The sequence below is a fragment of the Psychrobacter sp. AOP7-C1-14 genome (genome assembly GCF_052376135.1).
In the GTDB taxonomy this organism is placed as follows: domain Bacteria; phylum Pseudomonadota; class Gammaproteobacteria; order Pseudomonadales; family Moraxellaceae; genus Psychrobacter.
Genome location: NZ_JBQSVH010000006.1, coordinates 1 through 115,343 on the forward strand (window position 1 = coordinate 1; position 115,343 = coordinate 115,343).

At 42.9% G+C, this 115,343-nt stretch carries 97 protein-coding genes and 1 pseudogene (1 of these 98 running past the window's edge); 48 read left to right on the top strand and 50 right to left on the bottom strand.

Annotation, left to right across the window (positions count from 1 at the left end):
* Nucleotides 1-113 precede the first annotated feature (113 nt).
* Together ACT3QN_RS06065 and ACT3QN_RS06070 are read right to left on the bottom strand one after the other, a co-directional pair.
* On the bottom strand, nucleotides 114-1,028 hold the full coding sequence (locus ACT3QN_RS06065; RefSeq protein WP_444523587.1) for a LysR family transcriptional regulator: 915 nt from the start codon (nucleotides 1,026-1,028) through the stop codon (nucleotides 114-116).
* 213 nt (nucleotides 1,029-1,241) lie between these two features.
* Nucleotides 1,242-1,448, bottom strand: a complete 207-nt coding sequence (locus ACT3QN_RS06070; RefSeq protein ID WP_444523588.1) for a hypothetical protein — start codon at nucleotides 1,446-1,448, stop codon at nucleotides 1,242-1,244.
* A gap of 527 nt (nucleotides 1,449-1,975) precedes the next feature.
* Here ACT3QN_RS06070 and nfsB point away from each other — a divergent pair.
* Together nfsB and ACT3QN_RS06080 are read left to right on the top strand one after the other, a co-directional pair.
* Nucleotides 1,976-2,632: an oxygen-insensitive NAD(P)H nitroreductase gene (nfsB, locus tag ACT3QN_RS06075; RefSeq protein WP_444523589.1), complete on the top strand. Its 657-nt coding sequence runs from the start codon at nucleotides 1,976-1,978 to the stop codon at nucleotides 2,630-2,632.
* Between the two features lie 158 nt (nucleotides 2,633-2,790).
* Nucleotides 2,791-3,180, top strand: coding sequence for a nuclear transport factor 2 family protein (locus ACT3QN_RS06080; RefSeq protein ID WP_444523590.1), 390 nt, complete (start codon nucleotides 2,791-2,793; stop codon nucleotides 3,178-3,180).
* Between the two features lie 137 nt (nucleotides 3,181-3,317).
* On the opposite strand, the gene ACT3QN_RS06085 is transcribed toward ACT3QN_RS06080, so the two are convergent.
* Entirely contained in the window at nucleotides 3,318-4,181 is an 864-nt protein-coding gene (locus tag ACT3QN_RS06085; RefSeq protein WP_444523591.1) for a DMT family transporter, read from the bottom strand.
* A 138-nt stretch (nucleotides 4,182-4,319) separates the two neighbouring features.
* Here ACT3QN_RS06085 and ACT3QN_RS06090 point away from each other — a divergent pair, with 138 nt between their 5' ends.
* Together ACT3QN_RS06090 and ACT3QN_RS06095 are read left to right on the top strand one after the other, a co-directional pair.
* Nucleotides 4,320-5,210: a LysR substrate-binding domain-containing protein gene (locus ACT3QN_RS06090; RefSeq protein ID WP_444523592.1), complete on the top strand. Its 891-nt coding sequence runs from the start codon at nucleotides 4,320-4,322 to the stop codon at nucleotides 5,208-5,210.
* A 143-nt stretch (nucleotides 5,211-5,353) separates the two neighbouring features.
* Nucleotides 5,354-6,079, top strand: coding sequence for a carbon-nitrogen hydrolase family protein (locus tag ACT3QN_RS06095; protein ID WP_444523593.1), 726 nt, complete (start codon nucleotides 5,354-5,356; stop codon nucleotides 6,077-6,079).
* Nucleotides 6,080-6,250: 171 nt separating this feature from the next.
* Here the strand turns inward: ACT3QN_RS06095 and ACT3QN_RS06100 are convergent, their stop codons facing one another.
* Both ACT3QN_RS06100 and ACT3QN_RS06105 read right to left on the bottom strand, forming a co-directional pair.
* On the bottom strand, nucleotides 6,251-6,838 hold the full coding sequence (locus ACT3QN_RS06100) for a 2-hydroxychromene-2-carboxylate isomerase (protein WP_444523594.1): 588 nt from the start codon (nucleotides 6,836-6,838) through the stop codon (nucleotides 6,251-6,253).
* 67 nt (nucleotides 6,839-6,905) lie between these two features.
* Nucleotides 6,906-7,634 (bottom strand): SDR family oxidoreductase, encoded by a 729-nt coding sequence (locus ACT3QN_RS06105; protein WP_444523595.1) that lies wholly within the window; start codon nucleotides 7,632-7,634, stop codon nucleotides 6,906-6,908.
* Nucleotides 7,635-7,784: 150 nt separating this feature from the next.
* On the opposite strand from ACT3QN_RS06105, the gene ACT3QN_RS06110 reads away from it, so the two are divergent.
* Nucleotides 7,785-7,925 carry a winged helix-turn-helix transcriptional regulator gene (locus tag ACT3QN_RS06110; protein WP_444523596.1) on the top strand — a complete coding sequence of 47 codons (141 nt, stop codon included), beginning with the start codon at nucleotides 7,785-7,787 and terminating at the stop codon, nucleotides 7,923-7,925.
* 224 nt (nucleotides 7,926-8,149) lie between these two features.
* Here the strand turns inward: ACT3QN_RS06110 and ACT3QN_RS06115 are convergent, their stop codons facing one another.
* The 3 genes from ACT3QN_RS06115 to ACT3QN_RS06125 all read right to left on the bottom strand — a co-directional run bounded on the left by ACT3QN_RS06115 (nucleotide 8,150) and on the right by ACT3QN_RS06125 (nucleotide 10,587).
* A complete protein-coding gene (locus ACT3QN_RS06115; protein WP_444523597.1) occupies nucleotides 8,150-8,455 on the bottom strand; it encodes a putative quinol monooxygenase in 306 nt (101 codons plus the stop codon).
* Between the two features lie 100 nt (nucleotides 8,456-8,555).
* Complete coding sequence (locus ACT3QN_RS06120) at nucleotides 8,556-9,605, bottom strand: zinc-binding alcohol dehydrogenase family protein (RefSeq protein ID WP_444523633.1); 1,050 nt, start codon at nucleotides 9,603-9,605, stop codon at nucleotides 8,556-8,558.
* 118 nt (nucleotides 9,606-9,723) lie between these two features.
* Nucleotides 9,724-10,587, bottom strand: coding sequence for an SDR family NAD(P)-dependent oxidoreductase (locus ACT3QN_RS06125; RefSeq protein WP_444523598.1), 864 nt, complete (start codon nucleotides 10,585-10,587; stop codon nucleotides 9,724-9,726).
* Between the two features lie 441 nt (nucleotides 10,588-11,028).
* Between ACT3QN_RS06125 and ACT3QN_RS06130 the strand changes: the two are divergent.
* A pseudogene (locus ACT3QN_RS06130) lies at nucleotides 11,029-11,189 on the top strand (serine hydrolase); the annotation flags it as partial.
* A gap of 125 nt (nucleotides 11,190-11,314) precedes the next feature.
* On the opposite strand, the gene ACT3QN_RS06135 reads toward ACT3QN_RS06130, so the two are convergent.
* Nucleotides 11,315-12,532 (bottom strand): acetamidase/formamidase family protein, encoded by a 1,218-nt coding sequence (locus tag ACT3QN_RS06135; protein WP_444523599.1) that lies wholly within the window; start codon nucleotides 12,530-12,532, stop codon nucleotides 11,315-11,317.
* Between the two features lie 232 nt (nucleotides 12,533-12,764).
* Nucleotides 12,765-13,946 (bottom strand): MFS transporter, encoded by a 1,182-nt coding sequence (locus tag ACT3QN_RS06140; protein WP_444523600.1) that lies wholly within the window; start codon nucleotides 13,944-13,946, stop codon nucleotides 12,765-12,767.
* A 265-nt stretch (nucleotides 13,947-14,211) separates the two neighbouring features.
* On the opposite strand from ACT3QN_RS06140, the gene ACT3QN_RS06145 reads away from it, so the two are divergent.
* From ACT3QN_RS06145 to ACT3QN_RS06160, 4 genes are all read left to right on the top strand, one after another.
* Nucleotides 14,212-15,591, top strand: coding sequence for an aminotransferase-like domain-containing protein (locus ACT3QN_RS06145; protein WP_444523601.1), 1,380 nt, complete (start codon nucleotides 14,212-14,214; stop codon nucleotides 15,589-15,591).
* A gap of 44 nt (nucleotides 15,592-15,635) precedes the next feature.
* A complete protein-coding gene (locus ACT3QN_RS06150) occupies nucleotides 15,636-16,622 on the top strand; it encodes an EamA family transporter (protein WP_444523602.1) in 987 nt (328 codons plus the stop codon).
* 265 nt (nucleotides 16,623-16,887) lie between these two features.
* Entirely contained in the window at nucleotides 16,888-18,318 is a 1,431-nt protein-coding gene (locus tag ACT3QN_RS06155; protein WP_444523603.1) for a patatin-like phospholipase family protein, read from the top strand.
* A gap of 381 nt (nucleotides 18,319-18,699) precedes the next feature.
* The gene (locus tag ACT3QN_RS06160) at nucleotides 18,700-19,131 is read left to right on the top strand and encodes a DUF6789 family protein (protein ID WP_444523604.1); all 432 of its coding nucleotides are present in this window, start codon (nucleotides 18,700-18,702) and stop codon (nucleotides 19,129-19,131) included.
* Between the two features lie 177 nt (nucleotides 19,132-19,308).
* On the opposite strand, the gene ACT3QN_RS06165 is transcribed toward ACT3QN_RS06160, so the two are convergent.
* Both ACT3QN_RS06165 and ACT3QN_RS06170 read right to left on the bottom strand, forming a co-directional pair.
* Nucleotides 19,309-20,442 (bottom strand): M14 family metallopeptidase, encoded by a 1,134-nt coding sequence (locus tag ACT3QN_RS06165; protein WP_444523605.1) that lies wholly within the window; start codon nucleotides 20,440-20,442, stop codon nucleotides 19,309-19,311.
* Between the two features lie 315 nt (nucleotides 20,443-20,757).
* The gene (locus ACT3QN_RS06170; RefSeq protein ID WP_444523606.1) at nucleotides 20,758-21,471 is read right to left on the bottom strand and encodes a DarT1-associated NADAR antitoxin family protein; all 714 of its coding nucleotides are present in this window, start codon (nucleotides 21,469-21,471) and stop codon (nucleotides 20,758-20,760) included.
* Between the two features lie 410 nt (nucleotides 21,472-21,881).
* Between ACT3QN_RS06170 and ACT3QN_RS06175 the strand changes: the two genes are divergently transcribed.
* Nucleotides 21,882-24,359 (top strand): heavy metal translocating P-type ATPase, encoded by a 2,478-nt coding sequence (locus tag ACT3QN_RS06175; RefSeq protein ID WP_444523607.1) that lies wholly within the window; start codon nucleotides 21,882-21,884, stop codon nucleotides 24,357-24,359.
* Nucleotides 24,360-24,456: 97 nt separating this feature from the next.
* Nucleotides 24,457-24,849, top strand: coding sequence for a Cu(I)-responsive transcriptional regulator (gene cueR, locus ACT3QN_RS06180; protein WP_444523608.1), 393 nt, complete (start codon nucleotides 24,457-24,459; stop codon nucleotides 24,847-24,849).
* A 127-nt stretch (nucleotides 24,850-24,976) separates the two neighbouring features.
* Here the strand turns inward: cueR and ACT3QN_RS06185 are convergent, their stop codons facing one another.
* Together ACT3QN_RS06185 and ACT3QN_RS06190 are read right to left on the bottom strand one after the other, a co-directional pair.
* Complete coding sequence (locus ACT3QN_RS06185) at nucleotides 24,977-25,696, bottom strand: hypothetical protein (RefSeq protein WP_441856591.1); 720 nt, start codon at nucleotides 25,694-25,696, stop codon at nucleotides 24,977-24,979.
* A gap of 288 nt (nucleotides 25,697-25,984) precedes the next feature.
* Nucleotides 25,985-27,028 carry a hypothetical protein gene (locus tag ACT3QN_RS06190; RefSeq protein ID WP_444523609.1) on the bottom strand — a complete coding sequence of 348 codons (1,044 nt, stop codon included), beginning with the start codon at nucleotides 27,026-27,028 and terminating at the stop codon, nucleotides 25,985-25,987.
* 410 nt (nucleotides 27,029-27,438) lie between these two features.
* On the opposite strand from ACT3QN_RS06190, the gene ACT3QN_RS06195 reads away from it, so the two are divergent.
* A complete protein-coding gene (locus ACT3QN_RS06195) occupies nucleotides 27,439-28,071 on the top strand; it encodes a hypothetical protein (protein WP_444523610.1) in 633 nt (210 codons plus the stop codon).
* A gap of 185 nt (nucleotides 28,072-28,256) precedes the next feature.
* On the top strand, nucleotides 28,257-30,527 hold the full coding sequence (locus ACT3QN_RS06200; protein WP_444523611.1) for a TonB-dependent receptor: 2,271 nt from the start codon (nucleotides 28,257-28,259) through the stop codon (nucleotides 30,525-30,527).
* Between the two features lie 164 nt (nucleotides 30,528-30,691).
* On the opposite strand, the gene ACT3QN_RS06205 is transcribed toward ACT3QN_RS06200, so the two are convergent.
* The 8 genes from ACT3QN_RS06205 to ACT3QN_RS06240 all read right to left on the bottom strand — a co-directional run bounded on the left by ACT3QN_RS06205 (nucleotide 30,692) and on the right by ACT3QN_RS06240 (nucleotide 37,695).
* On the bottom strand, nucleotides 30,692-31,117 hold the full coding sequence (locus ACT3QN_RS06205) for an acetyl-CoA carboxylase biotin carboxyl carrier protein (RefSeq protein ID WP_444523612.1): 426 nt from the start codon (nucleotides 31,115-31,117) through the stop codon (nucleotides 30,692-30,694).
* 19 nt (nucleotides 31,118-31,136) lie between these two features.
* Nucleotides 31,137-32,324 (bottom strand): NRAMP family divalent metal transporter, encoded by a 1,188-nt coding sequence (locus ACT3QN_RS06210; RefSeq protein WP_444523613.1) that lies wholly within the window; start codon nucleotides 32,322-32,324, stop codon nucleotides 31,137-31,139.
* 49 nt (nucleotides 32,325-32,373) lie between these two features.
* Nucleotides 32,374-33,111 (bottom strand): 5-oxoprolinase subunit PxpA, encoded by a 738-nt coding sequence (gene pxpA / locus ACT3QN_RS06215; protein ID WP_444523614.1) that lies wholly within the window; start codon nucleotides 33,109-33,111, stop codon nucleotides 32,374-32,376.
* A complete protein-coding gene (locus tag ACT3QN_RS06220; RefSeq protein ID WP_444523615.1) occupies nucleotides 33,101-34,024 on the bottom strand; it encodes a biotin-dependent carboxyltransferase family protein in 924 nt (307 codons plus the stop codon). Before ACT3QN_RS06220 ends, pxpA begins: the two co-directional genes overlap by 11 nt.
* A 52-nt stretch (nucleotides 34,025-34,076) precedes the next feature.
* Entirely contained in the window at nucleotides 34,077-34,730 is a 654-nt protein-coding gene (pxpB, locus tag ACT3QN_RS06225; RefSeq protein WP_444523616.1) for a 5-oxoprolinase subunit PxpB, read from the bottom strand.
* Nucleotides 34,731-34,816: 86 nt separating this feature from the next.
* Nucleotides 34,817-36,163: an acetyl-CoA carboxylase biotin carboxylase subunit gene (gene accC, locus ACT3QN_RS06230; RefSeq protein WP_444523617.1), complete on the bottom strand. Its 1,347-nt coding sequence runs from the start codon at nucleotides 36,161-36,163 to the stop codon at nucleotides 34,817-34,819.
* Between the two features lie 68 nt (nucleotides 36,164-36,231).
* Nucleotides 36,232-36,756: an acetyl-CoA carboxylase biotin carboxyl carrier protein gene (gene accB / locus ACT3QN_RS06235; protein ID WP_444523618.1), complete on the bottom strand. Its 525-nt coding sequence runs from the start codon at nucleotides 36,754-36,756 to the stop codon at nucleotides 36,232-36,234.
* A gap of 147 nt (nucleotides 36,757-36,903) precedes the next feature.
* On the bottom strand, nucleotides 36,904-37,695 hold the full coding sequence (locus ACT3QN_RS06240; protein WP_444523619.1) for a putative hydro-lyase: 792 nt from the start codon (nucleotides 37,693-37,695) through the stop codon (nucleotides 36,904-36,906).
* Nucleotides 37,696-37,918: 223 nt separating this feature from the next.
* Between ACT3QN_RS06240 and ACT3QN_RS06245 the strand changes: the two genes are divergently transcribed.
* Nucleotides 37,919-38,692, top strand: coding sequence for an IclR family transcriptional regulator (locus ACT3QN_RS06245; RefSeq protein ID WP_444523620.1), 774 nt, complete (start codon nucleotides 37,919-37,921; stop codon nucleotides 38,690-38,692).
* A 109-nt stretch (nucleotides 38,693-38,801) separates the two neighbouring features.
* Here ACT3QN_RS06245 and ACT3QN_RS06250 read toward each other — a convergent pair whose 3' ends face one another.
* Complete coding sequence (locus ACT3QN_RS06250; protein ID WP_444523621.1) at nucleotides 38,802-39,701, bottom strand: LysR family transcriptional regulator; 900 nt, start codon at nucleotides 39,699-39,701, stop codon at nucleotides 38,802-38,804.
* Between the two features lie 183 nt (nucleotides 39,702-39,884).
* Between ACT3QN_RS06250 and ACT3QN_RS06255 the strand changes: the two genes are divergently transcribed.
* From ACT3QN_RS06255 to ACT3QN_RS06295, 9 genes are all read left to right on the top strand, one after another.
* Nucleotides 39,885-40,562 (top strand): glutathione S-transferase family protein, encoded by a 678-nt coding sequence (locus tag ACT3QN_RS06255; protein WP_444523622.1) that lies wholly within the window; start codon nucleotides 39,885-39,887, stop codon nucleotides 40,560-40,562.
* Between the two features lie 128 nt (nucleotides 40,563-40,690).
* Nucleotides 40,691-41,818 carry a zinc-binding dehydrogenase gene (locus ACT3QN_RS06260; RefSeq protein ID WP_444523623.1) on the top strand — a complete coding sequence of 376 codons (1,128 nt, stop codon included), beginning with the start codon at nucleotides 40,691-40,693 and terminating at the stop codon, nucleotides 41,816-41,818.
* 329 nt (nucleotides 41,819-42,147) lie between these two features.
* Entirely contained in the window at nucleotides 42,148-42,648 is a 501-nt protein-coding gene (locus tag ACT3QN_RS06265) for an META domain-containing protein (RefSeq protein ID WP_444519811.1), read from the top strand.
* Between the two features lie 174 nt (nucleotides 42,649-42,822).
* A complete protein-coding gene (locus ACT3QN_RS06270) occupies nucleotides 42,823-43,500 on the top strand; it encodes a DUF4377 domain-containing protein (RefSeq protein WP_444519810.1) in 678 nt (225 codons plus the stop codon).
* Nucleotides 43,501-43,678: 178 nt separating this feature from the next.
* Nucleotides 43,679-44,596, top strand: a complete 918-nt coding sequence (locus tag ACT3QN_RS06275; RefSeq protein ID WP_444523624.1) for a homocysteine S-methyltransferase family protein — start codon at nucleotides 43,679-43,681, stop codon at nucleotides 44,594-44,596.
* A 771-nt stretch (nucleotides 44,597-45,367) separates the two neighbouring features.
* A complete protein-coding gene (locus ACT3QN_RS06280; protein WP_444523625.1) occupies nucleotides 45,368-46,879 on the top strand; it encodes a glycosyltransferase family 2 protein in 1,512 nt (503 codons plus the stop codon).
* 187 nt (nucleotides 46,880-47,066) lie between these two features.
* Nucleotides 47,067-48,371 (top strand): glycosyltransferase, encoded by a 1,305-nt coding sequence (locus ACT3QN_RS06285; protein ID WP_444523626.1) that lies wholly within the window; start codon nucleotides 47,067-47,069, stop codon nucleotides 48,369-48,371.
* Nucleotides 48,371-49,654 carry a hypothetical protein gene (locus ACT3QN_RS06290; protein WP_444523627.1) on the top strand — a complete coding sequence of 428 codons (1,284 nt, stop codon included), beginning with the start codon at nucleotides 48,371-48,373 and terminating at the stop codon, nucleotides 49,652-49,654. The genes ACT3QN_RS06285 and ACT3QN_RS06290 overlap by 1 nt, the downstream gene beginning before the upstream one ends.
* A 79-nt stretch (nucleotides 49,655-49,733) precedes the next feature.
* A complete protein-coding gene (locus tag ACT3QN_RS06295) occupies nucleotides 49,734-50,744 on the top strand; it encodes a glycosyltransferase family 2 protein (protein WP_444523628.1) in 1,011 nt (336 codons plus the stop codon).
* 50 nt (nucleotides 50,745-50,794) lie between these two features.
* On the opposite strand, the gene ACT3QN_RS06300 is transcribed toward ACT3QN_RS06295, so the two are convergent.
* Complete coding sequence (locus ACT3QN_RS06300; protein WP_444523629.1) at nucleotides 50,795-51,607, bottom strand: hypothetical protein; 813 nt, start codon at nucleotides 51,605-51,607, stop codon at nucleotides 50,795-50,797.
* 568 nt (nucleotides 51,608-52,175) lie between these two features.
* On the opposite strand from ACT3QN_RS06300, the gene ACT3QN_RS06305 reads away from it, so the two are divergent.
* A complete protein-coding gene (locus tag ACT3QN_RS06305) occupies nucleotides 52,176-52,433 on the top strand; it encodes a hypothetical protein (protein WP_444523630.1) in 258 nt (85 codons plus the stop codon).
* Between the two features lie 59 nt (nucleotides 52,434-52,492).
* Here ACT3QN_RS06305 and ACT3QN_RS06310 read toward each other — a convergent pair whose 3' ends face one another.
* Together ACT3QN_RS06310 and ACT3QN_RS06315 are read right to left on the bottom strand one after the other, a co-directional pair.
* Complete coding sequence (locus ACT3QN_RS06310) at nucleotides 52,493-53,140, bottom strand: glutathione S-transferase (protein WP_444523631.1); 648 nt, start codon at nucleotides 53,138-53,140, stop codon at nucleotides 52,493-52,495.
* 100 nt (nucleotides 53,141-53,240) lie between these two features.
* A complete protein-coding gene (locus tag ACT3QN_RS06315) occupies nucleotides 53,241-54,836 on the bottom strand; it encodes a phosphatase PAP2 family protein (protein WP_444529090.1) in 1,596 nt (531 codons plus the stop codon).
* A gap of 182 nt (nucleotides 54,837-55,018) precedes the next feature.
* Here ACT3QN_RS06315 and ACT3QN_RS06320 point away from each other — a divergent pair, with 182 nt between their 5' ends.
* Nucleotides 55,019-56,035, top strand: coding sequence for a bile acid:sodium symporter family protein (locus tag ACT3QN_RS06320; protein WP_444529091.1), 1,017 nt, complete (start codon nucleotides 55,019-55,021; stop codon nucleotides 56,033-56,035).
* A 222-nt stretch (nucleotides 56,036-56,257) separates the two neighbouring features.
* Here ACT3QN_RS06320 and ACT3QN_RS06325 read toward each other — a convergent pair whose 3' ends face one another.
* Genes ACT3QN_RS06325 through ACT3QN_RS06340 form a run of 4 tightly spaced genes read right to left on the bottom strand, consistent with a single transcriptional unit; the run spans nucleotide 56,258 to nucleotide 60,249 of the window.
* A complete protein-coding gene (locus ACT3QN_RS06325) occupies nucleotides 56,258-57,103 on the bottom strand; it encodes an SDR family oxidoreductase (protein WP_444522122.1) in 846 nt (281 codons plus the stop codon).
* A 17-nt stretch (nucleotides 57,104-57,120) separates the two neighbouring features.
* Nucleotides 57,121-58,056 (bottom strand): SDR family oxidoreductase, encoded by a 936-nt coding sequence (locus ACT3QN_RS06330; RefSeq protein ID WP_444522121.1) that lies wholly within the window; start codon nucleotides 58,054-58,056, stop codon nucleotides 57,121-57,123.
* Nucleotides 58,049-58,936, bottom strand: a complete 888-nt coding sequence (locus tag ACT3QN_RS06335; RefSeq protein WP_444522120.1) for a bile acid:sodium symporter family protein — start codon at nucleotides 58,934-58,936, stop codon at nucleotides 58,049-58,051. Before ACT3QN_RS06335 ends, ACT3QN_RS06330 begins: the two co-directional genes overlap by 8 nt.
* Nucleotides 58,933-60,249, bottom strand: coding sequence for a flavin-containing monooxygenase (locus tag ACT3QN_RS06340; protein ID WP_444522119.1), 1,317 nt, complete (start codon nucleotides 60,247-60,249; stop codon nucleotides 58,933-58,935). The genes ACT3QN_RS06335 and ACT3QN_RS06340 overlap by 4 nt, the downstream gene beginning before the upstream one ends.
* Nucleotides 60,250-60,693: 444 nt before the next feature.
* Between ACT3QN_RS06340 and ACT3QN_RS06345 the strand changes: the two genes are divergently transcribed.
* Both ACT3QN_RS06345 and ACT3QN_RS06350 read left to right on the top strand, forming a co-directional pair.
* Nucleotides 60,694-62,868 (top strand): TonB-dependent receptor, encoded by a 2,175-nt coding sequence (locus ACT3QN_RS06345; RefSeq protein WP_444522118.1) that lies wholly within the window; start codon nucleotides 60,694-60,696, stop codon nucleotides 62,866-62,868.
* A gap of 83 nt (nucleotides 62,869-62,951) precedes the next feature.
* Nucleotides 62,952-64,703: a multidrug ABC transporter permease/ATP-binding protein gene (locus tag ACT3QN_RS06350; protein ID WP_444522117.1), complete on the top strand. Its 1,752-nt coding sequence runs from the start codon at nucleotides 62,952-62,954 to the stop codon at nucleotides 64,701-64,703.
* A gap of 203 nt (nucleotides 64,704-64,906) precedes the next feature.
* Here the strand turns inward: ACT3QN_RS06350 and ACT3QN_RS06355 are convergent, their stop codons facing one another.
* The gene (locus ACT3QN_RS06355; RefSeq protein ID WP_444522116.1) at nucleotides 64,907-66,412 is read right to left on the bottom strand and encodes a PepSY-associated TM helix domain-containing protein; all 1,506 of its coding nucleotides are present in this window, start codon (nucleotides 66,410-66,412) and stop codon (nucleotides 64,907-64,909) included.
* A 431-nt stretch (nucleotides 66,413-66,843) separates the two neighbouring features.
* Between ACT3QN_RS06355 and ACT3QN_RS06360 the strand changes: the two genes are divergently transcribed.
* A complete protein-coding gene (locus ACT3QN_RS06360) occupies nucleotides 66,844-69,024 on the top strand; it encodes a TonB-dependent siderophore receptor (protein ID WP_444522115.1) in 2,181 nt (726 codons plus the stop codon).
* A 69-nt stretch (nucleotides 69,025-69,093) separates the two neighbouring features.
* A complete protein-coding gene (locus ACT3QN_RS06365) occupies nucleotides 69,094-69,840 on the top strand; it encodes a siderophore-interacting protein (protein ID WP_444519791.1) in 747 nt (248 codons plus the stop codon).
* Between the two features lie 69 nt (nucleotides 69,841-69,909).
* On the opposite strand, the gene ACT3QN_RS06370 is transcribed toward ACT3QN_RS06365, so the two are convergent.
* From ACT3QN_RS06370 to hppD, 4 genes are all read right to left on the bottom strand, one after another.
* Nucleotides 69,910-71,325, bottom strand: coding sequence for a Na+/H+ antiporter NhaC family protein (locus tag ACT3QN_RS06370; RefSeq protein ID WP_444522114.1), 1,416 nt, complete (start codon nucleotides 71,323-71,325; stop codon nucleotides 69,910-69,912).
* A 96-nt stretch (nucleotides 71,326-71,421) separates the two neighbouring features.
* Complete coding sequence (locus ACT3QN_RS06375; RefSeq protein ID WP_444522113.1) at nucleotides 71,422-71,763, bottom strand: 4a-hydroxytetrahydrobiopterin dehydratase; 342 nt, start codon at nucleotides 71,761-71,763, stop codon at nucleotides 71,422-71,424.
* 138 nt (nucleotides 71,764-71,901) lie between these two features.
* Complete coding sequence (gene phhA, locus ACT3QN_RS06380; protein WP_444522112.1) at nucleotides 71,902-72,837, bottom strand: phenylalanine 4-monooxygenase; 936 nt, start codon at nucleotides 72,835-72,837, stop codon at nucleotides 71,902-71,904.
* A 131-nt stretch (nucleotides 72,838-72,968) separates the two neighbouring features.
* Nucleotides 72,969-74,069, bottom strand: coding sequence for a 4-hydroxyphenylpyruvate dioxygenase (gene hppD, locus ACT3QN_RS06385; RefSeq protein WP_444522111.1), 1,101 nt, complete (start codon nucleotides 74,067-74,069; stop codon nucleotides 72,969-72,971).
* A gap of 161 nt (nucleotides 74,070-74,230) precedes the next feature.
* Between hppD and ACT3QN_RS06390 the strand changes: the two genes are divergently transcribed.
* The 5 genes from ACT3QN_RS06390 (at nucleotide 74,231) to ACT3QN_RS06410 (ending at nucleotide 80,035) form a co-directional block, all read left to right on the top strand.
* Entirely contained in the window at nucleotides 74,231-75,178 is a 948-nt protein-coding gene (locus tag ACT3QN_RS06390; RefSeq protein WP_444522110.1) for a LysR substrate-binding domain-containing protein, read from the top strand.
* Between the two features lie 157 nt (nucleotides 75,179-75,335).
* Entirely contained in the window at nucleotides 75,336-76,532 is a 1,197-nt protein-coding gene (locus tag ACT3QN_RS06395) for an amino acid aminotransferase (protein ID WP_444522109.1), read from the top strand.
* 282 nt (nucleotides 76,533-76,814) lie between these two features.
* Entirely contained in the window at nucleotides 76,815-78,116 is a 1,302-nt protein-coding gene (gene fahA, locus ACT3QN_RS06400; RefSeq protein ID WP_444522108.1) for a fumarylacetoacetase, read from the top strand.
* A gap of 146 nt (nucleotides 78,117-78,262) precedes the next feature.
* Nucleotides 78,263-78,838 carry a VOC family protein gene (locus ACT3QN_RS06405; protein WP_444522107.1) on the top strand — a complete coding sequence of 192 codons (576 nt, stop codon included), beginning with the start codon at nucleotides 78,263-78,265 and terminating at the stop codon, nucleotides 78,836-78,838.
* A 144-nt stretch (nucleotides 78,839-78,982) separates the two neighbouring features.
* A complete protein-coding gene (locus ACT3QN_RS06410) occupies nucleotides 78,983-80,035 on the top strand; it encodes a TRAP transporter substrate-binding protein (RefSeq protein ID WP_444522140.1) in 1,053 nt (350 codons plus the stop codon).
* A gap of 67 nt (nucleotides 80,036-80,102) precedes the next feature.
* On the opposite strand, the gene ACT3QN_RS06415 is transcribed toward ACT3QN_RS06410, so the two are convergent.
* On the bottom strand, nucleotides 80,103-80,960 hold the full coding sequence (locus ACT3QN_RS06415; protein ID WP_444522106.1) for an IclR family transcriptional regulator: 858 nt from the start codon (nucleotides 80,958-80,960) through the stop codon (nucleotides 80,103-80,105).
* 162 nt (nucleotides 80,961-81,122) lie between these two features.
* Between ACT3QN_RS06415 and maiA the strand changes: the two genes are divergently transcribed.
* Entirely contained in the window at nucleotides 81,123-81,773 is a 651-nt protein-coding gene (gene maiA / locus ACT3QN_RS06420; RefSeq protein WP_444522139.1) for a maleylacetoacetate isomerase, read from the top strand.
* A gap of 157 nt (nucleotides 81,774-81,930) precedes the next feature.
* On the opposite strand, the gene ACT3QN_RS06425 is transcribed toward maiA, so the two are convergent.
* Together ACT3QN_RS06425 and ACT3QN_RS06430 are read right to left on the bottom strand one after the other, a co-directional pair.
* A complete protein-coding gene (locus ACT3QN_RS06425; RefSeq protein WP_444522105.1) occupies nucleotides 81,931-83,568 on the bottom strand; it encodes a sensor histidine kinase in 1,638 nt (545 codons plus the stop codon).
* Between the two features lie 14 nt (nucleotides 83,569-83,582).
* Entirely contained in the window at nucleotides 83,583-84,269 is a 687-nt protein-coding gene (locus ACT3QN_RS06430) for a response regulator transcription factor (RefSeq protein ID WP_444522104.1), read from the bottom strand.
* Nucleotides 84,270-84,637: 368 nt separating this feature from the next.
* Between ACT3QN_RS06430 and ACT3QN_RS06435 the strand changes: the two genes are divergently transcribed.
* Nucleotides 84,638-85,171, top strand: coding sequence for a Spy/CpxP family protein refolding chaperone (locus tag ACT3QN_RS06435; protein WP_444522103.1), 534 nt, complete (start codon nucleotides 84,638-84,640; stop codon nucleotides 85,169-85,171).
* 162 nt (nucleotides 85,172-85,333) lie between these two features.
* Here ACT3QN_RS06435 and ACT3QN_RS06440 read toward each other — a convergent pair whose 3' ends face one another.
* The gene (locus tag ACT3QN_RS06440; RefSeq protein ID WP_444522102.1) at nucleotides 85,334-86,920 is read right to left on the bottom strand and encodes a hypothetical protein; all 1,587 of its coding nucleotides are present in this window, start codon (nucleotides 86,918-86,920) and stop codon (nucleotides 85,334-85,336) included.
* 55 nt (nucleotides 86,921-86,975) lie between these two features.
* The gene (locus tag ACT3QN_RS06445; protein WP_444522101.1) at nucleotides 86,976-89,039 is read right to left on the bottom strand and encodes a hypothetical protein; all 2,064 of its coding nucleotides are present in this window, start codon (nucleotides 89,037-89,039) and stop codon (nucleotides 86,976-86,978) included.
* Between the two features lie 318 nt (nucleotides 89,040-89,357).
* Between ACT3QN_RS06445 and ggt the strand changes: the two genes are divergently transcribed.
* The 5 genes from ggt (at nucleotide 89,358) to cysE (ending at nucleotide 97,764) form a co-directional block, all read left to right on the top strand.
* Complete coding sequence (ggt, locus tag ACT3QN_RS06450; protein ID WP_444522100.1) at nucleotides 89,358-91,325, top strand: gamma-glutamyltransferase; 1,968 nt, start codon at nucleotides 89,358-89,360, stop codon at nucleotides 91,323-91,325.
* Between the two features lie 295 nt (nucleotides 91,326-91,620).
* The gene (gene dnaE, locus ACT3QN_RS06455; protein WP_444522099.1) at nucleotides 91,621-95,340 is read left to right on the top strand and encodes a DNA polymerase III subunit alpha; all 3,720 of its coding nucleotides are present in this window, start codon (nucleotides 91,621-91,623) and stop codon (nucleotides 95,338-95,340) included.
* A gap of 72 nt (nucleotides 95,341-95,412) precedes the next feature.
* Nucleotides 95,413-95,793: an Hpt domain-containing protein gene (locus ACT3QN_RS06460; RefSeq protein ID WP_444522098.1), complete on the top strand. Its 381-nt coding sequence runs from the start codon at nucleotides 95,413-95,415 to the stop codon at nucleotides 95,791-95,793.
* Complete coding sequence (locus ACT3QN_RS06465; RefSeq protein WP_444522097.1) at nucleotides 95,793-96,680, top strand: RNA methyltransferase; 888 nt, start codon at nucleotides 95,793-95,795, stop codon at nucleotides 96,678-96,680. Before ACT3QN_RS06460 ends, ACT3QN_RS06465 begins: the two co-directional genes overlap by 1 nt.
* 214 nt (nucleotides 96,681-96,894) lie before the next feature.
* Entirely contained in the window at nucleotides 96,895-97,764 is an 870-nt protein-coding gene (gene cysE, locus ACT3QN_RS06470; protein ID WP_444522138.1) for a serine O-acetyltransferase, read from the top strand.
* Between the two features lie 142 nt (nucleotides 97,765-97,906).
* On the opposite strand, the gene ACT3QN_RS06475 is transcribed toward cysE, so the two are convergent.
* The 6 genes from ACT3QN_RS06475 to pheA all read right to left on the bottom strand — a co-directional run bounded on the left by ACT3QN_RS06475 (nucleotide 97,907) and on the right by pheA (nucleotide 104,934).
* Entirely contained in the window at nucleotides 97,907-98,452 is a 546-nt protein-coding gene (locus ACT3QN_RS06475) for a 2-amino-4-hydroxy-6-hydroxymethyldihydropteridine diphosphokinase (protein WP_444522096.1), read from the bottom strand.
* A complete protein-coding gene (gene folB / locus ACT3QN_RS06480) occupies nucleotides 98,442-98,867 on the bottom strand; it encodes a dihydroneopterin aldolase (protein WP_444522095.1) in 426 nt (141 codons plus the stop codon). The genes ACT3QN_RS06475 and folB overlap by 11 nt, the downstream gene beginning before the upstream one ends.
* Before the next feature lie 44 nt (nucleotides 98,868-98,911).
* Complete coding sequence (rarD, locus tag ACT3QN_RS06485; RefSeq protein ID WP_444522094.1) at nucleotides 98,912-99,874, bottom strand: EamA family transporter RarD; 963 nt, start codon at nucleotides 99,872-99,874, stop codon at nucleotides 98,912-98,914.
* Between the two features lie 195 nt (nucleotides 99,875-100,069).
* Nucleotides 100,070-102,403 (bottom strand): bifunctional prephenate dehydrogenase/3-phosphoshikimate 1-carboxyvinyltransferase, encoded by a 2,334-nt coding sequence (locus ACT3QN_RS06490; protein WP_444522093.1) that lies wholly within the window; start codon nucleotides 102,401-102,403, stop codon nucleotides 100,070-100,072.
* Nucleotides 102,404-102,513: 110 nt separating this feature from the next.
* On the bottom strand, nucleotides 102,514-103,656 hold the full coding sequence (gene hisC / locus ACT3QN_RS06495) for a histidinol-phosphate transaminase (RefSeq protein WP_444522092.1): 1,143 nt from the start codon (nucleotides 103,654-103,656) through the stop codon (nucleotides 102,514-102,516).
* Between the two features lie 105 nt (nucleotides 103,657-103,761).
* Nucleotides 103,762-104,934 carry a prephenate dehydratase gene (gene pheA / locus ACT3QN_RS06500; protein WP_444522091.1) on the bottom strand — a complete coding sequence of 391 codons (1,173 nt, stop codon included), beginning with the start codon at nucleotides 104,932-104,934 and terminating at the stop codon, nucleotides 103,762-103,764.
* Between the two features lie 458 nt (nucleotides 104,935-105,392).
* On the opposite strand from pheA, the gene ACT3QN_RS06505 reads away from it, so the two are divergent.
* Both ACT3QN_RS06505 and ACT3QN_RS06510 read left to right on the top strand, forming a co-directional pair.
* Complete coding sequence (locus tag ACT3QN_RS06505; RefSeq protein WP_444522090.1) at nucleotides 105,393-106,334, top strand: transaldolase; 942 nt, start codon at nucleotides 105,393-105,395, stop codon at nucleotides 106,332-106,334.
* A gap of 105 nt (nucleotides 106,335-106,439) precedes the next feature.
* Nucleotides 106,440-106,907 carry a hypothetical protein gene (locus ACT3QN_RS06510; RefSeq protein WP_444522089.1) on the top strand — a complete coding sequence of 156 codons (468 nt, stop codon included), beginning with the start codon at nucleotides 106,440-106,442 and terminating at the stop codon, nucleotides 106,905-106,907.
* A gap of 107 nt (nucleotides 106,908-107,014) precedes the next feature.
* Here the strand turns inward: ACT3QN_RS06510 and ACT3QN_RS06515 are convergent, their stop codons facing one another.
* Complete coding sequence (locus ACT3QN_RS06515; protein WP_444522088.1) at nucleotides 107,015-107,581, bottom strand: adenine phosphoribosyltransferase; 567 nt, start codon at nucleotides 107,579-107,581, stop codon at nucleotides 107,015-107,017.
* 347 nt (nucleotides 107,582-107,928) lie between these two features.
* Between ACT3QN_RS06515 and ACT3QN_RS06520 the strand changes: the two genes are divergently transcribed.
* A complete protein-coding gene (locus ACT3QN_RS06520) occupies nucleotides 107,929-108,093 on the top strand; it encodes a rubredoxin (RefSeq protein WP_057759803.1) in 165 nt (54 codons plus the stop codon).
* Nucleotides 108,094-108,120: 27 nt separating this feature from the next.
* Complete coding sequence (locus ACT3QN_RS06525; RefSeq protein WP_444519763.1) at nucleotides 108,121-109,170, top strand: alpha/beta fold hydrolase; 1,050 nt, start codon at nucleotides 108,121-108,123, stop codon at nucleotides 109,168-109,170.
* Nucleotides 109,171-109,283: 113 nt separating this feature from the next.
* Here the strand turns inward: ACT3QN_RS06525 and ACT3QN_RS06530 are convergent, their stop codons facing one another.
* The gene (locus tag ACT3QN_RS06530; RefSeq protein ID WP_444519762.1) at nucleotides 109,284-110,222 is read right to left on the bottom strand and encodes a WG repeat-containing protein; all 939 of its coding nucleotides are present in this window, start codon (nucleotides 110,220-110,222) and stop codon (nucleotides 109,284-109,286) included.
* A gap of 564 nt (nucleotides 110,223-110,786) precedes the next feature.
* Here ACT3QN_RS06530 and ACT3QN_RS06535 point away from each other — a divergent pair.
* A complete protein-coding gene (locus tag ACT3QN_RS06535; protein ID WP_444519761.1) occupies nucleotides 110,787-111,719 on the top strand; it encodes a DMT family transporter in 933 nt (310 codons plus the stop codon).
* Between the two features lie 145 nt (nucleotides 111,720-111,864).
* On the opposite strand, the gene ACT3QN_RS06540 is transcribed toward ACT3QN_RS06535, so the two are convergent.
* Nucleotides 111,865-113,289 carry a solute carrier family 23 protein gene (locus ACT3QN_RS06540; protein WP_444519760.1) on the bottom strand — a complete coding sequence of 475 codons (1,425 nt, stop codon included), beginning with the start codon at nucleotides 113,287-113,289 and terminating at the stop codon, nucleotides 111,865-111,867.
* Between the two features lie 489 nt (nucleotides 113,290-113,778).
* On the opposite strand from ACT3QN_RS06540, the gene ACT3QN_RS06545 reads away from it, so the two are divergent.
* Nucleotides 113,779-115,215: an L-serine ammonia-lyase gene (locus ACT3QN_RS06545; protein ID WP_444522137.1), complete on the top strand. Its 1,437-nt coding sequence runs from the start codon at nucleotides 113,779-113,781 to the stop codon at nucleotides 115,213-115,215.
* Nucleotides 115,216-115,318: 103 nt separating this feature from the next.
* Here ACT3QN_RS06545 and ACT3QN_RS06550 read toward each other — a convergent pair whose 3' ends face one another.
* Nucleotides 115,319-115,343, bottom strand: the 3' end of a protein-coding gene (locus ACT3QN_RS06550) for a DUF4377 domain-containing protein (protein ID WP_444522087.1). It continues 374 nt past the right edge of the window; the window shows 25 of its 399 coding nt (coding positions 375-399); the start codon falls outside the window, past its right edge; the stop codon is at nucleotides 115,319-115,321.

Genomic DNA, 115,343 nt, shown 5'->3' on the forward strand with positions numbered 1-115,343 from the left:
ATCACGGTCTAGGAATTGCTATTCTTCTTGTATAATTAAACACGTCTCATGCAAAACACTTGAATGTGAACTATCTTAAAACTAACCAAACAGAATAAAAATCAGTTTTCGTTTTACCTTAACGCTTGCTCTACCTGTTTAATCAAGTACTCTTTGACCGCATTAAACAGCGGATCGATTAATCGCCGTTCTGGACAAATCAAATACAGCGGATAGTTGGCCACTTGCCAGCCGTCCAACTCTACCTCGACAAGTCTCCCTGCCTTTAAATCGCCGGCTATATCTAACTGAGACTTTAGTGCGATGCCTTTACCCGCTACTGCCCAGCGGCGTACAACATCACCGTCTTTACTTCGACGATTGCCATCCACTGCCACACGTTTAGTCTTTCCCGCTTTCTCAAAAGTCCACTCGCTCAAATATTTTTCATCATGCCCCAAACATAAGCAGTTATGCTGCGATAAATCTTCCGGCATTTTTGGGATGCCAATACCTTTATCAATTTTGCTCAAATACTCCTTTGACGCACACAGTATCGGGCGATTATTCAGCACTATAGGTAGTGCGACCAGTGAAGAATCTTTGGGCGCACCATAACGTAGTGCCAAATCAATCTGCTGACCGTATAAATCCACATAGCTGTCTGACATATGTAGCTGCACCGTCACTTTTGGGTGAATGTCTATAAAATCATCCAGCCAAGGCAAAATTAAGTTTCGACCTAAATCTGATGACGCCGACAGTCGAATTGTACCTGTGAGCTCAGCATCATTGTCATGCAGTCCTGCATAAGCGTTGTCCAAAATAGCCACCGCATCTCGGCAATGCTTTAAATATTGCTCACCCTTACTAGTTAACCGTAGCCTACGAGTAGAGCGAACAAACAATACCGTCTCAACCTCGGCTTCTAATCGCTTGATTGCTGCACTCACCACTGCAGGCGACAAATCTAAGTGCCGAGCACAGGCAGATAGGCTACCCAAGCGAGCGGTCTCAATAAAAATACGTAAATCCTGCAAATTCTTCATCGTGATGCCTTCGTTTAGTTAACGTCTAACTTAGCAACCACCATCGATTGCTGTGACTAGCCTCATCGTTATATAAAAATTATTGAAACTGTTTCTCTAAACCTGCTGATTATCAAAATCATTAATTATAGTAGCATGCACCTATAAGGTTTATTCACACATTTGGAGATATACGATGGATACTATAATACGGCCTACGAGCACATAAGAGACTCAACATAATAGAGAAAACCAACAAAGCGCACTACAGCAAGCACGCAACTTACCTCTACCTTCAAAATCAGACAAGCTTAAACGTGCGCTATCGGTAGAGCATTTTTGGCCAAGCATGGACAGAGTGGGAAACCACTGAGTATGACCTACCTGTACTTGATGACTCATTATTTGACCCAACTCTACGTGATGCAGTGACGCAAGCATAACGCACTCCTTCTATAGAAACGGCTGCTAAAAATTTATGGTAAGAGATACTACCTGACGTATACCAAGGACAACTCTTTGACCCAGCACAACTATCAACGCTGCGCCGTTATTTGCAAGCAATCGCAGACGCTAACATTCCCATACATCCTCCTTATGGTATCGCATTGAACACTAATGGTGCCATGTTAGATGCGCGCTCGCTAGATTTCGCGTCTTTTTAAGATGAGCTTATGTGTTTAATAGATTTATCAATTGATAAAGCACCTTCACTATACGTCCTAATATAGCTAATAAATAACCTTTAAGCAGATTGAAAATGCCATATTATCAAAATAATATTGAAAGTGTTTTATCTTGTAGCTAGTGGTTCTAATGTATGAACTTTACTATTATGAGTCATCGCTAGGACGAGCCGATCATTCAACTTAACTATTAACGAATAAGGATTGAGTGACACCGTTTGTTAAATCCATTTGTATTACCAGCTGACTAAAAACTAAAACTTACTCTATTTAAGGACAATCATGAAAACCATTAATGAAGCATTAAACTGGCGTTACAGCACCAAAGTATTTGATGCTAGCAAAAAGATATCTGCTGAAGATTTTGAGCAGATCAAAGACATGCTACAAATGAGTCCATCAAGTACCAATATTCAACCTTGGAGCTTTGTCATTGCAGATGATGAAGCAGGAAAAGCGCGGCTTGCCAAAAGCACGCAAGGCGCCTTTCATTTTAATACACCTAAAGTCTTAGATGCCTCACACGTGGTGGTTTTCTGTACTCGTATTCATGCCGACGACGAATACATGCAAGCGGTTTTAGAAAAAGAAGATCAAGATGGTCGCTATGCACAGCTAGAGTTTAAAACGCAGATGCATCAAGGTCGCCAATTGTTCTTAGATATGCATCGATTCGATACCAAAGATGAGACACATTGGCTTGCTAAACAGGTATATCTAAATATGGGCGCGGTATTATTGGGTAGTGCTCTTTTAGGTATTGATACCGTTCCTATGGAAGGGGTTGATTTACAGGCGCTTGATACAGAGTTCGACTTACGTAGCAAAGGATATTCTGCCGTAGCAGTGGTATCGTTTGGCTACCGCAGCGATGAAGATTTCAATGCCAAAATACCTAAGTCACGCTTGAGTGAAGAGGCTATCTTTATTAAGGCTTAGGCAACTGTCAAACGAAGTCTAAACATTATCAGATGGTCAATAAGCATAATTGTAACGTTGCTATTGGCCGTTTGAGTTTCTGACGTTTTTTAATAATATTGCTTATTAATCTACTGTATTGCTTTCAAAATAAACATAAATAATGACTGGAGCCGACGATGAATTTGGCAAACAATAAAAAGAATGCTATCGCGTTCTATAAGACTGCTTACGAGGGTAATCCACAAAATGCCGTTGCTGATTATGTGGGCAATGATTATATTCAACATAATCCCGCCGTAGCCAATGGTAAAGCAGGATTTATTGAATACTTTGAACGGATGCAAGCACAGTACCCAAATAAATCAATTGAGTTTGTACGTTGTATCGCTGAAGGTGACTTAGTTTCATTGCATACCCATCAAGTCTGGCATAACGAAAACCAAACTGTCGATGAGTTTGTGACGATGGATTTCTTTCGATTTGATAATAGTGGGAAAATTGTTGGGCATTGGGATTCTATCCAGCAAATACCCAAATATTCTGCTAATCATCAAACCATGTATTAGTTCATACCTACCTATGCAGGTAAAACGCTACATTTAGCTCAGCAGGCATGACAGCTATTGAACGATAATAAACTTTTATCTTAATAAGTTTATAAAGACAATCATCAATGACGACCAAAAAATATAACCCAAAAGCTCTATAAAGCTGTTCTTTTATATTTGATAGACTCAAGCGTGGCCAGCCAAATCAAAGGTAAAATAATCAGAGCCGAACCTATCAAAAGACTGATATCTGGTATCTCATCAAACCATACGATGCCGATAACCACTGCTCCTAACAAACCAGTATATTCTGCACTAGATATTTTATGTGCTTCAACCGCTCGGTAGACCAGTACGCAGATACCCGCATAGATCAAAATAAACAGATTTGAGCCCGCCGCTATCCATAGCGCGTACCAGCTCAAAGGGGCATTTTCCCAGATAGCCAAACCAAGACCCAATGGTATTCCTACTAAATTGGTCAAGAACAAGGTCTGAGCGACTGTATGATTCGAAGGTAGTTTACGAACTAGCAAATTGTTTGTCGCCATGGTTAAGGCCACGATCAACGCAAATATAGCGCCCATATTGATTTGTGTTGGTTTTACCACGACAAGAATACCTATAAAGCCGAGTATTGCCACAATGATACTTGGTACTGTGAGTCTGTCTTTATAAAATAGAAACCCCAGCGGCAACATCAGTAAAGGCGCAGTATAAAAAATAGCATTGACCGTCGCTAGTGGTAATGCTTGGATAGATAGCACCATAAATACCGCGCCAAACAACCAAATGTGACCACGTACAAAATGCCATTTCACATTACTCAGTAGCTTGGCTTTTTGATTGACTAAACAAAATGGTAACAGCATAAGAACTGCGGTCAGCTGACGCAATAGCACAAACTGATAGACGGCTGAGCTATCTGGCAACTCTTTTATTAGGGCATCTGAAAGGACTGCAATCATGTTTCCTGCAACCAATAGAATCATTGCAAACCCAACACTCATCTTTGGCATTGTCATCCTTACATCTATCTCAAAATACATAAAATTCTAAATTAAGCCATTTAGCCCAATGGTCAGACGTAATAGTATATTCGCGTATGCTCATGACGTATAATGATATAAAAATATTTAGTATTAGTTGAACTCATAATGAAACTCCCTCCATTACGTGCCATACAATGCTTTGAATCTGTCGCAAGGCTCAATAGTTTTTCTAAGGCGGCAGAAAGCCTCAATGTGACGCAAAGTGCCGTGAGTCATCAGGTTCGAACGCTTGAAGAATATCTTGGTGAATCGCTATTTTATAGACAAGGTAGAAACCTCATCTTAACAGATATAGGTGCTCGCTATTTCACAGAGGTGAATCAGTCACTAACGGCTCTATCCAATACCAGTCAAGCCATTCGCCATGATAAGCCCGGGCATATTCGCCTAGCACTGTATAGCTCAGTGGCTGTCAATTGGCTAATTCCTCGGTTAGAAGACTTCCGTGAACAGCACCCAGAGATTGAACTGACCTTAAACATGGTGACGGACCAAGACGATTATAATGAGCAATGTTCGGACTGCTTTATTACCGTCAATCCACCAAAACACAACGTCGTCAGCAAGTTTTTATTTGCTGAGAAGCTATTTCCTGTCTGTGGTCAAAAGCTCTGGGCAGAAATAAAGGATCAGCCATTGCCTGAGGCGTTATGGCAACACCCCTTACTGTCCGTAAAATACTCTGACAAAAGTGAAGGTACGGCTAATGATTGGCTAAAATGGTGTAAAGCAGGCGGGTTTGAGCTACCAAGCGAGGTAAAGATTAATCGATTTAGCCATGTACTGCTTGCCGCACAGGCTGCACGTTATAACTTAGGTATTACGCTTACCGACAACTATATGATGCTAGAACAAACACATCAGCAAAATCTTGTCAAAATCCCAATGCATGAATTACTCACTGGCGACAGTTTCTATTTCTTTTATAATGACTTAAAGTCAAATCAACCAGACATCATTAAATTGAGTCGTTGGTTAGAGTCACAATGTCTTTAAACGTGTTTTAAATAGCATTTTAAATAAATGTTTCTAAAGACCATCATTAACGAGTATTACCTATAATTGCGACCAATAAGCACTATGAAAGTATCAACCCCCTACGATAAAGAGCAAGACCTGTGCAAATAGTCCTCAATCAAATGGATATTACCGATTATCAAGTAACGGTAAATGCTGCTGCGATATTAAAGTCAATCCATGATCATCAAGTTTGCGATGGCTTTATGATTTTTCCAGAACTTGCTTTGACTGGCTTTCCGACGCTAGACAATATTGAAGCGTTATACCATCAATCAACAGAGCACTTTCACAGCATAGTGGAAGCAAGCAAAAATACAGATTCAACCATCATTATTGGACATATTGACAAGCAGGATCAACTTTTCTATAACGCATGTTCTTTTATAAAAAACGGAGACATCATTCATAAGCACCGAAAGTCAAAGCTTTGGCTTGATGATGTTGGGGTATTTACAAGCGGAGAAGACTTGTCAGTGGTTAGCATTAATGATGTGGTTTGCGGTGCTCAGATTTGTTTTAAGCTAGAGTTTCCAGAAGGCTCAAGAGCACTGGCAAAAAAAGGCGCACAGATCATATTTATGCCAAACGGCAATATGTCTCCCTATGCAAATACCCACTATATCTTGACTCAAGCTAGGGCTATAGAGAACCAATGTTTTATGATTACCTGCAATGGTGTCGGCGTCGATCATGGCGGTCAGTTTGTAGGAGAAAGTCTAATCGTTTCTCCTACGGGACGAATTATAAAAAAACTTGGTTCGACGCCAGACATAGTAACAGTAGATATAGATTTAGAAGAACTAGAGCAGTCTAAGCAAAACTATCACTATATAGACTTAGCTTGATTCAACCATAAAATTTAATGATTAAACTGAGTGGCAAGGTTGTTTTCTAGAGAAACCACAGTGAAGAAACATCACGGTTACGTATCGCGGCTGATGTCTGGTGGCTTGAGAGCCGATGGATTATCGTTGAGCTAGTACAGCGCAGTCTATATATCCTATGACTTACTATGCTCAATCTTTCAAAGCATTCTCAACAAAGCTCAAACGATCTTGGCCAAAGAACATCTCATCATTTACAAAGAAGCTTGGTGCTCCAAATACGCCTCGTGCTACCGCTTCTTCGGTACTAGATTTTAAACGCGCCTTGACCTCAGGCTCACTAATACGTGCCATAAAATCAGTCGCATCAATATCTATTTTTGACAGAACATCAGCAATGACTTCTGGTGATTCCATATTTAACTGTTCAGCCCATAGCGCATTAAAGATAGTAAATAAATAACTCTCAAATTTAGGTGTCCCCAAATAAGCGGTAACACCGCGCATAAGCTGCATCGTATTGACTGGGAAAAATGGATTGAAGCGAAATGGTACATCATAGATAGCTGAAAAACGCTTAAGGTCTTTGAGCATATAAGCGCCTTTAGCAGGTACGGCAGCCGGTGAGGTATTACCAACAGCTTGAAACACTGCACCAAGTAACATAGGTCGCCAAACGATCTCAGCATTGTGACGCTGTGCGATCCTCGCTAATTGTGTCCATGCCAAATAACTGGCTGGGCTGCCCACATCAAAGAAAAACTCTACTTGTTTACTCATCTTTGCATTCCTTGCAATTTATATTAAATATCCATTAAAATTTTTGACAGTTATTAATTAAGTAATACTAAAAAGTCTCCATCCATGGGCGTAAATCCAGCTCATGTGTCCAGCTATCTTTTGGCTGACAGTACAGCTGCCAGTACTGCTCAGCGATATGATCTGGATTTAAGATACCGTCTTGGTCTTTTAGCTCATAGCGCTCGGGAAAGTTGTCACGAATAAAATCAGTATCAATGGCGCCATCAATGATAGGATGTGCGACATGTATACCTTTGGGTCCCAACTCGCGCGCCATGCTTTGTGCCAATGCCCGCAGAGCAAACTTAGCACTAGCAAAAGCCGAAAAACCTTTGCTACCGCGTAAAGACGCTGTTGCACCCGTAAAGATAATTGTCCCTCTCTCACGTGGAATCATAACTTTTGCCGCTTCTCTACCGGTCAAAAAACCAGCCAAGGCACCCATCTCCCACACTTTTCGATAGACCCTTTCTGTCGTATCTACGATGGAGAAATGAACGTTTGCACCGATGTTAAATACCACTACTTCAATCGGCCCAATGTCTTTTTCAATATGAGCAAATAGCTCAACCATCTCTTGCTCGACACGTGCATCACAACCAAATGGCTTGACCACTCCCCCAGCCGCTTCGATATCACTGACTAATGCCTCTAACTTTTCAACAGTCCTTCTGGTCACGCATAACGTAAAACCTTCTCGCGCAAAGCGTTTGGCAACAGCGCTGCCAGTGGCGTCGCCTGCGCCAATTACAACTGCTACGGGTGCTCTGTTCATGTCTATTTCCTTATAGGTTACTTTTTAGAGCTAGCAAAAACATAGCTTTGTTTGTGGACCCTGTCAAGCTAACCTATAACTTAGAAATAAAAGAGATGACCTATGCGCTGGTATGAACTGGGCCAATAGTCTTGCTCGGTAGCTCAGACTTTGGCAGTCATTGGTGATTGTTGGACGCTTATGGTTTTACGCGATTGTTTTTTGGGAGTCGAACGATTCGACATATTTGAGCAACGCTTAGGTATTACACGCCATGTCCTATATGACTATCTTCGTAAGTTGGTTGCATAGGATATTCTAAAAAGTCGCTGATCAGTAGTGGCCACTACGTGAGAAATACAGACTGACAGAGTACGCTGAACCCATTACTACACATGATATTGAGGTTAAGTTAGAACCAAAATCTAGGTGTTTATGGGTACGGTGGCGGCTTTTTTCGATTAACTAGCGGCAATCGTTTCGGTAGTGAGCTTCAATTACTCATCCTATTATTAGCAGCAGAATATAGATCAAACCTATGAAATGGCTGTCATTTCAGTGACAATAAATTCATCGACCATATCATCTGTTACTTGTACATAGTTTTGAAAATGCAGGCTTTGTACATGTTGCTGAAGACAGTCATTGTTTTCCCAAATCTCATAAACAACGAAACCGTTACTATTTGCATTTTCTTGATGTAAGTCGTATTGGATACAGCCTTTATCATCTTGTGATGCTGCTGTCAGTTTAAGCAGCTCAGTTTTCACTTGTTCAACGTGCTCAGGTTTGGCTTTGATAGTGGCGACGATGGTAAGTGGTTTGTTTGCTTGCGTGCTCATCTATTTTTCCTATGTTTATATATTATCATTGATTTAAATAGGTCCAACATGTCTGCTAAAAGCGCCACACTGGACCTACCAACCTAAATGGCGTTATATATTATGCAGACCAACCTTCTAATACAATCTTGCCATGTGCTTGCTGATTTTCTAGCATTTGATGCGCGCTGCGTAGATGTTCAGCGGTGATCGTACCAAGATTGTGAGCGACCGTAGTTTTGATCTGGCCTGCATCAATCAATTTTGCCACTGCGTTTAATAAATGATGCTGTTCAATCATGTCTGGCGTACTAAACATTGAGCGTGCAAACATAAATTCCCAATGCAGGCTTAAACTTTTAGTTTTAAGAGGGTTGGCATCTAGTGATTTTGGATCATCAATCAGTCCAAGCTTACCCTGCGGCTTTAAGCATTTAATGATCTCTTCGTAATGATCTTCGGTGTTATTGAGACTCACCACGTAGTCTACTTCGGTAATACCTGTTTTTTGTAGCTCATCAGACAGAGGGTTGCGGTGATTGATAATATGATCAGCACCCAAATCTTTGAGCCATTGCACGCTTTCATCTCTTGAAGCCGTACCGATAATCGTGGCAGACGTTCTTGTTTTCAATAACTGAGTTAGGATAGATCCAACGCCACCCGCTGCGCCAATGACCAATACTGAGACGTCATCAGCGTTTTCGCTACTACTGCTGTCGTTTGCCGTGCTATCAGAGACAGGCACTTGTAAACGGTCAAACAACATCTCCCAAGCTGTAATCGTTGTAAGCGGTAATGCTGCTGCCTCAGCGAAAGACAAAGAGGCTGGCATGTGTCCAACGATACGCTCATCGACCAACTGATATTCCGCATTGCTGCCTGAACGGGTTAAATCTCCAGCATAATAGACCTTATCGCCTACTGAGAATAAACTGACGTCTTCACCGACAGCCGTCACCGTACCAGCAGCATCCCACCCGATAACCGCATACTCGCCCTCTTCGGCAGGTCTCCCTTGACGGATTTTGTAATCTACTGGGTTGACTGATATGGCTTTCACTTCTACGAGAATATCGCGGCCTGAAGCAACTGGCTTATTAAGGGTAATGTCTTGTAGAGACTGTTCGTTATCGATAGGCAGATTATTTTGATAACCAATGGCTTTAATAGTTTGCATAATATTGTGTCCTGTTTCTAATGAGAAATTTTTAATAATAAAATTTTTGAGAATATAGTTGATAGTGTTCCGATTGCTTGCAATTAACTAATACTGCTAAACATAGGTCTTAGGCAAGAACTGACTGCAATACTGTTTGAGTCTGCTGCTCAAGCTCTGCAATGGCTGTTTTGTTTAAAGCATCAACATGTGGTTGACCAAACTCCCCTCTTGCATCACCATGTGCGCCATCTTTTATATCGTTATCAAAGTATCTACCAGTGTCATCAGCGAACTCATCCGAGATGGCCAATGCAGTTAGGATATTTGCGCCCTTGTCTGCTGATGACCAATACTGACCATAAGCCTCATCGACCATTTTTGTATTCAGCAGCGAACCTGGGTTGACAGCAATGACATTGATATCGTCGCTAGCAACTGTATCCGCTAACGCCATACTCCACATCGTGAGTGCCAGCTTACTTTGGGCATAGGCGGCTTTATCATCGAGTCGGGTCTGGCCTGCAAACGCTTTATATGATATTGGTGCTTGCGCAGCTGAGCTTAAGTTCACGATACGCGCTTGACCAGATTGCTTTAGCAAAGGTAATAAAGCATTGGTCAACTCATAAGGCGCTAGATAATTGACCACGAAACGTACATCCAAACCGTCTTTAGTCATTGCTGATGCCGTGGTATAAATCCCTGCGTTATTTATGAGCACATCAAGCTTTGGCAATTTTTCATTGACGTCTGCTGCCATCTTTATCACATCTGTCAAATCAGAAAAGTCAGCCACAAACCCATCAATGCTGTCTACTGCTGCGCCTGTCGCGACTGCTTTGACTTCTGCAATGACACAAGCAAGTTTGTCAGCATTGCGGCCATGCAAGTATACTTGATGCCCAGCTTTTGCCAATTTTAGCGCTGCCAATTTTCCAATGCCATCAGTGCTGCCAGTGATTAGAATCGTCTTAGTTATATTAAGAGTCATAAGCCGTCCTTATTTTTTGAATTATTGTTCCAGTTTTGGTTACCTGTTCTATTTTATCTATCGTAATTGCGCCCATTGTAATGAAAGTGTTGTGCTTCAAACAGTAGCTATCACCTAAAACACTTTCAATATAATTTTGAAAATAAGTGATTTTTGAATAGTTGTTTAAATGACTACTGGTTATATGAAAGTTAAGGAAATATTGGCAAAGTAACTCTATTTACTTGTAGAACTCTCAATTTGATCGCATTGTAGTCAGACACTAGGTAGTATTATCTGATACGATAATGCACTCAAATTTCATCTATATAATGGCGTTGAAATAAAAGAAGCGCGGCTCATTGAAGCTGCTCATTAAAGTCGGTTTAAATAGCAGTCAAACTGACTGTCTGACTGTTTTTCTTAATGGATAGATCCAAACCTCATGAGAAATGAGATGTATGGGTGAACAAGACAGGCGCCACCAATGGGTTCGGTGGATATATCGCTTATATTCCCGCAAAAAAATCTGGCATTGTCATTTTGGCAAATAAGAACTACCCCAACGCAGAGAGAGAGTCAAAGCGGCTTACACCATCCTGCAAAGTGCGATGGCGAATTGAAGTGGCAGAAAATATCGCTCTGTCTCTAGTAACATTCACCTTTTTTCAACCAATATAATGCATGCAAAAAAGTCCTTTATATAGTATAAAGGACTTTTTTCTGAAGTTGAGCGCGTTAGTTTGTACTACTTTTCAAACTCTTTAAAATCTGCTTTACGAATTTTGGCGTGAATACCTTTAGTCTTATCTACGACTTGCGATACTTCAAAATCTGTCGCTGCACTTAGGTAAGCATAAGCAATCGCCTCATCGATACCATACTCTTGATTCAAGAAACGAATCGCTTCACGAGTAGACTTCTTCATCGCTTCATCTAAATCTTCATCCAACCCTGGCGTGATCCAAAATTCAGCATTCTCTGCCAAAGGTTGCACAATTTCTTTACCTGGAATTTTATCTTTGCCTGCTTTTAGCAGTGTAAATTTAAAAGTGGCGCGAGCAGATGCTTCGAGAGCAGTTAACGCAACCTCGCCATCGCCTTGGGCAAAGTGGCTGTCACCTGTATAGAACAGTGCACCTGCTACCTGTACTGGATAATAAACCGTCGCACCTGCACCCAATTCATTGATATCAATATTGCCACCATACATAGCAGGTGGAACTGAATGTACTCGCTCCGAGGTATTTGCTGCGACACCCATTAGCCCCATAAATGGACTGAGTGGAAAACGTATAGACTGACCAGAATCTGTTTTTAGGATACCTTCGTATTCACCTTTGGCGTTCTTCTCTATAGGAGTAAATACGGAGACATTACCGTAACGTTCAGGATAAGCAGCAGACGCGTTATCTTGTTTTTCTTTTTTGGGAAACTCGCCTGCCAATGCGCCTTTGCCATGACGATTAGAGATGACGCCATACGGTACGCGCGGCTCAACGTTGATGACTTCTACTTTTAGGATATCACCTGGTTGTGCCCCTTTAATCTCGATAGGGCCTGTTACGATATGAGGACCATCTTTATCAAAATCATGTTCTAATTCCGATTTTGTTATTGTTTTTGCTTCCTCTAAAATAAAATCGTCTTTGACCCCTTTTGACTTAAAGTACTTTTCTGCATCACGGCCCTGATCTTCGAGCAAACCTTCGTGTGAGACCGTATCAAAAGTCACCACACTACCTGAAGCAACCGACATAACGGGGCTAGCGTCTCTATTAGGTAAATATCCCCATGTTATGGTGTCTAAAGTAGAAGGTACATAGTAATTGCCTTTGTATTCGCCGCTACTCAGTTGAGTAGGTTCATCTGCTATTTGCTTAAGAACCGTAAAGTCTTCTGCTTGGGATACTGATATACCAAACGCGCTTAGAATAAACAGTGAAAGGATGGTTTTTTTGAACATAGAACATACCCTCTTTAGTTGAAGCCTGACCATATTGTCGTACTTGTATAAAAGGCAAGTTCTATGCCACAGAAAAAACGATGTTTTCTACTAAACTCAGTGGCAAAAGCACTATATTGATACAGTTTTTGCTTTATCGTGGTGCTTCAGTATAAAAAGAGCGTTGTTTTAGAGCATAGCGTTGCATGGAATGCAAATATAATGAGAAGAAAACTTAATTATCAATCTTATTTTAAGTCACGCTATGCAAATTGGTGTTCGAACGACTACCAATTCTCAATATGGGCTGGCTGACAAATAAGACAAGCACACCAACCAATGAAAACAGACCGAAGGCGTAGAACGCAGTAGCAACACCATATCGATCAACAATCAAACCAGTAAAGATGACCGGTACACTAAGCCCTATATATGCCATCAGAAAATATCCGGCACTGGCACGTGCCTGCTCAGTACCAGCCGAGCATGCGACTCCTAGCATACCTCCTAAATAGGCAAATCCATAACAACTACTGCTCGCCAACAAAGCAGCCAAAAGAATCATTGGCAGGTTGGCATTCAACGTTCCCCAAGCCAATAAAACATAGGCTGGTAGCAAGATCAGAAGACCAAGCTTACTTGAGACTTGAGGGTCAAGTTTTCGGGCGATTGGCTGAACGATCAATCCACAACTGATAGCCAACATAGAAGATATCCCTGCATATTTAGCGAGTCCATGCGTGGCTAGTACTGAGGGAATAACTGACAATACCAACCCTGTCGTCGCCCAACAAATCAAAATACCGCTACCATACCAAATGACTTCACGGTTAAAATGAGGTAGCCGTAGCATAGATGTGGGCGAACTAGTGCGTTTAGGTGCTGTCTCTGGTAATTGATACAACAAAAATATAGCGACCAGACCGCTCGCTAACAGTATGAAAAAACTGGCTGGCTGATCGGTTTCATAAAACATCAAAGAAACTGTCGTCAACATAGGGCCAAGACCAAAACCTATCGTTGTACTGGCCGTCACCCACGCTGTCGCACGCATCGTATCTGATGAATCAAGCAGCTCAATCATATAGGCAGTCGCCGTAGCAGCCATCAGAGCGGTTCCCACACCCAGTACGAATCGCGCTACTGCTAGCGCGCGCGTGTACGGATAAAATAACATAAGAGCCGTCGCTGCTATCGATAGTGCTAGAGAGATTAAAATCACCTTGCGCCGTCCGATACGATCAGACAAACCACCAAAAGCTAATAACACAGGTATGACGCCTAATACATAAAAGGAAAACGCTATCGTGGTTGCTAATACACCATAACCATCATTGTGTGCGTAAACAGCATAAAGCGGGCCTTGGATATTGACGCTTGTCGTTATTACGCATAAGACAAACGCCAAATATTTATTATATTTTTTAGTGGTCATATATCGCTGCTTTTAGAAGAATAATTATTGAATTGACTGAGGTTAATGTGATTCATAATAGAATCACACCTACTTCTATATCGTTTACGTTCAATAATTAAAACAAAAGCAAAGTAGGTTATCTACACACAATCCAGTACAATTAGACAGAACTGTTTGGTCTATAAGACCCATACAGTTTGAATATCATGTCCACATATTGTCTTAGCTATAGTTTTGAAATAACGCGTTCAGAAAAGCCGCCTTACCAAAAATTGTGAAAAATATGAATAAAAAGCCAACACGCATCGAAGTTGTCATGGCTGACGTAAAAGAGAAAATAGCGACCGTTATCTACATGCCAGAGTCGCGACTACCCTCTGTCCGTGCCGCTGCCAAAGATTATGGGTTCTCGCCATCTACAGTGGTTGAAGCCTATGAGCGCCTGCAAATCGAAGGGGTTATCTACTCCCGTCCGGGTGCAGGGTTCTATGTGGCAGAGACGACAGCGCCGCTATCACTGACAGATATAGCACCAAAAATTGACCGAGTGGTAGATCCATTGTGGGTATCGCGGCAGTCGTTGGAGCCACCCGATGGCGCACTAAAACCAGGCTGCGGTTGGTTACCAGCGGACTGGCTGTTTGAGGCAGGTATACGCCGTGGTCTGCGAAGTGTGGCAAAAGCTGACGCATCCATTATCAGTGAGTATGCAACGCCACTAGGACTGTTAACATTGCGTCAACTACTCACGCGGCGTATGGCAGGATTAAGTATCAATGCAGAACCGTCACAGGTCATATTGACGGATTCAGGCACTCAGGCGATAGATTTGATTTTTCGATTTCTACTGACACCAGGTGATACGGTTGTCGTCGATGATCCTTGTTATTTTAACTTTCGAGCACAGCTGCTTGCCCATCGGGTCAAAGTAGTAGGCGTCCCTTATACACCAAACGGGCCAGATGTAGAGGCCTTTGCAGCGATTTTAGACGAGCATAAGCCACGCCTATACATTACCAATGCTGCCATTCACAATCCTACGGGCGCAACATTATCACCTGCTACGGCATACCGTGTATTACAATTGGCTCAAGCGGCTGGTTTGTACATTATTGAAGATGATATTTTTGCAGATTTTGAAATCAAGCCTGCAGCGAGATTGGCAGCTTTGGATGGGTTATCACGAGTATTCTATATCGGCAGTTTTTCTAAAACGTTGTCCGCATCTCTACGCTGTGGTTATATTGCAGCGTCTACAGAATGGGTCGAGAGTTTGGTAGATTTAAAGATAGCGACTGGCTTTGGTGGCAATCAGTTAGCAGCAGCGGTTGTGTTCTCAGCATTGACTGATAGCGGCTACCGTAAGCATATGAATGATATCCATACTCGGCTGGCAAGCGCGCATACTCATACGTTACCACGATTGGCTAAATTAGGCATCGTACCGTGGCTGCTCCCACAAGCAGGTATGTTCCTATGGTGCCGATTACCAGAGAATAATAATGCGACTGAATTGGCCAATCGCTGTTTATCACAGGGTGTAGTATTAGCACCAGGCAATGTTTTTAGCCAATCGGACAATGCTGATAACTTTATGCGGTTCAATGTCGCGCAGATGAATCATTCAAAGATATTCGAAGTATTGGCTCAATCGTTAGACTGACCAAACATTCCCAAAACAGATACTAACTCTCTAGGATAAACAATATGTCCCCTATATATACTGCATTGGCAGTACTGGTTACCTTTATTTGGGGCGTGAATTTTACCTTCATTGCATGGGGGCTTGAGAGCTTTGCACCATTAATGCTTACCGCCCTGCGTTTTTTCTTTACCGCTGTGCCACTGGTCTTGTTTCTAAAGCCGCCTAAATTCAACCGTACCTTATTCATTTATGCCATCGGTACATTTGTCATGCAGTACGCCTTTGTCTTTACAGCGATGCATTTGGGTTCATCCCCAGGGCTGACGGCACTATTACTACAAATTCAGATTTTTATCACGGTATTGCTAGCGTACTTTATATTGGGCGAATCAGTCAGCCGTATGCAAATCGTTGGTATGTTGGTCGGTGTGCTAGGACTTAGCGTAATTGCATTAAACCTTGGCGGTGATATGCCTTTAGTAGGGTTTGTCTGTATTTTGATTGCTGCCATCGGTTGGAGCTTTGGTAACATTGCATCCAAGCAGGCTTCAAAACAGGCTTCAGAGAAATCGCTAGAAAAAGCATCAGAACAAATGGCCCTAAAAGTGACGCAGCAAGAAACAAGAGTATCTGTTACTAAAGCTAGCGTTAGGGCAAATAAGGCATCTGCTTTGTCTGCTCTAGCATTAGTAGTCTGGGGCAGTCTCATTGCTTGCGTGATGCTAACGATATCTTCTCTTATCTTCGAGACTGATGCATGGCAACTAGAGACGTTTACTGAAGCATCACTCAAATCTTGGCTATCACTTGGGTTTATCGTCTATATCTCAACCTTAATTGGCTTTGGACTGTGGGCATACTTACTCAGTCAAAATACAGCCTCTAAGGTGATGCCGTTTGCGCTATTAGTGCCCGTATTCGGTATGGTGACCTCAGTCCTACTCACAGGAGAAGTGGTGACTTGGTGGAAAATGCTTGCCATGATGTTGATTTTATCAGGGCTGTTATTAGCAAATGTGAAGATAAAAATGAAAAGAAAAGCTATTTGAGTGGTTACTCAGTTTTATCTTGACTCGCTATTACCGTCCAGTTAAAGTTTATTAATAGTACTTACATTACATCCCTCATGACTGATGCTAATAAAAAATCAGTCTATATTAGCTTTGTTTTATATACGTCGTATTTAGAAGGTATTCACTGTTCTTAAGTTTCAAGTCAAAACTGACATGGAAGTCAAAAACCGACATCGTTCACTCTGATATTAGACAAAAGATACAGAGCGAACCACAGTCTACAAACCTTTAGGTGATTTGAATGCGTATAGACATACCTATTTACTATGATCGACTGCTGCAGAAACTTTCGAAATTGATCGTTTCACCTCGTTTATGCCTTACATATTTCCTGTTACTCATCATTCTTACCTCTCTATTCATCACCGGTTGTACACAACGAGTCTGGAACAAGCCCATTGAAGACAAATCCACTGCTCGTTATGATTTTAATAACAACCTCCCAAAAAACTCAGACGAAGTCTTTGTCGTACTTGCCTTTTCTGGCGGTGGTACACGGGCAGCAGCACTCAGCTATGGTGTGTTAGAAAAACTACGTGATACACCTGTGACTATCAATGGCGTAGAGCGCCGACTATTAGATGAAGTCGATGTCATCTCTTCTGTATCTGGAGGAAGCTACACAGCTGCTTATTACGGATTATTCGGTGATGATATTTTTGAGAAGTTTGCACCACAATTTTTGTATGAAGACTGGCAGTCACGGCTGATTAGACTTGCGTTACGTCCGCAAAGCCTGATAGCGATGAGCAGTTCTGAATATAATCGCGGAGATTTGGTGGCCAATAATTTAAATAACAGTCTATTTCAACAAAAGACCTTTGGCGATATGAGTCGTGGAAAGTTGCCTTACGTTATCCTAAATGCAAGTGATCTGAACAATGCCATGACTTTTTCATTTACTCAGCAGCAGTTCGATTTTTTATGTTCGGATTTATCAAGTTACCCAGTTGCCAATGCGGTAATGGCCTCTTCCTCAGTACCTGGCATCTTTGCCCCTATTGCTTTACATAACTTTTCTGATTGCCCGCAGCGTTCTCAGCCTTGGGTTAATCAAGCCCTAAATCAAGACAGTCATTTACCACGTAGTTACGCGATAGCGCGCGCATTAGATAGGTACTCACAGCCAGAGCGCATGCCAGTGGTACGCTTGGTAGATGGCGGGGTGACTGATAATTTAGGCGTGCGCGGATCAATGATGAGTCCTGTGACCCAGTATGGTGATGTGCCTAATATGGCTGGTGCCTTCAGTCCTGCTAAATTGCGTCAAGTCAAGCAAGTACTAGTCGTTGTGGCCAACGCGCAGACTTACTCAGAACATGAGTGGTCGGTGGAAAATAAAGAGCCGAGTTTTCTTGATACCATTTCAGCGTCGAGCGAAGTCGCACTAGGTACGCTAAATAATGAAACTGTCTCATTGGCCAAAAAAGAATTTATGCAATGGGGAGAGCATGTAAATGCTCAGCGGCCTGAAAATGCGCCTCAAGTTGAAGTACACTTTTCTGTATTGACCTTCGATCAAGTCAAAGATAAAACAGAGCGAGCAAAGTTCGATGCTATGCCCACCACCTTTCATTTGCAACCTGATCAAGTAGATGATCTACGATACTTGGGTAATAACTTACTTGAACAATCTAAAGAATTTCAAAATTTCCGTCATGCTCTCCAGTGACCGCATATGCGTGACTGGTAGCATGCCAGCCTATACTTACCACATTTATCTATGCTCATCTCTGCCTGTTATACCCACCCTATTTTTTCGAACTAAGTATTCGTAGCATGTTTATGATTACAAGTAAAATTGAACGATTACTCAAAATTACTTGAATGACTGCTTCAGACGTTTTACTGTGGAAACAGTACTTACTACAGTTTTAATACTTGGTAGGTAGTATAGGAATACGATAATTTTGAAGATTACCTACGCCTTTTAATATGTTTACCGTACATATAATCAGGTATCTACCTCCAATGTATTACGGCTGGATAATAAATAAAATCAAAAACGTTCAAAAAATAATGATAATTCAAACCTGAAAAAGGAATGACTACTATGAACAAATATATGGCTGGAATAATCGCTGCTTTTATCGCGACCATCGTTATGTCCCTACTCTTAATGCTAAAAAGTGTGGTAGGCCTGATGCCTGATTTAGATATTATCGCGATGCTGGCATCGATGATGGGCGGTAGTCATGTAGTGGCATGGATTGCTCACTTTATGGTGGGATCGATCGGCTATGGTATCGTCATGGCATTGATGGCAGGTACGGATAGAAGTAAGAACTTTACTCTAATTGGTGCGTTGGTAGGAGCACTTGGTTGGTTTATGATGATGATTGCTATTATGCCTATGATGGGCAATGGCTTATTTGGTTTATCAATGCCAAGCGGTATCATGATTCCGATCGCCACTCTTATGCTACATCTGGTATTTGGCGTAGTATTGGGTAAAGTTTATACTAAGCTTGTTGCCGCACACTAAAAACTTAGAAACCAACCAGCTACAATAGTAGCTGATTAAAGCTCGCTATTAAAAATCAACATTAAAAAGTGACATTAAAAGTGTAGATTTAGAATCATTTAAAACAAGCTGCTAACGATGATCTTTAAAAAACAGGCCATCATTAGCAGTTTTTTATTTTCTACAGCTTTTTTTATATTATAGTTCTCTTAAATCATCTACGACAGCCAGCATTGATATCAGTGATGCTTCCCCTAATTTGATAGAGCGCTCTGGCGACCAACCCATCTCTTCATCAGGCAGGTTGTCATTATCTTTAAATGGCATCTCTAACGTATTAGCGAGGCAATCAAAATGCTCTGCCGCCCAATTGGTAGCAACGGTCATATTGGCAGTACCCGGTGCATCAACGTCATAGCCAATCTCAGACTGGAAGTCGGCGCTGGCTAATTTTAATACCTCTGAAAATCTATCACGCAGACCAGCCAGACGATCACTATAGCTTGGCGTCCCTTGTGAGCCAGCGAGGAAGACGTATGGCAATGCTTCATCACCATGCACATCATAAAATAGATCCACGCCTGTCGCTTTCATTTTATTAATCACATGAAACACTTCAGGACTTTTTTCTAAGCTTGGACTTTGCCATTCACGGTTCAAATTGGTTCCGGCAGCGTTAGTACGCAAGTGTCCACGCACACTGCCATCTGGGTTCATATTAGGGACTACATAAAAATTAGCTTTGTCTAATAGCTGTCTGCCTGTCGCATTATCACTATCTAACAAGCTATACAACAAACCCTCAATAAGCCACTCAGCCATCGTTTCACCTGGGTGCTGACGGGCGGTAATCCATATATTACGCTTATGGGCAGCTCCATCACCAATTTTGACTAAAGTTAGGTCACGTTTATCAAGCGTTTCGCCCAAATGCTCTAATGTCACTAGCGGATGCACTTGCACGGCGGCCAATAAATCTTGGTGACGCTCATAGCTATAAGGCGCAAAGTAGGCAATTTGCATAGTTTCACATTCTAACTCTGCCACGATGGTCAATTTTCCATCTTTATAAGACGTTGGAAGACGGAACCAATGCTGACGATCATAAGAACCTACCGCTTGGTAATCTTCCCACCCTTCTAGATAAGACGACTCACCTGCATTCAGAATATTGAGAACATACTGCTCCCCTATTTGGCCTGATAGACGAAAGTTAAACCACTGAAAAAACTCTCCGCCAACGTCTGGACGAATCGCTAGTTGAATGTCCTTTTTATCATCTGCATTGATAACGTCAATGTTGCCTGCATCAAAATTCGCCGTGATATACATAGTTATTCCCTAATTAATTTTTATGATTCTGTTTTAAATATTATGTCCATTATAGACTTACCATTTTACCTACTGTTTTTTTGATAGCTTCTACTTTTATCTAATAGAACAGACATACGTTTACTTGGTTATGGCAGACTAATTTTCAAGGTATTCGCTTTATAATCTCTGTATCGCATATGTTCAAGAGAACTACTGGTTAAAAGGCTCAAATAAAATTGCTAATAGCTTGAAACATAGGACAGAAAAAAAGCCACGACACATCATATATCGCAGCTTTTGGCTCAAGCAAACGTAAGCGATCTGATTTGACGATTAAATCCAACCTTCTTCTAGTAGATGCTCAGTATTACTGACTTTAAACTCATTGCATAAATCATAGAACGCCATTGGATCTGCTACATTGTCAAGCAACTCTCGTTTATGCAGTGCTACAAATAGTGCTAATGCATACGCCGCACTATGAATAGATTTTTTAGGATTAAAAGTAATATCAGTAAACCCTTGATATTGTATTACTTCCTCATGCAGCTGAGGGTTTTGCTTGAGCGCATTCACATATAGCCAGTCATAAAACGTCGTCAACGGCTCTACGCCCCACTCCATACCGAAATATTTGTAGCCAATGAGCTCCCCTGACGTCATTAATCGTTCATCTTTTCTGGCTTGTCTTGGCGCTACAGTTAACAAGTCAAGATAAGGACCACCATCTTCAAAAACCATACTGGCTTGAAAGACATTTTCGACACTATATGAGTTACCATCATGCTCATCGGTGATTTTTAGACTGAATGGACTTAGCGGAAAACTCAGCTTATTACCAGATTTGCTAGACAGCTCTAATACGTGCTTAAACCCATATTTTTTACGTATGACTTGATGTAAGTCATTGATGGTTTTTTTCTTTTGTCTGCTAGAAAACCCCACATGCCGTTCAACTCTAACCATGTCTGTTTTTACCAGATTGTCACTGTTGACTTTGGGCATGAATACAGGTTTATGCTCTACAGCGTTCTGTTCTTGTTCCATAGGAATGTGCCTTGATATCAATGGTTTTATATAAAGAATTTGTTGTAACTGTGCTGACTTCACATACTTTTGACGACGTATTCCGTCATTGCTAGCGTTATTTATTATTGGTTTTTGTTCGCTAGCAGTCAAACGTAGTGATTTCATCAAGAGTTATTAACCCCTATCAGCGCTCGCGGGGAAGTTTATCTTATTATCCGTCATTTATCCTGCCCTATTTTAGAATTAATGCATCCATACCTCCAACAATAAACCATAATTGAGCTATTTTGGACTTAACGACAAGTATCAGACGCTACTATAAATATGTTTGTAAATATTTAAGTAAATTCGCTTGACCTTACCATGATGTCAACCTATATGCTGTCGCTATAGATTTGAAAATAGAATTAAAAACGACAGAGGTTGTTATGAAAACAATAAACACCGAAACCCCTACCCATCAAGAAGTTCTGAGCATTGAAGGCATGAGTTGTGCCTCTTGTGTCGGGCGTATTGAAAAACAATTAAAAAAGATTGAACACGTGGAAAACGCTGAGGTAAATCTTGCGACTGAACAAGCAACGATATACGCCTCTCAACCTTTAGATGTTACCCAGCTAAACACAGCGGTAGAACGCGCAGGCTATAAAGTAACGCCAATTGAACCGATTGAGCTATCAATAGAAGGCATGAGCTGTGCTTCTTGTGTTGGACGCGTTGAAAAATCTCTAAAGAAAATATCAGGCGTACAACAAGCCAGCGTCAATCTTGCAACCGAACGAGCCTTGATACAAGCGAACACCAAAATCAACACAAACGATCTGATTGAGGCTGTCAAAAAAGCAGGCTATGAGGCCAAACTGGTAAAACCAGATCAAGGTGAGCAACAGGAAAAGAAAACCTCGGAGCAAAAGCAGCTCAAACGAGATTTAGGTCTGTCTGTCCTGTTGTCATTGCCCGTATTCATTTTATCAATGGGATCACATATGATTCCCGCCTTTCATACATGGGTGGTGAATAACCTCGGTACTCAGCAAAGTTGGCTGATACAATTTGTATTAACCACACTGGTATTACTCTTTCCAGGGCGCCGCTTTTATCAAAAAGGCATGCCAGCCTTATTGCGTTTTGCCCCTGATATGAACTCGCTAGTGGCAATTGGTACCATCGCGGCTTATGGGTTCTCTCTTATAGCAACCTTTATGCCGCAAGTCCTACCTGACGGTACGGTACATGTCTATTACGAAGCCGCTGCTATGATTGTGAGCTTGATTTTATTGGGCCGTTATTTTGAGGCAAAAGCCAAAGGCCGCACTTCTGAAGCCATTCAACACTTGGTGGGCATGCAGGCAAAGACAGCTCGTGTACAGCAAGATGGTAAAGTTGTCGAAATCCCTGTCGAAGACATCACCGCACAAATGATAGTTGAGATTCGTCCAGGTGTGCGTGTCCCTATCGATGGCGAGGTGATCGACGGTCACAGTTATATCGATGAGTCTATGATTACGGGTGAGCCGGTTCCGGTAAAAAAACAAGCCGGTGATCAAGTGGTCGGCGGTACTATCAACCAAAATGGTACTGTGAATATCCACGCAACAGCCATCGGCGAAGACTCTGTGCTGGCGCAAATCATTCGTATGGTAGAACAAGCCCAAGGCTCTAAGCTACCGATTCAAGCGTTGGTGGATAAAGTCACTATGTGGTTTGTACCAACGGTGATGTTCTTGTCCGCGCTGACTTTTATCGTTTGGTTGATTTTCGGCCCTGATCCAGCATTAACTTTTAGTTTGATTAATGCCGTTGCGGTACTTATTGTTGCTTGCCCTTGTGCAATGGGACTGGCCACTCCCACCTCTATTATGGTTGGTACAGGGCGCGGTGCAGAGCTGGGTGTGTTATTCCGTAAAGGTGAAGCACTACAGTCGCTACAAGAAGTGAGCGTGGTTGCCGTTGATAAAACAGGGACATTGACCGAAGGCAAACCTACGTTAACGGATTTTCAAGTTCAGCAAGGGTTTGAGAAAGAAAAAGTCTTACGTGTGCTAGCGTCAGTTGAAGCAAAGTCTGAGCATCCAATTGCACTGGCTATTGTGCAAGCCGCAGAGCAACAAGACATTCAATTACTCCCTGTTACTAACTTTGAGGCGATGACAGGCTTAGGGATTCAAGCAAGCGTATCTGGACAAATGATTCACATTGGCGCAGATCGTTACATGCAGCAATTGGGTCTTAATGTCGCACCTTTTGAGCAGGATGCGCTACGTTTGGGGCAAGAAGGTAAAACCCCTATTTATATCGCGATAGATGAGCAGTTGGCCGCTATTGTTGCCGTTGCCGATCCTATTAAGGAAACGACGCATACTGCCATCGCAGCATTACATCAGCTGGGCTTAAAAGTAGCCATGATTACTGGTGACAATCGCCATACTGCACAGGCTATTGCCAACAAATTAAATATCGATCAAGTAGTAGCAGAAGTATTACCCGAAGGAAAAGTAGATGCGATACGTAAGCTACAAGAACAATATGGCCAAGTAGCATTTGTGGGTGACGGTATCAATGATGCTCCTGCACTCGCCCAATCTGATGTTGGCTTAGCGATTGGCACAGGTACAGACGTGGCCATTGAGGCTGCTGAAGTTGTACTCATGTCAGGTAGCTTACAAGGTGTACCTACCGCGATTGCCTTAAGCAAGGCGACTATCAGCAATATCAGACAAAATCTGGCTTGGGCGTTTGTCTATAATGTCGCCTTGATTCCGATTGCAGCAGGCGTGTTATATCCCGCGTTTGGTATATTGCTATCGCCCATTTTTGCGGCTGCCGCCATGGCACTGTCTTCTGTATTCGTACTAGGTAATGCGCTACGCTTGAAGTATTTCAAAGCACCTACCATTACAGAATAAATATAGAATCGTAAAGCATATCCATATAGGGTTTAGATACACAGATTATTTAAACCCTTTTATTATTTAAGTCCCTTTTCAAGTTAGGAGGATGATTATGAATATTGGTCAAGCATCAAAGCAGTCAGGCATCTCTTCAAAAATGATTCGCTACTATGAGCAGATTGGCTTGTTAGAAACGGTGCATCGCTCGGATGCAGGTTATCGTTTGTACTCTAAAGAAGATATAGACGACTTATGCTTTTTAAGACATTCTCGTGACTTGGGGTTCTCATCCAAGCAAATGAAAGAGTTACTGTATTTGCGCAAAAATGCTAATCGTCAGAGTGCAGATGTCAAACAACTGACACAAGAGCATATCGATACGTTAAACCAAAAAATTGTTCAATTGCAGGAAATGGTAGACTCGCTACAAGGTTCTTTTGATCATTGTGCAGGTGATGATAATGCAGAGTGCGCTATCTTGGAGGATCTTGGCCAAGTCAAATAGAGTTCTTAACGAGCATCTCTTAATTTAGAAGGCGTTAAAACGTCAGGCCATGCTGTTTTGCACAACTAAAAGAGAAGTAAATATTTATGCTGTTCAAATATTGGTGGGCTGAGGATGTATTCAATGTTCATATACTTGTTGCATTTTTATAATTTTTAGCTCGTGCCCGCTTTTCCTTTAGTGCTTTGACTTTCTTTTCCACAGACCACGAAGCCATCTCATGCTGCGTTGTCTCAAACTCTGTGATATGTATCCAATAATCTCTATGATGGGCCTTATTTGGCGATTCGATAATATCTTCAACTATACGGAACAAGCTCTGAAATGCGGCTTTATACCTGTATAAATCGACGACATTGACAGAATTTACCTTGGCGGTGAAATCTGCATTGACTTTCGTATTATCTGAATTTAATGCCACACACCATTGACCATGAGCAATCTTGTTTCGCAATAAGCTAGGATCAAATATATACTCATCTATAAGAGCGAATATTTTTCTTTGCGTATTGGGAACATGGCCACTGCTTTTTCCTTGCACTTTTTTCAAAGAAAGTTCAACGCACTTCTTCCACGCTACAACAATATTTCTTTTACCTTTGGATTTGACTTGTGAAATCTCATCAAGAGTCAAACCATCCGGTGTATGGATAACTTTTGAGAAGACAGCTTCTGCAAAAGCACAATAGACTTGCGCTAGGATTTTGGTTTGAATTTCTGCAGAAGAGGTATCGCCACCAGAATAAGCGGCATTTAAAGACTTATTGATATGTTTCCAAGCTTGTTCTAATGCCCTTACGTTTTTCGTCTGGGCTGCAAACACATTTATTCTATCAGTTTCTAACATATAGTCATTCCAAGGTAGGTAAAGAACACTTGGGAAAATGCCCTTTACCTACCCGGAATCGAACCGGGAACCCGTTCAAGAAACGGTGTCTTACCAAATTAGACGATAGGTCCGTGTTCATTTTGATTGTTTGAGTGATTATAGTCAACCCCTTTGCGAAAAAACAGTAGTTTACCCAATTGACTAGCTATTACATTTGGTCAATAACAATATCAATGTCAGGTTGTCGCTGGCAGCCGACTAACACCTACGTGCCATGAGAAGATTGCGGTAATCTTATTCGAGAGTTTATTTCACTCTAGGGTAGTTAATCACTTGACGAAAGTGTAAACAATTTTGATCACCTTCACGGATCCATTTCTCAGTAATTTTATCAAAATATAACTGAACAACTCTTTCTGAACGGAAAAAGCTTGGATCAAGAGGATGTTTAGCATACGGGTTGTGAAATACTTGCAAACCATCGGAGACAGTTTCATTATGATCACCTGAAAAGCAATTTTGCATTTCTGGTATTCCGTTAGGTGGAGTGCCCCAAATAGAGCTGACCATAGCCTCATTAATAGGGTTTTCGCTCATCGCGCATAACTTTCCCCAAGTAGCAACACAACTAAAAACAATAGCGCTAACTTCAGACATAGAAGGATTATTGAAAAGCCCAAGTTGAATTTCTGTACCATTATCTTTTTCAACAAACCCTAGGTTTACCCTTGGAGGGCCGTGTGGAAATTTATCAGGATTATCTAGATACGCATCCTCATCTACATAATCGTCATAAAGCAAAGCTTTAATTGGTCGATCATATTGGAGGTTAAAGTGAGGTTGTTCAAATGGAGCAACGGCTAAGACAAATGGCTTACCTTTGACATGATCTAATTTTCGATATTTTTTGTCGTATAACTGTGCTTTGCTAAAAATTGAATTAGATAGCCTAATTATTGCTTCAGTATTCAGCTTCTTAAAGCGACGAAGAGCTTCCATTTCTTCTTTACCAAAGGTTTTGTCCCACTCATTAGGCTTTCCTTGAGCAGAGTTAGCTGTTACCGCCTCAATAATGATTTCCGATTTTCCATCTGATACTGAAAAGTCAGGAGTTGGTGAGCTCCAATCTACAGAAAAACCATAATACTTAAATACAGAGAAGAGATAAATTTCCCAAAAACTAGAATTAAAAGTTGTTTGGAATTCCTTTACTAACTTCCCATCTCGATCAACAAATCCATCAGCCCACTCTTCCAAGAGATCTCTTTCCGCCTTACTGTGAGGAATGAGAATTGAGCTAAAGTTTTTATGTTGCAAGTGTTCCTCAACTACAGGGGTAAATAGATCCATCCCAAGCCCTCTAATGTCCAAATGATAGGCAAATATCAGTTAGTAAAAATTAGCAACGAAGTAACATACTAGTTGTTATTTACCCTTGTTCAACACCTTATTAAACCACGATTTTCGTAAAAAATTCAGTTTTCACAGAGTTAGCGATAAAATATTGCGTAAGCGATGATAATGCAGATTGCGCTATCTTGGAGGATCTTGGACAAGTCAAATAGAGCAAATATATCAGCTATACCTTTGTATATGACATCTCCGCATAGTTTTGAGAACATGCCACTTGTATAAAGTAAGTCAATTAACTTACAATAGTATTGTTAATAAGTTTTGTTAAGTTAACTTATCATAACGTATCAATATCTGTTCGATTCAGATCAATACTTCCTGTGCAAGATTTATGTGATGAATCCGCCATGACCTCAAAACGCACTCACATTGTACGACGCCGCACCGCACTGTCGGCAAGGGTGATGTGGACGGGCATGTTGCTTGCTTGTTTTGCATGGTTGATACATGCGTCGCCATTTTTAGCCACGCTATGGGATAGCAGTATTGATGATGTTGATAATCAACATCACACTCATTTAAGTCATAATTTGCATGTTGAGCTGGCGCCCATCATCTCTGCGGTTGAACAGTATGAGCGAATCAAAGCCGATATTGCTCAAACCAATCGCACATCACCTCATGATAGTGCTGCCCATCAGTTATATTTTTATGACACATTTACTTCTGAATCGCCATCCACAGTAGCTGACACAGAGTCGAGGGCTATCGACGTCACTGTTGCACCAGCGACATCACCAAATTTACAACATCAGGTTAGTATTCAAAGCTCTGAGTCTAACAACGGACATCACAGTCGCTGCAGTATCTGTACGACTATGTCTGCAGCTCTATTACCCACTCTTATCAAGTTAAACAAGCCCTCTCTCATTGAGCCTATCACTACCATAATGGCCATAAGATCCGATGAAGCGAGTTCTTATGTCGCTAGCTTCGTTCGGCCGTTATCACGTGCACCGCCTCCTATCCTGCAAACATAATCAGTCATTACTATAGGCATTCAACTTTCGATGTTTGATTGTCGGCTTCGTGCGGTCGATACTTTATTTCAGATATCAAACGCAGAAGCATCGAACATAAAAATGTTGAATCACCGCTATGACTGATAACCGAAAATACAATCCCCTTTATCACGTGTTTTTCAAAGTTTTCAGGACATAATACTATGCAACATCTATCAAAAAGTACGGCACCTGCATTAAGACTTAGCGTTTTGGCAGTAGCGGTGTTTCAAATCAGTAGCGCATACGCTCACAATGGCGAAGATCATTCTAATGATGATATACCAATGGCTTACCTGCCAGCTATTACCGTGGAGGCAAGCGCGTCAGGCGCCAATAGTCTAGGTACCTCTGCGACGCTTAATCAACATGATATCAACAATAAACAAGTAGCGACCAGCGATACTGCAACCATATTAACCAAAATCCCTGGTATTAATGTGCAAAGTGCAGGTGGCATCTCAAACCTACCAGTGATTAGAGGGCTGGCTGATAACCGTCTGCGCATCTTAGTAGATGGTGTCGACTCAATCGCCTCTTGTCCAAACAGCATGAACTCACCCCTGTCCTATATATCACCGAGCGCGGTCGAAGAAACCACTGTCTATGCAGGCGTCACACCCGTGAGTGTCGGTGGTAATAGTATCGGTGGCACCATTGTCGTAGAATCAGCAGAGCCAACGTTTTCAGAAGACAGTACGGTCGTTACCTCAGGTGAAGTGGGTGCGTTCTATCGCAGCAACGGCAATGGCTACGGCGCCAACGTTGAAACCACCATCGCTAATGACGCATTAAGCCTGTCGTATAAAGGCAGCTATGCAAAATCAGACAATTACGATGCTGGTGGTGACTTTAAAGCTTATACTGATGCGAGTGGCAGCGGTCAAAGCTTGGCAAAAGATGAAGTTGGCTCGACGGCTTTTGAAAGCCAGACTCAGTCTGTCGATGTGGCTTATCAAAATGGAGATCATCTGCTACAAGGTACCTATCTATGGCAACACGTGCCAGAAGAGCTGTACCCAAACCAGCGTATGGACATGCTAGACAACCAGCTCGACAGAGTGAACCTGCGCTATAAAGGTGAGTTAAACTGGGGTCAGTTAGAAGCACAGGCTTACCACGAAGACGTCGAACACTATATGAACTTTGGTGAGGACAAACAGTTCTTATATGGCACCGCTGCTGGCATGCCGATGTATACCGACAGTGAAACCATCGGTGCTAACCTGAAGGGTATCGTTGATTTAACTGACCAAGGTACGGTGACCCTAGGCGCCGAGTATCAAGACTATACACTCGATGACTTATGGCCCGCCTCTGGTACTGGCATGATGGGGCCTAATGAGTTTCAAAATATCAATAATGGCGAACGCGAACGTATCGGTGTTTATGCTGAGTGGGAAAAACAAATAGCACCAAAGTGGAACACACAGCTAGGCGCTCGTTATGAAAACGTACGCACCAGTGCTGATGAGGTCAGTGGCTACAATTCAATGATGATGACCAACCAAGGCCGCGATAGCGCCATCTTTAATGCCAGTGACCGTAGCACCACTGACAATAATGTCGACGCCACTGCCATTGCGCGCTACGATATGAGCGACAACAGCTCTATCGAATTTGGGGCTTCACACAAAGAGCGCACCCCTAGCCTATACGAGCGGTATACATGGTCGACATGGGGCATGGCCTCTATCATGAATAACACTGTGGGTGATGGTAATGGCTATTTCGGTGATCCTGATCTAAAACCTGAAAAATCTAATACGCTATCCATGACATTTGACTGGCGCGGTGCCGATGATAACTGGGGCATAAAAGCAACGCCTTATTACTCGCACATCGATGATTACGTTGATGCCGTACAGTGGGATTCAACAAACAATACTGCCGCAACCACTCAGACCGCCAATCAATATAACGTGATGCGTTATACCAACCAAGATGCCAGAATATACGGCATCGATATCATAGCGGACCGCGACTTAGCATCGAACGCTTGGGGTGATTGGGGACTGGCTGGATCACTGAGCTACACCAATGGCAAAAACAAAGATACAGGTTCTCATCTTTACAATATCATGCCACTCAATGCCAGTATTGCGCTCAATCACGAAAACAACAACTGGAAAAACCAAGTTGAAGTGGTTGCTGTAGCCGCTAAAAATAAAGTATCAACGCCGCGTAATGAGGTTAAAACCGCAGGTTACGGTTTATTGAATCTGAGCACTGGCTACCAATGGGATGCGGTTAGCGTTGAGGCAGGTATTGATAATGTGTTGGACAAAAACTACGCATTGCCACTGGGCGGGTCTTATATGGGTCAAGGCAGCACCATGGGCATCAATAACGAGCTCACCACTGGATCCAACTGGGGCACTGGCGTACCTGGCGCGGGTCGTTCGTTTTACATGGGCATCAACTATAAGTTTTAATTAAAAACTCGCGTTTTATCATCAAATCACTACCTCTATAAAGAAGCCAAAATATAATGGGCTTGGCTTCTTTTTTAATATTAAGCGTAAAAAAACCCTTCAAGCAACAGTTGTCGCTTAAAGGGTTTTTTATTTCGATTTAGCTAAAACTACATTAATTACCTTTAACTGCGGGCTAACTCGAAGATAGGCTGTCCGTATTCAACATTCTGACCACTTTCGACCAAGACAGCCATGACAATACCTTCTTTATTACTAATCACTGGCTGCAAACGGGTCAATTCATCAATAAAGCAGATGGTTTGACCTTTTTGAATATGGTCGCCTTCTTTGACTAGGTTTTCTGTTGTGTCGTCTTCACTTAAGTAGATCTGCCCTACATAGGTTGCAGATATTTGTACGGCATCACTACTCTGCTGTTCTGGCTCATGAGTAGCTGTAGTGTCTATAGGATTGGCGCTGACATTACTCTGCTCGCCTAAACTATTCACCACCTTGATAGATTGACCATTATCTGCAATCGTGACTTCGTGCAACTGACTACTCTCAACCATTTTGACCACACGTGCTATTTGCTCTATATCCATCATAAACTCCTTAAATTAACAGTTAACTCATACCTAGATATTTAGCAATGGTCATGGCACTCAGAATACTCATAACGATGGCGATTAACCAGCCAAATGCTGCAATCCAAATCGGATGCTTATAATTGCCAACAATATTTTTTCTGTAGGCGGCAATCAGGATGATTATCATGGCGATAGGCAATACCAAGCCATTTAGTGTACCAACCAATACCAATACTTGGGCAGGTTTACCGATAGTCGCAAACACCAGTGTCGAGACAACAATAAAGCCAATAATGAAGTAGCGTTTGTGCTTCTCAATAAACGGATGAAAGTTGGTCATAAAGGACACAGAGGTATAAGCAGCACCGATCACCGAGGTCACAGAAGCCGCCCAAATCACCATACCAAAAATAACCTTACCGGCGTTTCCTAAAATATACTCAAAAGGCGACATCGCTGGGTTGGTAGGATCCAATGCAAAGCCTTGAGACACCACACCTAATACCGCAAGGAATAAAAATACGCGGATTACAGAAGCAATCAAAATACCCGAAACTGAGCTTCTGGTGACTGAACCTAAATTCTCTTCTCCGCTCACACCCGCTTCTAATAAGCGATGCGCACCCGAGAAGGTAATATAACCCCCAACCGTACCACCTACTAGTGTCACGATAGCGACGGCATCAATCTTGTCCGGCATGATGGTCTTACTGGCGGCTTCTGCTAGCGGCGGATCAGACTTAAAGACCACATAAATAATCAACACAATCAGGATAAAGCCCATTAACTGAGCAAATTTATCCATCATAGGGCCCGTTTCTCGGCCCAAAAAGATAGCAACGGCAATCACACCACTAATCAATGCACCCGTGATAGGTGATATGTTGAACATGGACTGCATACCGAGTCCAGCCCCGCCAATATTACCAATATTGAAAGCCAGACCACCCGCAATAATCAGGAAAGCGAGCAAATAACCGACACCAGGAAACACCAAGTTGGCGATTTCCTGTGCACGTTTTTTGGAGACAGCAACGATGCGCCAAACGTTTAGCTGAACGCCAATGTCCATGATAATAGATATTAAGATAACAAAACCGAAACTTGCCATGAGACTTTCGGTGAATGTGGCGGTTTGGGTCAAAAACCCTGGCCCTACCGCTGATGTCGCCATCAGAAAGGCCGCACCTAAAATGGCGGTATTGTGTTTTTTTAGAGTACTCATAAATATCCTTGCTCTGTATGAGGTTGTTTAATTGTTAGGGGGCGGATATTTATTTGGCAGAGATAGTGATGCCTTTGAGCTCTAGTTGTTTCTTGATTTCTTGTGCAAATAAAATAGCATGTTCGCCATCACCATGTAGGCAGATACTTTGTGCTTCTACGGGTACGGTTTGGCCACAAACACTGGTGACCGTCCCTTCAGTAATCATCTGCAACACATGCTTAACCGCATCATCTGTATCGGTGATTAAGGCATTGTCTTTGCTACGAGAGACCAGCGAGCCGTCTTTTTCATAGTTTCTATCGGCAAACACTTCTGATATGGCTTCTAAACCATGCTTCTTAGCTGATTTAACCAAATAGCCGCCGGACAAACCCATGACCTTTAGGCTTGGATCAAATCGTTTGATTTCACTGACCAAAATATCTGATAAACCCTCATCAATGGCGGCTTGGTTGTACAGCGCGCCATGCGGCTTGACGTAGTCTAGAGTCACGCCGACCAAATCACAAAGCGCTTTGGTTGCACCCAGCTGGTATGCTAACAAAGCACGATATTCAGATTCGCTCAGTGGCTCATGAATACGGCCAAAGTTTTCTCTATCGTTTAGACCAGGATGCGCGCCTACGCTCACGTTGTTTTCTTTGGCCAATTGCAACGTGGCGAGCATCTCGCTATAAGAGCCCGCGTGAAGACCACAGCAGACATTGGCTGAGCTGACTATCTTTAGTAACTTATCATCTTGCCCGCAGCTTTCTGCCACATCAGCATTTAAATCAATTTTCATTGGCATACTCCTTTATTTGATCGATATAGTGTTGTCTTTTTTGCTGTTCCTTTAACGCTTGCTCTAATGACACAACGACGAACTGGCAGGCTTTGCCAAACCTAATCTGTGCCATCAGACCTATGTCAGCATTGATAACGGTTGCAATTTTTGGATAGCCGCCCGTCGTCTGCCCATCTGCCATCAAAATAATCGGTTGCCCTTGCGGTGGCACCTGAATCATACCCATATCGACACCATGCGAGCTCATTTCTACGGGCTTACTAAATTCAAGCGCTGTTGCTCCCTCAAGGCGGTAGCCCATACGGTTACTACTGGTTTGTAGTTTCCAAGGCTGGGCCTCAAACGCTTGCTGCGACGACTCAGTGAAGCAATCATATTCGCTACTCTTTATCACTCTAATGGCATCGGTTGGGGCAATGCGAGCAACGCCAATCACAGGCAGGTTTGATTCGGTTTTTACCGTTAAGCTGTCATCGGCTTTTAGATATCGGCCGTCGAACCCGCCAAATTCGGCTTTTAGATTGGTGCTGACTGACTGTAATACTGGCTCAATATCAAAGCCACCGTGCACACATAGATAGGTATACATACCTTGTAACGGACGCAAAAGCTTGAGCGTCTGCCCAGCAGTCGCATTGATACGCCAATAACAAGGAACACGCTTATCATCTAAATACGCTTCATATAAAGCGCCTGTTAAACAAAAACTGACGCTTTCTTCAAACTGTATGCTTAGCTCACCGAGGGCTATTTCAACAGCAGGTTCGTTTGCCTCGTTTTTCATCAAAGCATTACCGGCTTGTAGCGCCCAGTTGTCCATCACGCCATTTCTGCCGACACCCATGCTTCGGTAACCCAGTCGTCCCGAATCTTGAATACTGGCAAGAGCATTTGCTGTTAAAATTTTCATCGATACCACCTGTCTGTATATCTTCTGAATTTATGTGGCTTTTATTTACCGCTTATTGATGAATATCAATCGCGGTAAAGGTCAAGGTATCACCAGCGTTCAGCAACGTTGGCGCGGACTTGGTCAAGTCAAATAAAGCAGTATCCGTCTGACCTAGTAGCTGCCAACCGCCTGGAGAATCAAAAGGATAAACCCCTGTCTGCTCGCCGCCGATACCCACTGAGCCTGCTGGCACTTGGGTTCTAGGAATGGCATGCCTTGGGAAGTATAGCGACTCAGACAAGCCACCAAGATAAGGAAATCCTGGCTGAAAACCGATGAAGTAAACGGTATAAGTGGCTTTAGTATGTAGATCGACGACGGCTTCAACTGAAAGGTTTAGATCATCCGCCATGGCCGCTAGATCGGGGCCATATTTGCCACCGTAATGCACGGGTATCTCGACGTGCTTACCTTGGATGGTTTTTGAAGGGATGTCATTGAGCAGTTCTGCCAGCTTATCTCTAAAAGCAGTCAGCTCAGCCCAAGTTAATGGTACGGTGAATACACTGAGCGTATTCATACCAATCACCACTTCGATGACTTCTGGCATTTTTTGGATACTGTCTGATAAAGCCCAGCATTTTTGTTGTTTTTCTAAGGTGGTCGGTTTAGGGAAAAACAGCGCTAGATTGGTTTCACTGCATATTTGCCATTGTAGTTCCATTAGCACGCACTCCATTACTTTTTAGCTAAATTTGGCTTTTATTTCGGTAAAGATGAAAGATATAAATAAGTAAGAAAAGAGATGATTTATATATTGTCTTGTATCCACTCTTCTAAATAATGAATGCTCATTTGACCCTGACAAAACACCTCATCTTCAAACAGACGTTGATGCAAACCAATATTGGTATCAATGCCTATAATTTGCGCCTCCGATAGTGCCGCACGCATTTTTTCTATCGCTTTTTCTCTTGAGCGATCTTGTACACAGATCTTGGCAATCAAACTGTCATAAGATGGCGGCACGGTATAGTTTGACTCAGCATGGCTATCTACTCTGATACCAAATCCTGCTGGCATATGGCAGTAGTCTATGCGTCCAGCATTTGGCAAAAACGTCTGCGCGTTTTCAGCATTAATACGGCATTCAAAGGCATGTCCGGTAATGGCGATATCGCTTTGCTTGTAAGCCAGCGCGAGCCCTGCCGCCACTCTTATTTGCTCCTGCACGATATCAACACCCGTCACCATCTCAGTAATGGTGTGCTCAACCTGCACACGGGTATTCATTTCGATAAAGAAGAACTCGCCATTTTCGTATAAAAACTCAAACGTACCTGCGCCTCTATACTGCATTTGCTCACAAGCGGTAACACAGGCTTGACCGATTGTGCGGCGCTGCTCTTCAGTAATACCGGGTGCTGGGGCTTCTTCAATGACTTTTTGATGACGGCGCTGCATCGAGCAATCACGCTCACCTAAATAAATCGCATTACCATGGGTATCGGACATGACTTGTACTTCGACATGGCGAGGTGCTTGTAGATATTTTTCAAGATACACGATATCGCTACCAAAATTGGCTTTGGCCTCTGTTTGCGTCATAGAGATAGCAGAGAGCAAATCAGCTTCTTTTTCGACCACGCGCATACCACGCCCGCCGCCGCCACTTGCGGCCTTAATAATGACTGGATAACCAACGTCACTCGCCATTTTGATAACTTGCTCTGAATCAGCAGGCAAAGCGCCATCAGAACCCGGCACACAGGGCACGCCCGCCATAGTCATTTGCTTTTTGGCTTCAACCTTGTCACCCATATTTCTGATGTTGTCAGCCGTTGGGCCGATAAACACGAGACCTGAGTCTTCAACCAAAGCGGCAAAATCAGCGTTTTCAGACAAAAAACCATAGCCCGGATGGATGGCCTGCGCATTGGTGATTTTTGCCGCAGAAACCAGCGCTCTTTGATTCAGGTAGCTGTGGGTGGCGTTGGCAGGTCCGATGCATACTGCTTCATCGGCTAGGCGTACGGGTAACGAGTCTTTATCAGACTCAGAGTGAGCAATGACAGATTGAATACCTAGCTGCTTACAAGCTCGGATGATACGTAGCGCAATCTCGCCACGATTGGCAATTAAGATTTTTGTGAACATGTTTATTCCCTTAAATATATAGTGTCAAATACAGTTTTTGTGCAGCGTCCATACAATATTGAGCAGCTTTAACTGCCTGGCGCTATAATAAATAAGGGCTGTGCATATTCTACGACATCACCTTCATCGATCAGAATCTCTTGAATCGTACCATCAGCTTCTGCCTTTACCTCATGCATCATCTTCATGGCTTCAATGATACATAGCGTCTGCCCTGCTGTTACCTGATCACCTACCTTAAAGAACACTTCAGCTGACGGCTCAGGACGAAGATAAAAAGTACCAAGCATAGGCGCCAATACTTGTAATGAAGCGCTAGAGGAATTGGCGACCTCTGTGGTCATTGTTTCATTAATAGAGTGGTTGTCTGCACTGCTATTATTAGCAATGTTATTATGGGATTCTGTCGTTTGTGAGTCTGATTGAGAAATTTTCGAGTGGGAAGTATTGCCAATATGATTGTTACTTTCATTGCCATTGGCCTGACAAACGATAGAGATACGAGCATCACCATCAGTCACTTCTAGCGATTGTATATCAGCATTTTCTGCGATCTTGATCAGCTTTTCTAAATCCGTAAAATTAATATTCATATGATTGGCTGTTCCATTAGAGTGAATAATTATGTTTTATAAAAACTTGTGCGATGTAAAAATAGATACTTAGATACTTGCAATGTAATTTATATAGCTAGAGTCTTACTTTTGAGCATTTTTTATTTAGCGGTATGGGCATTAAAATTATAAAACTGCCAAATCTTCATCCTTTGGGTCACAGATAAACATATATCCCGGAGCATGTGTGATCATGAGTTCTGGCTTACTGGTCATTGCAATACTTTGAGGCGTGACGCCGCAAGCCCAAAATACAGGTACTTCACCCTCCTCTAGGCGTGATGCATCACCAAAATCAGGCGTATGAATGTCTGTTATGCCAATGACGCTAGGGTCTCCGATATGGACAGGCGCGCCATGTACTTGCGGAAACCGTGAGGTGGCTTGGACGGCTCTAGTGATTAATGGATAAGGTATCGGTCGCATGCTGACCACCATTTTTCCATGAAACTGCCCTGCAGGCTCGGTTTCTATGTTTGTGATATACATTGGCACATTATGATTGTCTTCGATATGCCTGATAGGAATAGACGCATTTAGCATGGCAGATTCAAAGGAAAAACTGCATCCTAAAAGAAAGCAGACCAAATCCTCTCGCCAATAGTCTTTTAAATCTGATACCTCAGCCACTAACTCGCCGTATTTATATACTCGATACTTTGGGACATCAGATCTCAAGTCTGCGCCTTTTGCCATGAGACGTGGCTCTGCGCTACCGACATCAGTAACATCCAAAACAGGACAAGATTTTGGGTTTCTTTGTGCAAACAATAAAAAATCATAGGCCAAATTTTTGGGCACTATGACTAGGTTTGCTTGTATATGACCTTTACACATGCCAGACGTCGGCTTGTTAAGTTCATTGTTACTGATTAACGTTCTGACCTCCATCGGGGACATATTTGCTAAATCTAACATGATTACAACCTCTTACGTTTTATTATTTTTAGCAGATAAAAGTTTATAATCTGTTTTATATTGATATAGTTATTTATGATTTTATTTCATATATCGAGAACTATAATTATCGTTATGTAACTTATCAGAACAATTTCGATATGACAAGATATGAATACAGAAATATGCGATAAACATGATGATTGATCTTATTGAACACACAGTTAAGGATACAAATTAAACTATGAATAATGTCAAAAAAAAGGGCTCAAGCGTCGAGCGAGTTTTACAAATCGTAGAAGTATTGGCCAGATCTCCTAAGCCTATGGGAGTTATTGATTTAGCAGAAACATTGGACATCCCTGTACCTAGTATGTACCGATTGTTAAATCAGCTACAACCACTTCAATTTGTCCAATTAGATTTGCATGGAAAAGTAACCTGCGGAAAAAGAACACATGACTTAGCTTTAGACTTATGGAAAAACAGTCCTTTTAAAGCAGAAAGATTAGCAATATTACAACAGCTTTCCGTTAAAATTGGTGAGTCGGTAGGGATTGCGGTGTTGCAAGACTTAGAAGTGGTATATATCGATCGTGTGATATTTGACTGGCCTGTCCAAATACAGTTACCTACTGGAACCAATGTACCTATCTGGGCCTGTGCCAGTGGTAAATTATTATTGACGCAGTTGGCTGATAATAAGTGCGAGCGTATTGTAGAAAAACTATCGATACAGGCGCTCACGACTCGTACTCAGACTGACAAAAAACAATTAATGACGTCCATTGCTGAAGTACGTAATACACAGATAGGGACAGATAATGAAGAGTTTATTCCTGGTATGGTCGCCTGTGCTGTCCCGATTCCGAATGGCGACCAGCCCGCATTCGCCACGGTATTTACTCATAGTCCTACCGTCAGAAAATCTTTGGATGAGCTACTGAGTTATGTGCCTGTCATGCAAGAGGCGGCCAACGAGTTATCTGTTGTTTTCAATCATGAATATGATGAGTAGCATGTCATAATATGCTATGACTCTTGTGTCTCAAGCCTCTTAGGCCTTGATGTGAATATGAATGTAATGCGATTGTAGATAGCACGCTTCCATTACATCAACGCTCACTTCATACTTTTATTTTCTCAACCAAAAAGTCTACAGCGGCTTTTACTTTTGGCACGAGATAGCGCTGCTTTTGATACAGCAAATACACAGCCATATCAGCATGTTGCGTGATTGCTAACGGATGCTCAAATTTAATCTCCTGTAACGCGCCTGACTCAAGATACGATGACAACGCCCAGTGGGTAGACATTAAGATACCTTCACCGTCACAAGCTTTTTTGGCCAGCCATGGCCCGTTATTTGATATCGCAACTGCTGGCCCCGAAACATCATGCCATTGGTCGTCCACATGGCATAACCAAGGCGTTGGCCCATTTGGCGCTTTGAAATACAGTCCTTTATGTTTTTTTAATTCCATTACATGACTAGGTGCACCATAAGCCTTCAGATAACTGGGCGCCGCAACCGGTATAAACCCATTGTCCATGAGCCTAATAGCAATCACTCGCTCATTTGGTGCATAACCACCGCGAATCGCAATATCTACATCGTCACGCCCTAATGCGGATAGTTCATCACTGAGACTGACATCCAATACAATCTCTGGATACAACTTACCAAACTCATCTAACAATGGCAGTAGTATCTTTTCACCAAAACCAACCATCGAACTGATTCGCAAGCGGCCCATGGGCGTCGTTTGGTAACTGCGCACCGTTTCTTTGCTTTGCTCTAGCTGGTTCAATATGTGCTGCATATCATTGTAATAAACCTGCCCTACTTCAGTCAGCTTTACGACTCGGGTCGAGCGCTTTAATAATGTCGCGCCCAAACTTTTTTCCAAATCAGATACTCGTCTAGATAATGACGATGGCGGCACTTTAAACGCACTCGCCGCCTTAGTAAAACTGCCTGTCTCGGCGACTTTGCTAAAATACCGTATGGCACGTAATTGATCCAACTGACCTCTCCATTGAGTAAATAGTTTAGTATTTTCGCCTTATTATTGTCTTAAAAGCAATAGTGATTCACGTTATTCCTTATATATAACCACATTAAAACCAGTAATAATGTGGTTAACTTGAACGTCGCAATTAAAATACGATTAAAAATAACTTTTATGTCAACAATGGAAGAATGACTTATGATTACTTTGCACGGTTTTGCAGCAAGCAACTATTACAACATCGTTAAACACACACTTTTGTATAAAGGTATTCCGTTTCAAGAAGACCTTTTATACGCGGGTAGTGACGATCTATTAACCGTCAGCCCAGTGGGTAAAGTACCTGCTATCACAATGCCTGATGGGTTTAATCTGTCAGAATCGAGCGTGATTTGTGACTTCCTTGAGGAAACATATCCAGAAAAGCCGCTCTATCCAAGCAATGCAGCAGAACGCGCGGCTGTACGTCAAATTATGAAAATAGCAGAGCTGTATTTTGAGCTGCCAAGCCGTCGCCTGATTCCTTATGTATTTTCTGGTACTCAAGCGCCTGATTCCATCAAAGATGAAGTACGTCAAGTGTTAAGCCGCGGTATTGTTGCTATGAATCGCTTATGTAAATTTTCTCCTTGGATTGCAGGCGAGCACTTCACCATGGCTGATATTTACGTTCATTACGTCAATACTATTGTCAACGCTTTTGGAGCGACTCAGCTTGAGTGGGATTTACTAGCAGAAGTGGAAGGCATGAAGGAATGGAACAAGGCCATGAGTGAAACTGACATTGCAAAAAGCGTTCAGGCAGATAGCCAAGCAAACATGCCTGAATTCATGCAACACGTGACTGCTCAAATTAAAGCCGCCAACGCTAAATAATATGTAAGAAGGTGAGCTAATAAAAATTAGCCACATTAAGAGAACTACCAAAACTCAATAATCTAAAAAACGACCAATACCATAAAGAAATTGGTCTAAAAATCTAACTATTCGCAGGAGCAAACCTTATGACTGATAAAAATACCCAACTGACCTCAACCATCAGTGAAGACAACAAACTGACCTTGGCTTTACAAGACATTGATATGCCGCAGCCAGGTGCTGACGAAGTCGTGGTTCGTATTGAAGCCGCCCCGTTGAACCCATCTGATTTAGCGGTTCTGTTTAGTGTCGCTGACATGTCGACTGCGGCGCAATCTGGTACAGACGAAAACCCAGTTATCACCGCTGACGTGCCAGCTAAGTTCATGCCATCTGTCAAAACTCGCGTTGGCAAAGACACACCAGTCGGTAACGAAGGCGCAGGTACGGTCGTCGCAGCAGGATCATCTGATGCTGCACAAGCATTAATGGGTAAAACTGTTGCGGTCATCGGTGGTGGTACGTATCGTCAGTATCATTGCGTCAATGTACAAAGCTGCTTGGAATTAAAAGAAGGTACCACAGCCAAAGAAGGCGCCTCTTCTTTTGTGAACCCACTGACCGCTCTAGCCATGGTCGAAACCATGCGCGCTGAAGGCCACAAAGCCATCGTACATGCGGCAGCTGCTTCTAGCCTTGGTCAAATGCTAAACCGTATCTGTATGGCTGATGGCGTAGACTTGGTAAATATCGTCCGTAGAGACGAGCAAGAGACGCTATTGCGTGATATGGGCGCAAAATATGTGGTGAATTCAAGCAGCGAGACGTTCCTTGCTGACTTAACAGCAGCGATTGCTGAAACAGGCGCGACGATTTCGTTTGACCCTATCGGTGGCGGTCAGCTAAGTAGTGATATTCTTAACTGTATGGAAGCCGCGATCACTCGTGATGTAGAAGAATACAGCGTCTATGGCTCTAACACATTCAAGCAAGCCTACATCTACGGCGCACTAAACCGTGGCCCTATCACCCTAAACCGTAACTTTGGTTTTTCTTGGGGTGTAAATGGTTTCTTACTATTCAATGCGCTAGGCAAACTGGGCACTAAAACCGTCATAAAAATGCGCCAACGTGTGGCTGATGAAATCACTACCACGTTTGCAAGCAGCTATACGCATGAAGTGTCATTGGCAGAAGTATTACATCTACAGTCAATTGCGGCTTATGGCAAGCAAGCAACAGGTGAGAAGTATTTGATTACGCCTCAGGTCTAATAATGTCTAGAAAGCTGTTACAACTTAGGATATAGCAACTTTCTTATAGACTGATTTTTAATAAAAAAGCAGATACTGATAACGGTATCTGCTTTTTTTGTACTTAATTATTATTAAGCCGTGTTAGTAAAAGGCGGTAGCTCAGCTTTTTTGAATACTGACTCTGTGAATATTGATACTTTTAATATAGCCTCTTTGAATACTTCTTATTTGAAAATTAAAGCATTCTTGTAGTTACATGGCTTCTTTGTGATAATTAGCATTCATGTACCCTAACTTTTAAATAAAAATATTAGACAATTAAACTATCTACTTTTTGAGAGATTACTATGAAAAACACAACAAAAATAATGATGGCATCCACGCTTGTGATGAGCGCACTTGCGACTGGCTGCCAAACGACGACTAACACTACCAAGCCAGCCGTACAACCAATCACAACAGAGACATTAGAGGCGAATAACTGGCGTCTTATAGATGCCAAGCTTAATAACGGAGACTTGGTTGAGGCGTTATTTTTTGATCCATCAAGACCATTAACGCTGGACTTTATGACTGTTGAAGGCCGCAATATGGTGAGCCTTATGAATACTTGCAACAACATGAGCGCGGGATACAGTTTGGCGAATGGCGAGGTAGAACTAAGCGCAATCAGAAGTACTCGAATGGCCTGCCCTGAACACTTAGCAAAGTTTGATAGTGCTGCCGTTACAACAATACAAGGCAAATACAGCTTTGGTGAAAACAGCGATAACATGCCTGTGTTAATCGTCACGAATGACAACCAAACAGCTCACTTTAAAGCAGTCCCTAAAACGAATACACCTTGAGTACTGCATATATAGCTCTACCTTAAAATTATGAAAAATGCCTCACTATAAATTAGCGAGGCATTATTTATATCAACAAACTGCTAGCCTCAACATCAGTAATAAAAACTGCTTTAAGCCATTTCATGAAGCATTAAAAACAAGTATCTAAATCAATCATAACAAGGATATATCATGTCGTTTATTAAATTTTGCACTTTGGCACTCATTGCCACATCTTCTCTAACTGCGTGTAGCAGTCATAACCAAACCAACTCGAATGATAAAACAAGTATTAGCCAGATTGAAGACAACAACTCGTTCATAAACACTCTAAAACCAAGCAGTACTGAAGCGATAATCGGTCAAGTAACGGGTGTTATTTCACAAGACAGAAATCAGCAAAAAGTTACTATCGTAGACCAAGATGGAAAGTCCTATACCGCATCTATTAGCAAAGCCAATTTTGGTCAGCAGAATGCTTATCAAATGCAAAAATTGGCGATAGGTGACTATATAGAAGTTAAAGGTGACATAGAAGTAACAGGCGAGCAGTCAAAGCCAGATGGTGAGCGTCAGCTAACTGTACATGCCATGCCATATGTATTACGCAAAATCATCGTCGCTGACCATCAAGTAGACTGTGTAGGCGTCGCGCCACAATCATGCCTCCTAACCAAGCCAGCTGACCAAGTGGGTAGTCAAACAGATTGGCAGTATAGATATAGTGGTATAAAAGGTTTTGATTATGAGCCTGATTATGAGTATACCTTGCTTATAAAAAACACAGCCGTTGCTATGCCGCCTGCTGATGCGTCATCAGTGCAGAGCAAGCTGATAAAAGTCATCGAAAAGAAAAGAACCCAGCCTTAGTAACTGAGGCATAACTCTTCTAAACAGACAAGCAGCCACACGATTAATTGTTATCATTGTTCAACCTATGGTTGCATCTCACGCTTATTCCGCCTAGTATTTCGCTCCTTTACATAACACTATTTTTAAAAATAGCACCTCAACAGGTTTGTCTACTCACAATAAAGAAGGATTCGTTATGTCAATAAATACAACCACAATTATTGATGGTGGCATGGGACGAGAACTGGCGAAGCGCGGTGCACCGTTTCGTCAACCTGAATGGTCAGCACTGGCAATGATAGAAGCGCCAGAAATCGTTCGTGATGTACACCGTGCGTATATTAAGAGCGGCGCAGCAGTTATTACGACCAACAGTTACGCGTTAGTACCTTTTCATATTGGCGAGGAACATTTTGCGGCGCAAGCACAAGATTTGGCAGCAGCATCAGGTGAGGTAGCACGTGCAGCAGTAACGCTAGAAGGCGCAGCGACTAAAATAGCTGGCTCTATTCCACCACTGTTTGGCTCCTACCGTGCAGACTTGTTTGATGCTGACCATGTAGAAGATATCGCTACCCCACTGATCAAAGGTTTAAACCCGTATGTCGATTTTTGGCTCGCTGAGACTCAGAGTTTAATCGCTGAGTCCATCGCTGTCCGTAAGCTACTTAATACGCTAGATACGGATAACAAACCGCTATGGGTCGCTTTTACTTTAGAAGACAGTATGGATATCGACGTACCACGTCTGCGCTCAGGAGAAACCGTCGAGGAAGCCGTGGCAACAATGGCTGCTCTCGATGTCGAGGCAATACTCTTTAACTGCTGTCAACCTGATGTCATCGAGCAAGCATTAGATGTTGCGCAGACTGTCCTACAAGCAAAACAAGCGCAGCATATCAAACTTGGCGCTTATGCTAATGCCTTCCCGCCGCAACCAAAAAATGCCGCAGCAAATGATACGCTCAATGAAGTGCGTGATGATTTGACCCCGCCCGCCTATCTGCTCTGGGCACAAAAGTGGCAAGCACAAGGGGCCTCATTAATCGGCGGCTGCTGCGGTATTGGCCCTGAGCATATTCAGGAGTTAAGCCAACACTTCTCCGCTGGCTAGACATAGGCTAGTTTGAATATAGAAAAATATAAAATAGTTAGAATGTTGAGTTCATCATGTTAACGACCATCAAATTCACTTGTTGGTCGTTACAGTGCTAGTGCTGTAGCATATTAAAAAGGCTAATAGAAGCGGTTGATTTAGGCTAAGACGGATCACCACCACCAAAGCCATGGTAAAACTTAATTTTGATCAGATAGTCCCGCGGTATACTTAACGCTCCTTTCTTCCCGCTCATTACATCATTCGATACTCAACTACCTTCAAAAGGTGCCATCTAGAAACGGTGTGTCATCACTTAATGCTGACTTGACTTAATCAACCCTAGCTAAGCATCAAGATAAATAATCTAATGTCAAAAGTTACTAATATAGTTAGCTTCTGAGGCTAACTATGATTCTAGTCGTGCTTTTTTTCCGTCTTAGTCATGCGTCAACGTAATGATACAAACATGCCTGCCTACTTTTTTCTTCTCATCATTTTTTTCTTGTGCTGACTACCTTCACCCAAAGACAACGTCTAACCACATATTTACTCGTAGTCCAAAAATGTCCTATTTGTCTGTAAGTGAACCATGAAACTTTATGTCACATTACGTACAACTTACATAGTTAATTTATCATAAACAATTATCGACTAAACCATTACTTAATTTTGTATTAGTATTCATTGGTATTCCCCAAATAACTGAAGATACAAGTACTTACATTATGTCTAAACATACTCTCCTTTATATAATTCTAACTTGTCGCACATGCCTAAGGACTAGACATGACTGCTAATACATCAGAAACTTTGACTGACGAAGCACTCAGTTTTCAATTGATGACGCGAGCTGAACCTCCAGAGTTGGTTATTGCTACAATCAAGTCGTTATTAGCAGTAAAAGAAGCGCGTGATGAGATATTGATTATCGATAATAACAATAAAGAGACGTCGTTATACGAGCCCTTAGCAGCGTTTTGCAAAAGCTTAGACGTTGATTTGAACGTCCATTTTTATCATATTGATCATGTCGAAGGGTTTAAGGCTGGGGCTTTGAATTTGGCACTTGGGCTGATGAGTCCAGACTGTAGCCGCATTGTGGTTGTCGATAGTGATTACCAAGCATTACCACATGCTAGAGCCTCTATCATGCAGGCTGTTGCCCAATATCCTGAGCATACCTTACTTCAGTTTCCGCAGTTTTACCGTAATGAAGGACAGCTCGATACGCATAATGAACTGAATCACTATTTTAATCATCATTTGTATCGTCCTTTTAATCGTAATCGCGCCTTATCTACAGGTACTTACGCCGTGATTCGACGCTCGGATCTTTTGAACATAGGTGGCTGGTCAGGCGCGTCTATCACTGAAGATGCTCAGATGGGCGTGCTTATGCATCGACAAGGGTTTCGCAGTCAGTTCATACCAGAAGTTATTGCCACGGGCTTACTACCTAGCACGCTAGACGACCTAATATGTCAACGTCGGCGCTGGATCTACGGCAACATTCAGGTACTCAGGGATTATCTGTCAGTTCCATACAACTCTCCAGTCCAACATGTCCTGCAATCCAAAAGTCTTGGTGAACGTCTGGCATACATACGTGCTCATTTGTCTCAACTGAGTGCTTGGGTAAACTTCACAGGGTTCTTTATCCTTTTGCATATCTGCACCTTACTGGTGATGGTTGATATGCTCTTAGTAAACAACTCTGACGTGTCGATGCTTACCCCTTTATATGTAGTTTATGCAAGCTATGCGTTTTTTGTCTTTAGACGTTTGTGGGCATATTGCCGTGATCAATCTCCTCTCAACAAACAAATAGAGGATAGCCATCAGCCACGTTTTAGTAGAAAAATACAAACATGGTTGATGCACTTAAACTTTTGGGAGATTGGTGCATTGTCATGGCTTCCGGTGCTGTGGGGGCAAGAAAAACCTTTTGTCTGTACACCAAAACAAAACTATATCCAAAGTCGTCATTCGTTACTCCTTAAGAATATAGTGGCTCTCCCAAAGCTGTTATTGGTGCTAAATATCATTACAGCCCTAGTCGTAGCACCGTTTTCACCGCTCTATTCACCAGTATTATTTGTCTGTGCAGCGACAGTTTGTATTCTAAAACTAAGCGCAGCCAAGGTAACAATGGACAATTTCTCTGATGCTAGAGCAGACAAATCTAGTATAAGTAAGGCTCTAAAACAGACTTTAAAAGTAGCCCATAAAAAGAAGAAAACTATAACAACATCTTATGTGACACCTTTATTTAAAAATAAAAAAACCATCGATTCGTAAAAGCTGATACCTATAAAACTAGCACTCATAACGCTAACGATTCGTAAAAATTTACGTTTTGTACAAGCCAATTCTGAACTAAGGTCATTCTATTGTCTTTTATCGTTTCTATACTAAGTCCCCTATATACCGCCTTACTAACTATAACGCTTATAGCCATGATGATAACTACAAAGGTCTTAAAAACATGATCAGGTCTTCGAACTCACCGCTACGCATTGCCATTATCGCGCATTCACTGTATCCCATTGCCCAGCCTTACGCGGGTGGTTTAGAAATGATTACCCAATTGATTTGTGATGAATTGGTAGCGCAAGGTCATAAGGTATTGCTTTACGCTCATAAAGATAGCGTGACAAGCGCGACATTGATTCCGTTATTGACCCGTCATGAGTTTAACAAGATGGTCTATGCTAATGAGCATGAAACGGTATCTATGGGCCGTGAGGAGATGTATCAGTATCTGACTTATCAGACAGCCTTACGAGATATTGTCGAACGTGATGAGCGCGGTGAGATCGATATTGTCCATAACCACAGTTTGCATCACATTCCAATGATGACAGGCCAAGCGCTTGGCGAAAGGTTTTTCACCACGTTTCATACGCCTATATTTCCGCAGTTACGTTTGGCGCTTTTAACACTTCGCTCTGGTACAACCACTCAATTTACGGCGATTAGTAAGCATCAACAGCAGTTGTTTGCTGAGTTTGTCCCTTCACAAGTGGTATATAACGGCATTGATGTCGAGTCCTTTACGGCCAATACTGAATCGCTTGGCAATACTAATGGTAGCGATGATGAGGTATATTTTTGGTATGGACGCATCTGCCCTGAAAAAGGCACTCATTTAGCCATGCAATACTGCATGGAAGCTGGGAAAAAACTTGTCCTAGCAGGACCTAAAAGCAACGAAGACTACTTCAACCAAAAAGTAGCCCCTTTATTATTTAAAGACAGTAAGAGTGGCGATAACAAACTATTCAGTTATGTAGGTCATGTCACCAAGGCCGAGATTAATAATTACTTGTGCAGAGCAACTGCCATGTTGTTTACCAGCACTTGGGATGAGCCGTATGGATTGACCTTGGCTGAGAGTTTGGCGTGTGGCACGCCAGTGATTGGTTTCGATGCTGGAGCCAGTGCTGAGATTATTACTCCAGAGACAGGAGTCATTGTACCTAAGAAAGACAAAGTGGCCTTTATCCGTGGCTTTAATACGATTAAAAATATATCACGCCAAGCTTGCCGTGACCGCGCCTTACAGTTTTGTTCCGTGTCAGCCATGGTAGACGGCTATCTGACACTATATAAAGCAGCGTTAAAAAATAGAACAGCGTTGATAGAAGACAATTCAGAAAGTTACATTAACGGCATTAACAGTTATGAGCTGTCTGATTTAACAACAGATTCCCTTCAGTTTTTTAATCAGGCCATTCAAGCGTCAGTTGAAACTGATAATGATTTTGTTAGCTTTTCTGAGGAATCATAATGATGCGTATCGGCTACTATGCTCATCATCACGGCTCGGGACATTGCCGACAGGCAGACAAACTGGCTGCATTGCTACCTAATGACGCAAGAGCGCAATTAACGGTATTTACGAGCTTAGATGCAGATAATTATCGTTTTACCGCTATTGATGAACAACAAATCGTACGTTTGAATGCAGAAGACGAACTACCCAATGACGTACTGGCAGGTCGTGCAGGAGAATACTGGCAACCAGCCAGTCTACACTACTCACCCGTAGGCAATACCGACATTCAAAAACGCAGTCATCAAATATTAGATACTATTTTTCGACGTAAGATCGATCTAATGATTATCGATGTCAGCGTCGAGGTAGCAATGCTCTGCCGAGCAGCAAGTATCCCTTACCTTTACGTTAGGCTTCCTGGTATTCGCGATGACGAGCCGCATCTAGGTGCATTTGCTGGGGCGCTTGCCTTACTGGCGCCTTATCCTAAAGCGTTGGAGGCTGCTCAGACATCTGAGTGGGTCTGTGGTAAAACACTCTATCTCGATTTTATTTACTCTCAAAAAACTGAGTCATACACTTATAAGAGCTTTATAGATATCTTGGCAAAATTAAGCGTGGATAAAGAGGCTTCTGATCTTAGATTTACAAGCCTACCTTCTATCGAGGCCCAACCAATATGCAAGTCCGAAAGCACAACACCTATTATCACCGTCATTAAAGGTTACGGTGGACACAAAGCGATTGACGAAAAATTACCAGAGTTGCGCTCACTGCTACCCAATGCATTAATCATCTCTCTCGGCCCTATAGACGATAATAAGCGACGTTATGTCGATATCTCAACTGAGGTAGATGACGTCACACCATTCATTTGTCATAGCGATTATCTGATGATGGCCTGTGGCCTAAATACTGTCGCGCAAGCATATCATTACGATACGCCGCTCATAGTAGTGCCTGATGACAGGCCACATAATGAACAAGCCATTATGACTGAAGCGTTAGTCACTCAAAATAAAGCGCTAAATTGGCAGCAGTTTAAAACCTTAATGAGCGTCAATAATGGTCAACCTGAATCTATAGCCCAAACAATTCATTGCCGAAGCAAACAACACCCTACTATATCGATTGATAGCATTAGAAAAAATAACAGTGAGGGAGATATCGGTGAGGAAACCAACACAGCTACGCCAGCAACTGCTCAAGCGTTCATGCACAGCACCGCTGCTTATCCTACTACCAAGCTTTGGTTTGAAAACTGGTTGCTTCCGCGGCTTAAATTACAACCCTAATCGATAATTAAAGACTGGCTCATTAAATATTGATTTATTAAACGTAACAGGCAACATGATAGCGAGGCAAAGACAAACGATGACCATTCAGCCAACGAGTAACGCTAGCACGACTTCTGATACTGTACCGATGACTGTCATTACGACTTGCTATGGTCGTAATCGCCATCTCTACAACCTACTCAGCAGTCTAGAAAATAGCAGTGTGAAGCCAGCCGAAGTCATTATCGTCAACGACGACGCTGACCCCAATCGGTTGGCTGAGTTTTCATTAAATATCGTGAAGTTACCGACTACGGTTAAATCAGCCATAAATGATGGTGACGATACTAACACTACGGAGTTTGATATCGGACATAACCGCAATCTTGGGACACTGCAGGCAACTCACGATATGCTGATTTTTTTGGATGTTGATTGTGTCGTAGCGCCCACGTTTATTGAGCACATGTATAAGAAACTTCTGCAACATCCTAATGCGCTTTTGATGGGTCAACCCCGCTATCTGACGCGACCTTTAACAGAAAAAGAAAATGCACTATTAAAAACCAATCATTTGCCCTTCTCTTTTTTAGACGAACTGTCTGTCTATAATCCTTATCGTTATAATTTTGATGAAGCTGATTCAAACCAAGCTAGAACAGAGCAAGCTGGAATAAAGCAAACGGCTATCAAAAAAACTGATGATTATGGTGCATTCTGGAGTCTGTGTTTCGCTATCAAGCGACAGACTTTTGATAAAGTTGGCGGTTTCGACACCCAATATACAGGTTATGGTGCAGAGGATACCGATTTTGCCTTTACAGCACGAAGGCTAGATATCGACTTTTACCTCACGGCTGATATCGCCTATCATCAGCAGCATAGTGTCTACCGGCCACCACTCAATCATTTAAACAGTATCATTATCAATGCCAATCGCTTTTATCAAAAGTGGCACTGTTGGCCCATGGCAGGGTGGCTGTCTCAATTTTCCGATATGGGGCTGATTGATTGGATAGAAGAACAGTCATCACTGATAGCCGTACGACGAGAGCCTAATGACAAAGAGGTAGAGCTTTCTCACTGTCCCGATGCTCCTTATGTTTAACTACTTCTAGCAATTTCTAGCTAACGATAACTTAGTCAATCAATATTTTATTACCGATGAACAATCACGCCTTTAGGTGGTCGACTCATTTCCTGACGTTCAAAATCCCAGTTATGACCATGCCAAAAGTGAGCAGTTTTATCATTGTCATTGAAACCGATCATCACTATCTCTAACGGTAGTTCCGTTTTTTGAATATGGTGTAAGTATGCTCGAGCTGTCAGCATCAGCCGATACAATAGAAAACCTGACGAGGGTGCTGACGAATGAATATCGTTAAAATATGGATAATCAGCAACAACTTCGTGTCGCTCTGATAGCACACTGTGGTAGATAGGGCTTGATAATAGTTCTTGCATACTTGAAGGAACATTTAAGATGCGCTGAGCAGTGATAGGATCGTCATCAGGACTTGGATCATCTGCTAGTGATGGGAACTGGTAAGAGTGATTGCTCGTTAATATTCCTAATGGCGCTGTCTCTGCCATTTGTTCTATCGTAGATATATGATTACTTCTAGGCGGCAGGCCAAAATGCAGCTTACTATCGCCAATCTGCCGAAAAAATAGCAACTTAGGTAGTGAACTAGCTAACTGATGGCTGGCAAAAAAATCAGCATGAATAAAATGATTAAATAAAACCAAGACATCATTGGGCTGTAATAGCATCTCAAGCTGCGTCGTGGTCACAGCAGGATTATTTGCAACTATAACGACTCGTTTAGCTTGATTCAAAGCAGTCTGTATAACGACTGGGAGCGTTAAAAAAGCAGATGTGGCTGTGCTTATGTTATCAAATACGTATTCGCTATTCTCCGATAGCGAGATACTCTGTTTAAGTATTGGGTTTTCTGTGTTGCACATAGCGACCTTAGTTAGTTTAATCCTTTGATTGCTACTTTATCATTATTAGCAATTTTTATAGATAAAGCTTTACCTTTGTTATGCGCAGATAAAGCCTTATTTTAATAAAAGACTGCTACTTCCTCTCTCTTACTTATTCAACTCAAAAATCATATTTTGCCATTATTTCAATTTGCTGACCTGCTAGAGTACGATAGTCGCAACATTTCATAGTAGATAAGTACTAGCTAATAATTTGCTTAAGCAACTTCTAGGTAACGATCTGTGTATTTAGTAAATGATATCTTCTATTCACCTCAAACCTAATTAGTAAGGAAATATAAGTTAATCTCCAGTAAGCAACATCTCTAGAATGTTGCTGATCTACCTATCCTTAGCAGAAAACTCTTACGATTGTATCAATGGTCAAATATCTATTAGAAAAAGTCACCTTTCTTTAACTTTCATAAAAGTACGTAACGCTGTAACTCGCTATCATCTAGTTATCCAATAGAGCAACACTCTATTCAGATATCTTCAATCACTCAATAAGCACTGTTACTCATAACTAGTTTAAAAGGACCTTACTATGAAAAACTTAAACATGAAAAAAATTGCTATTAGCTCACTATTGGCTGTATCTACTTGCTTTGCGATGATCGGTCCAGCGAATGCTGCCCAACAAGTTGTAGTAGTCAAAGATAAACATCAAGCCAAAAAAGTAGTAGTTAAAGCTAAACCTCAAGCTAAGAAGGTTGTCGTAGCTAAGTCCAAGCCTAAAGCAAAAAAGGTGGTAGTTGTGAAAGATAAGTCTCCTGCGAAAAAGGTTATTGTCGTTAAATCATAGTAGCCGTAGTAAACTGCTTGAACCTGACACCGTATACAGCCTATATAGACTCCACTATATTAGGCAGAAAAAATTACTACATCATCGCCTTCCTGCCATGGCTGAAATTTAGTCATGGCTTGTACAAATAATGGATGATCTAACCAATGCTGTAGCCACAGCTGTAGCTTTGGATAAGGCAGACCATAAAAGACATCACGATCGACATGAGCAAATTGGCGAACGAAAGGCATGATACCGATATCTGCAATAGTCACGCTATTGCCTAGTAGGTACGTATTCTTATTCAATAATGCTTCCAAATCTTGTAAGAACACTTCACCCTGTTGCCGATACTCTATCTGTGTCATCTCAGGGTGACGATCGGCGTATTTGTAGCGATCAAGCCACTGCTTAAACTCATTATCATTTCGGGCAATCAGAGTATTAGCCTGAGATAAAACGCTTTCATCAAACAGTCCCTGCGGATCATTTTTTTTAAGCGCCCACGTCATAATCTCGGCACTTTCTTCAATCACTGAACCATCTAAAAGCTGTAACACGGGCACCGTACCTTTTGGACTAATTGCTAGCATCTGTTCTGGCTTATTCTTTAGAGTTATTTCCCGTAGCTCCACTGACAACTCAGCAAATAGTAGGCCGAGACGGGCGCGCATGGCATAAGGGCAGCGACGAAAAGAGTACAAGCAAGGCAATGGGATGTTCATAGATTCCTCCATAGTTGAATAGGAATTAATCAATAGGTAAATGCTAGGTAAAGAGCAAATAAAGAAAAACCAGCAGACGCAAACCTACTAACATCGACATTTATTCAGGCTCTGTTGAATACGTGACAGACTTATAATTGGCCATAGTTTCTACCAATGACTGTGGCAGATAAGCGTCTTTAAGATGCGCGTGCGGATAATACTGCTCAATCCACGATTGATAGTTATAGACAGTTAGCGTACCACAATATAATAAATATAAAACTTGCACGCCAATGCTACGCGACAGACCCATCACGCAATGGAAGTTAATAAGCGTAATAATACTATCTTCTTGCTGGTTCTCATTATCAGCGTTTATCGCCCGCGGCTTCACTGATTGCGTCAAAGACTCAATCCGCTTAAATAAATCGATATAGTCTTGGAGCAATACGTCATTTAATGGCTGCAAATCCAATAAAGGCAAATACAAATAATGGACAGGCGTACTCATAATGTCTTTAGCAGCTATTTCAAGGTAATGAGTATGGCTAGATATCTCAGCGGCCAAATCAACAACAATTATCTGATAACGAGCTGAGGGCCGATTGCTTTCTAACGAACTCGGCCATTCTAATGAAGTATGGCCAAACAACCAATATGTTAAATGACTACTTACATCTGTCTGAGTCAATCGAGGTGAAGCAACAACATTGACCTTATCGTAAATAGCATATGCCGTGAGTGGATACCTTTGACTTTTGGAGAAAACTCTAAAATACCATTGGCCCAAAAATGACATACTATTGTAAACAATAATAATCGGTGCAAACTTCATCCAAGTATATAAGGTGAGTCGTCCATTATTGGACTTTTGGAACCAACGTGCATCCCGCATTGGTGTGACTTGTTGATAGGCACAAGCTAATATCGTAAAACTAATCAACCAATATAGCGCAATTATAATAGCTAAGGTTTCTATAGATTCAAACGCTATTACAGTCATATTAGTAAGGTAAAACCCTCCTATCGCTAACAACAAGAACCCTATCATCCCCAGTGTCAGATGCTTGATTACCAGTGCATTTCGGATACGATTTGACAATATAAGCACCGCAACTGCCAACACTACTCCGCCCAACATATCTAGTAAATGATGCTGATACGTCAGCACCGTCGACAGGGCTATCAATGTACATATACCAGTCAGCAACAATCGATAAGTTATTGAACTCCATTTCTTTTTAGACGCTACCACATCCCATAATGACACCCCAAGCAAGACGGCGTAACTGACATGTAGTGATGGCAGCTGATTGAATGGCTTGTCCACCAACTGTAAGAACTGATAACCAAACTGCGTCCAATCATCCGGTACAACTCGACGAAAAGAGAATCGAGCAGGATAAAGGTAGAAAATCAAACAGGCAAAAATGGTTGCCAAAATTAAGCGATAGGTTAATAGAAATAACTGCGTAGAGGTCCTCACTAAGAAAAAACTAGCAACAAATAAAACCAACGACCAGCTATAAGGAATAATCATAGCGGGAATAAAAGGAATGGCATTATCAAACGGCGTGGCGAGATTGTGAATTTGCGATGGATAGCGTGTATATAGAGATACGCTATAAAAAGTCGTCAAATTATAAAGCAAATAAAATATCGATAACGCAAGACATAGGTGTTTAAAGCGGTTCAAATTTGATGGAGTTTGCAACACCTAGTACCTCGTTTGACTGTTGAATAAACATTTCAAAAAACTTCGGAAATATAATCATAGTTAAAGTTGTCATAATAGCAACTTATTGTTGGCTAAAAACTGCCCAAACCCATTGGAAATACAGTAGTTTTGAACTTATACTTGACTATTTTTTAGGCTTAGTTAGAAGGATTTGAGAAATGCAGTTTTTAAGGATGATAAGTCAGCAGTTAAGTCGATTTACGGCATTGGTTATTGTTTTAGCGGCCGCAGTGACATTTATAGAGCCTGCTACTTTTTCTTGGGTAACAGGTGATACCCAAGTCATCGTTCTGGGTGTCATTATGCTCGCAATGGGTATGACACTAGGTAAAGAAGACTATAAGGTATTGGCCCAGCGCCCGCTTGATATCTTTATTGGCTCAATTATCCAATATACCATTATGCCGATTTTGGCGATTAGCGTGGCCAGACTGTTTGATTTATCGCCTGGATTGACGTTGGGTCTAGTATTGGTTGGTACTTGTCCTGGCGGTGTGTCTTCAAACATTATGAGCTATCTTGCCAAAGGTGATGTAGCGTTTTCAGTAGGTATGACCACCGTATCAACCATCATTGCGCCGTTAGTGACTCCACTTTGGCTCAATTACTTGGTCGGTCAATCTGTAGAGATGGATGGCTGGGGAATGTTCCGCTTTATGCTCTTAGTGACGTTATTGCCAGTCGCTATCGGCTCTATGCTCAACATTCTATTTCAAAATAAACACTGGTTTAATGATGTACGTGCAGTAATGCCAGGCGTTGCTGTATTGGCGTTTGCCGCTATCGTCGGTGGTGTTGCCGCCGTATTTGGCGATCAGTTCTTACAATCAGGACTAGTCGTGATTTTAGCGATTGCGGTACACAATATCGTCGGCTATATATTGGGCTACTACTCAGGTGCCTTATTTGGTATGAGCAAGCCCAAAAAGCGCACCATATCTATTGAAGTTGGTGTACAAAATGCAGGGTTGGCCACGGGTTTAAGCACGAAATTTTTCCCTGGTAATGCAGAATCTGCCATCGCTGCCGCGGTTGCTTGTATTTGGCACTCTGTTTCTGGCTCTATATTAGCCAATATCTTCGCTTGGTGGGATAAGCGTCAAGAAGCAAAAAATCCTACCGTCATCGAGACTGAAGAATCCATAGAGCTTGGCAAACCAGTTAGAAACAGTTAATACTAAAAAATAATGCACTCGACATACTATGTTAGATAGCTATTTCCTAGCATAGTATGTCTTAGAAAAGGCGCTACTTTTAAGATAATGTTTTTAAAATTAGCGTTTTTCAATACAGTAACTTTTAACATACTAACTTTCAATATAGCGTCTTATAGCATAGCGCTATCCGATCATTTGAATTAATGACTAGCTTTTTTCTAAAGTCTTCATTCGCGAAAGCTACCGCAACTCCCCTTTAAAACGTTTACGTACTTGACGCAAATATATAGTGGGGGCAACGCGCCATAATATACTGCCAAAACGTGACACAGGTTCAGGCAATAACCAGCGTTCACGCCGCTGCAAACCTTGATTGATTCGTTCAGCCATCCACTCAGCACTGCGCATACTCCCTATCATCGAGCGTGGATGCTTTGCGATACTGCCATCACGACCTAACGCATGGTTTTCAATAGGCGTATCAAGAAAACTCGGATAAACCATAAGAATATGAATATCTTCAGGCTCTAGCTCCAAGCGCAACACTTCAAAGAATTGTGTGAGCGCTCCCTTGGCGGCACAATAAGCTGCCCGCCCTGGTACGGGCATCCATCCAGCCATTGAGCCAATGCAAATAATTTGTCCTTTGGACTCACGTAGCATCGGTAGCGCAGCCATGGTCAGCTCCACTGCACCCTGCCAATCTACCGCCATGACCTTACGAAACACCTCAGGATCAGTCTGATACGCGGGTGACCGATGGGTAATGCCTGCATTATTCACCAATAAGTCAAGACGGCCAAAATGGCTTTGCACTTGTTCGATAAGGACGACAATATCATTGCGTTGAGTGATATCAGTGACGACTGTTATAACTCTATCAATGTCGCCTAACTCAGTGGCACGCGCGTTTAACGCTTGCTCATCTATATCAACGAGTACTAGATGATGCCCAGCGGCATACCAGTGCCGAGCCATTGCCCAACCAAGTCCTGAGGCAGCACCAGTGATTAAAGTGACATTTATTGAATGAGTATTAACGTTGGCATTAATGTTAGTTGAATTGGCAGCAGTTGATAGTGACATTGATGAATTTCTCCATATCAGGGCTTACGCAGTCCATTGCATTCGATAAAATACTCAAAGGTTTCGGCAGAGGTTTTCGCCAAAGAATAACCAAATTCTTCTTTTAGTCGTCTGTTACTCAGCACGGGGCGATAACGCAAAAAATTAACTTGCTCTGGACCTGTTGGTTTACCACGCCATTTTGCAACCTGCAAACCAGCTTTGACTAGACCTACTGGCAAGGTCAATAGCGGTTTGTTCAATCGGTTCGCGATATCTTTCATCGTCAAAGCACCATCACCCGCCATATTATAGATACCCACCTTGTTTTCGCGAATACCCATTTCCATAGCACCGATCACGTCTTGATCCCAGATAAACACAAAAGGTGAATCGCTACCTTTGAGTGCAAGAATACGCGGCGCCATAAACAGACCAGTGATTTGATTGCGCGTATCAGCACCTAATACTGTGCCGGGTCGAAAGATAAGTTGCTGTAGCTGTGGATGCTGCTCGCGGAAGCCTGCCAACAGCTCCTCGACCTGCCTCTTGTGATCTGAGTAAGCAAACTCCTTATTGCCACGTAGCACATCTTGCTCATCAATCCATTCAGGGTTGTCAGCATGATAACCGTAGGCCGCGCCCGAGCTGGTCAGTGTTATATGCGTGACATCTGCTTTGATACAGCAATCAAGGACATTACGCGTGCCATTGACATCGATATCATAATCACGAGCACGATCTTTTGATGCTTGTAGAATAGACGCAAGATGCACAACGTGGGTGATACCTTGTTCTATTAGTAGCGTTGCCAAACCCTTATCACGCACATCTAGAACGTGGATTGGGAAGTCTAGATCGTTACGTTGTCGAACGTCGGTGCCAACCACATGGTGATGAGCAGCCAAACGATTGCCCAATTTATGACCGATATAGCCCGCGGCACCAGTAATTAATATTCGTTTATTATTCATAGGGAATCCGTGCCCAAATTTGTGAAAGTGTGAGTCCTGAGACTAGGTGCCATACGCCCCAAAATGCCGTAATAAGCATCATACCGCCCGCCTCTGGAAAGAACGTAAACAAAATAACCAACCCCAATCCTGAGTTTTGTATGCCGACTTCTAAAGTCACTGCACGTCGATCTGCGACTGGTAACTTGAGCATCAGTCCCATACCGTAACCTAGCGAGAGTGCCAATAAGTTATGTCCAACAACCAGCCAAAAAAAACTGTGAAAACGCTCTAGAAAAAGCGCAAAGTTACTGGAAAAAGCGATTGCGACAAAAGCCATTAGCACCAACAATGAGAAAATGCGTAGGGGTTTTTGAACACGCACGACAAGATCTGGCAAGCGTCGTCCTGTCAACATACCAAGCACTAAAGGCAACGCCAATACCAGCAGCACCAGTATCAAGATACTGCTAGGCTCAATTGTAATTTTTGTCAGGTACTCGCGTGTGTATGGGTTTAGCCAACCATAAAAAGCAAAATTTAGTGGCGTCAAAACAGCCGCTGCCAGACTTGATACAGCCGTCATGCTGACTGACACTGCGACATTACCGCGTGCCAGCCAAGTCATAATATTAGAGAAGCTCCCTCCTGGGCAGGATGCGACTAAAATCATTCCTAGCGCCAACTCCGGATCGATATTCAATACCCAAGTAAATAAACACGTAGCGAGCGGCAATAATAAAAACTGAGCGAACAAACCTGCTATCGGTGCAATTGGAAATGAAAAGATACGCTTAAAATCTTCGAGACGTAGGCTTAACGAAACGCCGAACATCATGAGTGCTAAGATAAGATTAAGCAAAATCAAGCTTCGTGGCTCAAACGCTACAGCCGCCATCATACTTCTGATACCAGTGTAGACTCTGTTGTTTCAAGCTCAGCGATATGTTTGGATAGCGTGTCTAAGTAATCATCTTTATTCACATAATATGCCATGCGTGCAAGCTTGATATAGTTATAACCACCATCGAGCGTCTTGCCAGCACGCTTACGTTTTACCTTGTTGAACTGTTTGACGGCTGCTGTATTTTTCTGACGCTGCTGAATATATAGAGCAACAAGCCTAGCCTGTTGATTGCGCCCCTCCCAGCCCAAACCCGCAGCCTCCACCATACCCATCATAAATAAATTATCGTGTTTGGGATGAAACACATTCATATATAGCTGCGGCGCGTCATGACTGGTAGGCCAGTTGAGCTGCTCGCGATCAATGAATGGATAGTCAAGCAAATAACCTGTCGCCATCAAAATCAGATCATACTCGTGACTGTTACCATCACTAAAGGTGACTGTATGGCCGTCAACACTACGAATGTCACGACGCGCCTTGATATCGCCATGGCCTAAATGATGCAGTACCAATGAATTAACCACCGGATGCGACTCATACATACGATAGTTTGGATTTGGCAATCCGTAATCAGAAGGTTTGCCTATTACCATACGAATCATCGCAGCATCCATACGCTGTTTGACTGGACGCGGGAGTTTTAGTTTGCCGCCTAGCGTGTCAACCGGCTTACCTTTAATAAATTTGGGTAGGAAGTAATAACCACGTCGTAGGCTGATATCTACCGACTTTGCATGATGCACCGCATCAACGGCAATATCAGCCCCAGAGTTGCCGCATCCGACGATTAATACACGCTTGTCATTAAATACGGACGAACTACGGTATTCAGAAGAATGCATCAACGTGCCCGAAAACTTCCCTGGCAAGCTTGGCATATTTGGTGTGTGTAATGTTCCATTTGCAATGAGGACACCATCGAACAGCCGTGATTGTCTCTGTCCATTGCACTCGCTGATCAAGCACCAGCCATTTCCTTCGGGCATCATGCTGATCACGCGCGTAGAGAACTCATAGTGTGATTTGAGGTTGAAAGTATCTGAAAAGTCTCGGAAGTATTGACGAAGCTGGGTATGATGAGGATAAGCCGCGACTGAGTCCTTCATAGGAAACTCCTCGAACTCTGTCATGCGCTTAGATGAAATCAGATGTGCACTCTCATACATCGTGCTGTGCGGATTGTCGATATCCCATAGACCGCCTACATCTGTATGTAGCTCAAAACCTATAAAAGAAATATCCAGTTTTTGTAAATTTAGTGCTGTAGCTAGCCCCATAGGACCTGCTCCGATCACTGCATACATAAGCGTCACCGTAAAATCCATTTCAATTGTATAAATCAGTCAATTCCATTTGACTGCACCTCTGGTAGGCGAGACCAGCGTCCTCTGTGCCCATGATAAAACAATAGCATATATCGATAGAGGAGCCAGCTCAAGTAAATAAAAATACTGGTTATTTTTCAGCTTATTTGTAGATTGGTTTTAAAGCGCCTTCTCTGATATATCTTCAAAATTGCATCACTAAAGCATTGTAATAGAAACGATTATCATTATAATAACGATTTAACTTACACGCTGGAAATATTCATGCAACTGTCCCGCCTCTCTGCTGCTTTGTTTCGCCTTAATTCTTTGAATGTATCTGGCTCCTCTTCGCAATTAACATCCATACTCTCACGTTCTAGACTAAGAAAATCGCTACCTTTAAAAACATTATATTCAACTTGTTTGTCCACCTCAGTCATTATGCTAACGACCAGTCAAGTAGCATGGGCGCAAGTAGATAACAATGTAGATGCACAGTCAGAGACACCTAATGTGGTACTCGACACTATCGTCGTGACCAGTAGTGCTGATGCATCAGCGGATGGCTTACCTAGCGCCTATGAAGGTGGCCAAGTAGCAACCGGTAGCCGCGTTGGTCTCTTAGGCAATCAAGATATTATGAATACGCCGTTCTCTACTACGTCATATACCAACGAATACATTGCCAATCAGCAAGCACAAAGTGTCGGCGACCTACTCACAAAAGATCCTACAGTACGTTTGGCTAGAGGTTTCGGTAACTTCCAAGAAGCGTATTTTATGCGCGGCTTTGTGACTACCTCAGATGACACCATGTTCAACGGTCTATACGGCATACTCCCTAGACAATATATCGCAACAGAATTGTTCGAACGTGTCGAGGTACAGCGCGGTGCATCAGCCATGCTAAATGGTGCAGCACCTAGTGGCGGAAACTCAGGCGGTACAATCAATCTATTACCTAAACGGGCTGATAATGATCCATTACGTCAGCTAACAGTTGGCTATGGTCAAGGCGATCAAGGTAAGGTTGCGGTAGATGTTAGTGATCGTTTCGGTACTGATGATGCGATTGGTGTACGTTTCAATGCAGCTTATCAAGACGGTGACAGCGCTATCGATGATGAGTCATCAACCTTGGGTTTGGCCGCCCTTGGTTTGGATTATAGAGGTGATCAGTACCGCTTATCAGCAGATCTGGGCTGGCAAGATAACAAGCTGACAGAGACGCGCCCTAGTGTGACGCTTGCCGGTGTTTCTCATGTACCAAAAGCACCTGACGGCTCAAAAAACTGGGCACAACCTTGGACGTATTCAAACGAAGAAGATGTGTTTGGTACCATTCGAGGAGAATATGATTTTAATGACAGCATTACTGGCTATGGTGCCTACGGCGTTAGACGTGGTGACGAAGAAAACTCTTTAGCCAACCTTACCGTCTCTGACGCAGATGGTACTGGCTCGACCTACCGCTTTGATAATACTCGCGAAGATTTAGTACAAAGTGCCCAGCTTGGACTACGTGGACAATGGCAAACTGGCAAGATCAATCATGACTGGGTACTAGCAACAGATCTTTATGATCAAGAAGAAAAAGGCGCTTACGGTTTTGATTTTGGCAACCAGCTTGCGACCAATCTGTATAGCCCGACAGATTATAGTAATGAGTGGTCAGATACTGCTTTCTTTGGTGGTCGTCTTGATGACCCTAAGCTGACGAGCGAGACTCAGCTACAAAGCTTTGCACTTGCAGACACCATATCACTGTTTGATGACAAGCTAAAAACCACACTAGGCGTACGTCATCAAAACATCGAAACAACCAGCTATGATTACAACACTCAAGAAAAAACAACTGAATATGATGAAAGCGCGTGGACGCCAAGTATAGGTGTCGTCTACCAGCCAACGCTGGACTGGTCTGTTTATGGCAACTATATCGAGAGTCTCGCTAAAGGTGATACTGCGCCACTGGTTGATAACTCTGGCAATGCACTAACTAATGCAGGACAAAATCTAGACCCTTATGTAAGTAAGCAAACTGAGCTGGGTGTAAAGTACGACAATGGCTTTATCGGTAGTAGTTTTGCTATATTCTATACTGATGAGCCACGTGCTTATATCAATGATGACAAAACCTTTACTACTGCTGGTGAAAACCGCCATCGAGGCGCTGAGCTGACTGTCTTTGGTAGTCCAAGTGAAAACATGCGTCTAAATGCCGGCGTAAGCTATTTAAGTGCCAAGCAAAAAGACACAGGCGATGCCGCGTTAGATGGTAATCGTGTCATTGGCGTCCCGACGCTCCAGAGCAACGTCAACCTAGAATATGATTTAGCAGCAGTCCAAGGACTGACGTTGACGGGTGATATTATCCATACAGGCGCGCGCTATGCCGATGCCGCTAATACCTTAAAAGTAGATGGTTATACTACCTTAGACCTTGGTGCACGCTATCGCACGCTATTGGCTGGTCAAGATGTAACTTTAAAAGGGGTCGTAACCAATGTGACTGGTGAGGATTACTGGCAATCTGTAGGTGGACTACCAGGCTATGGTTATTTAAATGCGGGTGAGCCAACTGCATTAAAGGTATCAGCAACGTTCGATTTTTAGACAGTATTGGATTTAATAAAAGGGATTGGGCGCGACCTACTCCCTTTTATACCATCAAAAATTTATTTTACTACTGAGTTATTATGTCTTCTCGTACTACAGCGTCCTCTCGCACGACCACTTCTTTGTACCATATGATCTGGGCACATTATCGCCTACCTTTTCTAAAAGTCATTCTGCTGAACTTGGTCAATGCCGCTGTCAGCGTCGGTATTATCGCTTACATCAATCACACTTTTATTAGTCAGCCTGTGTTTGATACCTTGTCTTGGCTAAGTTTGGCGCAGTTCTCGCTGCTAGTGATATTGTTACTAGTGACGACTTTTTTATCGCAGTATGCATTGACACGACTGGGACATCGGTTTGTTTATGAGCTCAGAACAAAACTGGTCAAACAAATTATCGATACCACCGTGCCACAGATAGACCATTTAGGTAGTGCGCGATTACTGGCCAGCCTATCATCTGATATCCAATCTATTACCGTAGCCTTCGTTCGTATGCCAGAACTGGTACAGGGCATTATATTGTCTGTTGGCGTGGGATTATATTTGGGCTGGCTGTCATTGCCATTACTGTTTATTGTTATGTTTTGGATTGTAATGACTATTTGGATAAGCACTATCTTAGTCAAGCATGTCTATACGCATTTAACAGAATTGAGAGAGATTAATGACGATTTATATCAAGACTATCAATCGATTATAGAGGGTCGTAAAGAGCTGGCTCTTAACCAGCATCGAGCAAAAAAACTGTATACAGATGATTTTTTAGCCCATGCCAAATCGTATGAAAAGACCGTAACCAAGTCTGATACCTTTCATTTATCAGCGGTGAACTGGTCCAATATTATGATGTTCGCATCAATTGGTATCGTGTTTGCTGTGGCCAATTATCTTGATATATCGATGGGAGTTGCTACTACTTTTTCTTTGACCATTTTGTTTATGCAGTCACCGCTTTTACATGCTGTAGGTGCATATCCAACATTGCAGACTGCTCAAGTTGCACTAGAAAAGATACAGTCTTTAGAATTGTCCGAGCATCAGCCGAATTTCGCGACCGATGCGGTTGCTAAGAACTGGCAATCTATCTCATTAAATGATATCAGTTATCGCTATGTAGGCAGTAGTAATGCATCGGACACAGCTATTAATGATAATGATCAAAATAGTGATAACAATCAGAATCCTGTCAATAATATCTTAAAGTCTGTCAATTTAACCCTACAACGAGGCGACGTGGTTTTCTTAATCGGTGCGAATGGTAGCGGCAAATCCACTCTTGCCAAAATAATAACTGGTATCTTCACCCCTACCATAGGGACGGTACAAGTCGATGGACAAGTCGTCAATTCAGAAAACAATACCGACTTTAGACAGCTGTTTTCTGCAATTTTTAGCGACCAGCATTTATTTAAGCAATTGATTGGAGATCAAGGCAATGAGCCTGATGCGGCCCTAGTCTCTGACTGGCTACATAAGCTCAATCTACAAGAAAAAGTTAGTGTGGCTGACCATAAGCTCTCTACAGATAAGTTGTCACAAGGTCAGCGAAAACGCTTGGCAATGCTAATCGCCGTCGCTGAACAGAAGGACATATTACTACTCGATGAGTGGGCAGCTGACCAGGACCCTGCCTTTCGCCGCGTGTTTTACCAGACGCTCATTCCTGAGTTAAAAGCTATGGGTAAGACACTGTTTATCATCAGTCATGATGATGGTTACTTTGAGCATGCCGATCGATTATTACTGATGAAAGAAGGCCGTCTCATTGAGCTAAATGCTGAAGAGCGACAGCGTGCTAGTAAAGATGCCATTGCTATGCTCAAGTAAATAAAGCTATAACTGTATGTATTACTGACCGCTCAGCTTTAAGCCCATAAAACGTTTGATCAACTTTGAGCTAAATAGCAGTTAATCTGAGCACTTTTTGAAATAATCCGTTCTTAAAATCAGCAGTTTTTAAGCAAAAAAAAAGCGCCTTACTATAAGGCGCTCTTTTACTATATCGAGAACAACGATATCTTACCATTCGCTTATTTTAGCCATTTCTGTAAAAACCCAACTCGAGAAATTACTAAAAATTCTAGTAACGCGATAGCCACAATCGCGATAATAGCAGTCGGGAATATGACAGCCACAACTAATAAAGGAATGGCAAGCGGCCACCAAACGGAAACATCTGAGCTGCGAGCTGGCGGGTTTAATCCTACGCTATCGCTTGCATGACGAGGGCGACGCTGCCACCACATAATATAACCACTGATACAGATAGCGATGACTGACAGACAAAACAAGACGTTGGCCAACACACTCCACCATCCGAGCGTCCCCATATGCAGCGCGATACCAGCCGCCATGAATTTACCAAACGCGTTGTAATCATCGAAATGAATATCAGCCAAAACGTTACCCGAATAGCGGTCGATATGTACCGTACGATCTGCTGTCGGACTGCTCATATCATAGCTCATTGAATCTTGGCTAATGGTCCAGACGCCTGTATTACCTTGTGGTAGGTTAAGCTGATAACGCCCTACAAAACCGATTTCACGAGCGTAGCGATCCACCGTATCAATCATAATAGGTATGTTGGCGGCGATACCATCTTTACCCATCGTTGTGCCTGACACAGGCATCGGCGTCGACTCAAGTACCCAAGGAACTTCCTTAGTGTCGCCCGAGTTTAGGACGCTGCCATGCGTGGGTGCTTCAGTATGCGCTTCAGACGCTGCCGCGCCATGCACATGCGGCTCTGGTGTGGACTCTTGCATAGCAGCATGTTGACTGTGATCAATGGATACTGGAACAGGTGCAACGCCCCACTTACCCGCAGGAAACTGGCTCCATGATTGCACCACTCTTTCGCCCCATATACCTGCCCATGCCATGCCTGATATGCAGAAAAACAGTAGCAGCACAGAGATCCAGCTGCCCAATGTCGCATGAATAGTACGGATAAAAGAGCGTTTTTTCTTGTTGGTTACCCTCTCGTTAGGTATCAACATGGCTTTAACTGACTGACGTTTTTGCCCCCACAAATACCAACCAGACAAAATCATTAAAATAGTCAATGAGGCAGCGGTTTCTAGTAGATAGTCACCAACCTTACCAATTAACAAATCACTATGAATATTATTGAACGTATTATAAAGACCGCTACTAGTAGGCTCACTTTGGACGATGTCAGCTGTATAAGGATTAACTGCCACCATATTACTTTGGTCGTCTGATTTTATCTGAAACAAAGCCACTGTATCGGTATCACGAGGAGCGATATATTTAACCAGTGTGCTATCAGGCAAGGTGCTCAGCGCGTTCTTTGCTTGAGTAGAGACAGGTGCCTGAACCGTAGACTCTGGCACAGCAATCGTCAATCGGTCGTTGTCACGTCCTGCTGTGTTAGACATAAACAGCATACCGAGGGCTGTGACAGCCAAAACAATTAAAAAAGGCGCTACAAACATGCCTGAATAAAAATGCCAGCGCCATACCGTGAAATAGCGCTGGTTACTGGTGGATTGGTTGGATGGTGTGTCCATAAATGTGACCTTAAACAATCTTTGGTTGCTCAATGAACAACGTAAACCTATCGATAATAGTGATATATCTGCTTGCCAGACCAGTTTTAAGTAGTCTTAAAGCGAGCTAGAATGAAATCGTACAGTGACATCAATACAGCAATATAAAACGTTACTGTAAATAACTGTGTTCGGAATGCTGCTGCATAATACGAGAAAAATCTGACAAAAACCATCGTTTAAAACGCATTGTTTAAAACAGTAAGTCTGCGTGACACCATTCGCAACACTTTATCTCCAATCTTTTTTAAGCCCTACAAATACTTCTAAAAACTGTCCCGTTGTAATTTTTTAATGATAGTAATTATCGTTAGTGTTATCATTAGCGACGTTATAATATGCTTCAACTGTTACACATAATATTTAATTATTTTAGTCCAAAAGGAAATCTGATGCGGTCTCAGCTAACTACCAACGTCATTCGCAAAAAATATCTCACCACCGCAGTACAAATTGGCTTAATCATGGGTATGAGTCATGCCGTTTACGCTGCAGAGACAACAAACAATATTGAAAACGATGAGGTTGCTACACCGTCAGCGACCTTAGACGCTATTACCGTCTACTCAGATGGCTATCGTAGTACTGGCACCAAGACTGCATTGGATCCAAACGATGCACCAATGAGTTATACCAGAATCGATCAAGAGCTATTACAAAAGCGTCAGGCAGACAGCGTCGATGCTGCACTACGTTATGAGCCGGGCGTAAGCTCTGAGAGCCGTGGCACAGTATCTGTCTTTGATGAGTACAATATCCGCGGGTTTAAAACTTATTCAAACTTCTATGACGGGCTAAGACTACCTTATGATGGTGCATGGAATCTAATGCCTCAAGTAGATATCTATGCGACTGAAGCAGTAGAAGTCGTGAAAGGCTCTGCCTCTTCCCTGTATGGCTATGCCGCACCAGGTGGTATGGTCAACCAAATAGCCAAAGCGCCTAAAAGCACTCAAGAGAATGAAGTACAGCTACGACTCGGTAATCAAAACCTAAAAGAAGTGGCTGTCGATAGTACAGGCCCAATCACAGATAATTTAGATTATCGATTTGTTGCGCTAACGCGCCAAAAAGATGGTCAGATGGAAACCACGGAAGAAGAGCGTTTATTGGTAAACCCATCGCTCAAATGGCAAGCGACAGATGATGTGTCCGTGCTTGCTAATCTTTATTATCAAGACGATCCTGATATGGTTCCCTCTACCCCCTTACCTGCTGTCGGCACTGTCTACAATGCAAGCTATGGCAAGCTCGATAGCGATGCCTATGCAGGCGATGAATGGAATAAATTTAGCAAAGAAGTATTTATGCCAAGCGTCACCGTAAACTGGGATATCAATGATCAATTAACTTTTAAACATATCACGCGCTATACCGATTCTGAAGCAGAGCAGCGTAATATGTATAACAGTGAAGGTTTTGTAGAGGGTAGTGATACGATTCTCAATCGCGTGGCATATACCACGGATGAGAGCATGAATAACTGGACTACTGATAACCAGCTTGCCTATAAATTTGATACCGCTAACACTTCGCATAACTTATTGTTCGGTGTTGAGTATCAAGAGACAGATAGCACTGCTGATTACTATGATGCTGGTGCAGATGGCACACCAAATCTTGATCTATCTAATCCAGATTTCTCACAAATCAACGCTAATACTCTGCCATTAGATGCTTATCGTCAAGAGGAAGATATCGAACAAAGCCAGCTTGGATTTTATGTGCAAGATGAGATGAAGTGGAAAGATCTAACAGTCGTAGCAGGTCTACGTCATGACAATTTTGACAGTAATACTGATCAAACCAAAGCTACTGAAGGCGTCATCTATAGCGACAAAACGATTGACAATGATGCGTCAGAAACCAGTGGTCGCTTCGCTGCCATTTATGATTTTGATAATGGTCTATCGCCGTTTGCAAGCTATTCTCAGTCGTTCCAGCCAGTGGTCGGTAGTAACTTTATTACTGATGAGCCGTTTGAGCCAACCACAGCCGATCAATTAGAAGCTGGTGTTAAATATTTGTCTCCAGATCGTGCCACTCAAGGAACGCTTGCAATATTTGATATCACACAGAAAAATGTTGTGGTATCAGATTACGTCAACTATAGAGATCAGACCCAAACTGGTGAAATTGAATCGAAAGGCTTTGAGATATCAGGTAGTCGCATGCTCAATGACTGGGTAGACGTGGCCGCAAGCTATAGCTACACCGATGCTGAAATTACAGAAGATGAATTCAATCCTGATGTGGTCGGCAATACTCCTGCTCAAACCGCCAAGCACAAAGCCACGCTATGGGCAGACTACTATGCGACAGACAAACTCACGCTCAACGCTGGTGTTCGCTATGAAGACGGTATGCAGATTGATAAACAAAATACAGATGAGCTACCAAGTGTGACCTTGGTCGATATCGGCGGCAGTTATCAAATCAACCCTATGCTGGCGGTAGGAGCTAGTGTCAACAACCTGTTTGACAAAACCTATGTCGGTGCGTGTTACGACATCAATAACTGCTGGATGGGACCTGAGCGCCAAATGTCAGTCAGTCTAAAAGCAAGCTTCTAATAAATTTTACAAACAGTGGGTTGGTTATAGTATTAGCAGGCCAATCCGCTGTTCGAAGGAAAGCACAATATGGCAAAACCTACTCCAAGAGTACTAGAGGTTATCGACACTAAATACATTACGCCAAATATGTGCCGTATCACATTTGGTGGTGCTGGTATGGTTGATTTTCCGACTGATCAAGAAAGCGCTTATATCAAACTGATATTTCCTCAAGGTGACGATATCAAGCCATTGATGCGTACTTATACCATCATTGCCCAACGTGATACTGAGATTGATGTTGATTTTGCTTTACATGAGACAGAAGGACCTGCATCGGTATGGGCACGAAATGCGCAAGTCGGTGATCAGATTCTGATAGGTGGCCCAGGACCAAAGAAACTCATCAACAATGAAGCAGATTGGTTTTTGTTAGTCGGCGATATGACCGCGCTACCTGCAATCACCGTCAACTTAGCTCAGTTGCCTATGGATGCTCGCGGTTATGCAGTACTTGAAGTGACGACTGAGGCAGATCGTCAAACGCTCAAAAAACCAGAGAACGTCAAGGTACATTGGGTGATTAATGCTCACCCAAATGCAGACGATAGTCCTTTACTGAATTGCGTCAAATCATTGAGCTGGCTTGAAGGGCAACCTGCCGTTTGGGCGGCGTGCGAATTTCATAGTATGCGTGCACTGCGTCAGTACTTCAAAGTTGAGCGCGCAATACCAAAGACGCATTTATATGTGTCTAGCTACTGGAAAGTCGATAGCACAGAGGATCAACATAAAGTCGTCAAAAGTCAGGATGCGCAAACGGAAGAACAGTAAATACGTATTTCGCAACAAAAAAAGGTGGAGCTAATATTAGTCCCACCTTTTTTTATCGCTTGCTGTTTATTACAACTCAGCAGTCTTCATACTATCCACTTCTCCATCACTCTTACTAATCGTCAGTCCCGTAAAGCCGAATAGCAGTGTCAGTAGTAATGACAAATAACAGAAGAATGCATAAGGCAGATAATCTAATACAGGCACCCCTAATGCCTGACTGATAAACACCCCGCACACACTCCAAGGCACTAATGGATTAATCACCGTTCCTGCATCCTCAATCGTCCGCGACAGATTCTTTGGATGTAGATGTAAGCGCTCAAACGTCGACCGAAATGCCGTACCTGACAACAAGATACTCAAATACTGCTCACCGATTAGCACGTTAATGCTTAGTGCCGACATCGCTGCAGCGAATATCGCTCGTCCTGATGTCGTCAATGTGTCTTTAATACCAGATAGTAGTGCTGGTAAAATCCCTAATGCCGTTAGTAACCCACCTAAACTTAATGCTAGTATCACAATCGCCTGGGTAAAGAACATACTCTGTACACCGCCGCGTGACAGCATACCACCTACCTCACCCAGCTCTAACGATTCAGCGGGCGCATAGCCTGCAAACAGATAGCCGCCCAATTGTCCAAAGCTTGGTGAGCTATGTACATAAGTGATGATGAGTGCCGCTGCTATGGTACAGATAATCGTATAAATTGCATTAACCCGAAACAGTGCTAATCCTACCAATACAACAAAGGGTAATACCGAATACCCATGTACCAACCCACTGTCTATCAGCTGACCTTGTAGTATGGTTACTTGACCAAGATCAGAGCCTGACGTCTGTCCTGAGAACATCCAAAATAATATCACCGTCAGTATCCATGCAGGTACTGTCGTATACATCATATTACGGATATGCTCAAACAGATCAATACCGACTACAGAGGAAGCAATCGTACAAGTATCAGACAAGGGAGACATCTTATCACCGAAGAATGCACCTGATACCACTGCCCCTGCTGCTATTGCCACATTGGCATCAAAGGCGTTACTCATCCCAATAAAGGCTACACCCAAAGTCGCTGCAGTGGTCAGACTACTGCCTAGAGCAATACCAATAATAGAGGTCAGTACAAAGGCAGAGATATAGTAGTACTCAGGTGAGATCAGCTGAAAGCCCACATACATAAGCGTGGGAATCGCACCTGACATCATGAGAGCTGCCACCATAAGACCAATAAAGAAGAACAAATAGATAGCACCAATACCGCGCATGACACCCGAGGCCATTTGCGATTGCATGTCATCAAAGCTAAGTCCTTTAACCATACCAATCGCCAGTAGCACACAGATAGCAAGAATAAGAGACAAATGCGGCACCCAGCCAAAGCCGATCATGGTGATGCCCATGATACCGATGACGATGGTAGATATGATAAAGGCAAGCTTGGCGCTGATGATGGTGAGAGGGGTTGGTGGCATGACACATCCTTAAAATGCCAGCAGACACTGGCACTAGATTGGGTTTAATTTTGGTGGTGAAAGTATGAATAAATTGGTTTGCTAACCAAAAACCGACTACTTACCCAGTAAGTCATCGGTCTTAGCTGCCATGATAAAATCATTGCGATGCAAACCTTTGATACTATGCGACCACCAAGTGACCGTAGCCTTGCCCCACTCTACTAATATACCCGGATGGTGCCCTTCTGCTTCAGCGACATCTGCCAGTTGATTGGCAAATGCCATCGCTGCGACGAAGTTTTTAAATTTATACTGACGCTGTAACTGCTGAATCCCATCCACCTCAATCAATGACCAATCAGGAATTTGCGGTAGTAGTTCCTGTGCTTCGGCTTCATCAACTTTCGGTGCGCCAATTCGGCAAGCTTCGCAGCTGTTTTGTGATAGTGCTGTCATAATAAGTTCCTTTTAAGTTGTTTGTTTTTGATAGCTGTTTTTTTAATACTCGTACATCCGTGTTGAAATATCTGTACCGCTATTTTAATACTCCGTACTGAAATGCTGGTTTTCATGTTTGATTTTGCATTGACGTCTTTAACGAGTTTTTTCTGGATAGGTTGGCTCAAACAGCCCAAGCGACATAGCCTGTTTGACCGTCCCCATGATGTCACTATTGACGATATCAAATAAGGTATCTAGTTCATCTATAACATAGTAAATTGGTTGTATCTGATCGATACGATAAGGCGTACGCAATACATCGAGCAAATCAAACGCTCGGTGTTCTGGTTGGCGCTCTACTTGATGTGGGCTTTCACCTTGCTGATCAGAATGCTCTTTAAGCGCGTAGACCGTTTCAGAAGGTGAACTCAATATACCGCCGCCATAGATTCTACGATTTTCCACGCGACTGCCGACCAATCCAAACTCAATGGTAAACCAATAAAGCCTTGCTAAAAACCAGCGCTCCTCTTTGGTTGCGCTAAGACCAAGCTTGCCATACGTCTCATTAAAAACTGCAAACGCTGGATGAGTCAATAGTGGACAATGCCCAACGATTTCATGAAAGATATCAGGCTCTTCGATGTAGTCCATGTCATCGAATCGACGAATGAAGGTCGCTACAGGAAAGGACTTATTGGCTAATAATTTAAAAAATTTACCAAAACTGATGAGTGCAGGTACAGCTGCGGTCTGCCAACCTGTGGTCGCTTGTAATATCTCATCGATATCATGCAGTTGCGGGATATGCGTCGTCGGTAGGTTTAACTTGGTCAAACCATCTAGATATGCGGTACACGCACGATTAGACGTTTGTGCCGCTTGACGTGCAAGCAGCGCTTGCCACATCGCATGCTCATCCTTACTATAGTGAATATGACCATGACTATCTGGCTGGTGCGAGATGTAGGGCTGCTTTTTATTTGTCGCGTTAGAATGACTGGACGCATCATCGCTTTGTTTATTAGTAGTAACGCTATTGGCACCGATGGCGGTATTGAGAGAATCTATCTGTGATAGGCGTTCCATGCCTGTATTCCTTTTATCGCAATGAGGGCATTACCTTGTATTCGTGCTTGTAGGTAATGCACTTATTAAGGACAACACAAACTCCTTTTGTCTTGTCCATTGATGAAACGTGGTCTAAGCGTTAGACAATATTATAGGGTTTCAGTCTCTGACTGCCCGACTGTACCGCGACGTACTTGGTCACGTTCTATCGACTCAAATAATGCCTTAAAGTTGCCTTCACCAAAGCCATCCGCATAATCGCCTTTACGCTGAATGAACTCAAAGAACACTGGGCTACCCAAAATAGTTTCAGAGAAAATCTGTAGTAGCAGGCGCGGTGCACCGCCTTCTGTTGTACCATCTAACAAAATACCGCGCGTTTGCAAGTCGGCGACATTTTCACCATGATTTGGCAAACGCTCGCTGAGCATTTCATAATAGGCAGCATTTGGTGCAGTCATTAGCGGAATGCCAGCCGCTTTTAGCTTATCGATACTGGCAAACAAATCATCACTGGCTAGAGCAATATGCTGAATACCTTCACCATTGAAGTGCATTAGATACTCTTCGATTTGACCACCACCCTGCTTGGCTTCTTCATTTAACGGAATGCGGATTTTGCCATCAGGTGCGGTCATGGCTTTACTGGTCAATCCTGTGTACTCACCTTTGATATCAAAGTAACGAATCTCGCGGAAATTAAAGATACGCTCATAGAATTTTGCCCAGTACGCCATGCGTCCACGATAGACGTTGTGGGTTAAATGGTCGATCACTTTGAAACCATAGCCGACAGGGTTTCTGTCGATATCTGCAAAGAACTCGAAATCGACATCATAGATAGATTCGCCATCTTTATAACGGTCAATCAAATAGATCAATGAGCCACCGATACCTTTGATAGCGGGCAATCTAAGCTCCATTACACCAGTTGGTACATCTACTGGCTGCGCACCCATTTCCACGGCACGCTCGTACGCTTTTTTGGCAACTTTTACCCGAAAGCCCATGCTACAAGCACCAGCACCATGCTCTTCAACGAAGTAACTGGCTTGGCTTTTTGGCTCACGGTTTAGAATAAGGTTGATATCACCTTGGCGATATAGAGCAACGTCTTTTGAGCGATGATTGGCGACATGAGCAAAACCAAGCTGCTTAAACAATGCGTCGACCGCATCAGGTTGTGGAGAGGCGAACTCGACAAAATCAAATCCATTTAGTCCCATTGGGTTGTCAAATAAATCTGCCATTGTAATTATCCTTAATTTCAATTGGTAATAGAAAGTCGATGAGTAGTAAAAGTCGATAAAACGATTGGTAATCAATCTTTATTGTTGACGTTGTATTTATATTAGATTAGCTTTATTTATAAGACTAATTGTTTTTTATGATTTATTTATCAGGTTTACTTATGAATATCAGCATTCGCCAATTGACCGCATTTATCAAAGTCGCTGACAACGGCAGCTTTACTCGTGCCAGCGAACAGATGTATTTGACCCAATCTGCTGTCAGTGGATTGATTAAGGAATTAGAGACTGGCCTAGGTATCGTGTTGTTTGATCGCACCACTCGCCAATTGTCATTATCCGCAGTGGGACGGCACCTGCTACCACAAGCGCGCCGCATCTTAAATGAGATGCAGCTGTTTGAAAATGAAGCAAGTAGCTTGACCAGTTTGGCGCAAGGTCAGGTGCGCTTGGCTGTGTCACAGTTCGCGGCGTCTTCCCTGCCTGCTGTCATCGCCCAATTTTCTAAAGAATATCCAAATATCGGCGTCTCACTATTGGACTGCTCAGCAGAGAATTTGCTCAAGCATGTCCAAGATATCGAAGTTGATTTGGGCGTTGGTACCGAGCTTGGTATCTTCGAGGCAGAAGATGATATCGGTGCTGACTTGTTGTATCAGCTACCATTTTGTGTGGTTATGCCAGACAATCATGCACTGACACAAAGAGACGAAATTACTTGGCAAGATTTATTAGAGACGCCGCTAATTACCTTACAAGGTCCATTCCTTGATCAAGTAACCGCAGAGCTTGATGACGCTATATCCGATCACGTCCATCAGGCCCGCTACAAGGTGAACTTTATGTCCACCGCGCTTGAGATGACGCGACAAGGTTTTGGTATCACGCTGTGTCTGCCCTATATGCCTGAAGTTATTGATTGGGTTAGTGCCAATGGCCTGTTGATGCGCCCGCTCACTCAACCGGTCAAAATGCGTCAATTTTTTATCTATCAGCGTGCTTCAAGGGCGCTTTCTCCGGCGACGATTGCTTTTAAGCAGTTTTTGCAAAATTATTTTGCTACCCATTATAACGACCTGCATCACTCTGAATCATCGTCTACCGAATGACCGATAGCATTTAAAATGTGTTTAATAGACAGATAAACAATCTATTTGGATATTTATTTTATTAATTGCGTCATATAACTCACTATCGTATTGAGTTCGGCCGCAATTTGCTCTATGATTTTCTGCTGCTCGATTTATATTTTTATAAGGAAATGGCATGTTTGAACGTATCGATTATTACGCTGGTGATCCAATCTTAGGTCTTATGGAAAAATACTCAGCAGATAACAATCCTAATAAGGTCAATTTAGGCATTGGTATTTATTACGATGAGAATGGCGTATTGCCTGTACTTGACTGTGTAAAAACAGCCGAAGAGCGTATTGCGGATCCAATCGCACCGCGTCCGTACTTGCCAATGGCAGGTCTACCAGGTCACCGTAAAGGCTGTCAGGAATTATTATTCGGCAAAGACGCACAAGTTTTAAAAGATGGCTTAGTAGCCACTATCGCCACAATCGGTGGTTCTGGTGCGTTGAAAGTTGGTGCTGAATTTATCCATACATGGTTTCCAAAAGCTAAGTGCTATGTGAGCGATCCTACGTGGGGTAACCATATTGCTATCTTTGAAGGCTCTGATGTAGAAGTGGGTAAATACCCGTACTACGACAAAGCTAACAGCAGCATCAAATTTGATGAAATGATTGCGTTTTTTGAGACATTGAACAAAAACGACGTCATCTTGCTACACCCATGCTGCCATAACCCAACTGGTATGGATTTAACCCAAGCACAATGGGACACCGTACTCGATGTCGTTAAGGCTCGTGAGCTGATTCCATTCATGGACATCGCTTATCAAGGGTTTGGCGAAGACATGGATAGCGATGCTTACGCTATTCGTAAAGCGGTTGAGATGGGCTTGCCATTGTTTGTCAGCAACTCATTCTCTAAAAACTTGTCGTTATACGGCGAGCGTGTCGGTGGCCTATCAGTTGTCTGTCCAACTGTAGACGAAACCGAACGCGTATTCGGTCAACTCAATGCAATGGTACGCCGTATCTACTCAAGCCCACCGTCGCACGGTGGTCGCGTGGTTGATATCGTCATGAACGACGACCAACTACATGAGCAATGGGTCAGTGAAGTTTACGCCATGCGTGACCGCATCAAAGCCATGCGTCTAAAGCTAAAGTCAGTATTAGAAGCTAAAATTCCTTACCGTAACTTTGACTACATCACTCGTCAAAACGGTATGTTTAGCTTTACTGGCTTGACGCCTGAGCAAGTCGAACGTCTACAGACTGAGTTTGGTATCTATATGGTTTCTAACTCACGCATGTGTGTGGCTGGACTAAACACCAGCAACATCGATTATGTGGCAAATGCGATGGCAGACGTCTTAAAAGACTAATTAAGCTAATCTGCTTAATATCTTGCTCAAGATGTAATTTTATAAAAAATGAACGCGGACAAGAAAGGCTGAGCGATTGCTCGGCCTTTTTTTGTGCCTAGCATTTCGTCAACACCATTTAGTTATAACCATTCAATCACAACGCTAGCAATAAATTTTTAAAGAAGCTTTTTGCAGAAGACATTGCACAAAAAACTTGCAATCCATATATCAATAAATTACATTATACGTAAGTAATTAACTATAACGTAATTAACAATTTATATTAGCAAGGAGCAAATCATGTCAACGATTGACAGCACCCTCACCTCTTTTATCGATATCGCCACTGACTCTGACTTTTCTATTCATAATCTTCCTTATGGCATCTTTAGCGAGACCAAAGATGCTGCTGGTGATAACCAGTGTCGTGCAGGCGTTGCCATCGGTGAGCATGTACTTGATTTATCTGTATTAGAGACAGAAGGGTTATTAAGTTTGGATGGAGGTCCTTACTTCAACCAGCCTACTCTAAACGCTTTTATTGACTCTGGTCGAGACAATTGGACCAAGGCACGCAAGACTATTCAGACATTATTGTCTAACGACAATGACACCTTACGTGACAATGCAGACTTGCAAAAAAAGGCATTGATTAAACAAGCTGACGTCACCATGCATTTGCCAGTTCAGGTACCGGGCTTTACCGATTTTTACTCCTCAAAAGAGCATGCAACCAACGTTGGTACCATGTTCCGTGACCCAAATAATGCTCTGCTACCTAACTGGACCGAAATGCCAGTTGGCTATAACGGACGTGCCAGCACCGTCGTCGTCAGTGGGACTGATATCGTACGTCCATCAGGTCAGCTAAAGCCTAGCCCTGATGAGCGTCCTATTTTTTCTGCCTGTAAGCGTTTAGATTTTGAACTAGAAACAGCTTTTATCGTTGGTAAAGGCAATCATATCGGTCAGCCAATTGCCGTAGATGAGGCCGCTGATCATATCTTTGGCATGGTGCTACTTAATGACTGGTCAGCCCGAGATATTCAAAAGTGGGAATATGTACCTTTAGGTCCATTTAATGCCAAAACATTTGCTTCTGAGGTTTCCCCTTGGATTGTCACCATGGATGCATTAGCACCATTTAGCACGGCTTGTCCAACGCAAGAGCCAAAGCCACTGGCTTATCTAAATGAAAAAGCGAGCGACAACAGCTTTGATATCAACCTATCAGTCGAACTACTACCCAAAAATGCAGAAACAGCGACGGTCATTTGCGAGACCAATTTTAAATATATGTACTGGTCAATGGCACAGCAGCTTACCCACCACACAATCACTGGCTGCAAAGTAGACGTTGGTGACATGATGGGCTCAGGCACGATTTCAGGGCCAACACCTGACTCTTATGGCTCGATGCTGGAGATCGCTTGGAATGCTACCAAACCAGTCACGCTAGAAGGCGGCGAGACTCGCAGCTTTATCGAAGATGGTGACACCGTCATTATGAAAGGCTATAGCGAAAAAGATGGCATACGTGTTGGCTTTGGTGAAGTGCGCGGCAAAGTACTACCAGCGCTTAGCTTTGATTTTGATAAATAGTATTTCAGAAATAACACATACAGAGAAATAGCAAAATAGGCGTGAAAATTCTCATGCAGGCTGGTAGGAAGACAAACACGTTCACCTGCTCATCGTTATGTGAATAAAGCCAAATGAGTGACACGCCTTATCAAAAGGATATTGATATGAGCTTTCAAATTGAGAGAATCCATCATGTGGCTTATCGCTGCAAAGATGCCAAAGAAACCGTCGAATGGTACAAAAAAAATCTAAACATGGATTTTATTTTGGCCTTCGCAGAAGACCATGTGCCTTCGACTAAAGCCTTTGATCCCTATATGCACGTTTTTTTGGACGCTGGCAACGGTAATGTCTTAGCATTTTTTGAAGTACCCAACCAACCTGAGATGGGCTTTGATCCAAATACCCCAAGCTGGGTGCAGCATTTAGCACTAAAGGTTAAAGATCGTGACGAGCTAATCGTTGCCAAAGAGCATTTAGAAAATGCAGGCATCGATGTCATTGGCGTGACCAATCACGGTATATTCCACTCTATTTACTTCTTTGATCCCAATGGTCATCGTCTAGAGTTAACCTATGACGATCCCACCTCAGAAGATAAAGTCTCGATGATTACGGATACCATCAAGCAAGATATGCTAGACGAATGGTCTCGTACCAAACGCGCCCCAGCACATACTCAGTTTTTGCATAGTGATGAGTTGGCCGAAGCACGCGAAGTTGCTCCTGTCGGTGAATAACTAATTTTTCACTCCGTTTACTGTCTTTTTATCTGATAAATCAACCAACGCTTTGTACCTAAGTGTACTGATTGACGACTCGACCTATGCATTAGGTATCAATAAGTAGTAAACAATATCTCCCCATCATGAAAGGACTCTATGATGAAAATAAGAACCCCTTTAGGAATACTCTTAGCCGCCTCGATTGCGATAACTGGCTGCTCCAATAACGACCAAGCAGCAGGCACGTCTATAGATGCAGGTGAAGTGACAACGTTACGGTTCTCTCATTTTATGACCGCCACTGACAATATAAACACCGAAGCATTAGAGCCATGGGCAAAGAAAATTGAAGCAGACTCAAAAGGCCGCTTAAAGGTTGAGATTTACCCTTCTGCGACACTTAGCAAACCAGGCGCTACCTATGACGCTACTGCGAAAGGTAGCGTGGATATTGGTATGCAAGCACAAGGATATACAGCAGGGCGATTCCCTTTGACTCAAATTGTAGAGCTGCCAGGTATCACACATACCGCACAGCAGCAGAGCTGTATACTTCATAAACTATATGATGAGGATGTCATTAAAGACGAGTATGCAGACACTCACTTGCTCGCTTTAATAGGGACTGGACAAGGCGCGCTTCATACGGTTGATAAACCGATTCGCACGCCAGCTGATATGAAGGGTCTGCGTATTCGTCAGCCTTCTGCGGTTGCAAGCCACATTATCGAAGCGACTGGTGCTGCACCTGTCGGCATGCCTGCCAGTGATACTTATACCTCTCTACAGCGCGGTGTCATTGACGGGCTTAGCTTTACTTGGCAGCCCATTCAAGCCTTTCGCCTTGATGAGCTAATTAATACGCACACCAACATCCCTTTTTATAACTCCACCTTTGTGATTAGCATGAACAAAGAGAAATATAATAGTTTGCCTGATGACCTTAAAAAAGTAATCGATGACAATTCTGGCGCAGAGCTGGCAGCACATATCTCTAAAGTATTTGACGTCAGCAATGCCAAAGCAATGGCGGCTGCCAAAGAGAAAGGCGATATTATGATTGATATTCCTGATCCACTTAATGATCCAGATTGGAAAGGCCCATTAATGGAAGGCTCTCAGCATTACCTTGATGAAGTGAATGCAAATGGTCTAGATGCTGATAACGTATACGAAGAAGCAAAAGCGGCTAGTAGCACCTGTATGGTCTAAAGGGTACCTATCAGATGACTATGGCGTGAATTGAAGCCACGCACTAGCTTATAGCACCAAATACTGGCTAAGCAATTTGATAACGCTGCGCTATCGCCAGTATGTTCTCAACCACGTTATGTTGCTCGCTTATTGGCAATTGCTCTGTCGTTCCAATGATAGTGATAGCGTATTCTAACGATAAATTTTCGCTAGTAGTTTTATCACTACTCGTTGGTGGGTTAACAGCGCTACTGGCAAGCTGTGGCAATATCACAGGTATCGTAATGGCATTAATACCCATGAGCATATCGCCAGTCACTACTGCATAACCCTGAGTACGAATTTTTGCTTGTAATTGAGCAAAATCCTGCCACTTCTTGTTCATATCTGCGGCGGTATTACTCGTCTGCCATTCAGCTGTGACCAATGGCTGAATGACGGCATCAGGTTGATAACTGGCAAATAATTGTCCTGTAGCTGATGTCGTTAGAGGCATACGCGAGCCAATGCGAGTGATGATACTAATCGGACTGTTTGGCTCAACGGACTGAATAATAATTGGGCCTTCGCTAAACCATTTGGCTATTTGCACACCGCAGTTTAAGGTGTCTTTGATTTCATTAGCCACCTGAGTGAGACGTGCCAATAGATTGTTTTGGTTGAGTTCAGTATGTCCTAGTGATGCCAATGCATTGACTCTATCGCCAAGCCCATAGCGGCCATCATCGAGCTTACGCGCATAGTTCTTGCGGATGAGACTGACCAAGTAACGATGGGATTTTGCTGGATGCATTTGCATGGCTTCAGCGATATCTTTTAACATCATGGGCTCATTGCGATCGATTAGCACATCGAGTATCGACAGCCCAATCTCAAGCGACTGGACGCCACTTTGGTTTTTATTGGTAATAGAACTGTCTACAAGGGTTTTATCTGCTGGCATGATTTGCTCGATTCTGATGTACTTGGTTATTTTTTAATGATGGTTTACTTGTTAATAGTTTTTCGATAGCGGCTTGCTCGATCAAATATCAATGAGACACAGACCCTACTTCAGTAATATTTATCTTTATAAAAACACATCAACATAAGGACATGAATCATGATGACACTTTATGGCTACTTTCGTAGCAGTACCTCTTACCGTACTCGTATCGCTATGAACCTAAAAGGCTTAGATTACGATGATATCACGGTCAATTTGGCACAGGATGAACAGTTAGAATCTGCTTTCAAAGCGATTAATCCGCAAGGATTGGTGCCTGTCCTACAAGCTGATGATTTATTATTATATCAAAGTCCAGCTATCTTGGAGTGGTTAGAAGAGGTCTACCCTGAGCATCCATTATTGCCTGAGGATGCTGCTGGGCGTATGCAGGTACGAGCGCTAAGTGCCATGATTGGGTGCGACATCCACCCCATTAATAACCGCCGCATTTTACAGTACCTACGCAATGAGTTATCGGTAGATGAAGAATATGTGATTGCATGGTGCAATCGATGGATCAGTGAAGGATTTGCCGCTTTAGAGACACGATTGGCAGCGGATAAAAATCGCGGACTGTTCTGTTATGGAGACAGCCCGACTCTCGCAGATTGCTATTTAATCCCGCAAGTCTCTTCTGCTCGCCGCTTCAAAGTAGATTTGAGCGCGTACCCCAATATTGTCGCTATTAACACTCATTGTCGTACGCTACCAGTATTTGCAGATGCCGACCCTATGGTTCAGCCTGATGCACCAAAACGTGATGTTTAATTTTAGACAGTTTTTATAGGATACTTATCTTCTCGGTCAAATATTAAGTGACTTAAAGTAAATACTCAAAATTGATACTTAACATTTGGCTGAGCTTTGTTTTGCAATGAAACGCGCATCTATAATTATATAAATTACTTCTCCATTACTTATCTTTTTATCTGCTAGGTAGAACTATCTGGACTACTAACCCTTGAGTATCGTCTTGACGGTTATGAGCAATGATATATCCTTTATGCGCCATAACTACCGCATGGACAATAGCCAATCCAAGACCATAGCCGCCAGTATCACGGTGCCGAGCAATATCCAGCCGCACGAAGGGTTGAAAAATACGTTCTAGATCTTTGTCTGCAACACCGCCACCTTCGTCTGTTATATTAATCTGAACGGCTGGTACCTTATTGTCCATCTGTATTGCCTTTATTTCAGCAATCACTGTTGAACCCGCTGCCGTGTGCATAAAGGCATTGCGAATGACGTTTTCAAGTGCGCTATATAATTGCTCTGCATTTCCTTGAACTGTCCAAAATCCTTCCGAACCATCTAGCACTGAGGCTACAGGCGGTTTCCATTGCCAATGTACGTCTTTATGTTGAAACTCGAAGCAGACATCCTCTCCGATATTACTAATAATATCCGATATATCGACTGCCTCACTCTCCAAATTATCAACGGTATATCGCTGCATTTGTAGAGACTGAATATGGATAATCTGCTCAATTAGCTCATTCATCCTTGTAGACTCTTTGTCAATACGGTCTAAATAACGATTGGCATTGGGCGCAAAATCCCGAGTCAGTTCAGTCGCTACATCCAAACGAGCAAGTGGCGAACGCAGCTCATGTGAGATATCACTAAGCATTTGCTTGCGTGCCAGCTCGCTATCAACCAGCCTCGTCGATAGATGGGCAACGTCCTTTGCCAGTAGTCCTAGCTCATCCCCCCCCATCTTAGACAGTTCTGGGTTGGCTTGGTAATTACCATCAATCATACGATGTACTGTATTTTGTACACGGCCAATTCGCTTAGTCAGCGTACGACTGAGCCATATACAAACCAATACGCTAAAGATAACGATTAGTAGCAAACGTATCGGAAAATTACCTTGATGTAGCTCTACCACGTCTGAAAAACGCAATTGCGGACGCAACTGTATGATGATTGACTGACCATCAGGTAACTCAACAGACATATCGGCCAGTTCAGGACGAGTATTGATATCAACTTCTGCTGCACTACTTGCTGTTTTTGGCTTTAGGAATTCTCGCCAAAAAGGCGGCTCATTTCTTGGTCTCTCATTATCATGTTCATGTAGTCTATTGTCAGCGTTGAGACTTTCCGTGCCATAAGAATGATCATCAACGCTAGGCGATCTAGGCGACACTGGTCGCATCGGTTGTATCGCATGATCCATTATTTGCCGACCAGTTTGCAACGGTCTTTGCGCACGATCGTCTTTGTCACGATAACGCGGGAATATGATAGCGCCTCGCTCATCATAAACTCTGATTTGATTCATCAACTGGCGGTCTTGACGATACATCTGCCTTACAGACTCTACATCACCAGCCCGTAACGACGCGACCATCTCTTCACGCTTTATCAATAGGCTATCGATTTGTATATCCATACGAGAAATCAGATCTTTTTCAACCAACCAGCGCTCTACTACGATAGACAATACAGAGGTAATTAAAATCGTCAATAGTAGACTCAGAAACAGACGCCAAAATAGAGTAATTCTCACCTTAAACTTAGGTGCTTTTTTGAGGGTCTGCTCAGAATCTTTCATCGATATGTTCGTCATTACAGTACCAGTTGATAACCTTTTCCGCGCACCGCTTTTATTGGCTCATCGTGAAAAGATTGAAGTTTTTTGCGTAAGCGAGATACATGCACATCAAGGCTACGATCAAATGGCTGCAACTCACGCTGCAAGACATTTTCTGACAGCCATGCCTTACTCACCACCTCCCCTTTCTGTCTGAGTAAGGCCACGAGCAGATCAAACTCAGTACCAGTAACTTGTAACGGCACCCCATCTATCTGACAGGCACGTTGGTTTTGATCAAGATGCAAACGACTCTCTGGCAATGGAGTATGCTCTGATGCGGTCGTATTAGTCCGTTTAATCACTGCATTGATACGCGCCAGCAGCTCTCTAGGGTTACAAGGTTTGGTGATATAGTCATCAGCACCAAGCTCTAGACCAATGATACGGTCAATCTCTTCCCCTTTTGCCGTCAGCATAATGACAGGAATATCGATGATGTTTGGTAATTGACGCAGGACACTCAGCCCATCCAGTTTCGGCATCATAATATCGAGCACGAGTAAATCATAGACCGTATCTTCGTGTGCCAATGCTTTGAGTCGTTGTATGACTGCTGCGCCATCATGCACGCAGTCGCAACGAATGCCGTGATTGTCCAAATACTCTTGCAATAACTGGGTTAGCTCTTCATCGTCATCACCTATCAGAATGTTTGGCATGCTTTGCTCCTTTAATTTTTATTTATCTCTATTCAGCCCAATTGATGTATAGCAATCATAATATAAGAAAACCGTATACAAGTGACGCTGTGATGTGGTCAACAAATCGACGTAATAATATCTTATTATTAGTAGACTGTAGTTAACCACATTATCAGGCAAGCACTTGTCAATTTACCGAAAACGTTACTTTTCTTAATACTTCATAAATGTTCGTAACCTTCAACTGTCGTAATATACTTCTATCAACTGCAAGTAGTGCATATCTAAGATGACTGATCGTAACGAGCGATAACGTTCAGCAGATGATACTTGCTAGATAAAAATTTAGTGTTTATTAAATCAAACTCAATAGAATCAAGGATATTATGATGAAAAAATTACTATTAGGCTCAGTATTAGCAGCTTCTAGCATATTGACAGTGACTGCTTGCACCAGCGTTAACGCAACTACTGATACATCACCAACGGCGCAAATGCAAAAGAATCACAAAGATGGCGCGATGAAAGGCCCGATGTCAAAACTGGATCTGACAGCGACACAGCAAGCGCAAATCAAAGCCATCATGCAAGACAAACGTAGCAATCACACTGCTAATCGTGCAAAGCATCAAGCAGAACGCGCGCAAATGGGTCAGCAGATAAAAGCGCTAACCAGTGCCAGTACTTTGAATACTGCTGCTTTGAACCGTTTGGCTGATCAACAAGCAGCAAAAGAAAAACAGCGCTTTATCGAGCGTGTACAGACACAACATGCCATCGCTCAAGTATTGACCGCTGAGCAACGTGCGAAGATGGAACAGATAAAATCAGAAAAACAAGAAAAAGGTCGCAAACATTCAAAAGATCGTAAAGGCCATGGCAAACAGCATCAAGGCATGAAAGACATGCAAGGTATGTAGATTGTCCTCTATAGGCTGATTGGTCGTAACCTTTATTTATCAAGCCTATTGCTTTACTACCTGTCACTCTACTAATAGAAAAAGCGCATCGTGTAAACGGTGCGCTTTTTTTGACTTAAACCTATGTGATTTAATAAATATGTAACTCAATAGATTGGTCGGTTATTCAACCGAACCAAAACTCTCTCTAACCATCGGCAACATGTTAAATACCATTTTACCTACTCCCGTGCCATTTCCATCTTGGTAATACTGCAGCAGCTCTGGAGCATACTTTCGTAAATCAATACTATTGCTAGCGTTAGGCGTCTGCACATCACTTGGCAGATTGGGGAATACCAGGTCTTTAGTGCTAATAGCGGAATACTGCTGTAACACATCTATTCTCATACCTTCTTTGTTGTTCGCTTCGCTAGTATTATCTAACTGACGACGTAAGTGCTCCCATTTTAGTTGACCACGTTTGTCAAACCCATACAGTTCCTGTACTTCTGTATTGGCAACGGTCTCACCTGTCGTTGCTTCTTCATTCATTTGGCCTTTTATCATAGCCAGTATTTTTTGCACAACAGACTTACTGGTAAATGCCTTTGGATTTTGAATCGACTCAAACGCTGTCATCGGTTCCGATTCTTGTACCAGCTCTGGATATTGTGCACTGATCCGACTGTAGAAAATCTGCATATATTTCTGTTGCGACGCTTGATAATCCTCAAAGCTTTGTACTCGGCGGATGATTTGAGCGCTTGGTAGCATAGCCGATAGCTGGTGCGCGGGCAGTTTTGGAGACAATGACGCAAGTGAGCTAGGGGCAACATAATTAAACTGGCTAACAGGGGCCGCGTCATAAGTTGCATCTAACGCTGCAAAGTGACTTTTTATCACCTCACCACCAAACCCTTTAGGCAACGTACCATCGTCAATAGCTATTTTTAACCACTTGTTTTGCCATTTTGTACCGAGCTTATCGTCTAATAATTCTGAGTTTAGAATCGCAAAATTATCTGCCCAGAGATAAATATCGCCGTTTTTAAAGTCTATATAAATAGGCTGATTGATACTGCTGTGATGGTTGCGTGCTTGATACTGCGCACTAGCGAGCATCGTAGCCTTGCCTGCCATCGGTTGGTAGATACCTTGAGAATCGATAGAAAGCGGCTTTAATAAATACTCATCTAATAACTGTGCCTTCTTTTTATCTAGCGGTCTTTGTGTATCCTCATAATTATCGAATAACGCTTGATAATCTGGTGCTACTTTTACATCGCTATCGTATTGATGGTCATCCCATGCTTGATAGGCATCTGCGCATTCAAGATACGACTTCTTTATACTGTCACGCTTAGTATCATAATCTGCCGCTAGAATATCTTTGTTTTGCTGTTCGGCTTGCAGAACTAAAGCAGCATACGCTTGGTCATGTGCTTCTTCGCAGTGTTCGCCCACATAGTCTGAAGCCGCCATTTTCTCAGTACTAGTATCAGCATCTATAAATTGTTGATTATTAACAATTTCAAGATTGCCATGGTAGCTAAGGGATTGACGACGCTGTTTTTGTAGTGCTGTCTCTAATGTTTTTTTAGCAACGCTAGGTACTTGTTTTACAGCTACTGCGTTAGATTGGCCCAAGTTGGTAGACTGGCAACCTGTTAACAACAGTGCCCCTGTCAAAAATGCGCTGGTTATCAGCAGATTGCTTTTATTCTTCAACGGCAGACGTTGTGCAATGGCATGATGTACTGTTTTCATTTTTTATCCTTAATAGGTATGAGCGTAAATGCAATGAGATGATGTCTTTCGATTTCTATTTTTCAGTCATATCATTTTGAGCATCGTCAACTTGGTTCTCATCGACAGCATCTGCGCTATTGTCATTAGCGTTGCCATACTCATCATTACTATACTCATCACTGTCATAAGCGTCCTCGACACCGCTATCTTGATAGTCGTAGCGTGCATAACGAGCCGTTTGTAATCTGTCTTTTTGTGCGCGCTGCGTTGCTATCCATGCATTGCCATCAATAGGAGGCGTAGCGTCTGGACCAAAAGACTCTGTAAGCAATGGTGTCAAGGCATTATGATTGAAGCTGGCTTTGTCGTAACGCACTTGGTTTAGCACAGTTGTGGTCGACCCCATCAAATCACCACCTATATTGGCACGTTGCTGCTTGGCAAGCAGTCGATCTGAGCTGTCTAAGTAATAGTAGTTAACTTGATTAAATGAGATAGGACCGATAGCTTCGATAAGTTGCAATAGCGAACCAACATCCGCACTTTGATAGCCTTTATTGTATAACTGTACTTTAGCAAGTGCCTTCTTCAATGCAGCACCATCTGGATATTTTTCTGGATTGGCATCTACATATTCTTGCAGTGATTTCGTGACATACTTGAGCGTCTTTCCGATCATTTCACCGCTTTGTTGACTACCAAAATACACTTTCACTGCTCGGGTCGCACCGACTTCTTTAGCAAATGCATCACTACTGATATCGACTGCGCTAAAATGCTCAGGCGCGAGCTCAGCCATGCTGCTCTGTATAGCGTTAATCACCGCATCGTAGAGTACAGCTGGTGGCAACTGTGCCGTGACGCTGTCAGGCAAACCAAAGCTCACCGTATGTGAAGCCATCTGTGATGGTAATGGCGTATTCTCAGGATAAACGAACGCAACGATCGGCATGATGGCCGATGGATCAACGACGACATTGCTATTATTAAAATCAAATGCTAACGGTATCTGTATTGATGAGCTAATCGTTGGTGTGGCATAGTCGTAGCTATAGACACTTTGTATTTGGCGCTGCTTCGGACGGTATTGACTGACACTATTAAATGTTAAATGCTCATACTGATAAGCATTTTTTGCGGCTATCTGCTCAGGCGTACGGTGGAACATATCCAGTATATTGCTAACCATGCCTTTAGGTGACATTGGTAGGCTGCCACGATTTACTGGCTCTGTCTTAGCTTGCTGTTTTGCCATTTGCATGGCTTCATATTTTTCAGCCATTGTCTTTGGACTTAAATCCGACATCCCTGAGAGCATACCTTCAGAATTTCTGCTGTACTCATCATAGTCATCACTACTGTAATCATCGCTACTATAGTCATCACTATCATAATCTGCTATATCGTATGCGTACTCGTTATCACTGGTGGCATCACTGCTCGTAGGCTCATTCTCTCCTGCTTCAGCCAATATAGCAGCAATAGCTCTTCTTTCTGCTTCAGATTCTGTTCTAGACTTATCATAGTCACTAGGATAGTCAGACTCTATCGAGCCCTCATCATAATCGTTATAGTCATCATTGTATGGCTCATCATCACTTCTACTATATGCACTTTCAGGCTGATATGCATAGGTCTCTATAATCGTTCTAAGCAAACTACTCGAGCCTGCATCGATACTATCGGTATCGATAAATGGTGCTGAGCGATAATTGGCTGTGGCGACTGCGACATGCTCGGTGGCTAAGTGCTGACGAACGGCTGCAAGCAGGTGTGATTTGGCTTGATTTTCAGTATTTGGGTATTTTTCTTGATCAAACAATTTCTCATAACGCGCGGCCTGTGCGTTTTGACTGGCAGTAAAGGCTTGACCTTGATTCTGTGCGGCATCTGCAACACTAAAGTCTATCATGGTACTAGAACTTGAGGACGAGCTGGCTGGAGTTGATTGGCAACCTGCAAGCACAAGCGACGCACTACCAACCAGCAAAGCAATAGACGTCAATTTACCAGTTTGACATAGGTAACCATTGTTGTTTTTAATATTATTGTTTTTATGGTTATGATCAGACAAATCAGCAAGCGTAGTCTCAGAGTGGCGCTGTCGATTGCAGTTATTAATATGGTGTGATGACATAGGAATCTCTTTGTATAAATAGACTGTCGGCAATGAGTGTACATTAGTACCGTTATTTATATCACAAGACGTTACTATTTAGTAATATTAGCGAATATTTTTAAAGAACCTCTTTATTTATAGATAATGCTATCTATACAAAAGCTATCTTATGATTCGCTTCGTATATTTGAAATATAGCTGATAAAGCTAAGCGCTATAAAAGCGTACACCACAAAAGATAATAAACAACTTTCTACTATTTCATATTTTCGTTACTATTTAGGCTTACCTACTTCTTAGCTCTATTCTTTCCACTCGCGTAAAAAGGACTTTGCGATGTCACAGTTATTATACCGCCACCGTCGAACCGCTCAGCAACGTAAACCAAAAATTAATACTCTATTCAAATCTAGTGTATTACTCATTACCAGTACGCTGTTGCTATCTATATCCGCACACGCTGTAGAGCCATCAGACTCAACAAGTAACGCGACGGTCAATAACACAGCCATTAATACCAGTGCAATAAACTTGGCCATTATGGCTGATAGTCCAACGGTACTGTCTGAAACCAAGCGCATCACGCGAGCGAAGACCGATACACTTAGCACCGCATCGAACAATGCTAATACCGCCAATATTGCTAATAGCGACCAAGCTATTTACTCTGAAGATGCTATTCATCATCCAGTTTGGGCAAAGAACGGCATGGTCGCTACCCAAGAAGCGCTGGCATCCGACATCGGCCTGCAGATTCTAAAGGACGGTGGTAATGCAGTGGATGCTGGCGTTGCGGTGGGTTTTGCCCTAGCTGTAACCTTGCCGCGTGCGGGTAATATCGGTGGTGGCGGTTTTATGATGATTTATGATGCCAAGCAAGGAAAAACGGTGGCGCTTGATTACCGTGAAAAAGCACCAAGTAGCGCCTCACGCGATATGTACCTTGATAAAGAAGGCAATGCTGTTAGCGATTTATCTCGTTATCATGGCTTAGCCGTTGGTGTGCCAGGGACGGTAGCAGGACTCCTAAAAGCATTAGAAGAGCATGGTACGATGAGCCGCGAGCAAGTCATGGCACCAGCGATAGCACTGGCTGAAGACGGTATAGAAGTCACCGCTGGCTTGTCAGAGTCACTCACTGCGTTGAGCGATCGCTTGCAGAAATGGCCAAGTACCAAAAAAGTGTTTTTTAAACCAGACGGCAGTGCCTATCAGCCAGGCGAACGTTTAAAACAACCTGAGCTTGCGCATTCGCTAAAACTAATTGCCGCACAAGGGGCTGATGGGTTTTATAAGGGTGAAACGGCTCAAAAGCTGGTCAAAGCAGTCAATGAAGCAGGCGGTAGCATGAGCCTGCAAGACTTAGCCGATTACGATGCCATCGCTCGCAAACCTGTCAAAGGTGACTATCGTGGCTATGAGATTGTCTCTATGCCGCCGCCCTCTTCTGGTGGTATTCACATCGTGCAGATTTTAAATATTTTAGAAGGCTATCCGCTCAAAGACTACGGTCAAAACAGCGCACAGACTATTCATTTAATGGCGGAAGCGATGCAATTGGCGTATGCAGATCGTGCTGAATATTTAGGTGATTCTGACTTTATTAACGTGCCTGACAGCGGCTTAACGTCACAAGCCTATGCGGATAAACTGCGTACATTGATTAACCCCAGCAAAGCCACGCCAGCAGCAACTATCAAAGCGAACAATCCTCTGCCGTACGAGAGTGATCAAACCACGCACTTCTCTATTGTCGATAAAGAAGGCAATGCCATAGCTAATACTTATACGTTGAACTTCTCTTATGGCACAGGCCTCGTTGCGGATGGTACAGGCATTTTGCTTAATAATGAAATGGATGATTTCTCTGCCAAACCCGGCGTACCCAATGGCTATGGTTTGCTTGGTGGCGATGCCAATGCTGTGGAAGCCAATAAGCGCCCACTATCCTCTATGAGTCCAACGTTTGTATTCAAAGACAGCAAACCCTATATCGTCACTGGTAGCCCAGGTGGTAGCCGTATCATCACGACCGTCACTCAAATCATCTCCAACGTCATCGACCATGATATGAATATCGCTGAGGCAACACATGCGCCGCGTATTCACGATCAATGGCTACCTGATGAAATTCGAGTGGAAAAAGCACTGAATATAGACACAGTGAAAAAGCTCGAATCGATGGGTCATACCGTCAGTCCAAAATCTGCGATGGGCTCCACACAATCTATCATGCTCACACCAAATGGTATTTATGGGTCTTCTGACCCCCGCATTGTCGATGCAGCGGTTGTTGGTTACTAAATAAACTGACTTTAATTATCAATAACATAGCCCTCTATACTTTGTTGTATTGAGGGCTTTTTGACGTTATCTATAACCTAATTCGCATGAGATGATGACTTAACTCACTTAGATTAAACCCTTTGAACCAGTGGCTGTCTGCGGCAAATAATGCTATTATTGACGACCCCATTTAAAACGTATCAATATGGCTATCGAGGTCTTATCCGCCGCTAGATATCAGTATAATTGATTGATAATAATCAATTATTTTATCGGTAGCTTGTTCTTTTGATCGTACCAGTAAGAGTCTTCTATGGCATTTGTACACCTTGGTATTCACAGCGAATATTCCATCACCGATTCTATCGTACGTATCAAGCCGCTGGTAAAAGCGGCTGCAGCTGATAATCAGCGCGCGTTGGCATTGACCGATTTGTCCAACTTATATGCCACGGTGAAGTTTTATCGTGCCTGCTTAGGTGCTGGCATCAAACCTATTATTGGTAGTGACGTCATCATGGATAGTGAGGACACACGCCTCACCCTACTTGCAATGAATAACGAAGGGTATCAAAACATTACCCGTATCGTATCGCTTGGGTTTACCGAAGGCCGCGCTGACCCTGCCAATCATGGTACGCCAGTTATCAAGCGTCATCATATCTTAGAGCATGCTGCAGGTGTGATTGTGCTACTCACGGAGAAGTCAGACGTGGGTCAAGCATTGGTCGGCTCGATGCCAGAAAAAGCCGATGAACTACTCACAGAATGGCAAGCAAAGTTTGACGACCGCTTGTACTTTGCGATTAAGCGTACCAATCGTTCAGGCGAAGATGCTTTTATTAGAGCAGCTATTCATTCAGGTGCCAAACATAACATTCCTATCATTGCGCATAACGATGTGCGTTTCTTAGAGCAAGATGACTTTGATGCCCATGAAGCCCGTGTTTGTATTGCGGGCTCTTATGTCCTTGCTGACCCGAACCGTCCGCAGACTTACTCAGATGAGCAATATCTAAAAACTCAAGAACAAATGGCCCAGCTATTTTCTGATATCCCGCAAGTCATTGACAACACCTTGCGCTTGGCAACCCGCTGCAATGTGACTTTGACGCTCGGTATTAATGTCCTACCTGATTTTCCTGTGCCTGAAGGCGAAACGATTGAGACGTTCTTTCGCGCAGAGTCGCAGCGCGGTCTTGAACATCGCTTAGATAAGCTCTTTCCAGTGGAATCACGTACTGATAACTGGAGCGATTTTCGCCAAAGATACGATGAGCGCCTAGAGTATGAGTTGGATATTATTTTATCCATGGGCTTTCCGGGTTACTTCCTAATCGTTATGGACTTCATCCGCTGGGCAAAAGCCAACGGTGTGCCTGTTGGACCTGGACGTGGTTCTGGTGCGGGTTCATTGGTTGCATACGCGCTAAACATCACCGATCTTGATCCGATTCATTACGACCTGTTATTCGAGCGCTTCTTGAATCCAGAGCGGGTATCCATGCCCGATTTCGATATCGACTTTTGTATTGAAGGTCGTGATCGTGTCATTGATTATGTCGCGCAAACCTATGGCCGTGATGCTGTATCACAGATTATCACCTTTGGTACCATGGCAGCGAAAGCGGTCGTGCGAGATGTAGCGCGCGTACAAAGCAAATCGTACTTTTTGGCCAATAAAATATCTAAGTTAATTCCAAAAACCCCTGGTATTACCTTGAGCCAAGCACTTGAGCAGGAACCTCAGCTCAAAGACTTGATCTCTAATCCTGATAATATGGATTATGAAGATGCCATTGAGATTTGGGAGATGGCGATTAAACTTGAAGGCGTTTGCCGAAATGTCGGCAAGCATGCAGGCGGCGTATTGATTGCGCCGCACAAAATCACGGACTTTAGCGCTATTTATTGTGATGACGAAGGTCACCGTGTCAGCCAGTTTGATAAAGATGATGTCGAAGCAGTTGGCTTGGTAAAGTTTGACTTTTTGGGTCTACGTAACTTAACCGTCATTGATGCTGCTGTTGAAAACATCAATTTACGCCGTGCAAAAGAAAACGTACCTGCCTTAGTTTTAGAAGACTTGCCATTAGATGACAGCAAAGCCTATAAGCTACTACAAGACGCCAAAACCACTGCCGTTTTTCAGCTAGAAAGTATGGGCATGAAAAAGTATCTTGCCAAACTGCAACCAACCAATATCGAGGACGTCATCGCCATGTGTGCGCTGTATCGTCCCGGCCCACTCGATGCAGGCATGGTAGAGATGTATATTGACCGTAAGCATGGTCGCGAAGAAGTCATCTATGACCACCCTAATCTTGAGCCGATTTTAGAAAACACCAATGGCGTTATTGTCTATCAAGAACAGGTCATGCAAATCTCACAGGTGATGGCAGGCTATAGTTTGGGCGGTGCTGACATGCTACGCCGCGCTATGGGTAAAAAGAAACCTGAAGAGATGGCAAAGCAGCGCGATATTTTTGTCACTGGTGCAACCTCACAAGGTATTGATGAAGTCACATCAGGCGGCGTGTTTGACTTGATGGAGAAATTTGCAGGTTATGGTTTTAACCGCTCACATTCTGCGGCTTATGGCGTATTGGCTTATCAAACGGCTTATCTAAAACAGTACTACCCTGCCGAATTTATGGCGGCGGTCTTAACCTCTGATATGAACAACACCGACAACGTCGTGTTCTTTATCAATGACTGCCGTGAAAACTTTGGGCTAACCGTCGTCAATCCTTCGGTCAATCGCAGTGAATGGCATTTCGTCGCCGATACTCCGACCAATATCATCTATGGTCTTGGCGCTATCAAGGGCGTGGGTGAAGGTGCGGTAGAATCTATCGTCGATGCACGCCGACGCGAAGGACCGTTTAAAGACTTATATGACTTCTGCCGCCGCGTTGATATCAAAAAAGTCAATAAACGCACGCTTGAAGCACTGGTCAGCGCAGGCTGTTTTGATGATTTTGCCGCCACGCTACGCCCTGACTTGCCGGCTGATGAGGCTTACGAGATTCGCGGCGCGTTGATGAGTCAATTGCCAAGCGCGGTACAAGCCGCTGAACAAGACCGTCAAAACCGCGAAATCGGTATGATGGATTTGTTTGGTGAAATGGATGGTGTGGTCGCAGCACCGCCGTTGGTCATGACGCCAGAGCTCATTTGGGGTGATAAACACCGCCTAAAAGCTGAAAAAAACACATTAGGGTTGTACTTAACGGGACATCCAATCAATGAGTATTTGGATGAATTGAAACGTTACACCTCTGGTGCACGTCTCGACAAGTTAACTGATACTGGCTATAACGGCAGCTGCTATTTCTCAGGGCTTATCATAGATATTGCCAACTTTGGTAATCGCAACGTGATTACTTTGGATGATGGCACATCAAGACTCGAGGTTAGTTGCTATGCTGAGCGCTTTAATCGTGTCAAAGAGCAATTAAAAATCGATGAAGTCGTCATCATCAAAGGCAGTATACGAGAGCGTGACGGGCGTTTGTTCGCACGTCTTGATAGTGCTATGAGCATGGTAGATGCCAGATTACGTTGGCTCAAAAAAATCAGTATCAAAGTTCACGGTAGTGATATTAATTTGCTCACACGACTACAACCCCTACTCAAATCGGCCCAAGCTGACATCATTCCCGAGCCGCGTCTGGCCTATAACCAAGAGCAAGACGAGCAAGGTAGCAACGGTAACAATACCTACGACCCTGCAATGGGTGGCAGCTTGTATGATGAAAACGGCAATGATTTACTGGCGTTAGAGAGCGACATGAACCATGACGCAGCCAATCAAAATGGCATGTCAGCCAGCTATGCTAATAATGCTCTAAGTAATACTGACGCCTCTATCAATGATAATTGTCTGCCACTTGGAATCAGCATTTATGAGGTCTACGGTATCGCAAATGTCGGACTGTCTGAGCACTGGCGCGTTTACCCAAATGATGACAACCTGCAGGCATTAAAAACTTTGGTTAGTGAAGAGAACTTACATTTCCATTACAGCTAAGACGTACATTACGTTTTAAAAATTCATTATAGTAATCTTATTGCTTTAACTTTTATAAATTGGACAACCACCATGGATAACACGACAAATAATAATACGCTCGGACAAACTGATGAAGAAATTATCAATCATGAACAGTTCGAGGACATGCGTGACCTGCTTGAAGAGGACTTTGTTGATTTGATACAAGTGTATTTCACTGATAGTCAGCAAAGAGTTTCAGCGCTACGAGTTGCCCATCAAAAAGACGATAATGCCAATGGCTTTGAAACTGCTCATGCTTTAAAAGGTGCTAGCGCCAACTTGGGTGCGACTCAATTAGTTCGTCTTAGCAGTCAGTTACAAGAGTATTGCCGTGAGCGCCGTATCGATGAGCAAGCCGTTCTTATCGAAGAGATTGCCATTGCATTACACCGTGCTGAACAAGAAATCAATCAAAGACTGGGACAATAATGAATAACGACGCTTCATTAGCAGTATCATCACATGCCCACACCGCAAGCGACTACCTTGATTGCCTGCAAGTGGTCATGGTCAATACGACTTTGCCCGCTAATATTGGTTCAGCTGCCCGTGCGATGCATACGATGGGTTTATCACGTTTGACAGTTGTCGACCCCAAATTACCGATTGATGAAACCAGTGTGTCTCATGCAGCAGGTGGCAATGATCTGTTATCGTCCGCTTTAATTACACCGACTTTAGAGGCTGCTATCTCAGACTGTCAATTGGTATTTGCCGCCAGCAGTCGAAGCCGTCACTTACCTCGCCCTGTCGTAACACCTACGCAAGCCGCTAAGATTATGTTTGACTTTATCGATGCACAGACGGCTTTAAGTACAGACGATGGTAATGTTGATAACTCATCTGCCGTTACTTCTAACAAACCAAATATCGCTATCTTATTTGGACGTGAAGACCGTGGATTGACCAATGAAGAATTGGCTTATGCCGATTATCATATTCAAATCGATGCCAATCCTGCTTACCCTGTATTAAATGTTGCATCAGCCGTGCAAGTCATCGCTAGCTTTATCTTTGCTTATGTTCAAACACATACTCAGACAGTGGATAGTTTAGATTCGGATACAAGCACAGACGTCCAATCGACAATCAATGTGAATTTGCGTCAGCAATGGGATGAGCCTGCTATTAATCAGCAGCAGCTGCAACAGCTGACTCAGCGTACTACTGACCTTATGGTACAGCGAGGTTTAGCAAATAGCGAACATCTAAAATCATTGCCATCACGCTTGTCCAGACTTGGGTCACGCCTACAGCTTGATCAAAAAGAATATCAGCTATTAAGCGCTTTGATTGCAAAACTATTAAAAGACTGAAATAAGTAATAGTTTGTTTGACAGCTTTTTACTATATTTTGCCGTATAAAGCTGTTATAACTTGCAGAAGCTTAGCGAAAATATATATTCCTGATTATCTAAATTTTACGACTATAGATTATAGGTATCGCTGTTTTCGCAACGACACTCTACCGACGAATAAATAGGACGCTTTATGTCATTGCCATCCAAATTATTCAAATCACTTATTACTATTAAGAACGATTTGAAAGAAGATATTGATGCAGTATTTACCCGAGATCCTGCGGCACGTAATAGTCTAGAAGTCGTCCTAACTTATCCAGGCATTCATGCGCTTGTTTTGCATCGCGGTGCGCACTGTCTTTGGAACAATGAACAAAAACTAGCCGCTCGCGTGGTCTCTTACGGCTCACGTATCATGACAGGTATCGAGATTCATCCTGCGGCTAAGATTGGTAAGCGCTTTTTTATCGATCATGGTGTCGGCGTCGTTATCGGTGAGACCGCTGAAATTGGTAACGATGTTACCTTATATCACGGTGTCACTTTAGGCGGTGTGTCTTGGAATAATGGCAAACGTCATCCAACGCTAGAAGACGGTGTGACAGTTGGTGCTGGTGCAAAAGTACTAGGGCCATTCACGGTCGGTAAAAATGCTAAAATCGGCTCAAATGCCGTAGTGGTCAAACCTGTGCCAGCCGGTGCTACGATGGTCGGTAATGCGGCACGCATGATCTCAGATTATCACGATGAAAAAGGCAATCCAATCGCGACAAAAGTACAAGACACTAAGCAACAAGAGAAAGTTGACCACGCTGGCGAGAATAAAGATCAGAACAAGAATACTACCTCTACTACAAAACGCACCAATACCTTCCGTGCTTACGGTATCGACCCTTATTCACAAGATCCTGTCGCAGAAGCCTTTTCTAAAATGCTCGAACACATTCAGCAATCAGAGAATCGCCTCGATCAATTGCAGTCAGCGATGTGCGATATTGATCCTAATTTTTGCAAAAAGGAATACGATAAACTTTGTCTAGAGGATTTGGATGTGATTGGTCGTGCTGATATGAATGAGGAAGATAGCGAGCAAAAGTAAGTACTAGAATTTTAGTAAAAAAAACAAAACTAAGAGAAGTACAATATATTGTATTTCCCTTAGTTTTATCTACCACAAAAATATCGGTTAAAATAAACAACTTTATTAACTATCCACCTATTGCTTAACTTTCGCTTAAATATCATTTAAATGCCAAAGAATTAGATTCAGTCAGCTCTTCGACTCCTGCTTCCTCGTGCGCTTTAAACGGATAACGATCTGCCATTATTATCCAATCAGATATTAGTTTGGATATGAACTTTTTGCTTAGGCTATTTTCCATATTGACCAACCTAATCATCAGAATATCAACATCCATCGTCACTCGTCTCACTTGATTCGGCTCAGTCTGTCGACATCTATTACAGTCCCCTTCAAGGGTTTTAAATGTTTGCTGTAGTTGCTGTAGGCTCATTGGGGTGTTCAGTGTTAAATGGACACACTGATTGGTATAGTCAGGCTTTGGCTGTACCATGGTCGCCGTAAAGTCGGGATTTTGAAACGCTGTAGACAATCGTATACTACCTAACGCTGCCAAGCTCTTGCGAGCAAGCGGTAAATATTTTTCGGCTTGATAATTGCTACCTAGCGCTAATACAACCTCTACCACAGGCTGCGTTTGCACAGTCTCAGGTGCGCATTGTGTCAGTGTTCCCAAATCTGACTCAACTGATATTTTATGCATCATTAGCTTGGCTATCATTAGCTTCTTTGGCAGCTAGCTCGTTGGTTGATGCTGGCGCATAGCGCGTTATTTGCACTCCTACTGCATCGGCTTGAGCAATGGCAGTAGGCTTAGCAACGCTTAAAGTGATTTTTTGACAGGCATATTTTGCAAAAATTTTGTCAATGACCTGACCAGCTAAATGCTCAAGCAGCTTTGCTTGTATCTCTTTGCACCACTTACTCACATCATCGCAGACTTCTTTGTAGCTCAGTGCATCGCTGACATCATCTGATATAGCAGCAGCGCTGATGTCCGTCTCCAGCGCGATGTCTATGAGTAACGGCTGAGTAATGGCTCGCTCCCAATCAAACACCCCTATCACTGCATCAACTTTTAGACCTTTTATAAAAACTACGTCAGATTGAGTATGAAGCATGCTTTCATCCTTGTTTGCTAATTTTTTATTCACATTTCTAATGTTTATTTAACCGACTGTAGAGCTTCTTCACGTTGGCGCGCCGCCTTCAACACTTTACTCGGACGATGTCGCCATAAGTCAATACTGAATAATAGCAGACCTAGCCAAATCAGGCCAAAGACTGCCAAACGATGTAAGTCAAATGGTTCTTTATAATAAAATACTGCCAAGAAGAAAATAAATGTCGGCGTCAGATAGTTCATAAAGCTCAGAATACTATAAGCAACGAGCTTAGTAGACTTATTAAATAACAAAAGCGGTATTAGCGTAATTGGGCCTGCAATCATAAGTAGCCAAATATTTGAGCTAAACCAAAAGCTCAACTGGCTACTGACCACATCCGATTGCCAAAACCACCAAAGAAAGATAGGAACGAGCATGGTAGTTTCGACAAACATCGCATCAACAGGTGTGAGCGGCGTTTGGCGCTGAATCGTACCATAAGTACTGAAACTAAAGGCTAGCACAAGCGATAACCACGGTAGACTACCTATCATCACCACTTGAATGACCACAGATAACAGTGCAAAACCGATTGCGACCCACTGCAAGCGTCGCAATCGCTCTTTGAACAAAATCATCGATAGTGCAACACCAACGAGCGGGCCAATAAAGTAGCCCAAACTTGCCTCAAGGATACGGTCATGATTGACCGCCCATACGTAAGTAAGCCAGTTAGTCGCAATGATAATACCTGATATAAAAGTTAATGCGATCCATCTTGGATTCTGCTTCAGCGTATTTATCCATTGCCAGCGTTTGGTCGCGACTACTACGATGAGCAAACACGCAAACGTCCAAATAATACGATGACCGATAACTTCTGTCGCGTTATAAGCAGCCAATTGCTTGAAATAAAGAGGAAAAGCGCCCCAAATACAGAAAGCGATAAGTGCAGTAATAATACCGCTTCTCGTCGTTTTGATGGGAACTACGGGTTTTTTGACAACATTTTGGGTGGTCATAATACAATACAACGTGTTAGAGCAAAGCGCACTCTCACCTAATTCTGATTATTATTGTCGATTGAATAGTGAGAGTGCAGGGTTACTACAGTGAGATTATAAGGTAAAAAGCAATGTACTCATGCCAATAGTGACACGAGTACATTGCTAACAATGTTAGATTAAATCTTTGAGCGTTAATGGTGGATTAGTGACTTATTCAGCACCAGCATCCACTTGAATAGACATACCGATTTGATTAGCAAGTTCAGCAAATCCTGGGAAGCTAGTATTAACCGTTTCAACCCCTTCGATAGTGATTTGCTTAGACGCACGCAGACTGGCTACAGAGAAGCTCATCGCAATACGATGATCATGATGCGAGATAATATGACCGCCACCAAATACAGGCTGACTATTATTTATGTCGCCATTCTCAGTAGCAGCGCCTTTGCCTTCAATAATCAAACCATCATCAGTAACAGTACAATCAATACCAAGCGTATGCAACCCTTCCGCCATCACAGCAATACGGTCTGATTCTTTAACACGCAACTCCTTGGCACCAGTTAACACTGTACGGCCTTTCGCACAACTAGCCGCGATGAATAGCACAGGAAACTCATCGATTGCCAGTGGTACGAGATACTCTGGTATCTCAATACCGACTAGGTTTGAGCTGCGAATCGTAATATCAGCAACTGGTTCGCCGCCCACATGCGTCTCATTGCTTAGGCTAATATCCGCTTGCATCAGCTTCAAAATGTCAATAACACCAGTACGCGTAGGATTGATACCTACTTGCGTCAAGGTCAGCTCACTATTTTGACTGATGGCTGCTGCTGCCATAAAAAACGCTGCAGATGAAATATCAGCAGGGACAGCGATATCGCCGCCTGTCAATGTACCGCCACCAGTGACACTGATACGGTTGCCTTCTACGGTTACTGGATAACCAAAGGCCGATAACATACGCTCGGTGTGGTCACGGCTGACCTCAGGCTGTGTGACGGTTGTTGTCCCCTCGCTCCACAGTCCTGCTAGTAGTAAGCAAGACTTTACTTGAGCTGAAGCAACTGGCATATCATATTCAGTGCCTTGTAATGGCTTGCCAGCTGTATCACGACCAGTGATGCTAAGCGGTGCCGTACCACTATGACCAGTACTCTGTATAACCGCACCCATCGATCGTAGCGGTGCAGCAACACGCTCCATCGGGCGCTTATTTAAGCTCGTATCACCTGTCAACACGCTATCAAATGATTGTGCCGCCAAGATCCCAGATAGCAGACGCATACTGGTGCCAGAATTACCCATGTATAAAGGTGTTTTGCTAGGTTTAAGACCGTTCATTCCGACACCATGAATGGTTAACTTACCATTATCAGGACCTTCGATAGTCACACCCATATCACGGAATGCCTGCAGCGTCGCTAACGCATCTTCTCCTTCCAAAAACCCAGTAACGTTTGTCACGCCTGTGGCAAGACTGCCGAGCATAATGCTGCGATGCGAGATAGATTTGTCACCAGGAATCGCGATGGTGCCAGAAACAGTATTGCTAGGGGTAATATTATAAGAAGCTGACATGGCAGAGGTATCCGTATAAGGGGTGCTGGCTAACATATGGCCGAAATGTCGCCGTGCGGCTTGCGCGCGGCCCAAAAGTCCCATCAGGGCAGTTGAATCTTTATCAATAATAAGCTGGCGCATTGTTTGTAAATAGACACCATACTCATCAAGGGCGCTGACAATCGCGCTTTGGTTGGCAAAAAATATATCATGCCACATTTTAGGGTCACTGGCGGCGATACGCGTAAAATCGCGAAACCCACCAGCGGCATAACGAAACATATCTAAATTGTCATCATGGCTTGCCAATTGCTCAACCAAATTAAAGGCCAGCAGATGTGGCAAGTGACTGGTATGCGCCAATATACGATCATGGTGCTCAGCATCCATTGACATGACATTTGCGCCTACTGATTCCCACAACAATCGCAACTTCGCAATAGAAGTTGAACTGGTTGCCGGTAATTCACAGATAATAACGCTATGATTAACAAATAAACTGGCGCGGCGAGCATGATACCCTGAATTTTCAGCCCCAGCAATTGGATGCGCTGGCACTAATCCTGTCGGCAGCGAGCCGAACACCGCTTTAGCAGCATCAATGATATTGACCTTAGTACTACAGACATCCGTCATGATGCAATCACTGGCAAGCTGTCCGTTATCCATCGCTTGTTTGATATCCACAAACACTGTTTGGACCGCTTGGACTGGAACTGCAATGATAATCAAATCACTACCATCAATGACGTCCTTTAGATTTTCACTACCTGCATCTAGTAGACCATGCTCAATAGCTTCTGTAATACTTGGCGCATGTCTATCGACTGCTACCAGTCGCTCACTTAAGCCATTATCTTTAATGGCTTGAGCAAAACTGGCACCAATCAGCCCAAGTCCAATCACACAAACTTGTTTAAATATAGGCGGCGTAGTATTTAGAAACGATTGAAGTTTATTATTTTTCTGACTACTCACGGCTTTTCTCGTTGGAAACACTAAAACATGGGTAGAGCCAGTCTTAGTGTTATAAATTTTAATGGCTAATTAAGAACAGTTTTTAAATTAAGATCCACTTATGGATGCGTTTAGTCTTCAGTCAAAATAGAGCGTAAGGTATCAATCAAACGCAGATTGTCTTCAGCCACACCTACTGTGATACGCAGCCAGTTAGGCAATCCATAACCATCCAGCGGACGGACAATCACGCCTTGTTCAAGTAGCGCTTGATGGATAGAAGTAGCGGTGATGTCTTCCATCTCAACCTGTACCTCGACCATAATGAAATTGGCATGCGACTTCACAAAGCCCAGTCCTAGCGCGTCAAACTGCTTTTCTAGCCAGCGCATTTGCTCGTTATTTATTAGGCGAGTTTTTTCGATAAATTCTTGATCAGCCAGTGCAGCGGCAGCGGCGGCTAAACCAACACGGCTAACGTTAAATGGCTGACGAATGCGGTTTAGTAAATCCGCCACTGCCACCGAGCTTAGAGCATAACCTACGCGCAAACCTGCCAGCCCATAGGCTTTGGAAAAAGTGCGCACAATAATGACGTTGTCAAACTCGTCTAATAGCGCGCGATTATTACTCTCAGGACTATACTCAATATAAGCTTCATCTAGTACTACCAAGACTGAGCTTGGCACACTGGCAACAAACTGGCGCAGCTCTTTTTGCTCTAGCTGTGTACCCGTTGGATTGTTTGGATTGGCGATAAAGACAATTTTGGTGTTCGGATTGTCTTGCACCGCTTGGCTCATGGCTTTTAGGTTGTGACCAAAGCGTTGAGCAGGCACTTCGATATCTATCGCACCTTGCATCTTCGCTAGCATCGAATATACCACAAAGGCATACTGACTATAGACGATAGCATCGCCCTTACCCACAAAACTACGCGCTAGAATGTCAAGCAAATCATCAGAACCATTACCCAAGGTAATTTGATTGGCACTGACATCGTTAAAGTCAGCCAGCGCTTGCTTTAGATAGTAACCATTGCCATCAGGATAACGCGACAACTGCCCTAGCTGCTCAGTCACTGCTAACGTCACTCGTGGTGAGCATCCCATTGGGTTTTCATTACTAGCCAACTTTACCACATCTGATACACCATACTCACGTGTCAGCTCCTCAATTGGCTTACCTGTTTGATAAGGTGCCAATGCCAAAATACTGTCGTACGCTGGTGTTAACGGCAATAGATATGACGCGGTCAATTGAGTAGTCTGCATGGTTTATCCTTAGATGCTATCTGTAAATGCTTTTCGTGGATAATATTTCTAAAAGCTAAGACCCATCTATTATGTATGAATACCTGTGAGTAAGCCTATAGTCGTCTATAGGACAGCTTTTGGATATGAGCCCAATATGCGTAAATCTTTGACTAATGGACGAATATCATTGATGGCGGCGCTAACGTTTGGATCATTAACATGACCATTCATGTCGATAAAGAATACGTAGGCCCATTTATTAGGACGCTCAGGACGCGTCTCAATGCTGGTCATTGAGACGCCGTGATATGACAGAGGTTTCAAGATTTCGATCAGTGCGCCTGCTTTATCATGAGCTGAAACGACGATTGAGGTTTTGTCTTGGCCAGATGGCGCAATCGCTTCATGACCAATAATAAGGAAACGCGTGGTATTACTTGGATTGTCTTCGATATTTGAGTAAAGCTTGTGTAGATCGTATTCTGCAGCAGCAACGTCACCTGCAATCGCGGCTGAATGCCATTCGTTTTTGAGACGGCGAGCAGCTTCACCATTGCTCGATACGGCAACACGTTCAACATTAGGGAAGTTGACATCTAGCCAATGACGGCACTGAGCAAGCGACTGCTGATGCGAATAAATACGGCTTAAGCCGTCAATTTTGGTATGTTCAGCAACCAAGAAGTTTTGATGGATTGGAAGCTCAACTTCACCAATGATCTTTAAGGTAGAAGATAAGAAGCCATCTAGAGTGTGGTTGACGACACCTTCTGAAGAGTTTTCAACAGGGACCACGCCATACATCGCTGTACCGGCTTCGACTTCGCGAAACACATCTGTAATGGTAGTCATTGGTACGGTATCAGCTGCTTTACCAAAGTGCTTTAGCGCAGCGGCATGCGTAAAGGTACCAATAGGGCCCAAAAAGGCAATACGCTGCGGCGCTTCTAAATCCAAGCATACTGACATGATTTCACGGAATAGGCGCGCCATTTTTTCATCAGCGATTGGACCTGCATTGCGTTCCATGACTGCTTTTAATACCTGCGCCTCACGCTCAGGACGATAAAAGATAGGATTGCTACTGTCATCAGCGGCAGTATGATTTTTTTTGACCATCGCCACTTGCTGAGCCAGCTTTGCACGGTTATTGATTAACGTTTGTATTTCACAGTCTACTGCGTCAATATTTTGGCGAATATTGTCTAAAAACTCTTTTTCAGTTGCGATATCGCTAGCGCCTGTAGTGGTTTGATTTAGATTATCCATTGTTTGCTCTGGTGACTGCTCGCTCATTACCGCCCATCCTTTTTAGATTTTATCGCTGATCGCTGTTAGGTATTACTGTTATTCAAATATTGTTGTTACTTAGGTAGCATCATTGCCAAATCTCACTGTTTTTCAGTTAAAGAGTGATGATAGAAACCCTATCCAAAATTGAGCTTAAAATAGTCTATCAAAAACACCTTATACTGCTAACGCTATTTGGCGTTAATGCTATATTTACTGCCAAATACAGCAGCTTGATACATAGTCGGCTCTACTATAGCAAAAACTGAGGTCAGTGCCCATTCGTAAATGCGTATAAATATACTAATTGTTATTAATATTAGCAAAGTTAAGCCAAATAACAGCGACGTATAGCACAACTATGAAGCAACACTGGCTCAAAACTGTGTTACAGTCTCAGTTCAGCTCCCTACCCGTTATATATAAGAGGAGCATCATGTGATTAATAAGAAAAAGGATACCTGATGAGCGCATTACAACAGCTACGCACTATGACTACCATTGTTGCTGATACTGGTGACCTTGCCGCTATTGCCCGTTTAAAACCTATCGATGCGACCACCAACCCAAGCCTTATCACTAAGGCCATGACTCATCCTGATAACCAGGGCATGCTGTCAGAAGCGATGAGTCGTCACAATGGTGACGTCGATGCCGTGATCGATGCGCTGACCGTTCAAGTCGGCTGTGATATTTTGGCGCTGATCGAAGGCCGAGTCTCTACCGAAGTCGACGCTCGTCTATCTTACGATACTCAAGCGACGATAGATAAGGCACTGGCCTTTATGGATGCTTACCAAAAAGCTGGCGTCGACTCAGAAAGAGTATTGATAAAAATGGCGGCGACTTGGCAAGGTATCGAGGCGGCGCGCTATCTTGAAACCCAAAATATTCACTGTAACCTAACCCTACTATTTGGACAACATCAAGCGATTGCCTGTGCAGATGCTGGCGTAACCCTAATATCGCCTTTTGTTGGACGTATTTTAGATTGGCAAAAACGCCAGCAAAGCCGTCAACACGTACCAGCCTCTGACGACATGGGCGTGCAGTCAGTCAAGCTCATTTATCAGTACTACAAGCAGCACGGTTACCAGACGCAAGTAATGGGCGCTAGTTTCCGCTCTACCGAGCAAATTCTAGCATTGGCAGGTTGTGATTTATTGACCATAGCTCCTAATCTTATTGACGAGCTGGCGGCTATGGACACTGAGGTAACTCGCCAACTGTCTCCAAGCATGTCAATGGATATGAAGGCGATGACTCAAGTGAGCTTAACGCACGAAGAGTTTAGCGCTGCGTATCAGCAAGATAAGGTTACGCAGGACTTATTACCTAAAGGCATTGATGGCTTTATCGGAGCGCGTGACGAGCTGGCTAAGACATTAGCAGCCATCCGCGGGTAATAATTCACACACAACGGATACTGGGCTGGCACAAAAGATATTTGCCTGCTAATAGTAAGTTGGCTATCATTACCTACTTCAAATGACAAGAAGCAAGGCTTAAGTATGAAACGGCTATCAATATTATTGGCAGGCAGTGCTTTAGCGATCAGCGCCCAGGCGGTCAACTGGGCAGAGGTGTCCGAGAGCAGCTCTGGATCAATTTTTAGTATAGATTTGGATTCTATTGAAAGCTCTGACATCCGTATCATAGATGAAAAAGACGTCGAAAATATCACAGTATCTGTTCTCAGAACCTATCCTAAAGACAAAGATACTAAAACCGATGACTCGCAGGAAGAAAAAAGCAGTATTGACCATAGTGAGCAACAATTACTGATTTCGTGTAAAGACGCTAGTTACTACAGACGAGCCTTTGTTAACTACGATGCTGAAGGCAAAGTAACCAAATCATGGCAGTCAGAAAAGCCAATATTGACCACAAAAGACTTTAAAACCACCACACCAAAGACAGTCGGTCGCACAGTGATAGAGCAGTCTTGTACAGCCTACGAGCAGAGCGAAGAGCAATAAATATAGCCTACTCAACACACATCAAAAAAAAGCGCCCTGATTATATGTCAGGGCGCTTTTTTATCGTAAGGAATGTCTAAAGCAGTCAAAAAATATAGTGGTTCACTCTAAGCTTTTAATACCGTATAAACAGGTACTGGGAACTCGCCATGCAAATCGACCAAGTCCAATAACACTAGCGCACCAACCACAGTATGATCAGCTGATTGACACAACTCATAAGCAGTGGTCAACGTACCACCAGTCGCTAAAATATCATCAACTAATAATACACGTTCAGGCGGTAGGTTGTTTTGCATCTCAAGCGTGTCTTTACCATATTCCAATGCATAGGCTTTATTGGCAACAGGTGGTGGCAGCTTACCTGGTTTACGTAGCAAGATCATTCCTTTGCCCAAGCGACCTGCTAGCATACTGGCAAATACAAAGCCGCGCGCTTCTACCGCACCCAGACAATCCACCTCATCCATAAGACCTTCTGGCAAGGCAGCAAGCAGCGCATCGATAACAGCATCAACATGACTGCGCAGTAACGGAGTAATGTCATAAAAATCAATGCCAGCTTTCGGAAAGTCTGGTACTGTGCGAATAATCTGCCAAAACGGATGGTCAGTATTAAGCACATGAGACGTCTCATGGTCGGTGGCGGATGTGGCGGCGGCATTGGTACTCATGATTACCCTTAGCTTATGTATTTAGATGGTTTAGATAAGACAACAACTGAATGATATATCAGCGACAAATGCTGAGCATTACGGTGAATTTAGCGGCAATTATTATAGCATAATTGGTTTTCGTATGATGGGCTGGTGTCTGGGCTTGTTATTAGGCGCTAATGATGGAACGTATGTGATTGACTTGATAAAAGAAAAGTCATCTCAATATACAAGTGTAAACTTAACTATGAAAACTGCGGTTATATGCTAAACTACGTGCGTTTTTGCAGTCTAATATAATAGCTGTAAGATTAAAAATGAGCGTTTGTAGCACGCTACAACTGTAATGATCGATAGGACTATTTATGAAACGTTATGAATGTATTGTCTGCGGCTGGATATATGATGAAGCGCTTGGCTGCCCAGAAGAAGGCATCGCACCTGGTACTAAGTGGGAAGACATCCCTGATGACTGGACTTGCCCTGAGTGCGGCGTCGGTAAGCTTGATTTTGAGATGCTTGAGCTGTAGTAGATGACTCTCTAATTAGGACACTTCATGACAAAATCAAATGACATCAATAGTGCCAAATTGCCTGAAACGCTAGATAGCAATCTAGAAGAGCATCTGAATAACTACCCTACTCCTGAGTGGCGCAAACTTGGGGAGCATCAATGGCGCGACTCTGACTTGAGTAAGCATCTCTACCAAGCGATGATTGACATCGGCGATGGTATTGAATTGTGCGTCGAAGCTGGTGGCAACCCTAATAACCCGCCACTGCTGATGATTATGGGTCTAGGCTCACAGATGGTATTTTGGCCAGACAATTTTATTAAGCGCTTTATCGATGCTGGTTTTTTTGTGATTCGTTTTGATAATCGTGATATTGGCTTGTCCTCTAAAGTACAGATAGAAGGGCTGCCGCGTATTAGCCAGCTCAAGATGATGTTACGTCTGCAGACTGGATTATCTAATAAAAGCACACAGGTCGCTTATAACTTGACTGACATGGCTGAAGACACCGTACGTTTAATTAAAGCGCTCAAACTCGGTAAGACACATCTGCTTGGTGCCTCTATGGGCGGTATGATTGCTCAAATCGTAGCAGCACGTTATCCAAGTCTAGTGCAGCGAATGGCACTTATGTTTACCACGACCAATCGTGCGTTTCTAAAGCCGCCTAAACCCAAACAGCTATACACCCTTATCAACCGTCCAGAGAGTCATTCTGAACGTGATATCGTGCGGCACAGTGTTTGGTTCATGAAAACGGTCGGCACACCAGGTCATGTCAATGTGCGTATGGTGCGTGAAATTGCTAAGATTCGCTATCAGCGCAATTTCCACCCGCTTGGTACAGTACAGCAGCTCAATGCTATCTTGGCATCAGGCTCTATCAGCCGATTTAGTAAACAAGTCAAAGCACCAACGATTGTATTACATGGTAGCGCTGATGGATTAATACCTGCCTCGCAAGGCCGAGTCGTTGCCAAAACTATTCCCAATGCTACCTTCCATCTCATCGAAGGTATGGCGCATGATATTCCAGAATATTATCAGCCCTATATGGTCGATTTGATTAGTAATCATTTATCAGGCAAATAGCTTTAAAAATTAGGTCCGTAAAATCTTAGCGTTGTAAAAAAGAGTGTAAAACCTATTGCTAACTTATAGGTTCTACACTCTTTTTGATTATTTCTTCAATCTGGGGAATTGCATCAATCACAAGCCACGCCAGCCCCTTCCTTATCAATACACATTTTATTTCCATTCTTCAGGTTACCAATCCACGCCTTACCATCTGTAAATACAAAGGATGGCTTACCTTGATAGCTATCCTTTGTATTTACACCGCTATTAGCAAAGCGAAAAGGAATCACCAGCTCACCGCCTAAATTGATAAAACCCCACTCTTCACCGATACGCACGCCAGCATATCCCTCAGAGAACGGACGTACTTCATCAAATGAGTACGTAATCATAATGACATCATTATCATCGACGAAACCCCATTTACCATCCTGCTGACGTGATTGAAGCGTCGTAAAACGTGCTGGTGTAGACTGTGATGCTGCGCTAGATTTATCGTTAGAAGAGCTAGGTTTATTCACTTGAGTGTCATTCTGTGCATTTGGATCACTCACTGCATTGCCATTTTTATCCACCCAACTGGTTGCACGGCCTTTGCGCACACGCGCCACCCCATTACGATAATTATCGATGTCATCAATCGCTGCCGAAAAAGAGACAACAGTACTGTTGGCTGTGTTGATCACACCATAGTTACCATCTTTTTTTACCACGATACGCCCATTCGATACAGGCCTTGCCCATCCTTGACTCTCTGTCAATATATCGTATATGGCTGGTACGACTTCACGCCCTTGCATATTAAGATAACCGACTCGATTATTACGCGTTACAGGTAACAGGCCGCCCGATAGTTTATCGGCATCGACCTTTTGATAACGTAATAAATCAACAGCTCGTTTCCCTTTTTTATCAATTAACGCCACTGGCGCACCATAGTCTTTGATCGCCAAAAAGTAACTACTACTGGATGTGCAGGACACGTTTTTGTAATAACTTTTTGGGATTTTACAACTAGCAGCTTGTGCATTGGGCATCAGAAACAATGCACTGGATAGAACCGTCATAATAAAACTGTATCGCGTTATTTTTGGTAGTAAACCAGACAATATATGTGGCTGTTTTTTTGATAGCAATCGTTGAAGCATAAATAAACCTAGACAAATAATATGTAGATTGTTTGGTATAACAAATGAGACGTTAAGTACATTGAATAAACGTTGCATTATATCGTCAATTCACTATACATGTGTTGCAACGTTAATATCGCTTAGAATGCTATACGCATACCATCTCTATAAAGAAGTCATTTGCATACTTTTTTCTTTTTTAAGCGCTCATACACTGATGCTCTGATACAAATACTTTGATATAACCGCCTTTATTTAACGACTATAAGTTAATTAAAAAAGTTAGCTATATCAATCACATTGGCTACCACATCCCTTCTAACATTCTCAGCAATTTCTTTCACAGCGATAGTTTCTTCATTCACCATAATAAATTATGATTTTGCCATTTCATTTCACGCTCAAAACCACGACAATATAGCTTTATGTCAACATAAGTTCTGACATAAGGCAATGATAATAAGAATGCTGTTATTCAAAATAATACTATAAGGACAAATTATGGCTATTGCTTCAACGCGATCTGCACCTATTGGCTTAGTCATTGGTTGTATCATTTTTGGATTGGGTAGTTTGATTGTCGCTCACGTCGATATTGGCGGATGGGCCATGTCATTTTGGCGATTGGCGGTTTCTGGTATTGTATTTGCTATATTGGCTAAGATAATGGGCCAACGTATGCCCAAATCAAGACGCGCCATTTGTTATGCGCTACTATCGGGGGCGTTTTTAGGATTAGATTTGGCGTTGTGGCATGAGAGTATTTATGCGGTTGGGCCTGGTATTTCGACGCTGCTTAACAGTCTGCAAATATTCTTCTTGGCCGCGATTGGATTTTTGTATTTCAATGAGCGTCAGTCTATCGTGCAGCTTATTAGTTTGTTTTTAGCCATGATAGGCGTGGCGATGATAGGCAGCCCTGAATTTGCACACAACACCGCTGCGACTTTGGGATTTGTCACTGGTATTGTATCAGGAGGGATGTTGGCTGCATCCATGACATTTATCCGTAAAACGCATGACACTGAACCGACGCCTATATTTATGCTAATGCAGCTGATCAGTGTTGGCGGCGTCTTAGCTATGATTATACCGATGTTTGTATTTGATACAGGCAATATCCTACCAAACACGTGGTCTGAGATTGGCTGGGTACTTATCTATGGTACGGTAATGCAGTGCTTAGCATGGGGGTTGATTGCCTACTCTATTCCTAAGCTATCTCTAGCACTGACTGGATTGCTATTGTTGACTGAACCTATTGCAGCCCTTGTCATTGATTATAGCTGGCTGGACAAGCCAATCAACACTTTACAGTGGAGTGGCGCACTATTAACGATGTTTGCTATTTACTTAGGCTCTTTAAAACCAAAACCACGTGCGCTTCGCCGCTATCGGTTTTTTTCCAGATTCTATAAGCGAGACTACAAATAATTCCGGCACTGTTATCCGTTACTATTGCTGTTCCAAACTGCTAATAAAAAGCGCCCATACTATTGATAGTATGGACGCTTTTTATTAGAGGAGATATATTTTGGCTGTTTTCACTCGATAGACTCAAGCTCCAATCTAATGAAATTTATTTAGCCTCAGAACTTTTATTGAATAACGCGTTCAACACGATAGCTGCTAAAGTAGCTGTACCAATACCGCCTAAATCAAAACCGCCTAAGTGCAAGCTAAAGTTACCAGTACCCATAATGACAGTAACTGCCGCGATGATTAGGTTGCTGTTTTTACTAAAATCAATATGGCTATCGATCCAGATTTTTATTCCAGCAACAGTGATAAGGCCGAAGACAACAATAGAAGCACCGCCCAATAGAGCCGCTGGTATGGTCTGAATGATAGCACCAAACTTTGGCGAAAGTCCCAATATGATAGCCACCAAACCTGCTACGACAAATATCGTCGTGCTATAGACTTTGGTAACCGCCATGACGCCAATATTTTCAGCATAAGTGGTAACACCTGTACCACCAAACCCTGCTGAAAAAGTCGTGGCTAAGCCATCGGCCAAAAATGCTCGACCCATATAAGGCGTCACACGAGACTTGGTCATACCCTCTACTGCTTTAAAATGCCCTAGGTTCTCAGCGACCAAAATAAAGGCTACAGGCGCAATTAGGATAATGGCGCTCATCTCAAAGCGCGGAGTATGGATGCTCGGTAGTCCAAACCATGAAGCGGCGGCTACCGTACTAAAGTCAATCGCTGTACCAAAACCTAAAACATTGGTCATGACAAAATAAGCAACGTACGACAGCACTAGACCAACGAGTAACAATAAACGACGCAACATACCACGAGTAAATACCGCCACTCCACTAATGAGCAGTACGGTCAAAGTCGCCATCCAAGCATCAAACTGATTGGTAGACACACCTTGAATGGTTACTGGCGCCAAGTTAAGACCGATAATCATGACAATCGCACCTGTCACGATCGGCGGCATCAAACGCTCAATCCAACCTGTACCCGTCTTCATCACTAGCAGACCAATCAATGCATAAATAATTCCGCAGGCCATAATACCGCCTAGCGCAACATTTAGATTGTCATTGAAACCTGCACCTGCATAAGCGGTCACCGCGATGACTGGACCAATAAAAGCAAAGCTTGATCCCAAGTAGCTCGGCATGCGCCCACCGGTAATCATAAAGAACATTACCGTACAGATACCAGACATCAAGATGGCTAAGTTGGGATCGAACCCCATCAATAAAGGCGCAAGAACGGTTGCACCAAACATCGCAAATGTATGCTGTATACCGAGCAATACACTCTTTGACGGAGGTAAATAGTCATTGATACCGACTGGGTCTCGGTCTAAGTCGCCCTTATAAGGACGCCATGTCGGAAACCAACGGCCATTTTCAAAGTCTGGATTGTGCGGATAATTAATAGCGGCTGAATCAATGCCTGCAGATTCCAAAGCATTTTGAGTCGATAGATCTTGAGCGCTATTGTCTGAAGCTGATGAAGGGTCTTTTTGAGATGCCATGCGCGCTTGTCCTATGTGAGCTAAGCTAAAGTAATAGGCTAGAATAACTGATAAAATAAGTACATCAATAAATAGCAGAACCTTAAGTCCTTCTACCTATAATATGTCATCCCAATTCATTCATTTATGTTGTAATATGACAAACCAAAAGTATTATTTGGTATGATAACCATATCTCGCTAAATGTATGAACCCGAATACGTCTGACTAAAAACTCAGTCTTTCTTAATTCGTCTTATTTTACGATGATAACCAACTTACAGGATGTTACATAGTTGTTGACTGCGAGCATGATAACGGAGTTTCAAAATAAATAAAAGTTATTATTCAACTGCTCTCTGTGCTCATTTACCTTACTACCTTTATAAATAGTGTCTCGCGCCCACCTGCTAACGGTGACTAGGCGTGATGGCTGTTTATTATATTTTTCACACAAGTGCCCAATGCAATAAATAAAATATGCTAAAGCGCTTAAATTTTTGGTGACTTATTATGATTAGTGTTTTTGACTTATTTAAAATCGGAGTCGGCCCATCCAGTTCGCATACAGTCGGACCGATGGTAGCTGCAAACTTGTTTTTGACCTCACTAACTGAGCAGATAAAACTAACTGCAGTTGAGACCATTGAAATTGAACTGTATGGCTCGTTGGCAGCGACCGGAAAAGGTCATGCAACAGACACAGCTATACTATTAGGACTGCTTGGACATACGCCCAGTACGATAGATACACGCTTGACCAGTAGCTACCTATCCCCTATCTTTTCTGACAAAATTCTCAATGTATCAGGTACGCATACGATTGATTTTGATACAGAGCAAGACATCTACTGGTATGACGATACGGTGCTGCCTTATCACCCTAATGCATTGACATTACGCGCTATCTCGGCTGAAGGCGCTCGCTATCAGCAGACTTATTATTCAGTCGGTGGCGGCTTTGTCATTAATGAAGAAGATGCGACCAACCCTGACGAAGATCATGCTAGTCCAACCATCGATAGAGTTCCCTACCCGTTCAATAACGCAGCAGAGCTACTAGAGCAGTGTCGTGAACATGACTTGAGCATCAGCGAATTGGTACTAGCAAACGAATGTCATTTTCATACAAAAGAAGAAGTTTTTTCTTACTTAGATAGCATTTGGGAAGTGATGCAGGATTGCGTCAAACAAGGCTGTGAAAACGGTGGTATCTTGCCAGGCGGATTAGATGTAAAGCGCCGTGCTCAAGATTTGCATACACAGTTGTGTGCTGAAAAAGATCAGCCTATCACTAAGAATGACAAATTAGCCGCTATGGACTGGGTCGATTTATACGCGCTTGCTGTCAATGAAGAAAACGCCAATGGTGGTAAAGTAGTCACGGCTCCAACCAACGGCGCAGCAGGTATCATTCCGGCAGTACTTCATTACTATCGTGACTTTTTGCCCAACTACAGCCAAGATGGTGTTCGTAAGTTTTTGCTAAACGCCACTGCTATCGGTAGCCTTATCAAGCAAAATGCCTCAATTTCTGGTGCTGAAGTCGGTTGCCAAGGTGAGGTGGGTTCTGCATGCGCAATGGCAGGCTCTGCACTAGCAGAAATTATGAATGGTACGCCAGCTAAATGCCTAAATGCGGCAGAGATTGGCATCGAACATAACTTAGGTCTTACTTGTGATCCTATTGGCGGTTTGGTCCAAGTACCATGTATCGAACGTAATGCAATGGGCGCGGTCAAAGCCATTAATGCAGCACGCTTAGCCTGCAGAGGTAACGGTCAGCATTTCGTATCTCTAGACAAAGCGATAGAGACCATGAAGCAGACAGGTGCAGATATGTCTGATAAATATAAAGAAACAGCACGAGGCGGTCTGGCTGTCTATGCTGATAATAGAATCCCTACGGCAACGCGCGGCGTCAGTGTCAATTACAGTCAGTGTTAATTACATTTTGAAAAAAATAGCTTAGTAACAATAAAAAGGCCTCTAACGAATTAGAGGCCTTTTTGTGATATATAACTAATTTCGCTACATATTAATGTCAATATTATTCAGCAGTTTTTGATACCACC

Excerpts from the sequence above, each read along its gene's own strand:
- ACT3QN_RS06280 (WP_444523625.1), top strand. The coding sequence starts at position 45,368 with ATGACTGCTAATACATCAGAAACTTTGACTGACGAAGCACTCAGTTTT.
- ACT3QN_RS06190 (WP_444523609.1), bottom strand. The coding sequence starts at position 27,028 with ATGGATCTATTTACCCCTGTAGTTGAGGAACACTTGCAACATAAAAAC.
- ACT3QN_RS06200 (WP_444523611.1), top strand. The coding sequence starts at position 28,257 with ATGCAACATCTATCAAAAAGTACGGCACCTGCATTAAGACTTAGCGTT.
- ACT3QN_RS06375 (WP_444522113.1), bottom strand. The coding sequence starts at position 71,763 with ATGACAGCACTATCACAAAACAGCTGCGAAGCTTGCCGAATTGGCGCA.
- ACT3QN_RS06095 (WP_444523593.1), top strand. The coding sequence starts at position 5,354 with ATGGATATTACCGATTATCAAGTAACGGTAAATGCTGCTGCGATATTA.
- ACT3QN_RS06125 (WP_444523598.1), bottom strand. The coding sequence starts at position 10,587 with ATGACTCTTAATATAACTAAGACGATTCTAATCACTGGCAGCACTGAT.
- folB (WP_444522095.1), bottom strand. The coding sequence starts at position 98,867 with ATGCTTCATACTCAATCTGACGTAGTTTTTATAAAAGGTCTAAAAGTT.
- hisC (WP_444522092.1), bottom strand. The coding sequence starts at position 103,656 with ATGCAGACTACTCAATTGACCGCGTCATATCTATTGCCGTTAACACCA.
- ACT3QN_RS06195 (WP_444523610.1), top strand. The coding sequence starts at position 27,439 with ATGACCTCAAAACGCACTCACATTGTACGACGCCGCACCGCACTGTCG.
- ACT3QN_RS06310 (WP_444523631.1), bottom strand. The coding sequence starts at position 53,140 with ATGAACATCCCATTGCCTTGCTTGTACTCTTTTCGTCGCTGCCCTTAT.
- ACT3QN_RS06390 (WP_444522110.1), top strand. The coding sequence starts at position 74,231 with ATGAATATCAGCATTCGCCAATTGACCGCATTTATCAAAGTCGCTGAC.
- rarD (WP_444522094.1), bottom strand. The coding sequence starts at position 99,874 with ATGACCACCCAAAATGTTGTCAAAAAACCCGTAGTTCCCATCAAAACG.
- ACT3QN_RS06175 (WP_444523607.1), top strand. The coding sequence starts at position 21,882 with ATGAAAACAATAAACACCGAAACCCCTACCCATCAAGAAGTTCTGAGC.
- ACT3QN_RS06300 (WP_444523629.1), bottom strand. The coding sequence starts at position 51,607 with ATGTGCAACACAGAAAACCCAATACTTAAACAGAGTATCTCGCTATCG.
- ACT3QN_RS06170 (WP_444523606.1), bottom strand. The coding sequence starts at position 21,471 with ATGGAACAAGAACAGAACGCTGTAGAGCATAAACCTGTATTCATGCCC.
- ACT3QN_RS06260 (WP_444523623.1), top strand. The coding sequence starts at position 40,691 with ATGACTGATAAAAATACCCAACTGACCTCAACCATCAGTGAAGACAAC.
- ACT3QN_RS06520 (WP_057759803.1), top strand. The coding sequence starts at position 107,929 with ATGAAACGTTATGAATGTATTGTCTGCGGCTGGATATATGATGAAGCG.
- ACT3QN_RS06210 (WP_444523613.1), bottom strand. The coding sequence starts at position 32,324 with ATGAGTACTCTAAAAAAACACAATACCGCCATTTTAGGTGCGGCCTTT.
- ACT3QN_RS06115 (WP_444523597.1), bottom strand. The coding sequence starts at position 8,455 with ATGAGCACGCAAGCAAACAAACCACTTACCATCGTCGCCACTATCAAA.
- hppD (WP_444522111.1), bottom strand. The coding sequence starts at position 74,069 with ATGGCAGATTTATTTGACAACCCAATGGGACTAAATGGATTTGATTTT.
- pxpA (WP_444523614.1), bottom strand. The coding sequence starts at position 33,111 with ATGAAAATTGATTTAAATGCTGATGTGGCAGAAAGCTGCGGGCAAGAT.
- ACT3QN_RS06265 (WP_444519811.1), top strand. The coding sequence starts at position 42,148 with ATGAAAAACACAACAAAAATAATGATGGCATCCACGCTTGTGATGAGC.
- ACT3QN_RS06205 (WP_444523612.1), bottom strand. The coding sequence starts at position 31,117 with ATGATGGATATAGAGCAAATAGCACGTGTGGTCAAAATGGTTGAGAGT.
- ACT3QN_RS06465 (WP_444522097.1), top strand. The coding sequence starts at position 95,793 with ATGAATAACGACGCTTCATTAGCAGTATCATCACATGCCCACACCGCA.
- ACT3QN_RS06345 (WP_444522118.1), top strand. The coding sequence starts at position 60,694 with ATGCTAACGACCAGTCAAGTAGCATGGGCGCAAGTAGATAACAATGTA.
- dnaE (WP_444522099.1), top strand. The coding sequence starts at position 91,621 with ATGGCATTTGTACACCTTGGTATTCACAGCGAATATTCCATCACCGAT.
- ACT3QN_RS06510 (WP_444522089.1), top strand. The coding sequence starts at position 106,440 with ATGAAACGGCTATCAATATTATTGGCAGGCAGTGCTTTAGCGATCAGC.
- accC (WP_444523617.1), bottom strand. The coding sequence starts at position 36,163 with ATGTTCACAAAAATCTTAATTGCCAATCGTGGCGAGATTGCGCTACGT.
- ACT3QN_RS06320 (WP_444529091.1), top strand. The coding sequence starts at position 55,019 with ATGCAGTTTTTAAGGATGATAAGTCAGCAGTTAAGTCGATTTACGGCA.
- nfsB (WP_444523589.1), top strand. The coding sequence starts at position 1,976 with ATGAAAACCATTAATGAAGCATTAAACTGGCGTTACAGCACCAAAGTA.
- ACT3QN_RS06185 (WP_441856591.1), bottom strand. The coding sequence starts at position 25,696 with ATGTTAGAAACTGATAGAATAAATGTGTTTGCAGCCCAGACGAAAAAC.
- ACT3QN_RS06090 (WP_444523592.1), top strand. The coding sequence starts at position 4,320 with ATGAAACTCCCTCCATTACGTGCCATACAATGCTTTGAATCTGTCGCA.
- ACT3QN_RS06270 (WP_444519810.1), top strand. The coding sequence starts at position 42,823 with ATGTCGTTTATTAAATTTTGCACTTTGGCACTCATTGCCACATCTTCT.
- ACT3QN_RS06365 (WP_444519791.1), top strand. The coding sequence starts at position 69,094 with ATGGCAAAACCTACTCCAAGAGTACTAGAGGTTATCGACACTAAATAC.
- ACT3QN_RS06160 (WP_444523604.1), top strand. The coding sequence starts at position 18,700 with ATGAACAAATATATGGCTGGAATAATCGCTGCTTTTATCGCGACCATC.
- ACT3QN_RS06330 (WP_444522121.1), bottom strand. The coding sequence starts at position 58,056 with ATGAATAATAAACGAATATTAATTACTGGTGCCGCGGGCTATATCGGT.
- ACT3QN_RS06355 (WP_444522116.1), bottom strand. The coding sequence starts at position 66,412 with ATGGACACACCATCCAACCAATCCACCAGTAACCAGCGCTATTTCACG.
- ACT3QN_RS06140 (WP_444523600.1), bottom strand. The coding sequence starts at position 13,946 with ATGACCACTAAAAAATATAATAAATATTTGGCGTTTGTCTTATGCGTA.
- ACT3QN_RS06070 (WP_444523588.1), bottom strand. The coding sequence starts at position 1,448 with ATGCTTGCGTCACTGCATCACGTAGAGTTGGGTCAAATAATGAGTCAT.
- ACT3QN_RS06505 (WP_444522090.1), top strand. The coding sequence starts at position 105,393 with ATGAGCGCATTACAACAGCTACGCACTATGACTACCATTGTTGCTGAT.
- ACT3QN_RS06475 (WP_444522096.1), bottom strand. The coding sequence starts at position 98,452 with ATGATGCATAAAATATCAGTTGAGTCAGATTTGGGAACACTGACACAA.
- phhA (WP_444522112.1), bottom strand. The coding sequence starts at position 72,837 with ATGGAACGCCTATCACAGATAGATTCTCTCAATACCGCCATCGGTGCC.
- ACT3QN_RS06155 (WP_444523603.1), top strand. The coding sequence starts at position 16,888 with ATGCGTATAGACATACCTATTTACTATGATCGACTGCTGCAGAAACTT.
- ACT3QN_RS06305 (WP_444523630.1), top strand. The coding sequence starts at position 52,176 with ATGAAAAACTTAAACATGAAAAAAATTGCTATTAGCTCACTATTGGCT.
- ACT3QN_RS06440 (WP_444522102.1), bottom strand. The coding sequence starts at position 86,920 with ATGAAAACAGTACATCATGCCATTGCACAACGTCTGCCGTTGAAGAAT.
- ACT3QN_RS06080 (WP_444523590.1), top strand. The coding sequence starts at position 2,791 with ATGAATTTGGCAAACAATAAAAAGAATGCTATCGCGTTCTATAAGACT.
- ACT3QN_RS06295 (WP_444523628.1), top strand. The coding sequence starts at position 49,734 with ATGACCATTCAGCCAACGAGTAACGCTAGCACGACTTCTGATACTGTA.
- ACT3QN_RS06065 (WP_444523587.1), bottom strand. The coding sequence starts at position 1,028 with ATGAAGAATTTGCAGGATTTACGTATTTTTATTGAGACCGCTCGCTTG.
- ACT3QN_RS06340 (WP_444522119.1), bottom strand. The coding sequence starts at position 60,249 with ATGTATGCAGTGATCGGAGCAGGTCCTATGGGGCTAGCTACAGCACTA.
- ACT3QN_RS06240 (WP_444523619.1), bottom strand. The coding sequence starts at position 37,695 with ATGTTAGATTTAGCAAATATGTCCCCGATGGAGGTCAGAACGTTAATC.
- ACT3QN_RS06285 (WP_444523626.1), top strand. The coding sequence starts at position 47,067 with ATGATCAGGTCTTCGAACTCACCGCTACGCATTGCCATTATCGCGCAT.
- ACT3QN_RS06105 (WP_444523595.1), bottom strand. The coding sequence starts at position 7,634 with ATGAACAGAGCACCCGTAGCAGTTGTAATTGGCGCAGGCGACGCCACT.
- ACT3QN_RS06335 (WP_444522120.1), bottom strand. The coding sequence starts at position 58,936 with ATGATGGCGGCTGTAGCGTTTGAGCCACGAAGCTTGATTTTGCTTAAT.
- ACT3QN_RS06530 (WP_444519762.1), bottom strand. The coding sequence starts at position 110,222 with ATGACGGTTCTATCCAGTGCATTGTTTCTGATGCCCAATGCACAAGCT.
- accB (WP_444523618.1), bottom strand. The coding sequence starts at position 36,756 with ATGAATATTAATTTTACGGATTTAGAAAAGCTGATCAAGATCGCAGAA.
- ACT3QN_RS06220 (WP_444523615.1), bottom strand. The coding sequence starts at position 34,024 with ATGAAAATTTTAACAGCAAATGCTCTTGCCAGTATTCAAGATTCGGGA.
- ACT3QN_RS06395 (WP_444522109.1), top strand. The coding sequence starts at position 75,336 with ATGTTTGAACGTATCGATTATTACGCTGGTGATCCAATCTTAGGTCTT.
- ACT3QN_RS06405 (WP_444522107.1), top strand. The coding sequence starts at position 78,263 with ATGAGCTTTCAAATTGAGAGAATCCATCATGTGGCTTATCGCTGCAAA.
- ACT3QN_RS06525 (WP_444519763.1), top strand. The coding sequence starts at position 108,121 with ATGACAAAATCAAATGACATCAATAGTGCCAAATTGCCTGAAACGCTA.
- ACT3QN_RS06430 (WP_444522104.1), bottom strand. The coding sequence starts at position 84,269 with ATGCCAAACATTCTGATAGGTGATGACGATGAAGAGCTAACCCAGTTA.
- ACT3QN_RS06100 (WP_444523594.1), bottom strand. The coding sequence starts at position 6,838 with ATGAGTAAACAAGTAGAGTTTTTCTTTGATGTGGGCAGCCCAGCCAGT.
- ACT3QN_RS06435 (WP_444522103.1), top strand. The coding sequence starts at position 84,638 with ATGATGAAAAAATTACTATTAGGCTCAGTATTAGCAGCTTCTAGCATA.
- maiA (WP_444522139.1), top strand. The coding sequence starts at position 81,123 with ATGACACTTTATGGCTACTTTCGTAGCAGTACCTCTTACCGTACTCGT.
- ACT3QN_RS06540 (WP_444519760.1), bottom strand. The coding sequence starts at position 113,289 with ATGGCATCTCAAAAAGACCCTTCATCAGCTTCAGACAATAGCGCTCAA.
- ACT3QN_RS06085 (WP_444523591.1), bottom strand. The coding sequence starts at position 4,181 with ATGCCAAAGATGAGTGTTGGGTTTGCAATGATTCTATTGGTTGCAGGA.
- ACT3QN_RS06275 (WP_444523624.1), top strand. The coding sequence starts at position 43,679 with ATGTCAATAAATACAACCACAATTATTGATGGTGGCATGGGACGAGAA.
- pxpB (WP_444523616.1), bottom strand. The coding sequence starts at position 34,730 with ATGGAACTACAATGGCAAATATGCAGTGAAACCAATCTAGCGCTGTTT.
- cueR (WP_444523608.1), top strand. The coding sequence starts at position 24,457 with ATGAATATTGGTCAAGCATCAAAGCAGTCAGGCATCTCTTCAAAAATG.
- ggt (WP_444522100.1), top strand. The coding sequence starts at position 89,358 with ATGTCACAGTTATTATACCGCCACCGTCGAACCGCTCAGCAACGTAAA.
- ACT3QN_RS06535 (WP_444519761.1), top strand. The coding sequence starts at position 110,787 with ATGGCTATTGCTTCAACGCGATCTGCACCTATTGGCTTAGTCATTGGT.
- fahA (WP_444522108.1), top strand. The coding sequence starts at position 76,815 with ATGTCAACGATTGACAGCACCCTCACCTCTTTTATCGATATCGCCACT.
- ACT3QN_RS06325 (WP_444522122.1), bottom strand. The coding sequence starts at position 57,103 with ATGTCACTATCAACTGCTGCCAATTCAACTAACATTAATGCCAACGTT.
- ACT3QN_RS06245 (WP_444523620.1), top strand. The coding sequence starts at position 37,919 with ATGAATAATGTCAAAAAAAAGGGCTCAAGCGTCGAGCGAGTTTTACAA.
- ACT3QN_RS06445 (WP_444522101.1), bottom strand. The coding sequence starts at position 89,039 with ATGTCATCACACCATATTAATAACTGCAATCGACAGCGCCACTCTGAG.
- ACT3QN_RS06290 (WP_444523627.1), top strand. The coding sequence starts at position 48,371 with ATGATGCGTATCGGCTACTATGCTCATCATCACGGCTCGGGACATTGC.
- ACT3QN_RS06360 (WP_444522115.1), top strand. The coding sequence starts at position 66,844 with ATGCGGTCTCAGCTAACTACCAACGTCATTCGCAAAAAATATCTCACC.
- ACT3QN_RS06150 (WP_444523602.1), top strand. The coding sequence starts at position 15,636 with ATGTCCCCTATATATACTGCATTGGCAGTACTGGTTACCTTTATTTGG.
- ACT3QN_RS06410 (WP_444522140.1), top strand. The coding sequence starts at position 78,983 with ATGAAAATAAGAACCCCTTTAGGAATACTCTTAGCCGCCTCGATTGCG.
- ACT3QN_RS06370 (WP_444522114.1), bottom strand. The coding sequence starts at position 71,325 with ATGCCACCAACCCCTCTCACCATCATCAGCGCCAAGCTTGCCTTTATC.
- ACT3QN_RS06255 (WP_444523622.1), top strand. The coding sequence starts at position 39,885 with ATGATTACTTTGCACGGTTTTGCAGCAAGCAACTATTACAACATCGTT.
- ACT3QN_RS06135 (WP_444523599.1), bottom strand. The coding sequence starts at position 12,532 with ATGTTCAAAAAAACCATCCTTTCACTGTTTATTCTAAGCGCGTTTGGT.
- ACT3QN_RS06350 (WP_444522117.1), top strand. The coding sequence starts at position 62,952 with ATGTCTTCTCGTACTACAGCGTCCTCTCGCACGACCACTTCTTTGTAC.
- ACT3QN_RS06425 (WP_444522105.1), bottom strand. The coding sequence starts at position 83,568 with ATGAAAGATTCTGAGCAGACCCTCAAAAAAGCACCTAAGTTTAAGGTG.
- pheA (WP_444522091.1), bottom strand. The coding sequence starts at position 104,934 with ATGAGCGAGCAGTCACCAGAGCAAACAATGGATAATCTAAATCAAACC.
- ACT3QN_RS06515 (WP_444522088.1), bottom strand. The coding sequence starts at position 107,581 with ATGAGTACCAATGCCGCCGCCACATCCGCCACCGACCATGAGACGTCT.
- ACT3QN_RS06165 (WP_444523605.1), bottom strand. The coding sequence starts at position 20,442 with ATGTATATCACGGCGAATTTTGATGCAGGCAACATTGACGTTATCAAT.
- ACT3QN_RS06145 (WP_444523601.1), top strand. The coding sequence starts at position 14,212 with ATGAATAAAAAGCCAACACGCATCGAAGTTGTCATGGCTGACGTAAAA.
- ACT3QN_RS06415 (WP_444522106.1), bottom strand. The coding sequence starts at position 80,960 with ATGCCAGCAGATAAAACCCTTGTAGACAGTTCTATTACCAATAAAAAC.
- ACT3QN_RS06460 (WP_444522098.1), top strand. The coding sequence starts at position 95,413 with ATGGATAACACGACAAATAATAATACGCTCGGACAAACTGATGAAGAA.